Source organism: Paenibacillus lutimineralis (assembly GCF_003991425.1).
Taxonomy (GTDB): Bacteria; Bacillota; Bacilli; order Paenibacillales; family Paenibacillaceae; genus Fontibacillus; species Fontibacillus lutimineralis.
In genome coordinates, this window is sequence record NZ_CP034346.1 from 5,455,001 (window position 1) to 5,570,343 (window position 115,343).

The following is a 115,343-nucleotide window of genomic DNA, read 5'->3' on the forward strand; positions in this document are numbered from 1 at the left end:
CCTCACTCAACAACTTTCTTGTCTTTCAGGGGCGAGATTTAATTTATCATAGAACTGCTCAGGGAGTCAAGCAATTTAGCATATTAAATTTATTGGAAAAATATCACACTAGAATGAGGGTAATATTCTTCTCTGAAACTACGCCTTGTAGCGAATCTCTCTACCTTCCCCATAACCATTCGCCGCCGCTAACGTTACCTCTTTTATTAGAGAATGATGTACCAGCTTACTAAGGACAAGCGGAAGATCTTCCTTCGCATGCTTCAGTTCAGGAAATTGCGACAGCTCATGGACACTCCACGTATCTTTGCGGCACTCCATCACACGCAATAGAGGCGTACAGCAATCTTCCATCTTGGATACAATCGAGAACTCATTGGTCAGTAGCAAGAGATCAATCCTTTGGCTTAAGGTCTCCTTGCTATTGGTAAGCTCATGGAACAATTTATACACCACAGGGTTCAAAGAAAGCATTTGTTCCCAAGTAACGCTCTCCGGCAATACCCCCTGCTCAATCAATTCGATATTGGCATAGTGCTTCAATGCTTGCATCACGCAGTAATAAGCGTCCATGAAGTCTTTTGCTTGCTCATAATGCTTGGCTTCAGTGTACATCCGCAGCATACGTGAATACTCCTTGAAGCGCCGACGGCTTCTTAAGTCCCCTTTGAATTGAATCAACTCGCCGCGAAATGCTGTGAGCTCTCCTTCAACATCCCAGATCACACCCCCCTGCAAGAAGCAGCGCAGAATATCTGGATTATCCCCGGAGACAAGAGAACGCAGCAAGTAGCTCTTCCCTACCTGCAGCAATTGATAACGTACATCCCGGTTGATAAAATGTTCTATCCTGACGTCATCCTCCAGGTCATGACAGACAGCTATGATCAGTAAATCATAATCATTCGGCAATGGGGAATGACGTTCCCCTCCTTGACGATAGACTATTGCTCCAATTGCCCCAGGGCAACGATCTGTATCTGGAAAAGAGAAAATGGTCGGCTCCACAGTAACCTCCTACCTTGGCGTATCCTTGCCAATTCGATATAATATAGTTCTACACCACATTCAAGTTTCCTCCTTGCAAGGTTGTTCAAAAAGTTCGCTTTTGATAAGAAAACCGATCGAAGTCATTCAGGGATGAGCGACCGCGATCCTAAGGTAGGTTTTCTTGCGATATAGAATTTCATCAGCTACGCTGATAACTTATAAATTCTATATCTAACACGAAGTAACATTGAATGCTTATTCGACATCGAATCTTGAATTCAGCCGGTTCTAAGCATATGCTTACGAAGTCATGTTTCCTACGGAAACATCTCAGGTGCTCGCGTACACAAAACGTACGCTCCGCTCATCAAACCCTAGCTTCATCCAATCTTCTCGATGGTGAAAACGACACTTTTTGAACACGCACTTATGGGGATTGCGTCATTTAGTTCTTTCATTTATATAGTTCAAATTTAAAATAAGAATAGAGGTTGCTGCTAATGTTCTTCAAATCCAGCAAAATCAACGAATTCCGTTTATGGGGCCTACTTCTGACAATGTTCGGAATGGGACTTATGGTGCTAGGTACAGCCGGCATCGTCTTCTGGGGCCAATCCGGCAAGATTATCGCCGGTATAGGCCTTGCCATCGGACTGATCGCTATGCTAGCCAGTCTGGCGGTTTATTTCTGGGCCGGAATGCTCTCGACCTCCGCAGTACAGTTAGAATGCCCCGAATGCCATAAATTAACGAAAATGCTTGGCAAGACTGACCGCTGCATGTTCTGTAAGACCATTCTGACTCGCGATCCTGAGCAGGCGACAATTACTGCTGAAGAACTGGAACAGCAAGCTGCAGCATCCACCATGAATGAATAGACGCCAACGAGAACATACATAACATTCGCATAAAAAAAGGACCATCATTTTCGCGCTCAAGCGGAATAGATGGTCCTTTTGCATTCTTTTAGCTTATTTATAACAGGTTTGCAGACCTCGGATTTGCCTTGGTCCAGATTATTTCGCCTGCGTTACTTCTTTCAAGGTCTCCCAGGCCTTGTCCGAAGCAAAGCTGCGATTCCAGGAAGCGACTCCCCCCAGCTTGAGAGACTTGATGAGATCCACCCTCGCCTTCAATGATACTTCATCCTCAAGCCATATCCGATAGCGTACCTGATCTTCCGTATACTCTACATAGTTCTGTCCTGCTTCCTCCGAGAATACAGGCTTCAGCTTCTTCTCCTCAATGATCTTCTGAGCCTTGGTCATACCAATCGCCTTCGACTTCACTTCTACCTTGCCATCCTTCTCTGTCTCCGACCATACCCGAGTGTACAGCGGTACAGCAAGGATCATCTTCTCAGGCGGTACATTATCCTCATCGAGAATCCGACTGGCCGATGATGCTGCCCACGGTAGTGAAGCTACGGAGCCTGCTACAGGGCTCGCCGCCCAATGCTCGTCGTATGCCATCAGAATTAGATAGTCTACAATCTCACCAAGCGATTTGCGATCCAGGAACGCGGACCACATCTCACTGTTCGATTTTGGCGTTACATCGATCGAGACGACAAGACCATATTCTTGGGCAAGTGGGCGCAGCTCCCTCATAAATTGAGTCAGGTTGTCTCCATCCTTAGTATACACATTCTCATAATCGATATTTATTCCATCAAGATCATACAATTTTGCATAATGCAGCATTTGCAGAATCGTCGTCATCCGATTTTCAAAGCTGGCTAACGCTCCCGAGGTCAAATCTGGATCAAAGCTATTATTGAACAAGCCCCATACTTGCATGCCTCGCCCATGAGCCCATTTTACATAGTTGATATCCGCTTTGCTCTTCACGTTGCCTTCGTCATCGGTCAACGAGAACCAGGTTGGGCTGACAACGTTTACTCCAGGCAGTTCTCCGATATTCGCTGTCTTAGGTGCAACCTCATAGACTGCTTCCCAGGTCAGGTTCACCGCTTTGGACTTCCATTTCTGCTTGGCAGGCGACAATTCCTCCACTGCCTTCGGGATATCGATCGACTCACCAATCTCTACATGCTTGGCCTGCAAATAACCCGTGTATCCATTATCCAATTGCACATGGTACCAGTCGTCCACATCGCCCAATATACGAAACTTCGTACCTGGTTTCACGTCTGCCACGATTGGTTTATGAATGTTCGGCTCTACCCGCAGAGGGTATTTCAAGCTTTCCTTCTTCTTGCCAGGTTCTGACACCTCACCCTTCTGAACGTTCTCCCCAGCCGTATACAGCAGAACTGCTCCGGAGGCCATATCTTCGTGAATCTCTATGCCATATAGTTCCTTAAGCAAATGAACAGGTAAATACAGCACTCCATCCTTCTCTTCCGGTGAGAACAGCAGCTTCATCGGTTTATTGTTAATCTTCGCTGTCTTCTCATCTGTCTTCAGAAAGACCAGCTTCTTAGGCGTCGTCAAAATAACTAACTTGTTCTCTTCTTCATAGCGGATATGCGGGTCGATCACTTCTTGTATTACGGGTAAAGGAAGCTTGAGCGAATCCTCCGAGCCTAGAGCAGAATAATCCATAATAGCTCCATCATAGAAGATAGGTTTATCAAATTTCCCCTTCCAATCCGGGTCGACATGCTGACGATTCGGTAGAAATTGCGAAGAGACTAAATAACCGCCAATAATAATGAGAATGAGTCCAAATAGCCATTTAACGCCACGTCTCTTTCGTCTTCTGCTTCCGTAATATGCGCTTCTTGTGCTCTTCAAATAATTGTACCTCCGTTACGTTAATAGTCCGTGTTCAAAAGTACGGTTTGCAGCCCCGAACCTCTAATAAAATAAAAACGTGAAGGATTCCCGAAGGTACCCTGCACGTTCTCTCAAACATCAGGAAAATCAATGATTACGACGGCAATCCTTGCACACGCCGTATAGCTCCAATCGGTGCCCATGTACTTCAAAACCGGTTACCTCTTCGGCCTTACGTTCTACCTCGTCCAGCGAAGGGTAAGTGAAATCTTCGATTTTTCCGCATTTTTCACAAATAATATGATAATGATTCGAAACATCGGCATCGAAACGGCTTGAGCTATCGCCATACGTCAGCTCTCTGACCAAGCCAGCCTCAATGAACATTTTTAGGTTGTTATATACCGTAGCCACGCTCATATTCGGAAAACGCGGCTCCAGTGCTCGGTAAATCTCATCCGCGGTCGGATGTCCCATCGTATCCATAAGATAGCTAAGGATGGCATGACGTTGCGGCGTTATGCGGACACCATTCATTTTCAGTTGTTCTAACGCATGTTGAACGCGCGAAGCCATTATGTCCACCGCCTTTTTGATAGTGCAGAAGAACTAACCCCTGCAATGTTATTGTACGGTTAGGTTAAAACGTTTGTCAACGCAACTTTAAATGTAGTTCAAAAAGTCAGCTTTTGATCACGAAGTAACACTGAGAGCTTATTCGACATCGAATCTTGAATTCACCCGGGCCTTCCGGTGCTCACGTAAAAACTACGTACGCTCCGCTCCTCACTCCCTAGCTTCATCCAACCTTCTCGGTGCTGAAAACCGGCCTTTTTGAACACTCACTTTAAATGTAGCTCAAAAAGTAGACTTTTGATGATTCCGCGTTAACGTCTATTCACAATTAAGTCACTATTGCCCTCGACTTGAATTTCATGATCGCCATTCCCGGAAATGCCAGAAATTTCTTTACCATTTATGGTAAACGGAAGGTTGCTCGTAATATTCCCATATCCACTCGAGCCCATGATCATATAATCACCGATTTCCGGTAGCGCCAGGTTGATTTCTCCTACAGCGCTGTATACATTCCAATCTCCGCCGACAACTGACGAGGATACTTGAATCCTGCCATTAAGCGATTCCGCCTTAAGCTCCTCTGGAACAGCGTCAACCTGGATATTTCCGTTCTTGGTCGTAACGTTGATGTTCCCCTGCGAGTTCACCAGCGAAATATTGCCGACCAGTGTGGATAGCGCCGCATCTCCGGCAATCCCCTTAGCCTTGATATTACCGCCCTGCGTATCCACTTGCGCGTTGCCGAATATCCGATACAGCTCTGCGTTACCGTTCAAGGTTCTTGCCGAGACCTCACCGACGATATCCCAGAACTTGAAGTTACCACCTCCGGTCTGCAGCTTGAATTGATTCATCGCCTGCAGGCCAGTTAAGGTAATAGATCCGCTAGTCGTACTAACATCGAGATCAAGGAAGCGGTTCTGCGGAACAATCAGCGTTATATTCACACGAGGGTGGCGTCTGCCGCTCTCGCCATAGGTATGATCCTTCACCGAAAGATCTAATATCTTGCCTTCACCCACAACAACAGAAGTTTCCTCGGCAATGTCCCTCGCCTCTTCCTCGGGAACTTGGTCGATCCATACCGTGGATTTAATGATTACCTCATTAATCTCCGCGCTCTTGACATCGATATCACCATTTATCCCGTTCACTACAATCTTTCCGGTGTCCAGATCAATTGGAATCTCTACAGCTGACTTATCCGTCCTGTACCCTTCTTCCCCGCTGAACTCAGCGCCTGCTGAAGCAAGATCAAGGCTGACCCGGTTCCATAAATGCATATAATGATCCTGCTGTGTAATGGCGAATACCGAAACGCCGATGCATAACGACAAGAGCAGCCCTTTGAAGTCGATACGCAGTCTACGGATCGGTCTGCATACCTTCCTCCGGTTCCAGACCATCGCTAGCATAAGCTCCAATCCACCAAGTACCAGCAACAGAGGCCACCATTTAAGCAATAAGAGCATATAATCCTGTCCGCTTCTAACATCGATCCACATGAGTATAGCAACTGCAATCAGTAATACTGAAGCCGTAAGCCGACCTGCCCGTAATATATGTCGCCTGCCCTCCATGACAATCCAGATGAGTCCCGTGAGCATCATAGCTACTGATACACCGTAGCTGCCATAATTCTGAATTAGTCCTTCCAGCCAGGCTGGCTTCATGCGCAATATAAAAGCGATAATCCCACCACTGATTAGAATGATCCCGGTTAATGCACCTACCTCCGAACCCAATGGGTCCACTGCTTCAACCTGCTCCGCTGTTCCACTCTCTTCGCCCCGTTTCAAGCTGGCGTTGACAGCATCTGTTGTCTGAAGAACATCATAGATGCTATAGAAATATACAACAGTCACTAGCAAGCCAAGTACGAGTAACAACGGTACATTGATTCTCATATGAGCCGAAGAGAAGTACACAAGCAGCGCCAAATCGATAAGAAAAACATCTATAAAAAGACTGCCTTTTATGAATTTTTGCAAATATAAATGACCAAATCCCGGGAAAAGCGTAGAGAGCAGACAAGCAATGAATTTCCTTTTGCGGCGCCTTGGTTTGTAGCCAGCCTTATGCTTCTGCTTAAGCTCTTCCGGGCTTATCAACGAATTTGAGGGTTCCATTTACACCATCTCCTCCCCTCTTGACTTATTGTAACCGAAAATAGGCCTCTTTGTAATTTATAATAATTTCTCTTTTCAAGAAACGCTCTCCTAATTTAAAAAATAGCACTCCCTATCCGCCTGACGGCAGATAAGTGTGCTATTTGCGGACTCTTTGAACTACGTCTTTAAATGCATGTTCAAAAAGTACGGTTTTCAGCACCGAGAAGGTTGAATGAAGCTAGGGACTGAGGAGCGGAGCGTACGTAGTTTGTACGTGAGCACCGTAAGGCCCGGCTGAATTCAAGATTCGATGTCGAATATGCTCTCAGTGTTACTTCGTGATCAAAAGCGGACTTTTTGAACTACATCTATAAAATCATCTGTAACTAGCGATGGAGATGAAATAGCGTCAGATCTACACCCGCCGTCGACCTTACTGTCTCTCCCGGCATGAAGCCAAATTTCTGGTACAAGGATACGGCCGGAGCATTAAGCGTTCCCGCCGTAACGGAGAAATGCTGGATATTATCGTAATGATCGAGAAGATAACTAACCAAGGCAGTTCCGATGCCTTCACGCATATGTTCTGGATGTACCATTAACCGGGTAAGGGACAGATGGACAGATGATTCTGCCCGGATTGAGATCACTCCCAGCAGCTCCCCGCCTTCCTCATTATGTCCCGGCTCGTCCGATAAGTACCCATAGAAATCTTCCTCACTGCATCTGATTGAATCGAACGTATCACTCAGAGGCGGATATGAAGCAAGTCCTATCGCCAATGCCTCCAAACGGTAAGCCGTATGCTGTAGGCTCCATATCTGCTCCACTACGTCCGGGTCCTGAAGAGATAACAATCTGATCACACGGCTTCCCATCCTTTTCGTAGCCCAAATCTGATAATTTTGATAGAGTGTTAAGCCAAGTCTCTATTGCTTCAACACTTCGACTAACAGCTTGTTCACAAGTCCAGGATTGGCTTTTCCTTTGCTCTGTTTCATCACTTGACCAACGAGGAAGCCGATCGCCTTCTCCTTGCCTGCCTGATAATCCTGTACAGAGGCCGGGTTATTGGCCACAACTTCCTGCACGATGGCCAAAATTGCGCCTTCATCGCTAATTTGCACAAGACCTTGCTCCTCAACAATTTGCTGTGGGAGCTTGCCGCTCTGCAGCATCTCTTTGAAGACCGTCTTAGCGATCTTGGAACTGATCGTCCCTTTCTCAATCAGGTTGACCATTTCGCCAAGACCCTGACCTGTCAGCTTCACTGCAGCCAATTCCAATCCGTTGCTGTTCAAATAGCCAAGCAATTCGCCCATAATCCAGTTGGATATGGATTTTGAATCAGATGTATGCTCCAGGCTGCTCTCGAACAGATCGGCAAGTGGCTTCGAGGATGTAATAACCGCGGCATCATAATCCGGCAGACCATAGTCCTTCGTATAACGTGCCTTACGGGCATCTGGAAGCTCAGGAATCGACGCACGTATCCGTGCCTTCCAATCTTCATCAATATACAGTTTAACCAGATCCGGATCTGGGAAGTAGCGATAATCATGAGCTTCTTCCTTACCGCGCATCGAGAATGTCTTGCCTTGGGAATCATCCCAGCGACGAGTCTCCTGTACAACTTCCCCGCCTTCGTCCAAAATCTCAGCTTGACGGTACTGCTCATATTCCAAGCCGCGTTGTACACCGCGGAAGGAGTTCATATTCTTCAATTCGGCACGAGTCCCGAATTCCTTCTGCCCATGAGGACGAAGGCTGATGTTCGCATCACAGCGCATCGAACCTTCTTCCATTTTTACGTCGGATACATCGCAGTACTGCATAATTGCCCGCATCTTCTCCAGATAAGCCTTCGCCTCTTCCGGCGTAGAGATTTCCGGCTCAGACACGATTTCGACGAGTGGAGTTCCGACACGGTTGAAGTCGACCAACGAAGCATAGCCGCCGTCTACATGCGTCAACTTACCCGCATCTTCTTCCAGATGAAGGCGAGTAATGCCGATGCGCTTCGTATATCCGTCCATCTCAATGTCGATATAGCCGTTCAATCCGATCGGCTGATCAAATTGAGAGATTTGATAAGCTTTTGGTGAATCAGGATAGAAGTAGTTCTTGCGGTCGAACTTGCACACATCGCCAATTTCACAATTTAGCGCCATCGCCGCCTTCATAGCATAATCTACCGCCTGGCGGTTTAACACAGGCAGCACGCCGGGGTGTCCAAGACAGACAGGACAAGTATGGCTGTTGGGTGGTGCGCCGAATTCCGTGGAGCATCCGCAGAAAATCTTCGATTTCGTATGCAGCTCCACATGCACTTCCAGTCCGATCACCGTTTCATATTTAGATGTTGACATATCGATCCTCCTGCTAACTTTAATACTGCCTCATCGCAAGATGCGAAGGGCTGTCCCATCAACTTAAGAGCGTCTTAACAGACACCGCCCATTATAGTACTTGTTTAAAAAGTCGGACTTTCAGCACCGGCTTTTTAAACTACCTCTTATAGAGATGGGCGGTGTTTATGATGATCCGTATGCGCCTCATAGGCATGAGCCACACGCAGAATTGTACTCTCATCAAATGCCTTGCCGATAATTTGCAGACCAACAGGCAAGCCATCTGCAAAGCCGCAAGGCACGCTCATGGCAGGCACCCCAGCCAAGCTCATCGGTATCGTCAAAATATCGTTGAGATACATCGTAAGCGGATCATCTACCTGGGAACCAAGCTGGAAAGCCGTCGTCGGAGCAGTAGGTCCGATAATGACATCATATTTCTCAAAGGTCCGATCGAAGTCTTGTTTGATCAGCGTGCGTACCTTCTGTGCTTTTAAATAATAAGCATCATAATAACCGGAGCTAAGAGCATAAGTTCCAAGCATAATCCGCCGCTTCACTTCCGGTCCGAAGCCCTGGCTGCGCGAATCCAGATACAGATCCAGCAGATTGCCGCCTTGCTCCGCACGTACTCCATAACGTACACCATCAAAACGCGACAGGTTGGATGACGCTTCTGAGGAAGCTAGCAAGTAGTAAGCAGCTACAGCATACTCTGTATGCGGCAACGATACTTCCTCCCATTCTGCGCCGAGCCCTTCCAATACCCGCAGAGCTTCCAGCACTGCAGCCTTGACCTGAGGATCAATGCCATCCAGATATTCCTTAGGCACCGCAATTTTAAGCCCGGAGATCTCGCCTGACAATGCACTCACATAATCCGGAATATCCACATTCGCCGAAGTAGAATCCTTCGCATCATGCCCCGCAATAGCTTGCAGCACGTAAGCAGCGTCCTCGACATTCTTCGTAATAGGTCCGATCTGATCCAGAGAAGATGCGAATGCGACCAATCCGTACCGCGATACGAGTCCATAAGTCGGCTTCAACCCAACTACTCCGCAATAGGATGCCGGTTGGCGAATCGAGCCACCTGTATCGGAACCGAGAGTGAAATAAGCTTCGCCCGCTGCAACTGCCGCAGCCGAGCCGCCACTGGAACCGCCAGGTACTCGAGTCAAATCCCATGGATTACGCACCGGATGGAAGCTTGAATTCTCATTCGAGCCGCCCATGGCGAACTCGTCCATATTCAGCTTGCCGATCGTCACAGTTTCAGCCTGCTTCAGCTTGGTTACAACCGTAGCATCATAGATCGGATTATAATTGGACAAAAATTGGCTGGCACAAGTCGTTCTTAGACCCTCTGTCACCATATTATCCTTAATTCCTGCCGGCAAACCGAATAGCAAGCCTTTGGCCTCATCGCTGCCAAGCTTGTTATCGAGGCGGGCCGCCTCAGCATGAGCCCCCTCTTCATTTAAAGTCAAATAAGCACCTACACGCTCATCATGCTCCTTAATTCTGGCGAACGCTTCCCCTACCAGATCCGTTACGGACAGCTCCTTCTTGCTGAGCTGATTATGTAGTTCCTGCAAGCGCAAATCTAATAACGTCACTCCATCTTCCTCCTTCCAAAATTTTCAGGACTAATACTTTTATTACGAGTTGAACTACCTCTTCTATTCCAATACGGCCGGAACTTTAAATTGTCCGTCTTCCTCGTCCGGTGCATTGCGGAATACTTGCTCCTGCGACAGGCTCTCATGAACCTGATCCTCCCGCATGACGTTGCTAAGCGGCAGAACATGCGTCGTCGGCTCCACATTTTCCGTATCGAGTTCATTCAATTTCTCGGCATATTGTAAAATCGCATTCAATTGTCCAGTGAACATTTCCCGCTCTTCATCATTCAATTTCAGACGTGCCAGTTTTGCAACATGTTCCACGTCTTGTACCTGGATACCCATAGTCGTCCTCCCTTTATTCGGATGAATAAAATTATATTGTAGAATGAGGTGCAATTCAATCCGTTAACGCGAAACCAAACAAAAGCCATCTACCCGTACAGAAAAAAAGAGTCCGCCCTACACAGGCCGACTCTCTTATAGAGGTTGGACACACTTATATCCAAGCTCGCAAATTCACTTGCTTAATAAACTCTGCCTGCGATAGAGGTTCCTTGGCGGATTCCTCCTGCTCTTCTACTTCTTCATTCTCGCCATTCATAATATGCATGAACAGTTTCTCATTATAAGTAGCCAGAGCATAGTCGATCAGAGCTTCTCTCGTAGTCAACTCTACTTCTTGCTGGGTTAGCAGTTCTTCGGATTCGATATCGCTCGAAGGGACGAAGTAATTCCGTCCAGTCTTCGGAGACCGAACAAGATAATCAAAAGCATTGTCCGGATTACGGTCGTAAGCAATGACGTAACCATATTCCCCAACAGGAAGATTCTGCTCAAAAGCATCGCCGACGATTACAATTCTCTCTCCCAAAGGCAGCATCGTCTTACCTCCCTGATATATACTTAGAAATATTTTTGAACACGCAATATAAGCGGGCTCTCCTTACTTTTATATAATCCTACTAAAAAACAAAGAGAAGGGCAAGATATCTCTATGATGAACTATTATCTCACGACTACTCCCCGATCTTCATTTTCTTGACAACGCTCTCTTCTTCCATAAATGACAATAACTTCTCAATATCCGAACCTGCTTTGAATTGCACGGTGAGACGCAGAACCATCTCCTTATCCTTACGTTCTGCTTCAAAGCCGATAATCGTAATATGCCGCTTAGACAACCTATCCATGAATCCAGGAATAATCTCTTCATCATTATCAATCGTAACCAGCAGCTTCTCTGTCTTGGGAGATGCTAGCCAGTTGAAGCGGCCATGCAGTACGAGCTGCCCGATCACGATAATGATCATAACCCCGATTCCGATAAAATACATCCCTGCACCAACCGCCATGCCAATGCCTGCTGTTGCCCATATCCCTGCGGCCGTTGTAAGTCCGCGAACGGTATTCTTCTGCATGAAGATCATCCCAGCACCGAGAAAGCCAACACCGCTAACCACACCTGCGGCCACCCTCGATGGGTCCAAAGACAGATTACTCCAGCCAATCTGGTCCTGAAATCCATACTTGGACACAATAATCATCAATGCCGCACCAACCGAGACGACAAAATGGGTACGAACCCCGGCTTCCTTCATGCGGTTCTTGCGTTCAAGACCGATCGTTACACCGCAGAGCCCAGCGATCAGAACCCGCAACAGCAGTTCGAAATCCATATTCATATGCTCACCTTCCTGCTGACAAATCACAACTATCTGGAATTACAAGTATAACAAAGTCAGGGAGCGTTGTGGAGACTATATGGAAAACAAAGGAATATAGGGTATCTATCCAGCCATTTGAAAAGCTTGCCGGAATAGATACCCTATTAGATCAATGACGGATATTTAAGGCTGATCCTGAATAGCCTGATTGCGCATAATATAAGATGCTCCCATAACACATAACAGAACAGCAAGCACAGTTAACAGCAGCGGTCCAACAAGATTCACACTGCCGATTCCGCTAAGCAGACTCATCGCATCTACCGCCAACCTGGCCGGACTCCAGCTGAACCAAGAAGGGAGCAGACTATGGGTCATAGTTAACACCACCAGGAGCAGGATTGAAGCGAGCGCAGCCGCTCCCCCCTTCAACACTGTGCTAAATAGTAAAATAATCGAGGCCGCCAGCAAAATCCAGCATAAATAGATCGCCCCAGCTTGAAGGGTCGTCTGCCATGCTAAGCTGCCCAGCATAATACTGCTATAATACCATGCCGCCAAATAACTGAGCGAATACGAGACTGCGATAAGTGTTATATGTCCTAGCCACTTCGCAACAATGAACTGTGTAGGGCTTACTCTTCGAACCAATATCAAGGCTGCTGTTCCTGAGTACCGTTCCCCAGCAACCAAATTCATACCGGCAATCACGACTAGAAGAATACCGATTGTATTATATTGATTCAACACCTGAGCCATGACTTCAGGTGCGCTAGGTACAGCAAGGGTACTTGCTAGTTCAGCGGGTATATCACCAGAAGCGGCTAGCAATTCAGGCAGATAGTACATCATAACCGGCTGCATGACACCAAGCAATATAAAAACGACGGGAACCCACAGCAATTTATAGCTCCGGCTCATCTCCAGCATTTCCTTGCCATATAGCAACAGTGTATTCCTCATGACTGAACCACCTTCATAAACATTTTCTCCAGTGAGGATGAACCTGCCTCGAAGCGCTGCAAAGGGATATGGCGCTCCGCCGCTTCGGATAAGATGACCGCTCTGGCCTCCTTCATATTGCTGACCGTAATTGTCGCAGCGCCACCCTGCTGCTCATATTCCAACACAAATGAACGATCCTGCAGCGATCTCAACCAATCAGCAGCACGCTGACTGCTATGATGTTCAAGCTGCAAATTCAATACCGGCAAGCTGTACTTGGCGAGCAGGTCGGACAATTCACCATTCTCAACAATCTCGCCCTCTCTCATCATCATTACGCGATCACAGACTTCCTCAGCATCATGAAGCACATGCGTAGATAAGAGGATCGTCGTCTCCCCCTTCAATTCCTGCAGCAACTCCATGACCTCTCTTCGTCCAACCGGATCAAGTGCCGAGACTGGCTCGTCGAGCAGCAGCAGATCCGGGTGATGGACAAGCGCTTGTGCCAGACCAAGGCGCTGCTTCATTCCGCCAGAGTAACCGGAGATCCGACGACGAGCTGCTGATTTTAAGCCTACTCGCTCCAGGACAGCCTCCGCCTCGCTTCTTGCCTCCTGTTTGCTCATTCCGCTAAGTCTTGCTGCATAGACGACGAACTCCATACCGCTCATCCATTTATAGAAGGACGGATGCTGCGGCAAGTATCCGATCTGACTATGATTATTGGATAGACGTCCTTTACTCTGATCCCGGCCTGACCTCGTAATTGTTCCACTGCTTGGGGTGAGCAGTCCCGCCAGCATCCGCAAAGTTGTTGTCTTGCCTGCTCCATTGGGACCAAGCAGTGCTGTACAACTTCCCTTCTCTAGCGCAAAGGATATTCCCTTCACTGTAGTGCGTTCTCCGAACTTTCTCGTTAACTGATTAACTTGTATGATCATGCCCCATCATCCTTTCTGCCAGCGACGAAATAGACGATGCTGCCGATGATATTTCCAAATAGAATAATGACGACCCACAGCAACTTCGTGCCTCGGACCGTCTCCGCCTCCGCCTTGGCCAGCGATACGAGCGCAATGACGACCAGTATCAATTGCAGTAAAATAACAGGGGCGATTATTTGCCACTGAATATCCATCTAGATCCCCTCACTTCTTCATCCATATTTATTTTCTGGACTTCTTCTTTCTCCGGCTATACAACCATACGACGATCAAATAGACCACGGAGGGAAGCGGGAAACTTGTAAGGCCCCAAAGTCCCCATAGCCAGGCCCTTCCGCCCCTTCTGCGCGCATCCAGGAACATGTAAATTCCTTGGGTTAACAAAGTCAATCCGATCAGCAACCAGGCCCAAAGCGGCAAACTGTCAGTTTTCATTGCCGCCCCTCCCTCCAGAGCTTAGGCATGGTCCACACGATGACACCAAGCCCGATAACAGTGGTCATCACCTGAAGCATGATGAATAGCTGCGGCTCGCGATATAAGAACCAGCCTCCGCCAAGAGTCAGCATAAGGGCGACGATGACAAACAGGACTGTCTCCCACTGTTTCCAACGCCTGCGCTCTCTTCGCTTTTCGTGGACGATACCCATCCAGGCCTCAGGAGTAAAGTTTTGATTCGGCGATACAACTTGATCAATTTTCCTTAAATCTTCAAGCAGACCGGTAAGCAGTTGATCTTCATCCTTATCGGATATACGATTATGTCCCATTGTTTTTAAGCTCCTTTCGCAGCGCGCTAAGTCCATAGGAAACGCGGGATTTGACCGTTCCGGGAGAAACTTTCAATATATCTCCAATCTCGTCATAACTGTATCCGTAGTAATGCTTAAGCAAAATGGCAATTCGCTGCTCTGAAGGCAGCCTAGACAACAGCTCCAGTGCTTCCGACCATTCTTCATGAACATGTGAAAATTGCCATTGCAAGGAACGTGCCTCGCCTTCCTTCTTCAGCCATTGCCTTTCCGTCTTCCTGCGCCGGGTTCGGTCTATGAATAGACGCGTAGCAATCGTGATCAGCCAGGAGGAGAAGGATGAGCTGCCATCATAATACTCGAGCTTCTCTATACACCGCAGCATCGTATCCTGCGTTAAATCCTCAGCCAGCTTCGTGTCCATCGTGACTTTCACCAAATATTTAAATACGAAGGAATAGTGCTCATGAATGAGCGAAGCCAGGGCTGCATCATCCCCGTTTTGCGCCTCAATTATCCGTTCCTTCATCAGATCCATCCAAGCACCCCTTTTGTTTTACCGGTAAACATCTATATTACGATCTACTATTCGATTCCGTTCAATCCACAGAAAAATTATTTTATTCCTCTTAATCTCTTGATGGAGATACGCTACAACAATCAATATTGATTAAATAACTGCAAAATGTAGGAATTTCAAGTCAATTATATCCCACTCGATAATAACCAGACGAAAAAAAGACACGCTTCGGAATATCAGCCACCCTCGCTTCTATTCCAACATGTCCAGTTTGTCTTAACCATTATAATATTTCTACTGAGTCATCCCGTGCTCACTCTAAATTGAATCTAACGAATTGATCTCAATACCTGCTCCTCCGAAGCTCACAAAGCTTCTCATGCCAAGGTTGCCGAATTGTACCGGAACGGAGTACAAGCCGATCCCATAGGAGCAGCCGTTCTTTATCATGTATGTAATTGTTTGAATCTTCTGGACTTCGGCTCTCCCTCTTATGCTCCTGTGAATATGCCAAAGACTGACTCGCATCTATAATATGCGACAATCGGCTTTTCATTGATCTGCCTCCTTTTACCTCTCGAACGATCCGTTCAATGTATTTCAGAAGCTAAAAAAAACCGCTATAGATGTTGTTCAAAAAGTCCGCTTGTAATCATGAAGTAAAACCGACCTTTTTGAACACGCATAAAAAAACAAAAAAAAGAACGCAAACCGGGAATACTCCTCAGCTTGCGTGCTTCGCAAAAGTTACAAATATTTAATGACTATATTCTAGCAAGTGAATACACTTTTGTCCAGTATCTTTGTACTTTTTGTGTACAAATTTGTTGCAAATTTGCTGGTTGAGTCACTCATTACCCAGATTATGTCAAATATGGATTGTCTACGCGTTCATAACCGATCGTCGTCTTAGGTCCATGCCCCGGATAGACGATCACATCATCTGCAAATTGGAACAGCTTACCACGGATTGAATTATATAAATCGACTTCTCTACCACCAGGCAAATCAGTCCTTCCTACACCCATACGGAAGAGCACATCGCCTGAAAATAAGTCTTTACCGCACAAGAAACTTACGCTGCCCGGCGAATGTCCTGGCGTATGGTATACCGTGAATTCATGTCCGATCAGATGTAACTTCTGTCCTTCCGCAAGTTCATATTCGGCTGGCTCAAGTGCTATCGGACCGCCGATCTGCGGCCACATTAGTGAACCGTTTAGCTTAGGCGTCGTCAGCCAATCGCTCTCAAGTGCGTGCAAATAAACCGGGCACTTCTTCAGCTTGCGAATCTCATCTACTCCACCAATATGATCGAAATGGGCATGTGTCAGCAGTATTGCTTCAATCTCCAGTCCTTCGATCCTGCGCAAGAGTGGGCCAGAATTCATGCCTGGATCGATGATGATGGCCCTTTTCTCATCTTCTCCCCGCAATAAATAAGCATTTGTCTGCAATGGTCCCAGGGAGAATGTCTCTATTCTCAACATATGATTTAAAACCCGGAGATGAGTGCGCGCAGTTCGGATACGACCGTCGCATTCACTCCGCCCCCTTCCTTATATTTATCAGTCATCTGCTGTCTCACTACACTGATCTTGTCTTGATAATCAAGTGCTTCCCGGTCCGGGTTCTCCTGCTTGAACTGAATCATTAGTGCCTGCACATGCTGTGGACGTGGTCCCCAACTGCCAAGTACATGTCCGCCCGTGTCCGTAAAAATAATAATCGGAACGGAACGTCCCCCCAACGTCAGGAAATGATCCATCGTATCCTCATGCTGTTCAAGGATGAGTACTTCCGTCTCCAGACCGGATTCCTCCAATGCACGGAATACCACTGGCACACTACGGACAACATCGCCGCACCAATCAGCCGCAAGGACCAATATACGCAAGTCATCGCGATAATTCAAACTTTTGAAAAACGCGCGATCCTCTTCATTTATCCAGTTAAAGGCTTCATATCCTGCTGCGAATTCCTCTTTATTCTTCTGCATCCCCTCCATAAACTGCCGGGGGGTAATTCCTTGTCCGAACTTATGTGCCAGATTGATACTCACTTTGCATCTCCTTTCTTTTTGGAAGAACCGAACCACTTAATAAGTACATATACGATAAGTAGAGCGACCGCAACCAGCAGAATTGGCATAATGTATGGGCCCGCCTTCTCATCGACATGCTTCCATTGATCCCCAAGCAGCATCCCCAAATATACGAACAAAATCGACCACGGAATGACTGCCAGAGTGGTCAGGGTAATAAATTTGCCGATCGGCATCTTGGCCATCCCGGCTGGAATCGAAATAGCATGTCTTGCTACAGGAATGAAGCGGGCGCTAAAAATGACTCCGGAACCATATTTCAGGAACCAGTTCTCGGCAACGTCGATATGCTTTTTATGAATAAAAATATATTTGCCGTACTTCTCGAGAATAGGACGTCCGCCATACCGCCCGATCCAATAAATGAACAATTGTGCGATAACGCCGCCCACAACACCAAAAATAACAGCTCCGATAAAATTGATCCGGCCAGTGTGTACCAGGTAGCCACCATATGCCAATACGATCTCACTAGGAATGACCTCGATCATCAAGCCGAGCATTATGCCGAAATACCCCAGTTGTTGAACCCAATCCAACAGAGTCCCAATTACATTAGAAATCCATTCCACCGCGCGTCTCTCTCCTAACATGTCCTTTTTTCTAATCTATTCTATCATAGCCGAGGACATGCATTCTACTTAGCTCTTCCAGCTCCGGTGTCGCTTGTGGCCAATCACGCATATGTTGTGGAAAAGGAGGCGTACCCCTATGAAGAATTCCCCCGGCAAACATCAGACTCCCCTGCCAACGCCGCGCAAAATACGTAGAGGGTGCAATAAGGAATTATACCGAACCGTTAAAAGACTGGGCGTCTATATACCGCAGGATAAAATCGCTGAGGGAGAAACGTTATATTACAAAAAGGTGATTGAAAACCTGCTCTGGATCGCTGAACAAAACAGCAATCGCAAGGCACTTGCCGATTGGTGGGACGAAGCAGTCAGCGGAGAGCTGGCAGAGCTATGGCAGGTCGATCAAGGCCAGCTGGAACGTGCATTCCGCAGCGCGTTTGGAGGCTAATGCGCATACTTAAACGCGTATAATTGCCTGCCTCTCACTCTGGCTTCCAAGGTTAATCTAAACTTGCGGTCATTACGCCAGGATGGATGCTGGACAATCAGGTCAGACAAACGGGAATAATTACAGTACAATCGGACCCCCGCTTCAGCTGCGATTCTAGCCTCATCTTCTTTCCCAGTTGCCTTGAGCCATCTCGCCAGATGATAAGCTTGCTGCAGCATATTCGTCTGAGCCGCTCCATTGAAACGGTCCAAGGCTGCGGCCCGCTGGAAGGCCGTGAGAGCGCTCAGGTCTCCTTGCTGTGCCGCCACCGTACCCAGCGCCGCCAATAATTCGGGATTCTCCCGTTCATATCGAAGACCTTGCTGCAGGAGCGTGAAGGACTTCTGCGGGAGGGAATGGGCCGCCAGAGCCAGCCGAGCGGCCGTATTAGACGGCGATGCGGCAAGCGATCGTTGCAACAGCAGGGGCTGCTCCGTCCCTGCTGTTGCCTCGGCGCGAGCGAGCAGAAGCTGGCTGGCCACAAGGTGCAAGCCAGCTACGCTTGCCGCTAGCAGTACAGCGGCAAGCAGCCCGGTCGCCGCAAAGCGTACCGTTGATGCGGCCATTGTTATTGTTCGATCCGGAACAATAGCAACCATCTCCGGCATAACTGCGCTATTAACGGTTGAAGCCCCCCGGCTGCACGACTTCGATGGGATCGGTGATTCAGGCGAAGAAACCGTTGGGACAAGCGCCACCACGGCAAACATAAGTATCAGTACCCAATACAGACCATAGCTCATATCAAAATCAATCAAGCTGTGTAGACATAACACGATCAAAGAGGGAAATAAGCTGCTGCGCACCCTGTGCAATCGGAGCATCTGCCAAGCAATAGCTCCCAGCCAGAGCAGTACGACCATCAGCCCAACCAAACCCAGATCGAGCGCAATATCGATGAAGCCGCTATGCACCTCGGCGCCAACATAGGGGCGGCTCTGTATGCTGCGGAACGACAGCCGCCATGTATCCCCGCCTCGCCCGATCCAAGGCGAGCGCTGAAATAGCTTCCATGCGTCAGCATACATATCCCAGCGCGCGGAGAGCGTAGCGATCCTCAGTCCGCGCGTAAGCAGCGGGGCGAGCGCCAGGAGCAGCCCTAGGCCCGTCAGCGACAGGGCCAGCCCCTTGATGTAGGCGCTCTTCCCCGCGCCCCAAGCGGCCACAAGCGGGCCGCTTGAACCCCGCGCTGCGGCGGCGCCATGCGCCCGCCCGCCGCGATGGACACGCCCGGACAGGGCCAGCGCAGCCGCCATCACGGCGGCAAGTAGCAGCAGTCCGGGCAGCGGGGACGGCGCCAGTTGCGCTGCGCTCAACTGGCGGGCAAGCAGCGCAGCGGCGGCGAGGAATACGCCGCTGTGCCGCACAAATCTGCTGCGCTCGGCACCACGCAGCAGCAGCCAGCCTGCTGCCCAGCCGACCGCGCCGGCGATGTATGCGCCGCGCGACTCCGTCAGCAGCAGGCAGAGCAGGAGCAGCAGCACCTGCGCTCCCCCCTGCTGCCCCTTCCATCCGGCGGAACGTTTGAAATCAGAAGAGGGCCGGTGAACGAGGAGCAGTAGACGTTCCAATAGCAAGGCCGCTGCAACTGCTCCGAAAGTATTCGGATATTGCAGCAATCCGCCTAACCTTGCCCCTGTAAGGCTGACCTCGCTGTCCCCTGTACGCAATATCGCATAAGGCATGGAGACAATGCCCAGAATAGATCCAACAGCGGACAGGCTTAATAAACTAGAGGTCCAAGACAAGCCGTGTTGGATTAGCTTCCTCCCCCTCTCCCGGTCGCCCATACCCAGCCTGAACATCGCTAACCCTAGCAGAGCATAGAATAGCCATTCGAGAGCAGAGATCATCGTTGCATACGCCGATAACCGTACAGACGACATCACTAGATGCAAGCTATAAATCCCTGCGATAACGAACGGCGCACTACAAATCCATACATACAAATAAGGAGTCCGCTGGGTGGGGGATAGATTGGGAAGCGGAAACATGATCTTTTCATTATGAAGGCTCCCGATAATCCCCTTCACCAGGTATCCAACAACAAGAAGAAATGCACAAACAAACCACAACCCCATCAGGACCAAGGATGAAATGCTATCCGTGAAGAACATTCCACTATTCAGGCAAATAGCCATAATGGTAATCCATACGAGTCCACCTAGTCCCCCGACAGCCCCCAGCGGCTTGGTCAAGATAATAAAAGCGTCCCACCAAAGTCCGAACGACGTCTTATCCCTTACTTGCTCAGAGATCCTTCTCCACACCCTTATTTCCCCCCTCTCCATAGGTAAAATCAATCCATTAACAAATCTCGCTGGACAACAAACACAAAAAAAGGCCAACACATTTAGTGTTGACCTACGGACTGTCGAGAAAGTGATGGTTTTTTATCGACTAGCTCTAACGAAACTGGATATCGCTATTTGAGCCATAAAGGGCTTCCCCAACTTCTAACGAAACTAGGTATCGCTATTGAGGTGGATTAGGAGCTACAAGCACAGATTTCTCCCCAATAACGATATGGTGTTTCGTTAGATTTTATTTACCGTTGTTTTTGAGGAAATAACGATCCGTAGTTTCGTTAGACGTCCAAAGGACTGACGCAAGTATTCTCAATACTTAAAAAGGCCAACACATACAGTGTTGACCTGAAATCACGGCTGCAAACCGCTACTTCACATAAATCCATGCGGCTTCTCGCCAATTTTTATTCTTCTGTCGGCAGAAGATCCCGGCAGGCTCTTTCCAGATATGGAGAGGCACCAAGGAAATCGCGGAAGGCCGTATATTCGCGCCATAGGGCAGCGGTATTTCCGGCTGGTGACTTCACCGCCCGGATCAGAATATTTTTCGGCGTATGCTCCATATCGATAAATTCAAGCAGTTGCGTCTTGTATCCGAGAATATCCAGCAGCTTGGCCCGGATTCCGTCTGTTGCCAGAGCAGAGAAACGCTCCTTCAGAATGCCATGACTGAGCAGCGGCTCCATCACTTCATTATGGATCTGAGCGAACAATTCATGCTGACAGCAAGGCACGGATAGAATCACCGAAGCATCCCAGCGTACGGCCTTCTCCAGCGCAGCATCGGTTGCTGTGTCACAGGCATGTAGCGTAACGACCATATCCACCTTGCTCAGCTCGTCATAGTCAGCAATGTCGCCGACAAGGAAGCGTAGGTTGTTATATTTCAGCTTCTCTGCCAGTGCACTGCAATGTTCGATTACATCCGCCTTCAAGTCGAGACCAACGACCTTCAGCTCCCTGCGCTGCTCGACCGATAAATAATGATAGAGAGCGAATGTCAGATAAGACTTACCGCAGCCGAAATCTACAATCGTAAGCGGTCGGTCCGCGGGCAGATGAGGCATGACATCCTGAACCATTTCAAGGAAGCGGTTGATCTGACGGAATTTATCGTATTTCTTTGCCAATACCTTCCCGTCCCGATTCATAATACCGAGCTCTACCAGGAAAGGAACAGCTCTTCCATCCTCCAGAATATATTCCTTACGCCGGTTATGAAGCAAGGAGCCCGGCTGCTTGCTCGGCGACTTCGTCAGAATTGACACCTTGTATTTCTTGCTGATCAGCACCTGATAATCAGCTGCCTCTGTGCAAAGCAGGCCTTGCCGGAAGGTCTCCTCGAACTGCTTCATGAGATACTCAGCCAACTGCTCAGCCGGTATATTCTCATGCGTCACTTTGTTGCTATAATAATAAGTGAACTGATAATGCAGTCGCTGCTTCAATAGGGCAGGCTTCACTGTTACCTTGCTGTATTCCGTCTCTCCGGGCTTGCGCCGCTGGCTGAGCGTCGCGGTAATTAAGCTGCCCTCCTGAGCGATTTGTTGTATAAGATGTCTTAGTGCTTCCATGAATCTATAACAGCTCACTTTCATTCCAAGTATACAGTTTTTTAAAGAGGTTGTTCAAAAAGTCCGCTTTTGATAAGAAAACAAACCGAAGCCAATTCAAAGATGAGCGTTCGGCAATACAAAGGTAGGTTTATTTGCGATATAGATTTCATCAACTCCGTTGATAACGTATAAATTCTATATCTAACACGAAGTAAATCAGGAAGCTACCCGGCATCGAATCTTGAATTCACCTGGGCCTAAGCAGATGCTTACGTAGTTATGTTTCCTCCAGAAACATCTATTGTGCTCACGTACCCACTACAAGTATATGCTTCCGAAGTCGTTTTCTACGAAAACGCGTAGCTACGCTCCTTAGACCCTAGCTTCATCCAACTGAAGCATTTTGAAAAAACGCACATCGGTAGCATAAGCTTCGGTGCAGAAAACTGCACTTTTTGAACACGCACTTAAAATTTCTCTACTTCCATAAGGCCTTCGCGAACCTCGTCCAAGGGAAGTCCTCCATCACTAAGCCGCTCAGGCTCATATTGCAGCAGACGTTCATAGAAAGCTATCGCCTGCTGCTTGGGTATCACGCTAGCCTGAAGCAGATAATACAATATGTTCTCTGCCTGATCGAATCGACCGTGGGCTTCTTCGTAATCGAGCAGTAAAATCTCAGTATCCACAGGTAGACGATAATCCTTCAGACGCGACAGCAGTTTGGCTGTCTCCTTCTCCATATCCCATAATGAGCGATCGGCACCATGCAGGTCAGCAGCCAGGTAGAGATGGAGCGACTTCATAAGCCGGAACAGCCCCTCATCCTGACGTCCCTGAGCGATATAGATATCTCCCTCCTCCTGCAATAGCCTTGCCAAGCTTTGCAGCTTATCGGCCTCTACCTTTCCGCCGGTACGGAATATCTCCACAAGATCCCGGGCCGATAGAGAACCAATCATCTTTGAGTTCAGCCTGAACTGCGCTTTATACAGATCGTCAAGCTTCCACAACGCTTCTATTAACTTGTTCTGCTGCTTCAATCCGAATACTTGACCGATGACGTCCAGCATTTCCTCGATCATGCGGACCAGGTAATCCTTCCTCAGCATTATAATCCAGTCCCTTCACTGAACTTTACATCTGGAAATTTCGTACCTATGCGGCAGATTCCATCAGCTTCCTATGCAAGATTCCTCATAAAATCACTGATGACCGTAGCGAGTTGGTCTGGAGCTTCATACATGCCCATATGTCCAGCAGCTTTAATAACCGCCTTGATCACCCCATCGCCTTCCACCGTAAATGTACGCTCCAAAGGAATCACCCCATCGTTCTCACCAGCCACGAGCAAGATTGGCAATTCGGACTGGTCCAGCACTTCACGCCGATCCACGCGCTCACGCATTGCCAGCGCTGCCCCTTGTGCTCCTTGTGACGAAGTAAGATACCCGATCTCCTTAGTCCGGTTTACATCCTGCATCATCGTCTGGAGATGCTTCGGCGCAAACAATCCTGGTACCAGGCCATCGACGAAAGCATGTATTCCTTCAGCCTGTATTTTCTCCACTGCTTTTAGCCGCTTCTCCTTCGCCTCCTCGCTGTCTGGATAAGGGGTCGAATGAATCAGACCGAAGCCGTCCAAACGAGATGAATAGCGTTCGGCTAAGGATAAGGTGATGTAGCCCCCGAGGGAATGACCCAAAAGTGTATACTTCGGAACACCCATTTGCTCCATCAATACGGCGATATCATCCGCCATCTGTTCAATTGTATAAGGACCCTCAGGAGCACCAGACGCACCATGACCGCGTAAATCCGGCATTACAATGTGGTATTCCCTTGATAATAGAGGGGCTAGCTTCTCCCAATAAGCAGAACTGCCACAGAAGCCATGCAGCAAGACGATCGTCTGCCCCTGTCCTTGCTCCTGATAGGCTACGGATATTCCATTTGCTAATATGCTTGTCATAACAAATCCCCTCTCTATCGCTTATTATTCATAGATTCTCACTTAAATGCCGTGACAATCGCTCTCGTAATCTCTTCCGCCATCTGCATGACCTTATATAATGAGGTCATCTGCAGCGTCCAATAAGGCTTGGGTCCCTTCACATTAACAACTGCAGCCACACTGTAATGTCCCGCCGCTGGCAGCGCATATCCTACCGATTGCGCCGGGAACAAGGGCTGAGCAGACACAAGATAGCAGCCTACTGAAGCCGAGGCACCCAAGCTGGCATCAATGGCCACAATAATGTGCCCGACAGGAATAGCAGCTAGTCTCTGCTCCAGATTGTCCGCATCACATGGATGCGACAATGAACCAACTACATTAACGAAGCCATGCTCCTCAAGCCGGGAGCCGACGAGAGGACCCAGCGCGTCCCCAGTAGAGCGATCCGTCCCAATACATAAGAAGGTGATCGTATCCCCTTCATGCCGCTTGCGAATTTCCTGGAAGAAGCTTATCAGCTCGTTGCCAGAAATTCTCTTTCGTTCTGTTCCCAAGACAGACATCTCCCATAAATCATGTTGTCCCATGCTCCGCCTCCTCCCCTGCCAACTTACCCTGATTGTACATTACTAGCACCTGATCCGCAAAATGTGAAAGTCACTGACCTCATTTACATCACTAAAGTATAGTACTTTGCTTTCATCATGGCTACACAAGCTTGAGAAATCATGATTTGTCCATTTGGGGAATAATGAGGAGGTGCTTGGGACAGAAAGATAGATAGGGATCGAGTAACGATCAGTGAAGGAGCGGTGCCGCATGAGTAGTAAAACCCCGGAAGAACGGCAAGGGGAATATGTTATGGAACAGATCAACAATGCAATGGAGGGAGAATACCCCGCCCACAAGCCTATCGAAGAAGCCGAGAACGGCTCAATGGTTAATGATATGGAGGATTTGGTTCAGCTCGGAGAGGATATGGAGCAGATGAAGACTCAACAAGAGGATGAGGAACAAGGCCTAAGACAGGACCCTGAACAATAGCCTATAACTTATCTCTGCAAACCCCAATTTCAAATCTATTAAAAACAGCTCCGGGACCTATCCTTAGATAGGCAAGCCCAGAACTGCTTATATCATAGACATATTAGTAACTTGATCAGGAACGATATTTCTGCCATACGCTAGCAGCGACATCTACCCATTTGACCCAGCCCGTCGGCTTATCTGCCGGACCTGCTGGCAGAGCGGCCGGGGGTTCTGGAGCTGGCGGGGCGACAGGTGCCTGGGGCGTCTCCGTCTCAGCACGCCGTGCTCGTCTGGCAGCTCTGGGCGAATTTTTCATTCTGTCGATCAGAGCGGTCGATACCTGCTTGGCAGCCAGGGTGACCTCATTCAGCACCTCTCCGACATTTTTGACAGATTCCAGCACGGGATCGATCTGCTCCATCTTATGTTGCAAATCCCCAGTAATATCATTAGCTTGTCTGACAACTCCTTTAATCTCCGTGCTTAGATCATTAACTGTTTCTTTAATTTCCTGCAATGTTTCCGTCGTCTGATTCAATGATTTTTGCGCCGACTGCAGCGTTCTGACCAGGAAGACGACCAGAACTACAAAGGCTACCGCGATTAGCGCAACGCTAATTTGCCAAATCATCTCTCAACCTCGCTTTCTGACTATGTACTCTTGTTCCAAGAACACCATTTCACATTCTTCTCTTACCTAACACTATACAATATTTTACCATGTAAGAGTGAGCCTTCTCATGTTAAACTGCCATTTAAATTTTCAATTCTAGAAAATCTGCAGGCGGTCCAATACAAACAGGCCCGCTGGGTGAAACCCAAACGAGCCTGCTTATAATGTGATAATGCTTATGCGGACCGAAGATAATTAATAAGCTCCAGCCAATCTACTGAAAATTGGATGCGCACGATTTTACCGGGAAATTCTACTCCATCAATTGTAATCAGCTTGGGAATATAAGAAGCGACATTGATATTCAGCGGTTCCAACCCGAACTGTTCTGGAGGAATCGATATTTGGCGTACCTTAACCGATTCCGGCCGCAGAGAGAGGATTCCCTTGGAGTAATCGATCCGATACTGGACTTTGGCTCCCACATCGAGGAACTTCCAGGTCCCATTAAGGTTCGCGGTAACCTCATTCCCATTCAGCCTGAATTCGGCCCCCTTGACCTCGATAGGCAGGTCATGATTGGCCATATATTCAGTGATCCCCTGCTTCGCCAGATTGTTAACATCACTCTCTGAGAGGATAAGTTCCGTGTTCCGGTTCTCTGCCATCTGTATCAGCTTTTCCTTCCAATTGACGTCCGAATAATTCATATCCAGCGTGCGCGATGGTCTGATATACAACACAGCCGCGACGATAACTACAATAAGAAAAATCAGAATGCCACCTATGATTAATCTGCCTTTACGCATAATAATGCTCCTCTTTATGATGTATTTAATGATCTGGTGTCTCTATTTCATCTCTATAGAGTTTATTATATGAATAGCAGGATTTCAAAAAATGACGCTGACATAAAAAAGCCACCGAGAAAATTCCCGGCGGCTGATGATTGGTGCGCCCAATTATTTCAATACACTTCCTCCATACAGGAAGCGATATTCCCACGAACCATCAAGCTGATCGATCCGTACGCCACCCGACTCCTTGGAGTAGGTGTGGATCACTTTACCTTCACCCAAATACATAGCTACATGAGTAATCGTCTCCTTGCTCTTGTCGACATTCTTATATGCCGCTGCAGATGAGCCCTTGTAGCTCATGAAGAAGATCAGATCGCCTGCCTTCAGCTTGCTAATGCTCGATACCGCCGTGCCGTTGTCCTTCACCCATGCCCCTTGCTTACGCGAATCGGCGGGAAGCACGATCCCGAGTGCCTCTTTATAGGCCTGTCTTACAAAATCAGAGCAATCAAATGTCGTCGTTGTATTACGGTCCGATCCATATTCATAGGGAGTACCTAGATATTTCTTGCCTGTGCTGATGACTTTGGCAATTTTCGCCTGATTGGATTCCGATACTCCATCATTCGAACCCGGAGCGTCCCCCTCGAGCTGCAAATATTTGCTTGAACTACTCACATAACCGGACTGTCCGCCCGACGTTTTAACCTTGTAGAAGCTATCATTGCTCTTCTCCAGAATTGTAACTACCGTTCCCTTCTTGAGCATCGTGATTACCTTGCCGGAGGTGGTAGACGGAGCAGTTCGCAAATTCACTCCATAGATGACGGTTGCGATTGCCTGTTCAGGTGCCTCAGGCGCCGAATTCCCACCGCTAGTAGAGATATAATTGCTGGACGAGCTGACATAGCCGGTCTTCCCGTCCGAAGTCTTCACTTTATAGAAGTAATTATTGCTATTCTCCAAAATAGTTACCGTTGTCCCCTTCTTCACCAGCCCGATAATTTTACCGGAAGTGGAAGGTTGATCACGAAGATTGACACTGCTTACAATTTGTCCCTTCGTCGACGTCTGCGTCGCAGCTGCAGCTGCTGATGCCCTGTCCTGTACAGCTGTGTAAGAGGTAGTTAGTAGAATTGCGCTCAATATCAGGATTGTCGTGCTGCGTTTCATAGTTGCCTCCTTGTGGATGATATTGGTCTGATTAGACGAATATTATATAAGTCGCCTTTCTCTGGACTCGTCCCCATTATATCCCTTATCGAATTTTGTCTAAATGCGTCGATTTTCGTGTTATGTATTGCTTTTACGACAAAGTGCCTAAACTACACCCCAAAAAGAAGGACATATTACCCACAATCCCAATAATAACCAACACTATCATAAAAAAAAGCCGGCAGAGCTCTCTCCGCCGACTTCGCTTATGTGTGATCTACTATATTTGTGAGATATGGGCTTCTATTCTTCTTGTTCTGTCCCTTCTTCCCTGGGCTCTACATGGACATGGACATGCATCACATTCTTGATCCGACTCATCCGCTCTTCCACCGTATCACAAATTTTGTGGCCCTCAAGCACAGTTAAATGTGGATCAACCTCGATCACCACATCGACGAGAACGTGGTTGCCATGGACACGGGCCTTCAGATCCTTAATTCTCTCTACCCCGGGAATCCGCGAGATCGTTCCGCGCAGGTCCCCAAGCTGTTCCTCATCAAAGCCGTCCGTCAAGCGATATGTCGAGTCCCTGAAAATGTCCCAAGCGGTCTTGCATATTAACACCCCTACCGCTAGAGCGGCTACGATATCAAGCCATGGCATACCGAATTGCGCCCCAATAATCCCTACAGCCGCTCCTACACTGACCAGGGCGTCTGAGAAATTGTCCTTAGCCGCCGCCATTAGCGCCTGATTGTTAATCTGCTGGGCCAGTCCACGATTATATAAGTAGACACCACCCATCACAACAGCACAGAGGATGGCTATCCCCGCAGACCATAAATCAGGCTTCGTCTCATTTCCCGCAAATAGCGAGCGGATCGCCCCAATAATAACCTGAATTCCAACCATCGCCATAATGAAAGAAGCAATAAGTGCGGCAACGGTCTCCGCACGAAAATGCCCGTACGCATGATCGGAGTCTGGCGGTTTCTGCGAAATCCGCAACCCGATCAATACAGCGAGCGAAGCGACAATATCCGTTAAATTGTTGAATCCGTCCGCGAGCAGCGCGCTCGAAGCAAATAAATAACCGCTAATCAGCTTAAAAGCAGACAATATTACGTAGGCTGCGATGCTTACCCAAGCCCCGCGTTCGCCTTTGCGTATATCCTCGTATACATTCAAGCCCCACACCTCCACACTTGCCTTACAAACTGCAACACTATTAGTGCACGTTCAAAAACTACCTCTAATATCAAAAGGGTTACTACATCGTACCAGATGAAAATCGTGTGGGTCTATAGAAACAGTGTTGCACCAAGGAAAAGTCAGCTGAGACCGCCCGAAACTCCCCATTTTGCGTACTTTTCAATTTAAATCATCATTCCCGTTGTTCCTCTTTTTAAAAACGTATACAATAAGGTCAAGCTTGTTCTTGAATTAAAAGGGGATGATATCGATGACAGAAAATAATGAGCCTCGTAAGATTGACTTGGCCGAAGCAATGCGCCAGAAACTTCAGCAAAAAAAGGAGCAGCAGGCGGCCAACAAGCCAGGGGCCAAAAATGCCAATCAAATAAAAACACTCAAGAGCCAAAACAACAAAAAGCCGAACAACCAGCGCCGCCGTACTGGCGGATCATAGGCGCCCATTACAATAAGAACAAAGACAAAGAGCCGAGAAACCGTCTATTTAGACAGTTCCCGGCTCTTTGATTTATACGAGTCTCTCTTCCGATAGTCAAACGGCGAAACAAAAGGTCGAAGGGTTATTAAGCTTCTTCAGGATACATGCTCTTACGCAAAGCCTGAATCTCTTCGCTCTCCAAGTACTCATCATAGCTCATAATACGATCGATGATTCCGTTTGGCGTAATCTCGATAATGCGGTTGGCGATCGTCTGAATGAATTGATGGTCATGGGAAGTAAACAGAATTGTTCCATCAAAATCGATTAATCCGTTATTCAGCGCCGTGATCGATTCCAAATCAAGGTGGTTGGTCGGCTCATCGAACAACAACACGTTAGCGCCATTCAACATCATCTTCGCCAGCATGCAGCGCACCTTCTCGCCCCCGGACAATACAGAAGCCTTCTTGAGCGCCTCTTCACCAGAGAATAACATGCGTCCAAGGAAGCCGCGCAGGAATGTCTCATCCTGGTCATTAGAATATTCGCGCAGCCAATCGACTAGATTCATTTCTACGCCATCGAAATAACTGGAGTTGTCCTTAGGGAAGTATGCTTGAGACGTTGTTACCCCCCAAGTATATTCACCGGCTTCAGCTTCAATCTCACCCATAAGCACCTGGAACATAGTTGTCTTCGGCAAGCTGTTAGGACCGACAAAAGCAATCTTGTCGCCTTTATTCACGACAAAGTTAACATTGTCTAGTACCTTCTCACCTTCCACCGTCTTCATAATACTATCAACCGTAAGCAACTGTTTGCCTGCTTCACGCTCAGACTTGAAGTGCAGGAATGGATATTTCCGGTTCGAAGGACGAATATCATCGAGTGTAATTTTGTCGAGCTGCTTCTTACGCGAGGTCGCTTGCTTCGATTTCGAAGCATTCGCAGAGAACCTTTGAATAAAGGCTTGCAACTCTTTAATTTTCTCTTCCTTCTTCTTGTTCGCATCCCGCTGCAATTGTAGTGCAAGCTGACTGGATTCATACCAGAAGTCGTAGTTGCCGACATACATCTGGATTTTGCCAAAGTCAATATCCGCAATATGCGTACATACTTTGTTCAGGAAGTGACGGTCATGGGATACCACGATTACGGTACCTTCATAATCCATTAAGAAATTCTCAAGCCATTGAATAGATTCCAAGTCCAAATGGTTGGTAGGCTCGTCAAGCAGCAGATTGTTAGGACGTCCGAACAAAGCTTGCGCCAAGAGGACACGGACTTTCTCATTACCACTGAGTTCAGCCATCTTCTTATCGTGCAATTCACGTGGAATACCGAGACCTATAAGCAATGCGGCCGCATCCGGTTCAGCATCCCAGCCGTTCAATTCGGCAAATTCGCCTTCCAGCTCACCAGCGCGCATTCCGTCTTCCTCGGAGAAATCCGCCTTGGCATACAGGGCATCCTTCTCTTTCATAATCGAGTACAAGCGCTCATGCCCCATAATTACAGTCTCTAATGCAGGGAACTCATCATATTCATAATGATTCTGCTTGAGGACTGCCATCCGCTCATTCGGAGTCATGAACACTTCGCCCTGATTCGGTTCAATTTCGCCGGACAGGATCTTGAGGAACGTCGATTTCCCCGCCCCGTTAGCCCCGATCAGGCCATAGCAGTTGCCTGCCGTAAATTTTATATTTACATCCTCAAAAAGTGGTCGTTTTCCATAACGGAGTGTTACACCGCTAGTACTTATCATTTAAGCATTACCATCCTTTTTAAATAATGACACTACTGGTTCAACATTATAACATAGTTCCAGATATAAGTTGAGTGCTAACGGCGATCAGGAACGACTCTACAATAAAATAAGGCGACCGCTTCTCTTACGGCCACCTTAATGTCTCTCCATGGTGCAATACGCGAATCTGTTCCTCCGGAATGCCGCGGCGAGTCCGGTCCGCTTCAAGTCGATCCAGCGCCTCGCGCGCCGTATCATCCGCCAGCCTGAACGTGCCATAATGCATCGGCACCATCAGTTTGGCCCGAACGTCCTCGAACGCCTGCAGCGCCTCTTCCGGTGTCGTATGCTGGGAGGTCATGAACCATTCCGGCTCATAAGCACCGATCGGCAAGAGAGCGATGTCGATCTCAAAGCGCTGGCCGATCTCGGCGAACCCTCTGAAATATCCGCTATCGCCGGCAAAATACACGATAGGATGCTTCTGCAATCTCGCCTCTACCGTCTCACCAAACAACTCAAGCACGAATCCGCCCCAATGCGACGTATTCGTATCCCATGGGGTTCGGCGTGTCCAGTGCTGGGTAGGGACAAATGTGATCTTCACATTGTCAAGCTGCAGCTCCTCCCACCAGCCGAGCTCATAAGTGCGCTCGAAGCCTTTGCGAACCATTTTACGCTTTAACCCACTGGGGACGACAAGCTTTGTCTTGCTCCCATATAATTTGCGGATCGAAGCTAAATGCATATGATCATAATGAGAATGAGATATAAGAATTACGTCAATCTCCGGAATGTCCTGCAGCGGTATTCCCGGGGTGCCTAACCTCCGTTGGAATCCCATCCGCTTAGCCCAGACCGGATCGGTAACTAGATTCAAACCCGCATACTGAATTAGGAAGGTTGCATGCCCAATCCAGGTAACGGATAGTTCAGAGCGGTTCCCCTTCAAAAAGGCCAGATCCGGGGGGAAATTAGGAATGACGTACGAATAATCCTTACGCTTTCTACGGCGTTCATCCCGCCACTGCTTGAACTGCTTCAGTGTCCGGTCAGTCCCGATATTGTCCAAATTGTTGTAACGCTTCCTTGCCATCTTGTATTGGCTCCTCCTTCCAGTCCCCTTCATCCTATGAGAGCCATTGAAATTCCGCCTGTACGACTTAGCTCCATTGTAAAACAACTATCCCATCATTCCAAATTTCAATTTCAATCCGAGGGGTCTTTATAACGGAATGAATACAGGAACAGAAAAGCGACGGCGATGACGATCACTAGCTCAGGAGCTACAAAAATAATAAATTTCTCCATGCTCTCCTATCCTTTCTTTGGCGAACTGCCGCGCACGTATTTGGCATCAAACAAGAACAACCGAAGTAGGATGATCAGCGAAGGAATGAGCACGAACAGCCCGGCGATAAAAACAGTAATTAAGGCCACTGCCATCGTCTCATTGGTGAAGCTCTCATGAATGCTGACTTGCTTATACAGAATATACGGTAGATGAGAATGTCCATAGCCATACCAGGCAAACCCGAACTGCAACATGACAAGTATGAAGGTCCAGCCGAGGTTCCTCCGCTTCCATACCAGATAGACAGCAACCAGGTAGCAAATCAGTGAGAGAATGAACACCCAGGCGATGCCTAGCATATTGCTGAAATGCTCGGGATTCTGTCTGTTGATCTGGAAGAAGGCGAATACACAGGCAAGAATAGTCGGACCGCTCCACCAGAGCGCATAACCACGCAGCACTTCAAAGGCTGCACGGTCTCCCGCTTTGTCTGCATAGTAGGTCAGGAACATCGCAGAGATATAGAGCACGGATACAAGCGCCAGGATGATGACCGACCAGGTATACGGATTGCTGAAGAAGGAGCCCCAGTTCAGATGTACCTTGTTATTTACTTCCGTAATGATGCCGCCTTCGGAAATGGCCAGTATCGTAGAGAGAGCCGCAGGGATTAGAAGGCCGGTCGCTCCATAGATCGCCATGTATATTTTGTTGTCTTCTTTACTGCTGCCATAAGTGTTATAGGCATAGTAGGCACCCCGAAGTGCAAGCAGAACTGTCACCAGACTGCCGGGAATGAGCAGCGCCGTGCCGTAATAATAAGCAGAGTCGGGAAAGAAGCCGACAAGGCCAACCACGAAGAAGATCAGAAATACGTTAGTGACTTCCCATACCGGGGACAAATAGCGCTGAATAATGCTATGCACCTTGTTCTCATGCCCCGTAATCACGCTGTAATAGCTGAAAAACCCCGCTCCGAAATCGACAGAGGCAACGATTAAATATCCGAACAGAAACGTCCACAGTACCGTGATACCGACTAATTCATAGCTCATTTTACCGTTCCTCCTTCAATCCCAAGCTCACGCATTTCATCAACGACATCCTTGCTGCGGAACAATCTGGCTAACACGATGACGCATGAGCCGCACAGCACGATGTACAGCAACGCGAACAGTAGGAGCATAGAACCCACGTTATTCGAGGTCGTGGCCGCTTCTCCCACCTTCATATACCCGCGCACAATCCAAGGCTGACGACCAAATTCGGCAAACAACCAGCCTAACTCGATCGCTACGACCGCCAGTGGTCCCAGCAGCAAAATCCCCAGCAGCAGCCATTTCGGATATCCGCCATGCCGGTTCCCTGGCAGCAAACGCCTGACCATATATAGAAATGGGATCAGAACAAGGAGTATACCGATCGTCACCTTCAAATCGAACATATAGTGAATGAATAGAGGCGGACGTTCATCCTCTGGGAATTCATTCAACCCGATCACCTTCGTATCCGGCTTATTTCCAGCTAGAATACTGAGTGCATAGGGGATTTCAAGCCCGTACTTAACTTTATTGTTCTCATCCAACACGCCACCAAAAACTAAGGGCGCCTCTCGCCTCGTCTCGAAATGCCATTCGGCAGCGGCCAGCTTCTCCGGCTGATACTTGGCCAGGAACTTGCCCGAGAAATCTCCGATGATCGCTGTCGACAGAGCGAATATGAAGGCGGACATTACCGTTAGCTTTAACGCTTTTTTGAAATAGGCTTCCTTCCGTCCCATCAGCAAGCTGTACGCAGCGATCCCCGCCAATAGACAAGCGCTCACCGTATAGGAAGAAGCGAGTACATGAGATACCTTGGTCGGTGTAGCCGGGTTGAACATGGCGATGAGCGGATGCACATCGGTAAATACTCCGTTCTTGAGTGTGAAGCCCTGCGGCGTGTTCATAAATGCGTTCAAAGTCGTAATAAAAAAGGCTGAGGCGGACGATCCGATCGCTACGGGAATCAATAGAAGCAAGTGCAGCATCGGACGCTTGAAGCGATCCCAGGTATACAAATAAATCCCGAGGAAGATCGCTTCGATGAAAAAAGCGAATGTCTCCATGAAGAGCGGCAGTGCGATAGCATGTCCTGCTACACGCATAAAGGTCGGCCAGAGCAGGCTAAGCTGCAGCCCGATCGATGTCCCGGTAACGACACCAACTGCAACGGAGATCACGAAGCCGCGCGCCCATCTTCGAGCCAGCAAGGAATAATGAGGATCCTGGGTCTGAATCCCTCTCCACTCTGCCAGTGCGATCATTAATGGTACACCAACGCCAAGCGAAGCAAACACGATATGCACGAACAGGGTAAGTCCGGTAAGAATACGACTGAGCGTAACCGGATCATAAGACATGACGATCTTCCTCTCTAGTTGGACATAGTGGTCTGCAGGATGAGCCTACTTCTATATCAATAGTAATTCAGAAATCTCAGCAGGCTTTTGATGAAGGCATACAGCATAATAACTGCAATCACAAGGCTGACCAGTGCCAGCTTCTTCTCCTGTCTTCTCGAACTCATGATCCTGCCCCCTTAAATTTCCATAAGCTTATTGTGTCTTTCATGTTCCTTTTTATTCCTGAATACAATGCAAAGGGCTGCCCCTACGGGACAGCCCTTTGATTACAATATGCTAGAACATGGCCTTACTTCTCGTATGTCAACTTCTCCATCATCCGATTCAGCACAGCGGCACTCTCAGCTCTTGTCGCATTCAACTTCGGCGCGAATTGATTGCGACTGTCACCGTTCATAATACGAAGTTCGTTCAGCAGCTGAACCGCATCCTTGGCCCATGGGCTAACATTGGCCTCATCGGCGAACTCCGTTTGCGAAGCATCGCCGCGTTGGTATCCGGCATATTGGAGCGCCCTGGAAACCATCATAGCCATCTCTTCACGTGTAATCGACTGATCCGGTCGGAACGAACCGTCGGCATAACCGTTAATGATGCCCGCATTCACAGCGGCTCGTACCTGTGCGGCATGCCAATCGGTTGCCGCTACATCCTGGAAGCCGTCTGGATCAGAAGGAACGGACAGTCCTAATGCCCTTACGATCAGAGACGTGAATTCTGCCCGTGTAACCGGAGCGTCTGGTACATAAGTCGTATGCGTGCGCCCGGTAACAATCATTTTAGAAGCAAGAGACTCCACATCGATCTTGGACCAGTGATCGGCAATATCCACGAAGGTGACGGAGTTCTGGATAACCAGATAAGTCCCGTTCGCCTGACTGTAAATATCGATCTGACTTCCGTTCACTTTGAATGGTACAGGGATATAGTTGCCGCCAACCAGACGAACCACCGCAATCGATGCTGCTGGATTTGGATGCTGTTCCAAGGCAATCACTCTCTTGACATAGGAGGCATATTCGTTCAAATCAAGCGTCTTACCATTGCCCGTTTGCGCAGCTACATTGTAGTTCACCGCTTGCAGCACTCGGTACCCCTGGGCTGCTGCTGTTTTCACTGCATTGGCATCTACGGCGAGCCTAATCACCAGCCGAATGTCATCGGTAGTGTTCGAGCCCACCCGCTTCGCCAATGCTTGAAGATCAACTTCCTTCTGAGGTAGATCATAGCTTCCAAACGGCGTTACGAAATTCAGAATTCCGGCGTCTGCTTGAGCAAGCCATGCTTGGAGCGCCCCATTATCTACGGTAATAGCAACGGACTGGAACGGCTCTTTGCTTGCTGCCTCAATGGTGACCTTACCGCCTGTTGGCTGTTTCAAAGCTCCCTTCATTTCCTCAGCATTCACCGTGCCGATCGCCTCTCCTTGCTTCATTTGAAGCTGTACCTTTACTTTCCCCGTCTCTACCGATGGCGTCGCCCCTGAGCTTGGAGGATTTGTCGAACCCGTTGATCCTGATGAACCTGAAGTACCCGGTGTGCCCGGAGTCCCTCCTCCTTCTCCAGGCTGTCCTGGTCCTTCGGGAAGCGGTGTCCCCTTCAGATCAATGATCCGTCCTTCCACGGCCGAAGTTTTATCCGTAATGGTGCCCATTTTCTTCACGTAGTCTGAGAAGACCTCGTAGTCCGGCAGATAAAGAAGGTTGACGCGTCCTTCCAGATACGCCTTTTCAAGCGAGGTATAGAAATCGCCGCCCTTTGCGGTGAATACGTTCGTAGCTACCTCGTACGACTTGTTCAGGTTCAGCGGCTCATAGCCGTTCTTGCCCTTCACCTCAATACGGAGCACACGCTCGCCTTCCGACTTTGTGGAATCATAGTAGAACCTCATTCCGGCAATATGCGGGAATCGCCCGTCCTGAGCAGGAACTTTGGACACGCCATTCTCCATCGCTTCCTTGATTTCCTTGCCTGTCAGCGTAATGGTAACGAGATCATTATTGAACGGCAGAACCGTCATCACATCACCCATGGTAACTTTACCAGCTGCGATGGACTCCCGGATACCTCCCCCATTCTGCAAGGCAATCACTGCATTCGTCCCCGCTGCCTGAGCCGCATCGAGCATGCCGTCGGCAATCAAGTTCCCGAGGTTAGTCTCCTTCGTCCGCACATCAGCGCGCACACCATTTAGCATCACTTCCGTCAGACCGACTTCGATCTGCTTCAGTTCCTCAATACCCGGTTTGTATTTGGTATTCAGAATGTCCAGTGCTTCCTGATCCGGCTGGATAACATACTGCCCACTCGCATTCTTCTCATCAATGGAGATAAGGCGGCTGTCCCAATCTTGGAGTACTCCCTCGTCGTCAAAGACCACTTCGAGCTTGCCGAGGAATTGCCCCTTCTCACCCGTCTGCACAATCAGCTTCGGCTCATTGCCGCTGCGGTCCACGACCGCTTGATCGAGCTTGGTATGACTGTGACCGCCTACGACAATGTCAATCCCATCAACCGCTTTAGCAAGATTGACGTCAACATCATACCCGAGATGTGTTAGGGCTATAATTTTGTTAACCCCTTCACTCTGCAGCATGGCGACGGTATCTTTGGCCTTCTGCACCGCATTATCGAATGTAACCAGACCTGGCGATGCAATATTGGCCGTATCCTCCGTAGTCAGGCCGAACACACCAACCTGTTGGCCGTCCACCTCCATAATTACCGCCGGATAGACGGTGCCAGCTTCTTCATTCCGTGAGACCTCGTTCTTGAATTTCCCTTTTAGCACAGGATCGGCTGAGAAATTAACGTTCGAAGATATGAATGGGAAATCTGCATGTTCAATGAATGAGTTCAGCACCTCCGAGCCTTTATCGAACTCATGGTTGCCGAAGGTCATCCCATCATATTGAACCAAATTCATGAACTCCAGGTCCGCTAAGCCCAAGTATTTATTGAAGTACAGTGTACCGGAGAATACATCCCCTGCATCCAGAAGCAGCGGGTTGATCGAGCTCGCCTTCTGTTCCCGAATAGCAGCAACCCGACGCGCAATATTATCCGGTGAACTCACGGTATCCAGGTTGGCATGCGTATCATTCGTATGCAGTATCGTTAGCGGGAATCCGTCGATCGTCTGCTTTTGCAGATCGATCTGGGCCACAACCGGATCATGATCGGACACACGGCCTTTGGAAGCCGGGAAATCTGCATTGAGATGAACAACATCCACCTCTGCAGACCGAGTCAGGTTCTTGCTAACCAGGATTTGGTCCAGTACCTGCGAGTTGCCGTCATAGGTGTATGTGTATTGTTCTTCTAGCGGCAATGTCTCAATCAGACTGTCCAGTTCATTTCCTTTCAAAATCTTCGCAGTTTCCGTAAATTGGAAATCATTCAAGTCGCCCATTACGATGATGTTCGACTTCGGATTCCCCTTCAGAACATCCTGGACAAATCCGTTCACAACAGCGGCGATCTCATGGCGCTGAGCTTCGCTGGAGAGTACCGGCGGCTGCGTGCTGCCAAAAGGCCCCTGGTCGCCGGACTTCGAGTTGAAATGATTCGCGATTACGATTACTTTCTCACCGCGGAACTCGAACTGGGCTGCCAGCGGTTTACGTGAGGCATTGAACGCGCTATTGGTCGGATCAATCCGGCCCGGATTGAAGGTCAACTGATCCTTGTCTGTATCATAAGCTACCGCATCAGCAGACGATCCTTTTTTGCCATGGACACTGTCTGACAACTGAACGCGATCCGGATTGTAGAGGAAGCCTACCCGGATATTTGCCCCAGGCGCTCCGCCATCGCTGTTGTTGACCGGCGCGATATCCGTGAAGCTGTAAGCTGGCCCGCCAGCCACCCGAATCGCATCTACCAAGGCTTGATAGCTCTGATCTGCTGCTGTTGTTCCATCGTTCTTCTCCCCATTGTTGTCTTGGACTTCCACCAGACTGATGATATCCGGGGATTTCATATTCATGACGATCGACTCTGCCAGCTTGTTGATCTTAGCAGAACCTACTCCCGGATAGTAGTTCTCAATATTATAGGTTGCAACTCTCAATTGGTCGTCCTTGACATCAATAGTCGATACTTCTTGTTGGAAAGGACTGCTTTTGATAGCTGGCAGTTTGCCCAGCTCTGGAATCACTTTGAAATTGCCGTTATTATAGCCGATAACCCCAACGACATCGCCTGCGAATGTATCGCCGGTGCTTACTTCCTGACCAGGATTACCGTAAGCAATAATAAGGCGCTGCGGGTTGAAGTTTCCCTGCTCCTTCAGTACCAGCCCACCGGCCGGCGTAATTACATCCGGTATATCATTCTCAACGCGAGTGGCAATATTGTAAGTCCCACTGCTTGTCCAGTATGGACTGATGATCGTCGGTTCTGTGAGTCTGATTCGCATCCCTTCCAATGATTCATAGAAATCAATCGCATCCTCATCCGGGTCGAAGCTCTGCAATCCATCATTATCAATAATCGATGCAGGGATTGAACGCCCGCCCTTACCTAATGTGATCGCCTCCGGCAGTGGCTGATTCTCCTTGAGGGTCTGGTAAGATTGAAGCTCGATCTGGGTTGTCGTCAAATTGCTGGAGCTTCCTTCGTTATATTCAGCTACTTTGCCGTTGACGGATACTAGATCGCCCACTTTAGGCCGATTAATGCTCGTAGAGTATACAAAAATAGCATCCGACGTTTTCGGATTAGAATCTGGTGCGGCATCCTGGATGTAGAAACCTTTGATATTTCCATTAGAGAAGGTATAGCCGTATTGCGTAACGATTCCCTCGACGTTCTTGACCGTCTGTCCATTGTAAGGCGAGGAATGGTCCTCTCCCTGAATATTCGCGATGCGCGGCTGCTCCGTGGCCATATAAGCGAATTCGAACACTTTACTCACATTACCACCGGACTCAACGATCGCTTTAATGGTCATATCATGGTCGACCTGAATTGGCGTGCTGTAAGCTGTGCTCGCTGTCGTTGGCACGGTTCCGTCGACAGTATAATAGATGTTTGCATTTGGAGTTGGACTGGACAGTGTGACCATACTCCCAACAATAATCAGACCTGCTCCTGGACTTGCAATGACAGAGAACATGTCTTCTATCAGGGCCGCATCATTCAGCGGGATCAGCTCATATATATTGCCATACTGTTTCACCACGCCCGTTACACGGCTGAAGGTCTTGCCTGCCTTCAACTTGGACAGGCCGGAATAAATAATAAATTCATCTCCGCCCTGTACAGCCGTATACTCACTTGGTCGGTTCTCAGACTTAATAGAGACATCCTCCAGGTAGACGAGCCTGGCTTCGTATGCTTCCCCTTGATTGGCGGAGAGATCCGCTCCTTGAATTTGAATAGCCTGCGGCAATCCGATATCTTTGTCGGTTACTTGATACGGCAGCAGTGTATGCGATTTAAGCTCCTGAAGATTGTTGTAAATCTCCATAACTCCGGCCGCACTGACCCGGTCTCCGACACCCGCAGTTTGCGGGTAATCGTAGAGTACGATGCCGGCTGTATCGTCTTGAATATAGATCTCTTTGCCCTCGATATGTGTGATGATACCTTCCGTCCAGACATGCTCGCCTTTTGCCTTAACACGCGCTTCAGCGACAGATGTCTTCGCTAGAATATCGTAATCGAAAGAGGTTGTTGGGCCATCTGCGACCCCATCCATGGCCGCATAAGCATCCACTCGCATCGGCTCGTCTAGCACGATCGGTCCATTTACAGGCTGGAATCCTGTTCCGCTCCCGCCTGACCGATAAATATCCGCATAGACCGAAGCCGTGACTGAAGGTGGGCTTAGCGTGATCTCCGTCCCTTGCGGCCAAGCATTAGGCTCTGGATTCGCCGTTACACGTCCCAGCCCGCTGCCAGGATCCACTGGCGTGTGGGGAGATGCGCTGTTGCGTGGATCAGGTGTATCAACTCTAAAATCAGTTGCGTTATTATCTGTATCCAAGCCGCGATCATCTGCTTGACCATTGGTTAATTGTTTACGAATCGCAGCCGTTGAATTTGACAGCGCTTTCGTAGCGCTGTCCTCGAAATCATTTGCAGAGCCATACCCAATCAGATCGATGCGGTTGCCATTTACATCTACCAGATCAACTTTACCATTAGTGCCGCTTAAGTCTATTTGCCCTTGAACGTCAGGTGTAGGCAAAGATTTTCCGTTGCCTGAAACACCGTTCTTCTCTTGAATCAATAAATATGAATAAGGCTCGATCATACCGTTCAAAGAAGTAATATTAGTAGTATTAAAACTACCGGTTGCGCTGGCATAACGAACTTTCCAGCCTGTAAGATCAACTGCTTGACTTGTAGGATTGAACAATTCGATGAAATCGTGGGTGTACTCGGCTCCGCTGTTCCCGCCGCCCCCATAAACCTGGCTGATCACAATTTGATCATTTTGCGGTGAAGCTTGTACCCTTTGCCCAGAACCGAAAGGAACAATCGTGCTCAAGAGCATGACGACAGCCAACAATAAGCTTATCTGCTTACAGAACCTTTTAAATCGCAAGCCCATTCTGATGATTCACTCCTCTATTAAATTTTTATAGACTCACTCTCAATATATGCCAGCATTGTTATAGCAGAAGTAACTGATAGTATGTTTTGTGTAAAAAGAACTTGAGACTGACCGCGCAATCTTTTCATTGCATTGTTACTGTCGTTATACTTACTTGTCCCCCCTTCTAAAATTTGTAGTGGTCGTTCAAAAAGTTCTACCTCTGAGATCCGATCTAAGTCGTTTTGAAAAAACCACAGCAGAATCCGTAAACTTTGGTGCTATGAGCACTCCCTTTTTTAACTCGCACTTATGGTGCGTGTTTAAAAGTACGGTTTTCAGCACCGAGAAGGTTGGATGAAGCTAGGGTCTGAGGAGCGCAGCGTACGTAGTGGGTACGTGAGCACCGGAAGGCCCGGCTAAATTCAAGATTCGATGCCGAATAGGCTCTCAGTGTTACTTCGTGATCAAAAGCGGACTTTTTGAACAACCTCTTATAGCGTAAAAAGACCCTCTTACCGGGTTCTTGCCTTCTAGAGACTGAACTAGTGTAAGAGGGTCTTCATGCTATTGTATGGTAGACTTGGATGTCTGCAATGCTACTATATGCAATCCTATGCCGATTTTACCGTTTTCCAGAATCAAAAGGCTCTCCGACGGCTTTCGGTGCATTGGACGATTTCGAGAAGATAACCAGGGCGATCAGTGTCACCACATAAGGGAGAATCTTCAGAATGACTGGCGGGAATACGGCCAGCGACGGAATGACCTGCGATACGTTAGCTACGGTGCTGGCGAAGCCGAAGAATAGGGTTGCCAGCAAGATGCCCATCGGCTTCCATTGACCGAAAATTAACGAAGCCAAGGCAAGGAAACCAAGGCCCGCCACATTCCCGGTAAACTCTCCCGAGTAAGTCAATAGAATTGTCGCACCGCCCAACCCGGCAAATGCCCCGGAGATCATAACGCCGATGTAACGCATAGATCTCACATGGATACCAGCTGCTTCGGCAGCATGCGGATGCTCACCGCAAGAACGAAGGCGGAGGCCAAATGGCGTCTTGTACAGCAGAAATGTACTGAGCAAGAGAATGATTACGACTAACAATGTCGATGCATACATTTTGGTGAAGAATAAGGGACCAATAATCGGAATCTTGGATAGCACCGGTATATCGAAAGGCAAGAAGCCCTGTGTGATCCGAATATTCCCACTACCAGTCATGTTACGTGCCAGGAAGATGGTCAAGGCGCCGGCAATCATATTGATCGCCGTTCCACTAATGATCTGGTTGGCGCTCAGATTGATACTCGCGAAGGCATGCAACATGGAGAATAATGCGCTTACCACAGCAGCAGCTAGCAATCCTACCCACAGAACCCACCACGAGCCCTGATAATGTTCCTGTAGCTTCGATACGACAAAAGCACCGGTAAAGGAACCGACAATCATCAACCCGTCGAGACCGATATTCACGACCCCGCTTCGTTCACTGAACAATGCGCCCAAGGCGGTAATCAAAAGCGGGATAGTGAACACGATAGCATACGGAAAAATCTGTTCAAGCGTTGTCCACATGGTCTTGTTCCCCCTGCTTTTTATTTGCTGCACGACGCACCTTCAGCTTGCGAATCAGTCGTTCGATAAGAATGCTTGTCGCGGCAAAATAAATAATGATGGCAATGATAGTGTCTGCAATTTCCGGCGGGATATCGGTCATGGCATTCATGAATCCCCGGCCGGAATATAGTAAACCGAAGAACAGAGCCGACGCAAATACCCCTAATGGCGCGTTCGCACCAAGCAGTGCGACAGCGATGCCGTCAAAGCCCTGGGTCGGCAATATGCCAATTTGAATGCTGGACGCATTCCCTGTGTATTGTGCCACCCCTGCCAGGCCAGCGATGCCGCCAGAAATGAACATAGACAGCACAATGCTCCGTTTAACGGCGATGCCTGCATATTCAGCCGCGTGTCGGTTGAATCCGACCGCCTTCAGCTCATAACCAAGCGTCGTCTTGTTAATCAGGAATGCGACCAACAGCACGACGAGAACCGCGACAAAAAAGCCCAAATTGATATAGGATCCCTGGAATAAGTTGCTTAACCATTCCTGATGCAGCATCGCTCCTGACGGAAGCTGGCGCGATTCTGTCTCCAGGCTAGTCCCTTTGAAGTAAGCTGGAACAACATAATATACCGTCCAGTAAGCGATCCAGTTCATCATGATCGTGGATACGACTTCATGCACGTTATACTTGGCCTTCAAGAAGCCTGGGATAACAGCCCACAGAGCACCGCCGATAAACCCGATGATTACCATTAACGGCAAAAGAATTGCGCTAGGCAGATCCAGCGAAAGACCTATAGCTGTTGCTGCGAAACCGCCGATAAGCATCTGTCCAGCCGCTCCGATATTAAACAATCCAGTACGGAACGCAAACGCAACCGATAAACCTGTCAGGATAAGCGGAGTTGCTGTAGCCAACGTATTTCCGATTCTTTCTGGGTTCTTAAGTCCGCCCTGGATGAGATACATATACCCTTCTACCGGATTATGACCAGTCACCGCCATAAGCAATGCCCCTGCGATAAGTCCAAACACAACGGCAAGCAACGATTTTACGCTGTTATTCATGCGGTGCCCTCCTCCTTATGATACCCGGCCATCATGAGCCCGAGCTCTCTTTCGTTCGTTTCGGAGGCATTAACAATCCCTATCAGCTCGCCATTATTTATAACTGCGATGCGATCCGCCAAGTTCATTACTTCGTCCAGTTCCAACGAGACGAGTAGAACAGCTTTGCCCTTGTCTCGCTGCTCCACAAGGCGCTTGTGTATATATTCAATAGAACCCACATCAAGCCCCCGGGTCGGTTGAACCGCTATCAGAAGATCGGGATCACGTTCTACTTCGCGTCCGATAACCGCCTTCTGCTGGTTGCCTCCAGACATCGAGCGAACGATTGAACTTCCGCCAGTACCTGACCGGACATCGAAGCTCTGAATAATATGCTCTGCATGCTCGCTGATCGCTGCTGACTGAAGCAGACCCTTCTTGGAGTATGGCGGTCTGTTGTACACTTCAAGAATTAGATTCTCCTCGAGCGTGTAATCCAGCACAAGCCCCCGCTTATGGCGGTCTTCGGGAATATGTCCAATTCCACTGTCATTGCGCTGGCGAACGGACAAGTCATTTAGAGTCTTCCCGTTTAAGGTTACGGTTCCGCTCTCTATAGAACGAAGACCGGTAATGGCCTCAATTAGCTCAGACTGCCCGTTGCCATCTACCCCTGCAATCCCTAATATCTCGCCGGCTTTTAGACTAAGACTGAAGGATTTAAGTGCTTCGACCTTCTTACTGTTCTTAACCGTGAGCGATTGGACCTCAAGCACAGTTTTACCCGGCTTGCTCTCTTCTTTGTCTACCTTAAAGGATACGCTACGTCCTACCATCATTTCAGCCATTTCTTCGCGGCTGGTGTCGGCAACATTCACTGTTCCGATCGTCTTGCCACGGCGAATAACGGTACATCGGTCTGCTACTGCTTTGATCTCCTTCAGCTTGTGGGTTATCAAAATAATGGACTTACCTTCGTTAACCAGATTCTTCATGATATCCTGAAGGTCTTTGATCTCCTGCGGAGTCAACACGGCGGTTGGCTCGTCGAAGATGAGTACTTCCGCATCGCGGTATAGCATCTTAAGAATCTCAACCCTCTGCTGCATGCCCACCGAAATATCTTCGATTTTGGCATAAGGGTCTACATTGAGGCCGTATTTCTTGGACAGTTCCTCTACCCGCTTGGCAGCGGTTCTCACGTCCAGGCCGAAGAAAAATTTGCGAGTCTCACTGCCTAGAATAATATTCTCGGTCACGGTAAATGGCTCAACCAGCTTGAAATGCTGGTGCACCATCCCGATGCCAAGCTTGTTCGCCACATTCGGATTCGAAATCCGCACTTCCTGGCCTTTCACCTTAATGACTCCACGGTCAGGCTGATACATGCCGAACAGGATACTCATCAGTGTTGATTTGCCTGCCCCGTTCTCACCCAGTAGGGCATGAATCTCGCCCTTCTGCAGCCTAATCGTAATGTCATCATTGGCTACGATACCCGGAAATTCCTTGCGGATGCCCACCATCTCGACAACATAGTCCATGGTATAGGGATCTCTCCTTCTTCAATAGTAAGTTTTGTGTGGTTCGGAAGTTAACCAGAAAAACGCCAATCGACGCACCTCAACGAGAAAGACCTCGGCAAATGGTCAATTTGCTTGCGATATCAGGATGTATAGCTCCTGCTGCATATTATTCTCTTCGTTACCTTAAAAAAAGACGGAGGAAACTCCGTCTTTTTTATTAAACTCGATGTCGCTTGCTTCTAGGATTACGTCGATTCAGTTGATCCTTGATAGGGATTACTTAATCAGGTCGCCTTGCTCACCAGCTACAGTAATCTCTCCGGATTTAATCTTGCCATATACTTCGTCCACTTGCTTAAGAATGTCTTCGCTAAGGTTCGGATTCTTCTCTGGAAGACCTACGCCATCGCTCTTCGCATCAAGGGTAAGTGTCTGTCCGCCTGGGAACTTGCCTTCCATCTCAGCCTTAATCATGTCATAAGCAGCTTGGTCAATCTTCTTGACAGCGGAAGTAAGGATAACTGATTTGTCTCCTTCATAAATGCCGTCTTGATATTGGTCAACGTCAACGCCTACGACCCAAACGTCTGAACCGTTCTTAACACGAGTCTTCGTCTCGTTGATAGCGCCTACACCTACGCCGCCAGCAGCTGCGAAAATAACGTTTACGCCGCGGTCATACATTTGTGCAGCGAGTTGGCTGCCTGCTGCAACATTATCGAAGGAACCTTGGTATACTACGTTCTCTTTGTTGATCACTAGTTTCGTACCTAGATTTTCATTTGCATACTTCACACCCTGTTGGAAGCCCCAGTTGAACTTCTGTACAGGAGGAATTTCCATACCGCCGATAAAGCCGGCTTGCCCGTCCTTCACGTGCAGGGCCGCCGCTACGCCAGCCACGAACCCAGCCTCATGCTCCGCGAAGAAGATGGAGACAGTATTCTCTTTTACGACCGGCTTAGCGTCCCCAGAGTGTGGTGCTCCGTCGATAATAACGAATTTAGCATCAGTATATTTGTCTTGAGCACTAAAAATAGCGGTTTCAAATTTGAAGCCAGGTGTTACGATAAATTTGAAGCCAGCATCGTACAGATTACCGATCTCTTTCGAATAATCTGCTTCCGTTGTTCCGGCTGGTTTCAAGTATTTGTAATCCATCTTGAAATCCTTGTTAGCCATCACGATGCCCTCATAGGTACCCTGGTTAAAAGACTTATCATCGATTGTTCCAGCGTCCGTAACCATCCCTACTTTAAAGTTCGCTTTAGGCGTATTTTCTCCACCATTACCGCTGGATTCCGATGTCGATTTGTCTCCGCATCCCGCCAACATGGTGACCGATAACACCAAAGTTAATAAAGCTATGACCCCTTTTTTCATTTAGGACAACCCTCCTATGAATGTGTGCACAAATAAATGATAGATTCGTGCTACCTACAATATATTAATAAATTTTGCTCTTTTCAACATGAATTCGTAGGATTGTATCAAACTGCATCAATACCGCGGTAAATCATTCAAGTCCCTATTGGAGAAATTATGTAAAAAACACCTTGAACGAATGCTCACATTTTCCCAAGGTTTAATTTACCAATTCCTTTAGCTGGCTTGGGATTCACGGCTTATTAAGGTAGAATAACTATAAATAGAGCGAATTCAAAAATCCAAATTTTTAATTTCTTTGTGAAGGGAGAATTGTGAACAAATTATGAAAATTATTTTTATAGAACCTACCCCTAGCCCCAACTCTATGAAGCTACATCTGGACGAGAGCCTGGAGCCAGGGATTCGCAGAACATACACATTGGACAATGAACGCTCCGCTCCGGCCTGGATCAGACAAATGCTGAACATCCCAGGGGTGAAAAGCGTCTTCCACACCGCAGATTTCGTAGCATTGGATCGTAAGGGTGGTGCAGACTGGGCCGCAATTCTGGCCGCCGTCCAAGAACAATTCGGCCAGGATCATGTGGAATCCGCCTGGAATCCGGAGGATGGAGAAGCCCATGGCTTTGGCGAGGCACAAGTATTCGTGCAGTTCTTCCGTGGTATTCCAATGCAGATTCGTGTTAAATCTGGCAATCAGGAGGAGCGTATTGGACTATCCTCCCGTTTTGTTGATGCCGTCACTGAGGTCGCCAGCGCCACATTGATTAAAGAGCGTAAGCTGGTCGACTACGGTGTGCGTTATGGCGAATTGCCAGATATCGCCCGCGAAGTAGAGCAGGAGCTTGAAGCTGCTTATCCGGCTGAACGGCTGCAGGAGATCGTGAGTCAAGCGATTGCCCATGGCCATAGCGATGCCGAATTTGTCGAGCATCGCCGCGTGCTCAGTCTAGTTGAAGTTGTTGAGCAAATGCAAGATAGCGACTGGCATGTACGGTATGCCGGGCTTGAGGCACTTCAGCAACCAGGACCAGAGGCGATGCCTCTGCTTACAGAGGCACTGCGTGACAAACAGATGCAGGTCCGCCGTCTGGTGGTCGTCTACCTTGGCGACATCCGTACGCCAGAAGCAATGGAACTGCTCTATGAGGCGCTGCGCGATGCTTCCGCAGCCGTTCGCCGTACCGCTGGCGATACGTTGTCCGATATCGGCGATCCGGCTGCGACAGGGCCAATGATCGAGGCGCTGCAGGACAAGAGCAAGCTTGTCCGCTGGCGGGCGGCGCGCTTCCTGTACGAGGCGGGCACCGACGATGCGCTTGAGGCATTGCGTGCCGCAGCGGGCGATCCAGAATTCGAGGTCGGCCTACAGGCCAGAATGGCCGTGGAGCGGATCGAATCCGGAGAACAGGCCGCCGGCACCGTCTGGCAGCAAATGGCGAAGCGCGAAAGATAACGACAGTTAATTTTTAGTGGTTGCCCTACCAGATGGCATAAGATATACTTGCTAATGTTGTAAGGCAACTTGTTCAAATTCCCCTATAATTGAATATTTTAGCCTCATCATTGCGGGTGAGGTAGAGGTCGCAACTGTGAAGAGTATACCGGAGGAGGCGTATGAAGCCGCCTATGAATCCGGAGGAAAGGCACCGTTGCCGAAGCGTTCAATCAGCTTCAATCCGATTGAGCCGCTGGGGCTGTCGTCGAAAGAGACAGAACTGTCACAATTTCTTATGCCATATGGGAAATTGTGTTGAGCTATCTTCATGAAGGAATGGTGCGGAGATTTCGTGTATATATTACATGTCCATAACAGGACCGCGGATATTCTTCCGTGGTCCTTTTCTATTTTCCAACAGCTGCGGCCTCTGAGAGTGGGTTCCTGAAGAAGGTTTGACAAAATTTCCTTTGAACCCGAATGTAATTCAATGTTTTATGGAACATTCATCTTAAGGAGTGCTGTTCAATGAGTAAACAACCTAGCAAGATAAATTCGTCGTCTCTTAAGCCGGGACTCAAGGCGAGACATATGACGATGATCGCCCTCGGCGGTTCGATCGGAACGGGCCTGTTCCTCGCCAGCGGTGGCGCCATTGCCTCTGCAGGTCCGGGCGGAGCCCTGCTGGCTTATGCAGCGGTCGGCATCATGGTCTACTTCCTCATGACCAGTCTAGGAGAACTGGCCACTTATATACCAGACTCCGGGTCCTTCGAGACCTATGCCTCTCGCTTCGTTGACCCGTCCCTTGGCTTCGCCATGGGCTGGAATTTCTGGTACAACTGGGCAATCACGATTGCAGCCGAGCTGTCGGCTGCCACGCTTATTATGAAATACTGGTTTCCGAACAGCTCCTCTTTTATCTGGAGCTTCCTGTTCCTGGCCTTGATCTTCGGACTGAACGTATTGTCTGTCAAAGGCTACGGGGAATCAGAGTATTGGTTCGCCATCATTAAGATTGTTGTCGTCATCGTGTTTCTGATCGTCGGCGTTGCTATGATCTTTGGCATCTTAGGAGGCGAAGCTGTCGGCTTCAAAAACTTCACGATCGGGGATGCGCCATTTCACGGCGGGTTCTTCACCTTCCTTGGGGTATTTATGGCCGCAGGCTTCTCCTTCCAGGGCACTGAGATGATCGGGGTTGCTGCCGGAGAAAGTAATAACCCGCGGGAGCATGTCCCACGGGCGATCCGTCAAGTATTCTGGCGTATCCTGCTGTTCTATATTTTCGCGATCCTAGTGATCGGACTTCTGATTCCATACACGAATCCAAACCTGCTTAAGAGTGGGATCGACAGTATCGGCGTCAGTCCGTTCACCCTTGTATTCGAGCGAGCTGGTCTGGCCTTCGCTGCTTCAGCAATGAATGCAGTCATCTTAACTTCGGTGCTATCCGCTGGCAACTCGGGAATGTACGCTTCCTCGCGCGTTCTCTATTCCCTGGCCAAGCGCGGTAAAGCTCCTCAATTCCTAGGCAGGCTGAACCGTCACGGTATCCCGATGAATGCTCTCCTGCTGACGACAGCGGTCGGCATGATCGCTTTCTTGGCCTCGCTGTTTGGCGATGGTGTTGTCTACACCTGGCTGCTGAACGCATCCGGAATGTGCGGCTTCATCACTTGGCTTGGCATCGCCATTAGCCATTACCGGTTCCGCCGTGCCTTCATGGCTCAAGGCCATGATCTGAATGAACTGCCATATAGAGCAAAATGGTTCCCATTCGGCCCTATCTTTGCGTTCATACTGTGCCTGATCGTTATTATTGGACAGAGCATGTCCCTGATCACGGAACATGGCTTCGATTGGCAAGGCTTAATCGCGGCATATGTTACGATCCCGGTCTTCCTAATCGTCTGGCTCGGGTATAAATGGAAACATCATATTAAGCTTGTCCCACTCAAGGAATGTGATCTCTCCTCCCCTACTCGCGGCAATCAATAAGCGAGCTATTCCCAATGAATCTCCACCTGGAGATCATCGGTTCCATAGAGCGGAGACGCTAAATAGCTAATATTATCGATCGACAGATCATATAAACTAACCAGATCCTGAAGCAACTGTCTCTCAGAGCCGTCATAACGTACCGTAATGGTCGTTTTCCCGGCTTTGAGACCTTGCTTCACTTTTTTTTGCATGTCAACTGAATCGGTTATTGCGGCATTCGGGTAATACAGGTTATAACCGAGCTGCTCCTCAAGTGCATGATACACATCCCTCTTATCTTCGTCCTGTATTGATAAAGAACGCAGGCTGTCACGGTACAGTGTCGATGCTGCAGGATAAAGCTTGGCCCACTGGTGATCCTGCCTCATTTGTTCATCGGTAAGCAAATAATAGTTGTACCTGACTCTTTCCGGGTTATCCGGCGAAGGATCATCCCAGGTTGTATCCAGGTGATACCACAAGTTATCTAGACTAACGAGGTTCCACGCATGAAGCTGCCCCCCCGCAGTACCTTCTACGATCATATTGTTGAATCCAGCCTCTTTTAATAATTGATAGGTCAGCAGTGAATACCCCTGACAGACCGCCTTTCCGGTGAGAAGACCTTCGTAGGCCGTATATTTCTGCAAATCGCGGTCATATATAAGATGCAGCACAACATAATCATGAATCGCCTTAACCTTCTGGTGAACATTCATCTCGGGCGTTAGAATCTCCCGTAGAATCTCCTGTACGCGCCGCTTAACATAAGCGGACTGCTCCGCTGTCTCTCGATAGCTTACTTGCAAGTTTATTTTCGCGTATCCGGACGTTCCTTTCCAGGAATATGTGTATCGGTCCACAATATATTTAGTGTATGGGTCGCTGTCCAGCGCCTCATTGATCGCCTGTTTGAGCAACTGCTCCAGTTCCTTGGTCGGCCCTTTATACTTTAAGGTGATAGAGGCTTCTCTTGCTCCTAATCCTTCAGCAAGCTTCAACTGCAAGTCCGTAGACGATGTAACATAGACCGAATCTGACGCAGCGTGCACATGGGGAACTCCAATATGGGGCGGAATTACACCCAACATCACTGCACCTAACAATCCTGCCGCCAGCCAGCGTCTAACCATGCTTCGTCTCATGCCTCTTCATGCCCCCTTCACAAAAAGTTAATGACACAAGTGTTGGCCAACCCCTATGTAAGCTCATTGTAACATAGCCTGTACTGCAAAGGTTTTCTAGTTTTGTCGAGCAATAACGAATGGATCAAAAGATTAACATGGCAATAATTTCAATAATATGACATGAATTTCACGGAATTTTCTACCTAATCTACCTGAAGTTTTGATATAATAAAAAAGTTAATAATTGTGATATATGTCACTGCAAATCATGCACGTAGTAGAATGGGGAGACACTCTAACTATGACCATCGTGGACCTTTCGGATATATCCGTCGAAATGTTCGTCACCGTCATGCTCTTTTTGCTTTTCATTGCCCCACTTGTCAGTCTCGGAATATTGCGTCTATTTCAGGGCAAGAAAAAGGTCGGACTCAGTCTGATTGGTGGCGGAGTTGTTGTCTATTTGGTATTTCAGCTCATCATGTTATTACTTAATTGATGCCCATATGGAGGATGTCAGTTCACAATTATGCTGAACGGCATCTTCTTTTATTTCAAGATATACGTAATAAAAGAGGGTTCCTGCTCAGAAAATAGCAAAATTTGTGTGAAAGAAAAACCCTATAAATGGACTCGAATTTTGTGTAAAAAAGAGGACGGATCAATGACGATCCGTCCTCTCTATTTTCACCAGTCCATGACCGGCTCAGAACCATTACTTCGTGGCAAGTTCCTTCTGTTCATGCTCCAGAGCTTCGATATACTTCTCGCAATCGAGCGCTGCCATACAACCACTACCAGCTGCGGTAATCGCTTGACGATAGCGTGTATCCTGAACATCGCCGCAGGCGAACACGCCGGGTACATTTGTCTCAGAGGTGCCTGGTTTGACGATGATATATCCGTTCTCATCCGTATCGATCTGACCACCTAAGAAGCCGGTATTCGGCGTGTGTCCAATTGCTACGAATACACCGGTTGCGCTGATGACTTCTTCCTCTCCAGTTGCATTGTTGCGAACCTTCAGCCCGGTTACCCCCATATCATTTGTAACAACTTCAAGCGGTGTACGATCCAGTGCCCATTCTACCTTCTCATTAGATCGAACACGGTCTTGCATAATCTTCGAGGCACGCAGTTCATCACGGCGATGAACGACCGTTACTTTGGAGGCAAAGCGAGTGAGGAAGCCAGCCTCTTCAAGCGCAGAGTCCCCGCCACCGATGACGATAATCTCTCTGTTGCGGAAGAAGAATCCGTCGCAGGTAGCGCAGGTGCTGACACCGCGGCCAACGTTATCCTGTTCACCTGGAATACCGAGATATTTTGCCGAAGCGCCTGTGGACAACACCAACGTCTCGGCCTCCAATTCACCTAATCCATCTACATCCAGCTTAAATGGACGACGGCTCATATCGACGCTGTTCACCCAGCCAGTGCGGAATTCTGCGCCGAAGCGCTCCGCTTGCTTACGCATATTCTCCATCAACACGGGTCCCATAATTCCATCCGGAAATCCTGGGAAGTTCTCAACATCCGTTGTAGTCGTCAATTGACCACCAGGTTGTGGTCCTTCTATAACCAATGGCTTCATATTGGCTCTAGCCAAATAAATGGCTGCCGTCAGTCCGGCAGGACCTGTACCGATTATAATCGTCTTATACATAAATAATTCCTCCTTGAACACGAGATACACACAGCTCATCTAAACTACTATATATTCATCATTATCTTATTAAAGGTTAGGGAAAGTCAATGTTCGTAACAGGAAGGTTCAGTGAAGTTCAAATGAAGAAATGATGAATAGCACTTATTCCCTCTTCCTGCTTAATTTTATCGCAGCAGACGCAATCCATTCAGAATAACCAAGATCGTACTTCCCTCATGACCAACGACGCCCAGCGGAAGAGCGATGCCCTGCACAAAATTGCTAACCACTAATGTAAGAATCACACATGCTGCAAACACAAGGTTTTGTCTAACAATCCGTTTGGTGCGACGTGCCAGGGAGAATGTATCGGCAATCCGCTCAAGATTATCATTCATCAGCACAACGTCTGCGATTTCCAGCGCTGCACCGCTGCCTCCGCCGCCCATCGCGATCCCAACCGTAGCTGCAGCCAGAGCAGGAGCATCATTGACGCCATCGCCAACCATAACCACATGGCCATATTTCTTTCTAAGCTCAGAGACATGGGAAACCTTATCTTGGGGCAAAAGATCACCAAAGACATAATCAACTCCGGCCTCATTGGCAATTGCCTGAGCGGTGGCACTCCGGTCTCCGGTTAACATCGCGGTGGCAATACCCAGTTCCCGCAGCTTACGAATTGTCTCCTTCGCTTGTGGACGGATATTATCACGCAGGGCAATCAGTGCTACGTATTCGCCATCGCATTGAACCATTGATACTGTATTACCCGTTTCTGTTAAAGCTTGCATCCGATTACGCAGCTCAGTTGGCAAACCATCCGCATCTGCCTCGGCCTTGCCAATCCGCCATTTACGGCCTTCAACCAGAGCCTCGATCCCCCAGCCAGGCAAGTCCTGAAGCTCGTCTGCAGCTCTAAGCGTAATCCCTTCATCCATAGCCTTGCGTACGATAGCACGGGCAAGCGGATGCTGTGACAAACTCTCTGCCGCCGCACATGCTGCCAACACGGTCAATCGGTCATATCCCTCCATAACGACGAGGTCCGTGACCTCTGGCGATCCTGAGGTCAATGTCCCTGTCTTATCAAAAGCAACGACCTTCGCTTCACTAAGCAAATCCATATGCGCGGCCCCCTTGAACAGGACGCCCTTCCTGGCGCTCTTAGACATCGCCGATAATGTGGCGGGCATCACAGAAGCGACGACCGCACATGGGGAAGCGACGACCAGGAATACCATCGCCTTATAGAAGGCTTGAGACCAGGTCAAACCCAGTACCAGCGGGGTAAATAAGATCAACAATATCGTTATAGCAACAACCGATTTGGCGTATATTCCTTCCAACTTCTTAATGAAGCGCTGGGAAGCAGGAGTTTCATTCTGGGCCTGTTCCACCATCGCAATAATCTTCGAGAATAAAGTGCCTTCTGCCGGGCTAGTCACTTCAACGTACAACGCGCCCTGACCGTTTAGAGTACCCGCATACACTTCATCGCCAGTACTTTTATCAACAGGAATCGACTCTCCTGTAATTGTTGACTGGTTCACGGAGGATCCGCCGCTCTGTACAACACCATCTGCCGGAATAACCTCTCCTGGCTTCACTAGCAACAGATCACCAACGATCAGTTCTCCAACGGCTACCATGGAAATGCCATCTCCATCAACCTTCAGCGCTGTCTCCGGTCTCAAGGCGATCAATGCCGAGATATCCTTCATGCTGCGCTCGCTCGCGAATGACTCTAACGCACCGCTAAGTGCAAAGATGAAGATGAGCATCGCCCCTTCGTTCCAATAGCCGATGGAAGCTGCTCCAAGTGCAGCCGCGATCATCAGCAGATTCACGTCAAGGTCGCGCTCCTTAACAAGCGTCTCAATTCCTTCCCGTGCTTTAATATAGCCTCCAACAGCATATGCAGCAATGTATACGATGATCGACAGCACATGTGACCAGGTTCCAATTCCCCAGGCCAATAACATAAGCGCCCCACTGCTGATGGCAAATACCATCTCCTTGTGTTTAAGCAAATGAATCAAATTCATACGCGGCTTTTGGTGTGGAGTCGGCTGATTAACAGAACTAACGGCTGAGTTGGATTTTTGGATGGCTTGCATATTTATCTCCTCCTTAAATAATGAGCTAATTGAGAATGAATACTATTGTTAATACCCTAAAAATGGCACATGCTGCTCCGGGAAGATCCCGGAGCAGCATGTAATTGAGAACGATAATCATTTTTGCAATTGTACAATTATTTTTCCTTAGCGAAACTTTGATTTAATTTTAAACCATTCTCGATAATTTGTAAATACAGTTTTGGTATATACTCCATTGGGTTTAAAGGATCACCACCATTGATGACCGTTGGAAAATAAAATGGAGCTACCCCTAGTAGTAAATACTACTTATGGGATAGCTCCATCCGGGAAACCCGTCTTAGCATACAAACCGATATATCTAGACCGATACATTATACTTCTTGAGCGTATCTTTCATCCGGAATCGAACTAAGTAAGACATAGAGACTTGTAGGCTCAGTTCCCGTGCAACTGAAAGAAAAGACTTCATCCCCCTCGCAGCGGACCACATCGCCTTCTGAGACAGCTGTATCCTGTCCGTCTGTCGTGATAACCCCCTCTCCTTGTAGAACCGTCAAATACACAATCGCTCCTGGATGACGATGGGCAGGGAGCTGCTGTCCGGGCATAAAGTTCAGCACAAATATAAGGCTCTGCTGATCCTTGAATAAGATCCTCTTCGTAAATTTCTCATTGCTATATTCGATACGTTCTTTCAACGCGATTTTCTCCATATTGCTTCCACTCCTATCCAGCTATTTGTAGGATGTCTCCTCCTCTCTATCGTAGGCCGCAAACAAAGCAAAGATTGTGATTCCATGCACATCTTTTATGACATCTATGAAAACGGGCATGTTTGCAATGCATTCGGGGCATAAGCAAAGCCGCTACCGGAAAATCCGATAGCGGCTTTATTTTATTAAATAGGATATTTAAGATCAGTTCTGGCTTGCGGCAATCGCCTGCTCCAAATCATAAAGAATATCATCAATAGACTCGGTACCGATGGAAAGACGGATAAGTCCAGGAGTAACGCCTGCCGCTGCCTGTTCTTTCTCTGTCAGCTGCAGATGCGTCGTGCTCGCCGGATGGATGATCAGGGACTTGGAATCGCCGACATTGGCCAAATGAGAGAACAGCTTCACACTATCGATCAGCTTCTTGCCAGCTTCCACACCGCCCTTGATTCCGAAGGTCATAATCGCACCTTGCCCCTTAGGCAAATATTTCTTCGCCAATTCATAGGATTCATGGCTTGGCAGGCCAGGATAGCTGACCCACTCTACTTGGTCATGATCTTCCAGGAATTGAGCTACCTTCAGTGCATTCTGACTGTGGCGTTCTACACGCAGATGCAGCGTCTCCAATCCTTGTAGCAGCAGCCACGCATTGAACGGCGACAAAGATGCGCCAAGATCGCGCAGCAATTGGACGCGAGCTTTGGTAATATATGCAGCCGGACCAAGAGCATCAGCATAGACAATGCCGTTGTAGCTTGGGTCTGCCTCGGTCAAGCCTGGGAACTTGCCGCTTGCTTTCCAGTCGAATTTACCGCTATCTACGATAATTCCGCCGATGGATGTACCATGGCCACCGATAAACTTCGTAGCCGAATGAACTACAATATCCGCACCGAATTCGATAGGACGGAGCAAATATGGGCTTGGGAAAGTGTTATCCACGATCAATGGAATTCCATTCTCATGAGCGATTGCAGCAACAGCTTCGATATCCAACACATCGCATTTCGGATTGCCCAGCGTCTCGGCATACAGCGCCTTGGTCTTATCCGTAATTGCCGCGCGGAAGTTCTCAGGATTTGAAGCATCGACGAACTTCACCTTGATGCCCAGCTTGGCTAGAGTGGTCGAGAACAGATTGTAGGTACCGCCATATAGTGTTGCAGATGATACAATCTCATCCCCGGCACCGGCGATATTCAAAATCGAGAATGTAATCGCCGCTTGGCCTGACGCTGTAGACAGCGCGCCAATCCCGCCCTCTAGCTCAGCTACACGCTTCTCGAACACATCATTCGTCGGGTTCATAATACGGGTATAGATATTGCCGAATTCCTTCAAACCGAAAAGATTCGCGGCATGCTCCGTATCACGGAACCCGTAGGAAGTAGTTTGGTACAAAGGTACTGCCCGGGAATAAGTCGTTGGATCAAGTTCTTGCCCGGCATGAATTGCTAAGGTTTCAGGTGCAAATTTACGCTCATCAGACATGGAAATTCCTCCTTTTTAAATACGAGATTTAAAAACAATCGCATAAAATGTTTTTCATATTCTCTCACATAATTTCTCATTTGAAAACTATAAATCCGATAATTTTTATATGAATTATTAAAAAAGGTCGCCGAAGCTCCGGCAACCCTTGGTTATAATCAGAAATTATCAATATTCGCTTCTTACTTGCTCCGCGTGAATTTGCGAATGAAATAAGCATCCTCCATCGTAGGGGAGACTTCATTCCAGCCGTGGAACGGCGCTTCTGCAGCTACAACCCGCAAGACCATCATTCCATTATCCACCTCGCGAAACTCTATGATGCTGCGATCTGACGTAAAATATAACTGGAACTGATCCTTTGTCAATCGGCCCTGCCATACTTTATACGGCAAATCGGATAACCAGCTCTCTTGATTCCCGTAAAATCCAGCCTGACCGTGATCCAGCCAGAGCAGTCGATCGCTGGCTGCCTCCCATTCACCAAGCTCATGAACCGCAGCTATAATTGTTCGTCCCTCCGCGTATTTATTCAAATAAGCGATCACCAGCTTGCGCTCCGCAGAATCCATTCCGTTCAGCGGTTCATCCAGGAAGAGGAATTGCGGTGAGGCTAGTAAAGACTGGGCGATGGCAATTCGCCGCTGTATCCCTGCGGACAAACGCTTAATGCGTGTATTCCGGTAAACCGACAGACGAAAATCTTCAATCAGGGCTTCGATCCGTTCCAGGTGGTACATCCCTTTGAGCTCTCCTAAATACTTCAGCAGCTTATACACCGTCATATCTTCATACAATTCAATATCGGAAGGGACATATCCAATTTGACTGCGCAGCAGAGGCAGAGCCTCCTGGGCGGAGCGTCCATCGTATTGGATGCTTCCACCGCGAGGCAGCTGTACCGTTGCGAGCAGTTCCAGCAGCGTTGATTTACCTGCTCCATTCGCGCCAACGAGTAAAGTAATGCCCCGGGCGATCCGTAGTTCATGGATGCGAAGGGAAAATTCCCCTACCTTCTGCTCCAACCTCTCAATCGAAATCATACGCACCGTTGCTCCCGCCCGCTCCCGAGCGGATAATTCTACTACGATAATAGGAACGAACCAGCAATACCAATCCGATCAGCAGCATGATTCCGTCCAGCGCAGATCCGTGCTCTACCTTGAACTGATGGAAACGGAAATACTCATTGAATATGAACCACATCACGTACACGGTGCTGGCACAAATGATCCCCAGCCTCATTCCTCTGCGAAATAACACATACATGGCAATTCCTCCGATCAGCAGTGAAATTCCAAGCCACTGCAGTAGAAATGGAATGAACGGGATATGATATTCCCCGGCTACAGTAACCCGGATCCCAACAATCGCCGAACTGATCAGGGCCCAGCTTAGGATGAGTCCCATGATCATTAGCATCCTGCTATACAGTACCAATGCCGGTGGATATGGAGTTATGCTCTCAACAGCCCGCATCCCAGGGTTCCATGAACGGTAACTGAACAGCATGCAGGCAATAAGCAGAAGCGGTGTGATAACAGGAAACAGACTGGTTGGTACAATATCAGCAAGAACGAAGCTGCTCAGAGGGCGTTTGGGATCCACTAGTAAAATCAGCATCAAAAATACAGCTGATCCTGTTAATACGAGTGTCTTCCAGTTCATAAGGAACTGGCTGCGCAGCAGTCTCCACAAGGAGGGTTCTTCCACCTGCGTATTAAACTGTAGCGACTTGGCCTGACTAGCTCTTAATACGTCAAACTCCGGTTGAAGCGCAGCAATAAGGGCCCCTGTCTCTGCTGGGGATGGCGGCGGCATAACCGCTTGACGAAGCGGTTCGGACAGTTCCTGCTCCAATTGCTTCAATTCCTGGTCAATGGAAGGTCTCATGCTGGAGCACCTCTCTTTCTTGTTTTTTCTCTGGTTCTCTATATTCCGTTAAATGAATCTCTTCTCGCTTGACAAGTACTCGTTTTAATTTGCGCAGTGCGCCGTACAGGTGTGATTTGACAATGCTGAGCGGAATGTCCATCAACTCGGATATCTCCTGTAACTTAAGGTCATGAAAGAAACGCATGCGAACAACCTCTTGTTGGATCTCAGGCAGCCATTCCAGCGATTCGGCAACCGCCTGGGCCCGTTCCTGCTTCTCCAACAGCTCATCAGCACTGGGAGACGGATCGGCCTCCTCCGGCATCTCTAGAGCAGCTGTCTGCTCAGAGCGGTAAGAAGCAGTACGCCAGTAGTCCCGGCATAAATTAAGGGCTACCTTGTACAGCCAAGGACGTAGCTGTTCCAGCTCGCCATATCTCTGTAAATGCCGGATCAAGCGGATAAATGTCTCTTGTACAATGTCTTCCGCCTTGCTTCGATCTTTAAGCTGCTGCGCAACATAGCTAAGCAATGGTCCATGATAGCGCGTTACCAGTAGCTCGAATGCTTCCTGATCTCCTTCGGCCATTTGCTGTGCCAATTGTTGATCGGATATCATTTCTTTCCCCCTCTTCTTACTAATTCGTATGTGTTCAAAAAGGTCGGTTTTCAGCACCGAGAAGGTTGGATGAAGCGAGGGTCTGAGGAGCGGAACGTACGTAGTGGGTACGTGAGCACCGGAAGACCCGGCTAAATTCAAGATTCGATGTCGAATATGCTCTCCGTGTTACTTCGTGTTAGATATAGGATTTATAAGTTATCAACGGAGTTGATGAAATTCTATATCGCAAGAAAACCTACCTCTGAATCGCGGTCGCTCAGCCTTGAATTTGCCTCGATTGGTTTTCTTATCAAAAGCGGACTTTTTGAACAACCTCTATTCTTCTTCCTTTCCGATCCATCTCTCCCGATAACCAATTAGCCATAATGCTATAGTCAGCAGTAGTGCTGAGGCAAGCAGTAGAACCAACCGATTGATCGGAAAGGAAGCCTCTTGCGGCAAGTAGGCTGTGTACAGTGTGAAAGATGACAACAGACTACCGCCGCTTATTGTATCTAATATCCAAAGTGCGAAGCCAGCAATTATACCTCCATAAATGCTGCGAAAGATGATAATTGCTGCCATCGTTAACGAGGCCAGCAGCAAGTAGGCCGGTAGGACTTGTATCAGCAGTTCCGGCATGCTTGCCGCACGGAATGCACCTTTTGCCCCATTCCAGGGATACATATCCGTACTTATCTCCCCGTACTTGAATAGATACACCATCATCCACAGCAGACTGGCCAGCACAGATAGCAGCACTACATTCAACCATTTACGCAGGGCGATAAGCCGAAGCGATATGGGATAGGTGGAGATAATCTCCATCCCCCCGCCACCAATTTCATGCTGGAACATCAGGATCGTAAACATGATTACGAGCGGGAACATCCCCATCTCTGCAATGTAATTCACCGCTCGTGGCTTATCGGGCTGACCGGTAATAATCCCTAACAAATAGGAAATCAACAGAATAATCGTTAACAAGGCGACAGGCTGTTTATACAATCTCCAGTCGAAGCGGGAACCACGGCAAAAGTGTTTAAGCACCATTCTCATTCGCCCATCACCTTCTTCCACTGCTCCTCCCATGCTGAATAAGGGATCGGGCGGTTCTGTTCCAACCCAGAGGCTTCTTGGTCCAATCCAATCGGAATCTCCAATCCTTGGACATAGAAGTGTTTCAGTAATTTTTTAATCTGATCGTACTTACCGAGCTTCACTGCTTCATCAACCTGTTTACGCATTTGTATCCCGAGTTCCTTCTCGTCTTTGTCCCAATCCCTCGCATATAACTCCGATATCATATACCCGTTAATATTTTTCTCCTCATTGAGTAATCCATTCTCGCAATAATACACATACCATAGGAGCGCCCGAAGTTGCATACGTATATCGCCCTGAACGTCGTCTATTAAATAGTCGCCGAGCCTCGTACCAACCAGCATCCTGTTTACTATTATCTGTGACATGTATTCCTGATCGACACTAATGTAGTTCAGAACATATGCATTGTTCTCAGTATCAGGATGGTTGTAATTCTGGTACGGAACAAAAAGCAATTGCTTAACCTTCCGTGCATCGGTGGGCAGCCATGCGTTGAAGTATTGATCCAATTCATTGATTCTCTGCACGATCTGCTCCGTCCATACCTTGCTGTATGGAGTATACACGACATGCAGTGGTGTTGTACCTTGCTCCAGTTCCTCCAATTCTCCCCCGAATAGGGTCACGCCATCATGAACCTCGCCGGAGTAAACCTGCTCACCGGATTCACGGGTGATTTCAGTAAGACTTGTGTATAACGGCTTCTCAAAACCGCTGAGCGTCAGTTTGAAATCCGATCTAGGAAAGCCTAAATTCGTAAATATCGAACCCAGCTCAATACCATCTTGATCCCTCAGGTAAATAGGCTGATCTCCTGGTATTGGATACCAGGCAAGATAACCGGGCAAGAATACGTCCTCTCCCTTAACAAAAGCATAATATCTTCCTGTACCACGGGAGGTCTTTGAATAATCCAAGACCTTTCCGGAATAGCTCATCTCAACCTTCAGCGGATCCGTCACAACTTGGGATAATTCAAGACTTAACTTCTCCCCTTGCCGCTTCACTGTTACTTCCTGACCGTTAACTTTGACATGCCGAATCTGGAACATACGGTTCAGTGTCAAAGGTAGTTCCGTCTTCCCGACCAAATCATCGGCCGGTATGTTCATCGTCACTTCAGCCTGCAAAGTATCATCCTTCAGCTTCTGCAAACGAATGTCGTAGTCCTTGACACCATATATCTCAGGTTGTCTGTCAAATTGAATATTTTCTAATTTATACAATGATGGGTCTGCTAATCTATTCTTATCCATCTTATTTAGTCCTTGCCAGATCATAGCATAAGGTACAAATACTGCTGCCGCGAGCATAACCGAGCAAATGCCCAGTCCCCATGTTCGTCTGCGATGCTTGCTTGGGCGCAACTGCTGCAGTACTGTTACTCCGATAACGAGCAGCATCAACGTGAAGGCGAGGACAAACAGATGGGAACTGTGCAGCTCGTCCTTTGCCAGAACGAGTCCCCATGTATCCGTGTAATTACCGCTACCAACAAACAATTGGCTGAGGTGAAAAGTGCGCAGTATATCCAGACTAAACCGTTCCAAAATGAATATTTCCATGAAAAAGGTGCCGAACATCCATGCACAGAAGCCAATTAAATAGACGATCCGGTTAGGAATGCAAATCGCCAGTAACATAGCAAGTGCTAAAGTGACCGCATAAGACACTTCAAAGTTTGCGGTGAAGAACATCGTATATTGCATCGTAATCTGAGATGTAACCTGCTGCGATGAGAACCAGAAATAGATTCCACCGGCAAGAACTGTATAGCTCGTAAAATAGAGCAATCCGGCCATATATTTCGCCGAAATAATCGTTCCATAGGACACCGGTAATCCGGCGCTCCATTCATAGGATGGTCGTCTGACATCTCTACGGATCGTCAGGATACCAAGCAGCATGACAAGACCCAAGGACATGGTATGAAGCATCGAATAATAACTGTAGGCTTCAGAAAACAAATGATCCGTAGGCTTGATTCTACTTAGACTCCACCAAAGTAGGGCGCCAAATAGGAAAGGCAGGGCAATTATAGACGGTCGGCGCAAAATCATGTCCAGCTCGAAGCGGAATTGACGCAGCCATTTATGCATCGGAAGATACCCCTCTCCGTCCCAATGCCCCATCACTAAGCAAAGCTAAGTAACCATCCTCCAATGTCGGGTTAACCCGCTTCATTTGAGAATTCACGTTAGGGATATCAGCAATGATCTTACACAGCATTCCTTCCTCCGTCCGACGCGTTGAGACTACGGACAAGGGGTCCAGCATCTCGTACTCTTGTTCAGTCAATACACCTTCCCATACTCTGCCTTGTCCTAAGGCTTGCAAATCAGCCAATTCACCTGACATTCGCACCCGCCCCTGATCGAGTACGGCAATCTGACGGCAATTGCTCTCAATATCCGCAACAATATGCGTTGACAGCAATACGACACGTCCCAAGCTAAACCTGGTAAGCAAATTGCGGAAGCGAACCCGCTCTTCTGGGTCGAGACCGGCCGTCGGCTCGTCAACGATAAGCACCTGCGGTGAACCGATCAGGGCTTGAGCGATGCCGAGCCTACGCTTCATTCCACCCGAATAAGTACGGATCTTCTTGCGTGCCTTATCCTGGAGATTCAACTGCTCCAACAGCTTATCGATTTCCACCTTACGATGCCTTTTATCGCTAATCCCCTTCATCGCAGCAACATAATCCAAAAATTCCGCCCCAGTCAGCTGGGGATAAACTTGAAATTGCTGCGGCAAATAACCGATCATTCTGCGAATATCCTCTGATTTGTGCAGCGGCACACCATTGATAAATGCCTCTCCGGACGTTGGCGTAGACAGTGTCGATAGAATTCTCATCAGGGTCGACTTACCCGCCCCATTCGGCCCAAGCAATCCGACCATTCCTTCTGTAATCGTTAAATTCACATCATGCAGCGCCCAGTTTCCACGGTTGTAAACTTGGGCCTCAGCATTTTTATTCATATCGCGCGGTGCCTTCCAGCTTCCGCCGTATTTTTTGGATAAGTGATTGATTTGTATCATGTATTAATCCTCATTCCTTACGTTATTGGTATCGGTTCAAAAAGGTCGGTTAAATACGGACTTTTTGAACTACCACTATTGGACAGACCCGCGCGGTGTATCCATCGTTTCTGTACCTGTAACGTAACTATGATTCAAAAGGTTAGAGTCAACTTATAAATAGTTCGGTTGGTTCGATATAACCAATTTGGCATGCCAAATCAAAAAACCTGCAATTATGCAGGTTTCAGCGTATAAACTATATGTTCAAAAAGGCCGGTTTTCTTATCAAAGGCGGACTTTTTGAACTACCTCTTGAAAATCATATTTTAGTATAGGCTCTCGATCGGCACGCCTTCCGGCAGCTTGAACGGGTTCTCTTTGTTGATATGATCATAGAACATAATACCGTTAAGATGATCTATTTCATGCTGCATTACGATTGCATCGTAGCCTTTGAAGCGCAGCTTCACCTCTTTGCCTTCCGCGTTATAAGCTCTTACCGTGACCTTCTCGTGTCTCGGTACGAAGCCCTGAACAGCCCGATCTACCGATAAGCAGCCCTCGCTCTCCGGCAAATAAACCATCGATACAGAAGTGCTCACGATCTTGGGGTTGAAAAGAGCGATCTCGCGATCATTTCCCTCGTCATCCGTAAGCAGAGCCGCAAACATCCGTTTGTTCAAACCGATCTGATTCGCGGAGAGTCCTACACCAGCCCGCAGCTTGTATTTCTTCGATAGCTCCGGATCCTGACTGTTCTTCAGGAACAGCATCATCGACGCCATCTCCTCGCGGTCCTCCTCGGTCGGCGGTATACTAACGGGTTCGGTTACGGTTCTGAGAATCGGATCGCCCTCCCGAATAATGTCATCCATCGTAATAATATAATCGCTAGTAAATTTACTCATCTTCTTCTCTTATCCTCCTCAACTTCTGGTAACAGCCTGAAAAGGCACCTCACGGTGCCTTTCATGATGAAAGACCATTTACTTCTATAACTATTCCATATTATGGACCTTGTGCGTTTTTTATTTGTATTTATGCCAATCCATTTCGCTCTTATTCAGTAAATATTCAAAATCATTCTCCAATTTCTTGCGTTCAGCCCGCTTGACTTCCTCGGCCTGAATTCGCTCTTCTTCCTTGCGCTGCTCTTCTTCCCGCTTCAATTCCGAAGCCTGCGCCTTCAATTTGGAGAGTGTCTCGTCATTCAGCAGGTCTTTCAGCGTAGCCGGTTTATCCTGAGTTCTAGCTGCCAGCTGCTGCTGCGCCTTCTTCTTCGCCATCATTGATCACCTCTGTTTCAAGCCTACGGTAGCATATAGTCAAAAACAAAGTCAACTAACCTTTATTCACCTGTGCATCTAATCCAGCGAACAATAAATGAAGATTATATTCGAAGCTGTCCTTGACCTCCAGCGGTATACCAAAGCCTGAAGCCCGCTCTAGGGAGATAAATCCGTGAATTAAACTGCGGAGTCCCCGCACGACATGAATGCCCTGTTCCTCCGGCAAGCCGTACGGCTCCAGCATCTCAAGACTGAGATGAACGATCTGCTCACTGGCCTGCTGAAGCTCCGTATCTCGTGGATTAGGTAGAATCTGCGCCGTCTCATACAGCCCCGGATGCTCTCTGGCATAGCTCATGAAGCCATGCGAGAAGGCCAGAACAGCATCCTTGCCCGATAATCCACGAATCTTCTCGGCCAACTTCGTATACAAATCCTGCAGCGTGTGTACAGCTACCATGGTCCGCAGCTCATCTAGACTGTCGATATGATTGTACAGCGATGGCGGCTTGATGCCCAGCGCTTTGGATACAGCGGCGATGGTCACCGCCTCTCTGCCCTCAGCATCGGCGATCTGAACCGCGGCCAGCAGAACCGCTTCACGGGTAATTCTCGCTTTGCGCGCCATGCTACATCCGCTCCTTCACGGATGAGCTGGCCGAGCGCGAGATCGAGCGCTCGGCCTCGGCAATGGCCCGCGCGATGGCAGCCGCGGGCTCAACCATCATCCGGCCATGTCCGACCGCCAGCAGTGCTGGCTTCAAGCTGGCCACCTTGCGCGCGCTGGCGAGCGCGCTCTCTTTATGCCAGGTCGCCATGGCCGGGAAAGGGAACAGCGGTACCATTGTACCGCTGACCGCAAAGCCGCCGCGTGCTTGAAAAGCGTCGCCGGCGATCAGAGCTCCGCTGCGCGTATCCAGCAGCGAGATCGAGCCCGGTGTGTGCCCGGGAGTCAAGACGACCTGCAGCGAACCGATGCGGTCGCCTTCTCCAAGCAGCACATCCGGGACTGTCTTGATCCCTTTCGGCACGCTGCCACGGATCTCAAACTGCGGCTCCTCCGGCTCAAGAGTGGCATCCCCGCGCAGCAGCTTAGCGTCGCGAGCGGAAATGCATACTTTTGCATCCGGGTAGAGTTCTTTTAACCCGTCCAGCGCACCTATATGGTCTCCATGCGCATGGGTTAAGACGATGTTGGTCAACGGCCGACCAAGCTCGCGAACCACCCGGCTAATCTCCTTCACACTGTACGGTAATGCGGCATCGATCAGCGTGAGACCATCCTGTTCCTCTACCAAATAACAATTCACCGGAAATATCCTCGGCATGAACGATAGCTGTATCAAATGATCTATACGAGTCATTTTCATTATATTACCTCCTCAATAAACTAATACCATTAGTCATAATATAAACTAATAGCATTAGTTTATGCAAGGGCTATTTTCAATAAAGTACATGTACCAGCAACTGGATATTCTGTTCCCATTTCCGTTCGTATGGTATAATAATTCGGCAGTATGCTCTCTTGATATACAATCATTCATTCTTCATATATAGACGACATGAAAGTTAGGTGATATCGCATGGCTTTTGGAGTACACCGAGAAGAACTGGAGGCTTGGAAGAAGACCGTCTCTCAAGGAGAAATTGCCTATCTCACCCATTATTGGCTGGATGCCAGATTTCCGGGCATTACAACGGTAACGAAAGTGGGATGCAGCGACCATGACAAGATTGTGACCTGGTGCCTTGAGCATGGACTCGACCCTCAGTATATCCATAATCGATCCCCTTTTCCGCATTTTGACCTAATTGGCCCTAAGCAACGGGAAGTGCTGATCGAAGAGAAGCTATGGGATCAGCTGCAGCGTTTCCGCCTCATTTAGAAGAGACTTGTGTCCTGATTCCAAAGCTCTACTATTTATGTAAAAAATACTTTTAAATTTTATTTAATTTTTCCCTTCCCATATGATTATAAATGCCTTATTCTTGTAGCTGTATATTTATCTATTTAAAATGTATGTTCAGAAAGGCCGCAAAGGTGGACTTTTCTAACAACATCTATAGAAGTAGAGAAAGAAGAGAAAACCATATTGGAGGAAAACCACATGTCAAATGAGGCCCACGCTTCGCCTGCCGCTTCCGAGAGCTTATTCAGGAACCGCTTCTACCAGACTGTACTCATCTCGAACATCTTCTTGCAAATCGGGATCTGGGTCAGAAACTTCGCCATCCTGATGTTCGTAACGGAGAAGACCAATAGTGATCCTTTGGCTATCTCCCTCATCTCGGTTGTCGAGTTCGCCCCTATCTTTGTCTTCGGATTTATCGGTGGTGCCTTTGCCGACCGTTGGAAGCCAAAGCGAACGATGATCTGGTGCGACTTCTTGTCCGCTGTGTCCGTCTTCGCCGTCTTAATTACGTTGATGTTCGAATCCTGGGAGACGGTATACTTAGCGACCTTCGTGTCTGCTATTCTGTCGCAGTTCTCGCAACCTTCGGTTATGAAAATGTTCAAGCAGAATATTCATCCTGATAAGTTACAACAGGGAATGGCCCTGTTCCAGTCCTTAATGGCCATATTTATGGTTCTTGGGCCGTCGCTTGGGATTTTTGCCTATCAGCATTTTGGCATCTACATCTCCATCGGAGTGATGGGCGTGGCCTTCCTGATCTCGGCCGTTGTTCTGTTCCGCTTGCCACCAGATGTGGAAGAGGAAAAGAAGGAGAAACGCGAGACGAAAATTATGCAGGAACTGGCGGACGGATTCCGCTATGTATGGAAGAGCACCACTCTGCGCGTGCTCGGAATTACTTTTGCCATCGCTGGTTTCTCCGTAGGTATCATTCAGACGCTTGGCTTGTTCGTCGTTACTGAACGCTTGGGCAAGCCGAAGGAGTTCCTGCAGTTCCTGCTCATGGTAAACGGTGTTGCCATGCTTATAGGCGGCGTGATCGTTATGATCATTGCGAAGAAAATAGCGCCGCAAATCTTGCTCGCCTTCGGAATGCTCGTTAGCGCATTATGTATTCTTGGGATCGGCTGGTCAACCAGCGTTCCATTGACTTTGACTTTACAGTTCATTAACGGCCTGACCATGCCTTGTATTCAGATTGGTATCAATACGATGATCCTAAAATGGACAGAGCAATCCTACGTAGGACGGGTAAATGGAGTTCTTAGCCCGTTGTTCACTGGGATGATGGTCGTTATGATGTCCGCAGCTGGGGTGCTTAAGAAGCTGTTCCCGCTCACGGGAATTTACACGGTCTCCGCAATGGTCTTGATACTCGGCGCTATCATTCTCGTGCCTATCTTCAAGCACAAACCGAAGGAAGAGACTCTGGCCACGGCTCCAGTTTCACCGGAGACCTCATAATACTTGACTTCGTATAGAACTATAAAGAGCCCTGATGCGGCCGGCGATCCGGTCTGCCATCAGGGCTCTTTTCATATTGAAGGTAGTCAGCTTGCTTCTTACTTTATTAACGTTTGTTGAAAATATCCGTGAGAACAGGAACGATTTGCGATTTGCGGGATACGACACCTTTGAGCAAGGCCGTATTGTTCTCGAGCTTCACATTGTAAGCTTGTTCAACCGCATCAGCCGCTTTACCAATAGCAAGACCCACGGAATCATTATTCAGAATGTCCGTTACGACGAACAGGAACAAATCAAGACCTTTGCGTTCAACAATCGCGCCAAGCTCAGCTTCCACTTCAGCTTGACGAGACAGCACATCATTAACATCCACTGCATTAACCTGGGCGATTTCCACTTTAGATCCGCCCATATCGAATTCCTTGGCATCAAGCGTAATCAATTGCTGGATGCTCTTGTCGCTCAGGTCTGCGCCAGCTTTAAGCATTTCCAGGCCATATTCCTCGGCATTAACGCCAGCGATTTCCGCCAGTTCACGTGCTGCGGCTACATCCTGCTCTGTACAGGTAGGCGATTTGAACAGAAGCGAGTCGGAGATAATCGCCGACAGCATAAGTCCGGCAATGTTCGCAGGAACAGCAATTCCGTTCTCCTTATACATTTTGTTCAGGATCGTCGCTGTGCAGCCTACAGGCTCAGCACGATAGTACAGAGGTCCGCTTGTCTCAAAATTAGCAATGCGGTGATGATCAATAACCTCAGCCACACGAACCTCTGCGATATCGGAAGCACTCTGCTGACGTTCATTGTGATCAACCAGGATGACGTCCTTCACTTCGCTCGCTACCGTCTCGACAATACGAGGTGCCTTGAAGCCAAAACGATCCAATGCATATTGCGTCTCCCCATTAGGAGTGCCGAGAGCAACCGCTTCGACATCCCAGCCAAGCTTCGATTTCAGGTCTGCATAAGCAATCGCCGAGCAGATCGTATCCGTGTCCGGATTCTTATGTCCGAAAATCAATACTTTTTCCATTTGTTAACTCCCCTTTTCGTCATTCGCTTAGAAAAGTATATCCCAGAAACTGATCATCAATCAAGGGCGAGGTCATGCAAACTATTAAGAATTATTTAAGTCGAATTTCAGCGAATATTCAGCCTAATCATAGATAATAGATAATATATTATTAGTCTTGCTTGTTACAGGGGGAGCGACATGAGAAATCTTAAAGGCGTAAAAGTATTACTGGTCGATGACGAACCGCATATTATTCAATTTCTCGAGCTGGGGCTCAGCAATGAGGGCTTCGAGATTCGTACCGCCCATGATGGAATGACAGCCGTAAATCTGGCCAGTACCTTCCGCCCCCATATCGTCGTGCTTGACGTTATGATGCCGGGTATAGATGGGTGGGAAGTGTGCCGTTTACTGAAGAAAGAGCTCAGCAATGTGTCCATAATCATGTTGACCGCAAAGGATGAGGTCGAAGACCGCGTCAAAGGCTTGACGATCGGTGCCGACGATTATGTCGTGAAGCCGTTCAGTTTCGAGGAGCTGCTGGCCCGGATCGGTGCGCGGCTGCGCAATCAGTTCCCGGCACTGTTCGGAGAAGTGTCCTACGGCCCGTTCTGTATCGATGACCGTCGAAAGGAGATTAGCTATCAGGGTCAGGTGTTGGATCTGTCGCCCACTGAACATGAGCTGCTGAAGTATTTGCTCATCAATCACGGAATTGTACTGAGCAAGACGACGATTCTCGATCAGGTATGGGGGTACGATTTCGGTGGGGAAGAAAATATCGTAGAGGTCTATATCCGTTCTCTACGAGAGAAGCTGAATGACAAAGAGCATCGTCTAATCCGCACACTCCGCGGCGCCGGCTATCGCGTCGATCTACCATGAGGACAAGTGTACTTCGCCGATTAAGGACCGTGGTATCCCCCCGTTCCTTGCGTTCACAGCTCTTATCGCGTTCGCTATTTATTCTCGCCATACTACTGATTCTCATCGGCGGACTGCAGTATATTCTGATGATTAATTTTCTATATAAGAATCAGGTTGAATCCATGGGAGCGCAAATTCTTCAGTTTCCCAGAGAGATGCTCGAGCAAATGGAACTCTATCCCTATCATCCCGCAGGTCCTGCAAATCCGAACGACCAAGCGAATTCAACGAGCCCGATCAATCCGGTGAATCCGGGCGGCTCGGATTCTAACGCATCCTCCGGCAAAGGCAAGCGCGGACCGTTCCTGTTCCTTCCCGATACCTCGCTGGCAATCATTAAGGAGGACGGCGGATTCCTTAATCGCTCTAAACAATCAGGTTTACCGGCGCCGCAGTTATCCTCCGAGCAATATGAGTCAATTCGCGATAATCTCAAGGAGGAGCGGCCGGACCAATACAGGATCGTCAAGGACGATAACGGAAATGAACAACTGATCGTATTCCGTCCGCTCTCAGGACCCGGTGGTTGGAATGACATCGTCCAGTTGGGAGTATTAGCTGCACCGCTCAAGTCCGTAGCGCTACGGCAGTTATTTATTTTTATTTGCTTGGCGATACTGGCCCTGCTTGGCGGACTCATGCTCTATCTTCCTGTACTTAAGCGCACCTTGAAGCCGCTCGATCAGATGGTAAGAACCGTAGAGGAGATCAACGCAGGGAACCTCGACCACCGTTTCCCTGCCTCGCTCGGGCAGACGGAGATGGACCGCTTGGCCGCTTCCTTCAACGGCATGCTGGAGCGTCTCGAAAGCTCCTTCAAATCGGAGAGAGAAGCCAAGGAACAGATGAGGCGCTTTATCGCCGACGCCTCCCATGAGCTTAGAACTCCGCTGACTTCGATTCACGGCTTCCTAGAGGTGCTGCTCCGCGGCGCTGCTGAGCGACCCGATCAGCTATATCCAGCCCTGAACAGTATGCTGGGCGAATCGAAGCGAATGAAGAAGCTGGTTGAGGATCTGCTAATGCTGGCCAAGCTGGATCGAACCCCGGTTGTCCAACGGAGCGATGTGCTATTAGATGCGCTAATCTCTGAGATGGAGCCTCATCTGCGCATTCTTGCCGGAGAACGGACCGTTAGCTTCCATCTTGAACCGCAGCTTCACGCCATGTGTGACAGCGATAAGATCAAGCAGGTGGTTCTCAATCTGTTCCATAATGCCGTCCAGCATACAGACCCGGCTAGTGGCATGGTCCGTGTCATCCTATCCAGTCAGAACAAACACGCAGTCATCGCTGTCGAGGACAACGGAGCGGGTATCGCTGGTGAACATCTGCCCCATATCTTCGAGCGTTTCTATCGCAGTGACACTTCCCGCGCACGCAAGCATGGCGGATTCGGACTGGGGCTATCGATTACGCAATCGATCCTATCCGCTCATGGCGGAGAGATCCGCGTAAAAAGTCGGTACGGCCAAGGCTCAACCTTTGAGGTCTCCCTCCCCTCCCTGTAAGAGATAAAGGCCGGGAACGTTAAGCATCATAATTGTATGCTTAACGTTCCCGGCCTTATAATTAGCGGCTGTTACTCCGCTCCTCCAATGACGAACTGCTTATACTTGCCGTAATCGCTCAACCGGCATTCCATGTTCAGCTTCGTTCCTTCTTCTTCATAGGAGGTCTCTATAATATTGGCATGCTCGTTCAAGTACGATACGACCGTGCCTTGATCATATGGGATCAGCATATAGCAGCGGATATAATCCTTGAAGATCTGCCGCCGAATTTGCTCTACCAGCTCGGAGATCCCGATTCTGCTCTTGGCCGCCATATATACCTTATCCCCTTGTATCTCAGGGATGCTATGCTCCGTCAAGTCCGATTTGTTATAAGCATAGATCGTTGGAATATCTGTTACTCCGATCTCCTTCAACGTATCGTTCGTAATCTGGATCAGTCGTTCAAATTCCGGATTAGCATAATCCACAACATGAATGAGCAGATCCGCTTCAGCTACTTCTTCCAACGTAGAACGGAACGCCTTCACCAAATGATGGGGCAGCTTGCTGACGAAGCCGACTGTATCCGTGAGTAAGAACGACTTGTTATCCTGCAATGGAATGCTGCGCACCGAAGTCTCCAGCGTAGCAAACAGCATATCCTTCTCAAATACCTGCTTCTCTTGCGACGACGGATTGTAGGTATCCAGCATGGCATTCATAATTGTTGATTTGCCTGCATTCGTATATCCAACGAGCGAGACGACCGGAATATCATTCTTCTTGCGCTGCTTGCGCTGAATCTGACGATGGGCAACCAATGCTTCCAGTTCCTTGCTCAACATCGTAATTTTCTCTTCAATTCGTCTGCGGTCCAGCTCCAGCTTCGTCTCCCCAACACCGCGGTTCTTTGTACCAACCCCGCCGCCCTGACGTCCCAGCGATTCGCGCAGGCCAACCAGGCGCGGCAGCATATATTTCAATTGCGCCACCTCAACCTGAAGCTGAGCCTCTCTCGTCTTGGCCCTCCTTGCAAAGATATCAAGGATGAGTATGGTCCGATCAATGACTTTACATTTCAATTCGGATTCAAGATTGCGAATTTGCGACGGAGACAGTTCATCATTAAAAATAACGAGATTGCCTTCATTCCCCTCAAGCAGGGCGGTAACTTCCTGAATCTTCCCCGTCCCGATATAATGGGATGGATTCACCTTAGGCAGATTTTGCGATAGTGTCCCTACAACCTCTACCTCACAGGCGTCCGCCAAATTCGCCAACTCCTCCATCGAATAGGCGAAGTCTTCCTGATCATTCAGATTGACACCCACCAAAATTGCCTTCTGTTCCAATTGCACCAATTGTTCCATATATCGTATTCCTCCTTTTTTCAGATAAAAAGTGTTAGTTCAAAAAGGCCAGTTTTCAGCACCGAGAAGGCTGAATTCAAGATTCGATGCCAAATTACTTCTTAATTCACTTCGTGTTAGATATATAGAATTTATAAGTTATCAGCTAGGCTGATGAAATTCTATATCGCAAGAAAACCTACCTTTGGATCGCGGTCGCCCATCCTTGAATGACTTCGATCGCTTTTCTTATCAAAAGCGGACTTTTTAAACAACCTCTAAAAATAAAAAAACACAGTCCTCTGGCTGTGCTATGGTACAAACGGTGCAGCAAACAAGAAGACACCTGCAGACATACTCCTGCAAGTGAATCTCAAAGCGGCATATTCTATTATAAAGGTTCCCTTTATGATAGCACACCTATCCCGTTCGCCCTGCACAGAACAGAGCCTTTGAGCAGTATTCAATTAGCCGCGCAAAGTAGTAAGACGGAATTTAATGTACAACACTAGGAACCCTCCGTTCATGTAAATTATATACATATTACCATACTTTAAACCTCTATACAACGACACCCGCCGGTAAAGACGATTATAACCAAGTGCATGGAATGTAAATAATTTACTGTAATTGGGTTTTTATTTTAAGTATCCTATATACAGTTCAAAGCATTGAAAGGCATTACAAGAGATTGGAGGAACCCGATATGGTATCTGGTTTCGATGGCTTTGGCCCCTCGCCATTTGGCGGAATGGGCGGTTTCATGTTTAGCGCTGTTCCGGTCTTTATCGGGATCATCTTTGTCGCCGTCATCATTATGCTTATTGTCAACGGAGCAAAGTATGTGAAGAACGCCACCTCAACCCGAGAGTCCACCTTTGTCAGAATCGTATCCAAACGAATGGACGTACGACACCACTCAAATATGAACGATCATAATAACTTCTCCTCTTCTCACACTTACTATTACATTACTCTGGAGTTTGAGAATGGGGAGCGTAAAGAGTATCTGGACGTAAAAAATCTATACGGCCTCGTCGCCGAAGGAGATGAAGGCTACGCCGCTATTCAAGGCGATTGGATCGTAGCCTTCGAGCGGAGTATTCCGCATCAGGATGAGCGTTCCACTCGTTACTGATCATAGCTATACAATAGCTGCTTGTGCTTAGTATAAGCACTTTTGTCTCTTGGTTACTTGGAAAAGCGATTGGAATACTTTTTTAGATTAAATAAAAAAGCCGAGAGAATGACAATCCATCTATGACTCATTCTCTCGGCTTAGCTTACTTTATTCGATTTCTTCCATTAGGGCTTTACCTTAATACGCCGTCCAGCCGCCATCGGCTGTTATCACTTCACCATTGACGAAGCTGGAATCGTCCGAAGCTAGGAAGAGCGCCACCTTGGCGATTTCTTCCGGCTCTCCGGTTCTTGGATTCGAACTGGCCCCGGCTGTCGCTCTTGCCATTCCGAATTCATCAGGCTGATTCATCGTAGTGCCGATATTCGTATTTACGCCGCCTGGAGCAATGGCATTACAACGAATCCCTTTGAGGGCATATTGGAACCCAACGTTCTTCGTCAACCCCACCACTGCGTGCTTCGCAGCCGTATAAGCGGCCCCCGCACGCGAGCCCATCAGTCCGCCGATCGAGGCAACATTAATGATAACCCCATTCCCCTTCTCAAGGAAAATCGGCAAAGCCTTTCTGATCGCACGCATCGGGCCCGTTGCATTTACAGCAAACACTTTATTCCACAGCTCATCCGTCAGATCGGCAGCGGGGACGAAGTTATCCATAATGCCGGCATTGTTGACCAGAATGTCTAAAGTACCGTAGGTACTCACTGCCGTATCAATCAAATTCTGAATATCCACTTCCTGGGCCACATTGGCCACGACCGCAATCGCTTCGCCGCCGCTTGCTTGGATGTCATCAACTGTTACATTCGCCGCCTCCAGATTCAAATCCGACACAATAACCTTCGCGCCTTCCGCTGCATACAGCTTGGCAATCGCCTTGCCCATCCCTGATGCTGCGCCTGTAACTACCGCTACTTTGCCTTGAAGTTTCATTGATGATGCCTCCTTCTAAAATTTATTTATTACATTTTTTAATTATACTATTTATCACTTTTTATATTATATAAATATCGCAATTTTATACTTGGCTGATTGCTAGAAAAGTGACAGAACGAAGAATTATCCCCTTTTAAAGAATAAATCCGCCAAATTCCGTTGACATTCACGAGTCCCCCTTCTATGATGTAAGGGCAAGACCTCGTTAGGTGAGGCTCCTATACAAAAACATGCCACTGCCCAGAAATATCGAAAGATGCCTATGGGTTGAACAGGAATTGCCGGACTAAGGCTTTTCATAACGTGGCTAAGACGAATCGTCGTCTTTACGTTGTATAGTGCCAAAACTCGGTTAGGGGCTAAGCTAGTTTAAGCTTTATATTGGAATGATGTATGATTTCCATGGCCTCCTAATTGGGAGGCCTTTTATTTTGCAGATTTGAAGGGAGTGACAATCCACATGGAAGACAGTAGTCAGTTATGTAGCCAACCACCAGACCCCGCAATGCTCTTTAAGAGCGAATTCAACCATCAAATGATTACAGCGGAGAGAAACTGCGCTCAGCTCCAAGGATTGTCCCAGAGGACCTATGCCTATCATGCACAATTGATCAGGTGTATTTGAATCTGCCTATAATCTTCGGAATACGAGTTAGCTGTTATGAACTCTCCAAATTGGAGAGTTTTTTTGATGTCCTCCGCTGCAAAAATGGAGGCGAAGACCATGTTTAAGAAGAAGACCACGGAGCCTATCCGTACAGAACAAATGAACGAACGTCTGATTCAGGCTTCAATCTGGCATATGGATGACGTTATGGAAATGCTCGGAGCCTTGCCTGGAGGTATCAGTGAGGAAGAAGCCCGACTGAGATTAGAACAGCACGGTAGCAACGAAATCGCCCAGGACCGAAGAACTGCTTGGTATGTCCAGCTCCTAGGCTGCTTCAAAAATCCATTCATCCTTATTTTATTGGGACTATGCCTGTTCTCAGTAATAACGAAGGATTTCGATGCGGCTATCATTATCAGCACCATGGTAACGATCAGCGTGGCTATCTCCTTCACCCAGGAATACCGCTCGCAGAAAACCGCCGAGAGTCTCAAAAGTCTCGTAAAGACGAAGACTTCTGTGATCCGGCAATCGCCAGCCCGCGAGATTGCGGTGGAGCAAATCGTTCCCGGTGACCTTGTTCATCTCTCTGCCGGAGATCTGGTTCCCGCAGACATCCGCCTGATCGCTTCCAAGGATCTGTTCATAAGTGAATCGGCTCTAACTGGGGAAGCCCTGCCTGTCGAGAAGGAAGATGTACAGTTAACCACAGGTCCTAAGCCGAAGCAGCAGGAAAGACAGTCTAAGAAGCTTAACCCGCTTGAACTAAGCAATCTCTGCTATATGGGAACCAATGTCATCAGCGGCTCGGCAACCGGAGTCGTTATCGCTACCGGGGGCAACACCTGCTTCGGGGCGATGGCCAAGACACTGAGCGGAGCAAGGCCGATGACCAACTTCGATAAAGGCGTGAACAAGGTCAGCTTCCTACTCATCCGCTTCATGCTGATCATGGTCCCCATCATCTTCTTTATCACTGGATTTACCAAGGGAGACTGGATGGACGCACTTCTGTTCGGGATGTCCGTTGCAGTCGGATTAACCCCAGAAATGCTGCCAGTCATCGTTACCTCCAATCTCGTCAAGGGAGCCAGCACGATGGCCCGCAACAAAGTGGTCGTGAAGCAGTTAAATTCCATTCAAAATTTCGGGGCAATGGACATTCTCTGTACTGACAAGACGGGCACGTTAACACAGGACAAAATCGTCCTCAAGAAACATCTTGACATCCATGGCCATGACAATGATGAAGTACTGAAGCATGCCTATCTGAACAGCTATTATCAGACAGGACTTAAAAATCTACTCGACATCGCCGTACTGGAGCATGCAGAGTTGCAAAAGGGACTAAATGCCGAGCAAGCTTATCAAAAGATCGATGAGATCCCCTTCGACTTCCATCGCCGCCGCATGTCCGTTGTGCTGAAGCAGCGGGGCGGCCAGCATTTGTTAATCTGTAAAGGAGCGATGGAAGAAATCATCAGCATCTCCACCCATGCTCTTGATGACGGAAGAACAGTGCCGCTTACGGAGGAAATGCGTACCCGCATTCAAGGAATCGTCCGTGATCTGAATACCGACGGTTACCGGGTCGTAGCTGTCGCCATTAAAGAACGGCAGCAGTATTCTGAACAGTATACCGTACAGGATGAGCAAAATCTGGTCCTGATCGGCTACATCTGCTTCCTCGATCCGGCCAAGGACAGCGCTGCACCGGCGATTGAAGCACTACGGAGCAGCGGAGTTACCGTCAAAGTGCTGACCGGAGACAACGAGGCCGTTACCCGCAAGGTGTGCAGTGATATCGGACTGAGCACGGACAGTATCCTACTCGGACAGGACATTGACGATCTGTCCGATGAGAAGCTGGCCGAGCTCGCTGAACAGACGACGATATTCGCCAAGCTCAATCCACTGCAGAAATCAAGGATCGTCCGCGCGCTGCAGAGCAAAGGACATACCGTAGGCTTCATGGGCGATGGCATCAATGATGCTGCATCGCTCCGCCAGGCCGATGTAGGCATTTCAGTAGACACCGCCGTTGATATCGCCAAGGAATCGGCGGATATTATTTTGCTGAAGAAGGATCTGATGGTGCTTGAGGACGGCGTAATTGAAGGACGCAAGACCTTCGGAAACATCATCAAATATATTAAAATGACAGCCAGCTCCAATTTCGGCAACGTATTCAGCGTACTCGGCGCGAGCGCCTTCCTGCCTTTCTTGCCGATGCTGCCCCTACAGCTCTTGATCCAGAATCTGTTCTACAGCATCTCGCAATTGTCGATCCCATGGGACAACGTAGACGATGAATTCCTGGCCAAACCGCGTAAATGGGACGCCAGCTCCATAGGTCGGTTCATGATCTTCATAGGTCCGATCAGCTCAATCTTCGACTATATTACTTTCTTCGTCATGTTCTATGTGTTCAAGGCCAATACACCGGCCAGCCAATCCTTGTTCCAATCCGGCTGGTTCGTCGTCGGCTTACTGTCGCAGACGCTGATCGTCCATATGATTCGTACGCACAAAATACCGTTCATTCAGAGTCGTGCCAGCAGACCCGTGCTGTTGTTAACCGGAGCGACCATGCTCGCCGGTATTTATCTGCCATTCAGCCCATTTGGAGGCAGCCTTGGACTACAGGCCCTGCCGCTTGCCTATTTTGGCTGGCTTGCCGCCATCCTGCTCGGATATTGCCTGCTCACCCAGATCATCAAGGGCTGGTATATCCGCCGCTTCGGCGAATGGCTCTAGAGGATGGAAAAAAAAGAACCTTCAATCTACCTCCCAGAAGTAGGGGAAGTATTTGAAGGTTCTTTGTTTTTTTCCTCTATATGTCCTCAACTGCCCGCTCAAGCAATCCCATTTCGAGACATGCCTTAACGGATAGCACCTTATCCCCCGCTTCAAACTGGATCTCAAGCCTATCCTCATAGACTTTCGTGATAACGCCCTCGTCAAAGCGGGAATGCTTGACTCTCTTGCCAACAACGAAGTCATTCACACTTCGGATCGCGTTCGGACGGTAGACGATCTCCGGCTTCTTCAGCTTCACTGTAGATTTCTCCCCCCGCACGATCTGAGGAGCTGCCGGATTCACAATCCTCCGGATGTCATTCACAAAGCGGGATTCCACAGCCTTCTTGCCCTCCCGTTCCTGATAGGTTACCAAATTCAGCGTGCGCTTCGCCCGCGTCATACCTACATAGAACAGACGGGTCGCTTCCTCCATCTGGGCAAGATTCTCAGACTGATCCTTCAAATCCTCGTAAGAAGGCAAAATTCCATCGACCAGATCGATCATGTAGACACGATCGAACTCCAAGCCTTTGGCACTGTGCAGCGTAGACAAGGTCACGACATTCTGCCCTCTCCGCCGCTTCGCTGTCTTCTGAAGCGACTCTAAATATTTGAGCCGGGCTGCGAACTCTTCCATAGTCGTCTGAGGAGCCGCTATTTGCTCTAGTGTATTTAAAATACCGATCAGCGTATCTTGGCGGAAGCCGAGGCGTTCGCACATCTTTTCCAGTGCCTTCTCATATCCGAGACGGCCGCGAATCACTTGGATCACAGCCTTCGGCGGCATTCCGCGCATCTGCTGGAACGTCTCCTTGCTCTCCTGCAGCAGCTTCACTTGATATTCCTGAAGTGGCACATGGTCCAGCAGATTGTCGAAGACCGATTCCTGATTGTGGATCAGCTTGACCTCCTGCATCTGCTTTTTGCTAATATAGCCATTGAATTTCATATGGATCTTCTCAAAGACATCGACCCGCTTATCGGTGAACGTAAGCCTCATGAAGTTCAGTACATCCTCCACGACCCAATGGGAGAAGAAGCGCAGATCGGAATCCTTTAGATAGAAAGGAATTCCGGCCAGATCGAGTGCATTCATCAATCCGACGGAGGACGAATTGTTGCGGTACAGAATCGCAATCTCCGCCAGATTGTCCTGCCCTGCGATCTCCCGTACTAGATAGTCGCCTTGGGAAGTATCATCAGCCAGACAGGTGAAGCGGATCGGCTCATGCGGAGGATTGTGGGTGAACATCTTCTTGTTATACCGATGCTTGTTGCGTTTAATGAAGCGGTTAGCAGCATGTACAACATCCCTGGAAGAGCGATAATTCTGCTCCATATACAAGATCTGCGCCTTGGGAAATACTTGTTTGAAATCCAGCAAATAAGACGGCTCAGCCCCTCGCCAGCTATAAATCGACTGATCATCGTCAGCAACGACACACAGATTGTGATGGCGCTGCACCAGCTTCTCGATAATAGCGTGCTGTACAAGCGAGGTATCCTGGCTCTCATCGGTCAGCACATAATCATATCTCATCTGATACTTTCGCAGCAGTGAGGCATCTTCATTCAAGGCCCTATTTGCGAGCGTCAGCATATCATCAAAGTCAAGCAGCAGCCTTGTTCTATCCCTTTGCTTGAACTCTTCATATGCACGAAAAATCTGCTCTGCCTTAGGAACATCCACTTTAATCTCCGACCAATGCTCGGCAGGCAGCATCTTATTTTTAATATAGCTAATATAGGTCGTTAACTCGTCCATCTGATCGTCGGTGATGTTATCCGAGTGAATAGACTGATAGATTTGCCGCAAAATAATTCTCTTGTGCAGTGGCAGATGCTCTGCCTCGGCCCCCTCTTCCTCCTCCGGATCGATATGCCCTTCAATGATCTGAAAGTCGATTCGGCACTTCCGCAAATATTCTCTGACCACTTCAAAGGCAAAGCTGTGAATCGTAGAAAATTGTACGGGAGCAAGTTCCGGGAAAAAGGCGCTGAACCGTGACTTCATATCCTGTGCAGCAGCCCTGCTGAACGTTACCGCCTTAATTCGTGCGGGGTGTACCCCTTTCTCCGCAATCAAATAGCCGATGCGCATAATCATCGTCGTTGTCTTGCCTGATCCAGGCGAGGCCAGCAGCAGCAGCGGTCCTTCCGTAAGAAGAACCGCCTCCCGCTGGACCTCATTCAATTGAATACTAAGCTCAGCCTGTTTACGAACTATAAATTGGGTAGGTCTTTCTTGATTTATTGAGCGATTATACATAAAGCACCTTTACTATTTTATCTTTTGCTGCCGATCATAACGGTAAGATCGACTGTAATCTCTGTTGGAGGATGAGCTGCGAAATGGTTCAGCTTGCTGTCCTCAGCCCGCCATGCCAAAGGGGTCATAGCAAGCAAAGGCTGCACCTGCCCCGGCTCCAGGGGATAAGTATATCTCACCCGCTGGACCTCGATATGTTCAAAATGCTTCTTGAACAGCTGCATTGTCCTGTCATTGCTGAAGCTTCGCTGGCGCCCTTCCCAGAGTGCATCGCGCAGCTCACACAAATAATAGCGATTAGGAATTACCTTAATTACGATACCGCCTTCGCACAGCAATCTATGAAAGGCATCATAATTCGCAGGAGACAGGATGTTGAGAATGACGTTGAACTGTTGGCTTGCCAGTGGTGGATTAGCCAAATCACCAACGCACCATAGAAGCTCCTTATAGCTCTTTGCCGCGGAGGCAACGCCCTCTTTAGCCAGGTCGATCCCGATCCCCAGCGTCGGCAGCGCCGCATTTTGACGGACCAACGAATGGATCCGCTCTAAATGCGAACCTTCGCCGCAGCCTGCATCCAGAATTTTAATCGTGTCATGCTCCACCCCAGGTTCTAGCCTCTTCACAATCCTGGTTGCAATCGCTTCAGCCAGAGGTTCGAATAAACCGACCTGGCTGAGCATCCGTCTGGCTGCAAACATGGATTTATCGTACTTAGTCCCCGCAGCCTGCAAGCACAAATGAATGTATCCGTGCTTTGATAGATCGAAACGATGTCCATGGGGACATACTAGACTTCTTTCATTGACGGACAGTTCAAAGTGACAAACCGGACAATTAAAAATATGAGTATGCTGTGAAAGTAAATCCACGGCATGATTATTTTTGGACACAAAAAAACACCCCATTCATTCGTTTTTGCTGAATGAAAAAGGTACAGTCAAATAAACCTAGTCAACTTCCCATTTTTGAGAATATAACCAAGTTTAAAGTCTGTACCTCTCATTAGCGATAACGAATGAATTGGATGATCATCCTGCAGCTCTCCTTATCATTAACAATGAACATTCATTATTATAGCATATCTCCTATGAATCAGATAAGCACGATGCCAAAGATGCACTTCGTGGTTCACGAGCCGTTAACGGCTCTTAACCAGCAATTCCACGGCCTGGTGAACCACCTTACTGCTATCCCTGCCAGCTTCTTTCTCAGCAAGGATGCAATGCTCCAAATTGGAGGCTACCACATAGGCCATCGCTTTATCGATCGCACTGCGGATCGCGGATAACTGACAGACGACATTCTGGCAGTCCTGCCCTTCCTCCATCATTTTAAGTACGCCACGTACCTGGCCTTCCGCCCGCTTCAGTCTTTTCTTAATATCTTCATCGTACTGCATAACATTATCTCCTCTGCGAAACATGTTATTTCTATTATTTCCGATCTTCTGCATAAAAACAATGTACCGATGAGTGCCAACGGATCAAATCATACGCATGGACTATTGCATTTACACTTGCGGGAGATCAGCTCCTGGAAGCAAGGGATCGACATGCAGTCATCGCTGACTAGCGTCAGATGACTATATCCGCATTGTCTCATAATTCTCGCGGCCTTTTTGCCCTGAGCCTTCGTAGCCGAAATAATAATAATATCATCATCAAAATATAATTCATTCTTTCGCACATACCGTAACCTGCCTACCGAAATGTTAAGCGCTCCCGGAACATGTGCCTCATAATAATCCACCTGATCCCGGACATCGAGCAGCTTGAAGCTTTGCGGCTCTACCTTTAACAACTTGCAGAACTGGTCTTCGTTAATATATCTAAGTCCCCGGACCGGTCTGCTTCGCCAAGCGATAACTGCAATAATCATGCATACGATAAAATAGTAGATCGCCAAGATAACGGCCTCCCATTTGGTTTAGTCAATATTCCCTGACCAGGCGGACATGCCGCCGACCATACTAATAACTTGATAAGCGAGTAATACAATTGTATACCCGCAGGGGTATACTAATAAGTTATAATGTTTTGCTCTCTGCGTCAACCAGGAATATCGCTGTAAACCTAAGTTAGATGAATCTAGATGAATGAAAAACAAAGCTTCTGCATATTTTAGTACCAGATACTAATACTTGGTGTTATAATAAATAAAAAAGAGGTGATTTCATGAAAGCTCAGTTCTCTCAATCACGTATAACGGCTATTGGTACTCATGTTCCCGAACAGCGGCTGACGAATGATGACTTATCTAAGCTAGTCGACACAAATGATGAATGGATCGTACAAAGAACCGGCATGAAGGAACGTCGGATCGCCGCGGACCACGAATTCACCTCGGATCTGTGCATTAAGGCGGTGCAGAATCTGGCAGAGCGTTATAACAAAAGTCTGGACGATGTCGACATGGTTATTGTGGCAACGACAACCCCAGATTACCCATTTCCGAGTGTAGCCTGTAAGATTCAGGATTATTTCGGGATAAGTCGCACCGGTGCATTCGACTTGAATGCGACCTGCGCTGGATTCGTATATGGTCTGCATCTGGCCAACGGATTAATTACGTCCGGCCTACACAAAAAAATTCTTGTCGTCGCCGGTGAGACGCTATCCAAGGTAACCGACTATACCGATCGCTCCACCTGCATTCTGTTTGGGGACGGGGCCGGTGCGGTACTCGTTGAATACGATGACTCCCATCCTGGATTCATCACCTCTGTTCAAGGCACGAACGGCGAAGGCGGTATCCATGTATATCGCTCAGGTTTGTCTCATACATTCAAAGGAACAGAGCTCGCCGGGGATGGAAAGATGGTACAGAACGGGCGGGAAGTATATAAATGGGCAGTACAAACCGTATCTGCAGGCGTTAAGCAGCTTCTAGAGCAAGCCAATATGAATGTGGATGACATTGACTGGTTCGTTCCGCATAGCGCGAATCTGCGTATGATCGATTCTATCTGCGAGAAATCCGGCATTCCGCTGGAGCGGACATTGTACAGCATGGAGTACTACGGCAACACCTCCGCCGCTTCCATTCCGTTGGCGCTCGACCTCGGGGTACAAGAAGGACGTCTAAATTACGGGGATACGATGTTACTTTATGGCTTCGGGGGCGGACTTACTCATAGTGGCCAGATTATCAAATGGGGCGTTCCCCAAGTATAATAATAACGACAAAAAACCGGTGAGTTGGGCTACACAATTTCACCGGTTTAATTATTCATCTCGTTATTTATCTGCACATGGTTCACCTTTCTGTGTTAGCGTGGATGATCGTGAACTACGAAATAGCTGCATTCTTCAAAGCATGTTCCCAGCTTGGAAAATAGTACAATGCGCTTCTCATCAACTCAGGGTTCTGCTGATTCACCTGCTTCTTGCTGATAGGCTCTCCATTACTCTGCAGCTGCTTGATGCGGTTAATGACCTCATCGGCGCCCATTGAAATATCCATCCTAATCCTCCTTTCCAAGAAGCCGTTTCCTCTATTTTCCACAATAATAAGAGGAAATATTCAACTTGGTAAGGATTTGTCTATGATCTGCGTCTGTTTATCCATAGATAATACCCGGAAATTCCCAGAATAACTACAGCAAAGAAAGAGCCCCACAAGACATAAGATCTATTCGTATGAAACAGCGAACCTGCCACCGAACCCCTATCTTCATGGTCTACAAGCTTCAATTCTCTGGCATCGAGAAAAGTGGATTCCTCACTGGTAATATTGACCGCCATCTTGGATGGTGAACATAGCGGATTCTCCCAGCCCGTTCCCTCTTTGTAACTAAGAAAGAATAGATATTCTCCATGAAGAATGCTTGGTCCTGATATAGCTCCCCAAGTTTTATCCTCGAAGATTATCAACTTCTCTTCTGTAATCCCCTTGAAACTTCTTGTGATCGTCAGCCCGATCTGATTGTTCTCTCGTCTCTCCCGGATACTCTCCACTCGTCCGATGATTACGCCGTCGTACTTCCGATACGCTTCGGGAATGCTGGATAATTCGGCGCATGATAAGGCCGATGTCTGCCGCGTATATAAAGGATTCAGAAGCAGCAGTATGAACAGAATTAACCCTATCCTCTTCATCGTGGCCCTCCTTTTATGTTAATGACGTGGTGAATCTGCGGAAAGGTTGCAGAGCCCGTGAGTCTAACAATATGTGAACAGAGCATAGAACCCTCTTCATAGTCTCATAATATGAACATTCCAATTGAAGAAGGTGCATCTTAATGAGCAAGAAGATGAGTCTGCTCATGTTCAGCGGAGAGTATGATAAAGCGATGGCCGGGCTGATTCTAGCCAACTCGGCGCATGATATGGATATCGAAGTGACAATGTTCTTCAGCTTTTGGGGGCTGTTCCTTATCAGAGATCCCGATAAGATGACCCTAGAGGATAAATCGCTCTACGAAAAAATTATGAGTCTGGCGACGCCTAAAGGTCCTGAACAGCTGCCATTATCGAAAATGAATTTCAGCGGACTGGGTAAATGGATGCTTGAAGAAATGATAGAGGATCAAGAGGCCCCGAAGCTAATTCATTTCTTAAAGGGAGCGCGCAAGAAAGACATTAAATTCTCTGCCTGCAAGCTATCCGTTGAAATTATGGGCCTGAAACCCGAAGAGTTCCTTCCCGGCGTAGACATCGTCGACGCCCAGAGCTACTTAAGGGATGCCCTGGAATCTGACATTCAGCTATTCATCTAGAGTCCGCTTTTGATCACGAAGTAAATCAAGAAGTAACTCGGCATCGAATCTTGAATTCAGCCGGGTCTTCCGGTGCTCACGTACAAACTACGTACGCTCTGCTCCTCAGACCCTAGCTTCATCCAACCTTCTCGGTGCTGAAAACCGGACTTTCCAAACAAAACGATATTCCCACGACCGGGGAGTATCGCTTTTTTCTTGGAAATACAAAAAATCTAGTCTGGGCATTCGCCTTCACCGCTGTTCCCGGCATATACTGAGTCATCAATGAAAATGAGCGAGGAACGAATGCTATGTTGAAAAATGCAACGCGTGCAGTTGATGCGACGAACGTCAAAAATCCGGAGGTCCTTGAAGCGCATTTTCTCCCTTTCCGGCGCAAGACAGTCGGAATCCAGCAGACCTATTCCACTCCCTATGGTAAGCAAAAGATGATCTATGCCGATTGGACAGCAAGCGGACGGCTGTACGAACCGATTGAAGCGGCAATTGCCAAACAGTTCGGTCCTTATATGGCTAATACACATAGCGAGTCTAGTCTGACCGGCCAGACGATATCCCAAGCCTATAGAATGGCTCGTCAAATGATCAAACAGCATGTGAACGCCCGCCCTGACGACATCTTGATGCTGACTGGATCAGGAATGACCTCGGGCATTAACAAACTGCAACGCCTGCTTGGTCTGAAGGTGCCTGAGTGGCAGGCTGCTTCGTTTGGACTGACTGCGGTAGATCGTCCGATCATCTTCGTCAGCCATATGGAGCATCATTCCAACCATATCTCTTGGGCGGAGACGATTGGAGACGTCGTCGTGCTTGAGCCTGGGGAAGACGGAGAAGTAAGTCCCACCCAACTGGAGCGATCGCTCAGCCTTTACCGACATCGCCATTTTAAGATTGGCGCATTCACTGCCTGCTCCAATGTAACCGGAAGAATGACGCCGTATCATCAGTTAGCTAAAGTGATGCATCTACATGGTGGAATATGTATTGTCGATTTTGCCGCATCCGCTCCTTATGTATCGATTGATATGCATCCCGAGCATCCGCTAGAGCAACTGGACGGCATCCTCTTCTCCCCCCATAAATTCCTCGGCGGTCCTGGCACCTGTGGTGTATTGATTGTGCACAATTCTCTATGTACCCAGCGAATTCCTGATCATGTCGGTGGTGGTACCGTCGATTGGGTGAATCCTTGGGGTACGAAGCATTATGTCCATGATGTAGAGAGACGGGAGGATGGCGGCACCCCTCCAATCATCCAGGCCATCAAGACCGCACTATGTATGAAGCTAAAAGATCAAATGAGACCGGAGCTGATTCTAGTGCGCGAACATCAAATGACGGCCCGCCTGCTCCAAGGGATGAGGCGGATTCCCGGGGTCTCCGTATTGGATTCGGAGTCCGAAGATCGACTAGGTATCGTCTCGTGGATACTCCCAGGATACCATTACAATCTTGTCGTGAAGCTACTGAGCGATCGCTTCGGTATTCAGGCACGCGGCGGCTGTTCCTGTGCTGGTCCATATGGACATTACTTACTTGGAATTACCGCTGAGCTCTCTCATCTAATTGAGCAGAGTGTTATTAGCGGGGCTTACTCCTTCAAGCCCGGCTGGATACGTACATCACTGCATCCGATCATGACAATACAGGAGGTAGACGATATTATTCACGCCGTAACAGAAATAGCCCGTCATATCGAGACCTGGCGGCATGATTATATTTATAATCCACTCACCAATGATTGGTCTCATATACTCGGGCAATTTGTACCGGACGTCGCAGCAATGTTCGAACTTATTTGATCCACTTTTGATCACGAAGTGAATCAGGAAGTAACTCGGCATCGAATCTTGAATTCACCCGGGCCTTCCGGTGCTCACGTACAAACTACGTACGCTCCGCTCCTCTGGCCCTAGCTTCATCCAACCTTCTCGGTGCTGAAAACTGGCTTATTTGTACCTGAACCTATTTTATACCGAGACGCATCCGATAACTGAACATAATTTCCTTCGTATGACCGTTAAAATACTTATCCGTCAGTTCACGGAAATAAGCTATATCGCCATCAAGCTCTGTGCTGCCGAGCTTCATAACGCTCTGCAAGCCGCCTTGGCTTAGCGCCAGTCCAACATAACGCTCGGCATTGCACAGCTCCTGATGGTGAAATACGATCTCCCTCGTAAATCTGAAGGCTCCACTGGCCTGTAAATTATGCAAATGCTCGTTCTTGTTCCGCTTAACGGCCTTTGATTCCTCGGCCGTCTCCCGCTCCAGAATCTCATCGCATTTATCATACAATTCCATGTACTGCTTCTCCAGCTCCCAACTGATCATCGGCGGCCAATCACAGTCATAAGCAGCGAATACGCCTCCCGTCCGTAGAACGCGGTGTACCTCGCTTAATGTACTTACGGGTTCCATCCAATGAAATGACTGCGAGCAGGTAATAATATCGACTGATTCCGCGTCCACCTCAAGTTGATTGGAATACCCGGGAACGAAGCTGATCACAGACGATCCCTCCGGGAAGTGCTGGAGCTTGGCTGTGGCTACACTTCGCATATCATCATTAGGCTCAACCCCTATGATCCGCGTCGCACATCCATTCCAGACCAGCGTCGACAGTCCTGTACCGCAGCCTAAATCCATTACCAGCTCTGGTTCTCTCTGCAAGTATTGGGTCAAAATCTCGGTAACCATCTTAGGGGCTTCAGGACGGTAATTGTCGTATACATCTGCAAACCCTGAGAACCTCGCGACATTACTCTGTAAATTTCCCTTTGGAATCTCCGGTACCATGTGATCTCCTCCATTTATCTATATTTTCGCTAGAGCCTACTACTCTTGCTGCATAATCTCATAGATCTGTAGGTTACGATAAATCACCTCAAGCAGCGGGGCTTCCATCTTATGCTCCTTAGCCAAATCAAGTAAATAACCGTGTAGATGACGACCCTCAATCGCTAGACCCTTCTCCATGTCACGCAGCATAGAGGCTTTCATTGTGTAGCCCGTCTTCTCCATCGTGACCATATGCTGAGCAACGATCTCCGAATCCAGCGGTGCACCGTGCGCCATCATGATCGCCGCGCCCTCTTGGAACACACCGCGTATGTACTCATATCCATTCTCGCTATCCCGAATCGGACCTAACGGGGCTCGCATCAGAGTAGTTACGCCTGCAATGGTCGTAATATACAAATATTTATGCCAAATATCTTGCTCGATATGAGGGCTCCGCACGAATGAAGCTTTCGTTCCGCTCAGCGCTTCTTCAATCGCCTGAATTCTCTCCGTATCTCTATTCCCGAACTCTCCGAATCGGACATAGTGCCCTTTGCTCGTCTGAATAATATGTCCCTGCTCATTTAAGGTAGTCTCAATGAAGCATAGTCCGCCGATGACCTTGTCCTTACCGAACTCCCGCTGCAATTCCGGGATATGAGCCACACCGTTCAGCAACGGCAGAATCACCGTATTCTCCCTAACGAACGGCTTGACATCCTGCATAGCTTCCTTTAAATGGTAAGCCTTCGTCGAGAACAGGATCAAATCAAAGGGTTCCGCTTCATCTTGCGAAGTGGTAACACGCGGCTCCAAGGTCAGATCGCCGTGCACACTGTGAATCACTAATCCCTCTTGTTCAAGTTGCTGCTTGCGATGCTCCCTTACGAGAAAGGTAACATCTGCTCCTTGTTCAACTAGTCGGCCGCCAAAATAACCACCGACTCCTCCGGCGCCAAGCACTAATATCCGCATCGATCACTTCATCTCCTGCCTATATCATATTAAGCCAATTATACTAGATAAAAGAAAAAAGCGAATCCATCCTCTTCTTTGACGAATTCGCTTCAATGCATGACTGCAACAATTTTGAGTATATTACTTAGCGAGAATTGTAGTTGTCATACACCTTCTGCAGTAGTGCTCTGAGTTGTTCCTTCTCTTCCTCGGACAAGCACCCAGCTAGACTCCTATTGGACTCATCCAGAATTGAGATCAACACAGGTTCGAATTCCTTGGCTTTGGTAGTCGGATATAACCGGTAGGATCTTCGATCGTTATCGTCGACGATCCTCTCGACATAGCCCTCCTCCTCCAATTGCTTAATACAACGGGTCGTAGTAGCCTTATCGAACTTTACTTCACATGTAAGCTGATCCTGATTCAAGCCGGGATTCATTAGGATCGTCTTCAGATAGCTATGGTGTCCGCCACCGCCTATATTATAATCTCTCAGTTTGTTGGCCAATTCCTTCTGATTGATACGGTTGATAAAAGATATCAACTTGCCGATCGAGTTCATGTCCATCCTTGCCCTTCTATAACGGGATTTATATACATGTCTAAAATTTTATCGTATTTTTGTTGCAGACGCAACTAAATTAGAGTACACTTTGAATATGTGATTTAGTTGTACGTGCAACAAATTTATATTGCAATTATGAAGTGAGGTTATCAGCATGAGTTCAAATCCAGAAATAGTAAGAAAAACGTATCAGGATGATCCCGCGGTACAGAAGAAGCGCTGGTTGATACTGATCGTCATTAATCTATTCACCTTCATGTCCACTCTGGACGGAAGCATCGTCAACATCGCCCTCCCCGTCATATCGAAGCAGCTCGATTTACCGGTAGCCCAGACACAATGGGTTGTCACCAGCTACCTCATGATGATCTGTGCGGTAATTCTATTCTTCGGCAAACTTGGGGATATCGTCGGCAAAATAAAAATATTCAAGCTAGGCATGATCATTTTCACGATCGGTTCTCTGTTCTGCGGATTAAGCCACAGCTTGACCACCTTGATTGCTTCACGGCTTCTTCAGGCCCTTGGCGCATCGATGACGATGGCCAACAATCAAGGGATAGTTACTGACATCTTCCCGCCAAATGAACGCGGTAAGGCGCTCGGGTTCATCGGAACCTTCGTATCGCTGGGCAGTATTGCCGGTCCAAGTCTCGGCGGCATTATCATTTCCAGTCTCGGTTGGGAATATATATTCTGGGTGAATGTCCCAATCGGAATCATCGCCTTTATTATTGGCGTCAAGACGCTGCCACAAGATCTTACGAAGCTGCGAGTGAAGATCGACAAGGCGGGCAACCTGTTATTCACACTATTTATCCTTGCCCTATTCTCCGGGCTACTACTTGGACAACAGGTTGGTTACGGGGATTACCGTATCATAGCCTCATTAATCGTTTCAGTAGTTGTGTTTATCGCTTTTATATGGGTACAGATGCATAAGCAGGAGCCGCTGCTTCAGCTATCGCTCTTTAAGAATCCGCTGTTCTCGCTGAGCATTTTATGCGGATTTCTCGTCTTCGTTGCGAACTTCTGCTACAACATTATCGCACCTTTCTATGCACAGAGCATTCTTAACCTGTCTCCGTCTCAAGCCGGGTTCCTGCTGATGATCTTCCCGATTGTCATGGTCATCATCGCACCGATCAGCGGTACTCTATCGGATAAGATTGGCTCAGAGCTGCTAACCTTCATCGGTCTGATCGTGATGGTTATCGCCCAGTTCGGCCTTGCTTCATTGCACAACGGCAGCCATATTGCGTTCGTATCGCTATGGATTGCTATGCTTGGGCTTGGCAGCGGGATATTCCAATCTCCGAACAACTCGCTCGTGATGTCTAAGGTACCACGGACACAGCTTGGGATCGCCGGCAGCATTAACGGCTTGGTCCGTAATATTGGGATGGTTGTAGGGATCACGGTAGCAACTTCTACCCTGTTCAGCGTGATGAGCCATAAAGCTGGCTATCGTGTAACCGGGTTAATTCCAGATCGCCCGGATATCTTCTTGACCGGAATGCATGTCGTCTTCCAGACGTCAGCGACGATCTGCCTTGTAGCCGCTCTGCTGACCGGCTGGCGTCTCTGGTCGTCCAGACGCTCGCCGCGAAATGAAGCTGTCCACTCGAATTAAGAGTGAGGTTAGCGGGTATGGTGTGTAACTAGTTGAACTAACTTGGGCGGCATGATGTGCGGACTGCAAAAATGTAGTTTTTCTTCTGGAATTAGACCCGATTTCGAATAAATCGAGAAACAGCCTGCATATTTGCAAGCTGTTTCTTTTATTCCGGTTTTCAGTCCGAAAAAATGCATTTTTGCAGTTTCTTCCTCTTCCCCCTCCCCCACTATTGTCATTAATCATGTGGCCCATTCCACACTCCGCCTCAACCAAAAATATCAGAAATGCGAATTACTGCGCACGCTCATTTATTTTCCCTTTCATCATGGAAATAAAGGCATAAGGCTCATATTGCTCCTGCTCCTTCTGACCGTATGCGCGAACCTGCACATTTCCCGCGGCGATCTCCGCATCGCCAACGATCAGCATGTAAGGAATTTTCTGCATCTGTGCCTCCCGGATTCTATAACCCAGCTTCTCATCACGTGAGTCCACATCAGCCCGAATTCCAGCATCTATCAGGCGTTCACGCATCTCATTGGCATAAGCAGCATGGGCCTCCGCTACAGGAATTACTATTGCATGTACAGGTGCTAGCCATATCGGGAATGCCCCCGCATAATGCTCAATCAATATACCGAGGAAACGGTCGATGGAACCGTATATAGCGCGGTGTATGACGACAGGAGTCTGCTTAATGTTCTGCTCATCCACATAGGAGAGCCCAAACTTCTCCGGCATTTGAAAATCCAGTTGGATAGTTCCGCACTGGTGACTGCGATTTAGAGCATCCTTGATATGAAAATCAATCTTTGGTCCATAGAAGGCGCCATCCTCGGGATTAAGATTGTACTTCAGCCCAGATGCTTCGAGCACTTTCAGAAGTGCAGCTTCCGCCGCTTCCCACTGTTCGTCACTGCCCATTGAATCCAACGGCCTAGTCGACAGCTCGAGCGAATACTCGAAGCCGAAAATTTCGTAGATCTCTTTGATCAGATCGATGGTATGCATGATCTCCGCTTCAATCTGTTCCGGCGCCACAAAAATATGAGCATCGTCCTGGCAGAAAGTTCTGACCCGGAACAGGCCATTTAGCGCCCCACTGAATTCATGGCGATGAACCTGACCGAATTCGGCATAACGGATCGGCAGATCTTTATAAGAATGCAGGCTGTTCTTGTACATCAACATATGCCCCGGGCAGTTCATCGGCTTAACGGCAAAATGATGATGATCAAGCTCAGAGAAATACATATTGTCGCGATAATGATCCCAATGTCCAGATTGCTCCCACATATGGCGATCCATCATGAACGGTGTACGAACCTCCTCATATCCGTACTTCAACAAATATTCCCGTGACAAGCTCTCCAACTCATTACGCAGCACTGTGCCCTTAGGCAGATAGAACGGCATGCCAGGAGCCTCATCCGCAAACATAAACAGTTGAAGCTGCTTGCCGAGCTTGCGGTGATCCCGCTTCTGAGCCTCTTCCTGCCACTTCAGATATTCATCAAGTTCCCGCTTACTTGCAAATGCTACCCCATAAATGCGCTGTAACATTGGCTTCTGGCTATCCCCTTGCCAATAAGCACCAGACACATTCAATAGCTTGAAGAACGGCTTGGAACGAAGCAAATCCCGTACAGCACTCTGGTCTAATTCCTCATTATGCTCACCCGAATCGGCTGCACAACCCCATGGAAGAATGTCCATATAACCACCCTGTTCAAAAATAACAACGGGCTCCTCCATGGCCCCTTCCTTGAGCCATTCTACCTTCCAGTGTTCTCCCTTCGCTTCGAAGAGCTTAATCGCCTCACCACGGGAGCAATGGCGGCAATTTGCAGGTTCATCTTGGGCAGCAAGCTGCTTCATGTCCTGTTCAATCTCTGCAACATCCTCCTCAGAAATCGGGCTCGCAGCGTCGAAATCATAGTAGAAGCCTTGTGAAGTATCCGCGAACATCCCCAGTCTGACGCCTTGAATCTTGTGCTGGATGGCTCTTGCCATCAGCATTGCAGCATATCTTCTTCCCAATACTTGCTTCGAAATTGGACTACACATTTCAATATCACTCCTAAAATTTATTGTTATATGAACAAAAGAGCGCACTGTCCGCATAGGGACGAGCGCGCTCGTGGTTCCACCCATATTCAATCCGCTATTAGAGGTAGTTCAAACCGTCCAATTTTGATCACGAAGTAGATCAGGACGTGTTCTCGACATCGAATCTTGAATTCAACCTTCTCGGTGCTGAAAACTGGCCGTTTTGAACTCTTCCTAGCGAATCCTTATGTCTTCTGTAACGGGAATTCCCGGCAATCTTTACACTCATGCTGCTACTCTCGTACCACGACCAGATCCCAATCTGGGATAACATTACGGCGCTCGATCGATCGCAAACATGATTTCAAAATTGCAACTACAAGGCGGTAAATCCTTACTTCCTCCATAGGGGCTTCCAGCCAAGACCCCGTTCTCTGGCATGGTATCTATAAGCATTCTTGTCCTTGATCATCGCTTTTAGAGGTTTTATGAAAATAAAAAAGCGCGCTGTCCGCATAGGGACGAGCACGCTCGTGGTTCCACCCATATTCAATCCGCTATTAGAGGTAGTTCGAACAGTCCAATTTTGATCACGAAGTAGATCAGAATGTGTTCTCGACATCGAATCTTGAATTCAACCGGGCCTTCCGGTGCTCACGTACACACTACGTACGCTCCGCTCCTTTCGTCCCTAGTTTCATTCAACCTTCTCGGTGCTGAAAACTGGCCGTTTTGAACTCTTCCTAGCGAATCCTTATGTCTTCTGTAACGGGAATTCCCGGCAATCCTTACACTCATGCTGCTACTCTCGCACCACGACCAGATCCCAATCTGGGATAACATTACGGCGCTCGGTAGATCACAAGCATGATTTCAAAATTGCAGCTACAAGGCGGTAAATCCTTACTTCCTCCATAGGGGCTTCCAGCCTAAGGCCCCGTTCTCTGGCATGGTATCCATAAGCATTCTTGTCCTTGATCATCGCTTTTAGAGTTCTGTGAAAAATCAAAAAAGCCCACTGTCCGCATAGGGACGAGCGCGCTCGTGGTTCCACCCAAGTTCAATCCACTAACATCTTACCTTTAGCGAATCCTTATAACTTCTGTAACGGGAACTCCCGGCAATCCTTACACTCACGCTGCTACCCTCAGTGGGTCCCATACATGATTTCAAAATTGCAGCTACAAGGCGGTAAACCCTTACTTTCTCCATAGGGGCTTCCAGCCTAAGGCCCCGTTCTCTGTTATGGCATCTATAAGCATTCTTGTCCTTGATTCAAGCTTTTGCGATACAACAATACTAAGCAACACGGTTAGAAATGTCAACAGCCATTTATCCCACCCTTTCATAACGGATTGTGTACTCCGTATCATGGGCCGGGTTGAACTGAAGGTACACATAGACTCCGAACTCGCTACCGTCCTTCGTTCTGATCCACAGCTTAAATTTCTCCTCAGCCTTATTGGCGGACAGATACGTCCGGCCTACATGTAAATAATCTATAATGTCCGCTTGGTAGCGTTGCTGGGTCTCTTTGACCGCAATTAGGCCCCATTTGGCATATTCCGGAACAACGGCCGCGCCTACCGTTCCGATGTATAATGTCCACATCATAACTAAGCTGATTACAGTCCGTAACATTCCTGTCGGTAATCTCAATTTAGCGCATCTCCTTAGTGTAATCTATGGATACTACTAATATCTCTTCGACTAGATGCAAATATTCTATAGCCATTCCATTCGAAAGCATCATCATGCAAAATTTATAGAAGAATGAACTTTTTGCACTCCTTAAAACTCTTATAAATAAGAGAGGTGAAAGCATGAAGACAGTACGTTTGGTGAAGAAAGCCAAAAAGGGAAATAAAGAAGCATTACTACAGCTCATTATGGCTGAGGAGGATACATATTATCAGCTCGCCCTAACCTATATGGGGAATACCCATGACGCGATGGATGCCATGGAGGACATGATCCTCATCCTATACGAGAAGATCGAGCAGCTTAAGAGTGAAGAAGCCTTCTATAGTTGGAGTAAGACGATCCTAGTCAATAGCTGCAAGGGGTTGCTCCGCAAACGAAGTAAACTGGTACTGGTCGATGAGTGGGAGTCTGAGTATATCAATCATCATGAGCTGGGGTCACCCCCCCACGGGGTAAATTCCACTGAAACAGAAGATCCATACTTAAATAGTGAACGGCAAATGGACATTCAAACTTTATTGCTCCAGATCAATGAGCAGCAAAAAGAAGCGATCCAGTTGAAATATTTGCATGATCTCGATTACCAGACAATTTCAGACATAACTCAGGTACCGGTTGGAACCGTCAAATCGAGAATCTCCCAAGGATTGAAAAGACTCAGAGAATATCGCGGAGGTGAGCAGAATGAATAACATCGAAGAGCAATTGGCTGTGGAGAAACAGCGACTTGAAAATCAGAAAGCACCCAAGGAGCTTAAAAACCGATTAAGAGCAACCTTGGATGCAGCTCCCTCCAGAAAGTCGAAGCGCATTGCGCCGATCTGGAAGGCTGCTGCTATCCTTATTCTCATCGCTGCCATTTTCGGATCGAACTATAATGCACTCGCGTATTACGGCAAGCAGCTATTTGGTTTCGAGGAGTTGATGGGAGATACTTTGAAGCAGCTTAATGATAAAGGTATGGGACAGAGCATGGAGGAGAAGATCACGCTGAAGGACGGAACGGATTTCACCATCAACGGTATTATAGCGGATGCAAATCAGCTAGTAATGTACTACACCTTGTTTAATCCACACGGACTGGATCAGAGCCACGAGCCAATCAGACTAGATTCTATCAGCGGTTTCTGGACGAAATCCCATCCAGCAAGCGGTACATCGGTCTTGAACGAGGAGCAGACCGAGATTAAAGGCATAATGACCTTTGACAGTGTGAACCCCTTCGCCAAGAAATTAACGCTGCATTATATGCAAATGCCTTATACAGCCGAGCAAATGTCAGAAGGAACCCTTACTTTTTCATACAATCCAAATCAAGCGCTGCAGACGCTGCTAAGGCAATCGATCAATAAGACGCTCAAGGTGGACCAAGGCTCACTGACATTCCAATCCATCACGGCTACGCCAACACAAACGGTTGTCAGAGGAACCATCCGGGTGGACAATTATGACCGTGTTCCTAACGCACTGGACGGGATTAAGTTAAGAGCGAACGGAATTGAAATTCCGATCAAAGGCAGCGGAAGTCAATCTGCATATGGCAGCAAAATCAGCTTCGAAATTCGTTACGATGCCCTTCCGCAACAGATTCAAGACTTGGAGCTCATCATGGGCCATTTTGTTGGGTATCAATCCTTGGATAAGAAGCTGTCACTGGCAAATGTAAGTGGCGATTCATTTAAACTGAGTGAGGAGAATTTATGGATTAAGGATGTATCCGTCACCGCCGACCAAGTGGAGGTTACCATCGCCACAGAAGACGATGTCATGCTGGATGGCGTATCTATTGAGACTCAGGACGAGAACACCCCGCTACAGACAACGGTTAGACAGGATCTCGTTAAGCAGGCCGATGGAACATTGTTGAAGCAGCGCACCCTGCTTTTTAATACGAAGAATAAGCCGGAATATCTGCTGATCAAGGGAATGCACTATATGAAAGCCTACAATAAGACGATCGAGATTCCCGTAAAATAAATATACGTAGGAAGACAGCCCGGCCAAGAGTTCCTGATTGTAAATTCAAAAAGAAAGAGCGAGCCGAAACACTCGGCCCGCTCCTTTTTATACTCTAATCTATAACATCTCTGACCCAGTTACAGAAGCATTAGTCATCGAAGTTAGATTCGCTGGCTTCTTCCCGTAATCTCTCCTTCTCCGCCCTCTTCTCCCGATCCCAAAGTTCCTGGAAGTAGGGGCTGTTGTGAAGAAGCTCTTCAAAGGTACCCAAACCCACAATTGCTCCATCTCTCACTAACAAAATCCGATCCATATTCTTTACAAAATCTAGTCTGTGAGCAATAACGAGAAGTGTATTCTTACTGAACCTGTTCAGAAGGGATTCCATCACCCTCTGTTCGGTAATATTGTCGAGGGCCGAGACGGGCTCATCAAGGATGACCAGTTCCCTCTGCTGAGCCATAATTCTAGCAAAAGCCAGACGCTGCCGTTCCCCGCCGGATAGCTTAATCCCCCGTTCGCCGACCATTGTATCCAGCCCCTCTGGAAGACTCATAACTTTGCCTTTCAGCAACACCGTATCTAGCAGTTCGTAAATTTGCTCGTCGGGCATCTCTTGATCAAATACGATATTGCTTCGAATCGTCGCATCGAAGATTGGCGCATCCTGCGGGATATAGGATACATGATCATATAGGCTGTTCAGCTTGATCTGATCGATATCCACCCCGTCGATGAGGATGCTGCCCGATTCTTTTTTCAACAGCCCGAGCAATAACTTCACGATCGTCGATTTACCGCTGCCGCTAAGACCGACAATTGCAAGCGATGTCCCCTGCGGAATTGTAAAAGAAACCCTATCCAGGAGCCGCGCATTCCCGTAAGCAAAGGATAAATCTCTAAACTCAATCTGCTTGGACAACGGACCTACTTCCAGACCTTGCAACAAATTGGCATCCTCAGGCGCATTAACGAACTCCTCAAGACGTTCATAAGCGACCCGGTCAAGCTTGTAATCGACATAGATTACGTTGAAGATGGCTACAGGCGTATATACCTGATCAATGAACATAATCAAGGCGACAACGATCCCGATAGAAGTGCCGCCGACCAAAATTTGCTTGACCCCGTACACAAGTACAGCGATCTTCAACAGACTCACAATCACAGCAAATATCATAAAAAAAGCTTCATGGATCATCCTGATCCGGCAGTTCTTGGCGACGATGTCACCGGCCGTTGCAGTAAGGCGTTTGATTTCCTTGTCGTAGCGTTTATTCAGCCGGAATACGACCAGCTCCATAAATCCGCGCACCGAGTATTTTGCCAGCTTCTCCTGACTGTCCAGCAGCGAGGATTTGATTCTATAGAGCATGCGTAGCAGTAGATTTGTCAGCAGGAAAATAACGATATACCCTACCGCGATAACTAACATAATTTGTACATTATACATACCGATGAATAATAAGCTGAATATCATTGTCGGCAGTAGGTTGCTAAATATCTCCAAGTAAAAGGAGTAAATGATGCCTTTTCCTGCAGAAGCCCCATTCTCGATCACCTTGATCATCCGGCCGGTTCCGATATTCTGGTAGGCGCCATAATCCATTCTGGACACTTTCTCAAGCGCCATAATCTTCAGCTTTTCAAATATCCCATTCGATAAATAGGTCTGCGGATATTCTGTGAGGTAATTCAAAAGGGTCACAGCCAGCAAAATGCAGCCATACAAAATAATTAATCCCAGTATGTCGTTGAGTTGATGAATCTGAACCACTTGGTCAATCAGTTCCTGAAAGATTCTGATGCCATACGCGTTAAGGAATTGGATCATGAAGCCCATAATTATATACAGCAATATCATCCACTTAAAAAGAACAATGCACTTCTTCAACATATTTGAATCTACCTCCGATAAGATCAATAAAGCCAAGGATCACTGCTCATGTATGCATACGGAAGCGAATGCCTAATGTCAACGCATTAAGACAATCTTCCGCCAAGCATATATAGCATGGTGCCCTTGGCTTAATTTTAGAGCGATAGCATTTGCCGACACCGTTCAAAGCTCTAGTCTCTATATGGTCAAAAGGGCATAGAACCCCCTTGGTAGCTGGTACGCGTGTTACCCAGCCCGAGAACTAGTTACTTCGAACGTTACGGATTGCCATCCTCTTCACCTCATCTTTGTAGATTAATCTTATTATATCTATTCCTTTTATCCACTACAACTATGCGATTCATGCCCTTCTGCCCTTTCGATCAAATAAAAAGAACGGCCGAAGCCGTTCCTCCAATCTGACTAATCCTTATTGATTAGCTTAATCTCAATACCTGAGCCTCGTATGGGCGAAGCTCCATTTGCTCAAGCCGTGTTCCCTCGAGTAATTCATAGTTGCCAATCAGCCGCTCGTAGGAACGGTAACCTACGGATGCAGGCAGTTCGAAAGTCATGGGGTCAGCGAAGAAGTTAAGAATCACCAGCAGCCGTTCATCGCCCAAAGTGCGAGTATATGCATAAATATGCTCATGATCCTCCAGCAGGAGCTCGTATTTGCCGTAGACAATCACTTCATGCTGTTTGCGCAGCTCAATCAGGCGACGATAGTAATGGAAAATAGAATCCGGATCAGCCACGGCCTCTTCGGCATTGATCTGTTTATAATTTGGATTAACGACAAGCCAAGGTGTCCCGGCTGTAAAGCCGCCATGCGCTGTTGCATCCCATTGCATCGGCGTACGGGCATTATCGCGACCTTTGCTATAGATGGAAGCCATAATATCTTCGACCGAGCGGCCTGTTTCGCGATGTTCATTGAACATATTATGCGTCTCGATATCCTGATACTCTTCAATCGTTGCGAACTTCACATTAGTCATGCCGAGCTCTTCGCCCTGATAAATAAACGGTGTGCCCTGCATCGTATGAAGCAGCGTACCAAGCATTTTAGCTGATTCCTTGCGGTATTTGCCGTCATCGCCGAAGCGGGATACCATTCGCGGCTGGTCATGATTGTTCAGAAACAGGCTGTTCCAGCCCTTCCCTTCAAGGTCCGTCTGCCACTTGCTCATAATGCGCTTGAAGTCGAGCAGCTTCCACGGCGTTACGAACCATTTGCCGCCTGGGCCTGAGTCAATGTCCATCGATTCGAACTGGAACACCATGCTGAGCTCGCCGCGATCCTCACCTACATAGAGCGCCGCTTCCTCTGGAGATACTCCCGGCGTCTCGCCAACGGTCATCACATCATATTTCGACAGTACTTCTTGATTCATCTCCTGCAGGAATTCATGGATACGCGGACCATTCATGAAATATTTGCCGCCGTCCTTGTACTTGCTTTCCCCTTCTCCGTCCGGTAAGCCTTCAACTTTGCTGATCATATTGATGACGTCCATCCGGAATCCGTCGATGCCTTTATCTAGCCACCAGGTCATCAAATCATACACCTCACGGCGTACCTTCTCATTCTCCCAGTTCAAATCCGGCTGTTTCTTGGAGAAGAGGTGCAGAAAGTACTGGTCTGTCGTCTCATCGTATTTCCAGGCCGAACCGCTGAAGATAGAAGCCCAGTTGTTCGGCTCCTTGCCATCCTTGCCATCACGCCAAACATAATAATCACGGTAAGGATTATCCTTGGACTTGCGAGATTCAACGAACCAGGCATGCTCGTCCGAGGTATGGTTCACTACCAAATCCATAATCAGCTTCATTCCGCGGCTATGCAGGCCGTCAAGCAGACGCTCCCAATCTTCTACCGTACCGAACTCATCCATAATTCCCCGATAGTTGCTAATGTCGTAGCCGTTATCGTCGTTCGGCGACTCGTAGACCGGACATAGCCAGATCACATCTACTCCCAGCTTCTGCAAATAATCCAGTCTTGAAATAATCCCCGGAATATCGCCGATCCCATCCCCGTTGCTGTCCTGGAAACTGCGCGGATATATCTGATATACAACGCTTTCCTTCCACCATGTCTTCTTCATGAATGAAAACTCCTATCCATTTATTTATCTATATTCATGATGCTTATGACTTTACAGCGCCTTGAGTGATTCCGTTAATAATCCACTTCTGCGCGAAGATATATACGATCACCATCGGTGCCAGCGCTAGCAGGTAAGAGGCAAAGGCCAGGTTGAAATCCGTGCTGAATTGGCCCTGGAATACATACTGCACCAGAGGAAGTGTATACGATTCCGGTTTGCTCAGAATAATGAGCGGCAGCATGAAATCGTTCCATGTGGACAGACAGCTCAGAATGGCGACTGTCGCATTAATCGGCGCAAGCAGCGGGAAAATAATCCGCCAGAAGGTTCCGTACGTCGTTGCGCCGTCAACCGTTGCTGCTTCCTCCAGCTCTAATGGGATGGAGCGGATATAACCAACATAGACGAAAATATTAAAGGCGAGTCCATAAACGATATACAGAATGATCAAGCCAGGAATGTTGTTCATTCTCAGATCAGTCGTCAGCTTCACAACCGGCAGCATAATGATCTGGAACGGAATGAACATCGCGCTGATGAAGTAGAAATACAAGCCTTTGAAGAACTTATGGTTCATATTACGCGCTACGGCATACGACACTAACGAGTTGGTCAAGAGTACAAAGCTCACCGAGAAGAGCGTAATAACGAAGCTGTTCTTAAACGCCGAGAAGAAATTCGTCGCTTCGATCGCACGGGTGAAGTTGTCGAAGTGCAGTCCCGTCGGCAGAGCGAAGATCGATTGAGCCATCTCTTCTGGATTTTTCAATGCAATAGATACGGTCATATACAGCGGAAATAGAATAACGAGCGAACCGAGGGTAATCAGGGCTGTTATGAGCCAATTGGTGGAGTTTCTGGTTTTCATTAGGCATCCAACTCCCTCTTCTGTAAAAAGTTAAGCTGCACGACAGAGATAATTACGATCACGATGAAGTAAATGACCGCGTTCGCCGATTGATAAGCGAATTCTCCGCCCTGGAAGCCGCCTTGATAGATTAGCATGGCGATCGATTGCGTCGAACGTCCAGGACCGCCGCCGGTAAGGGCTACGATCTGGTCAAATACCATGAGCGAGTTCTTCATCGCCAGTACCATATTAATCGTAAAGAACGAAGCCAGCATCGGGAATGTCATCGACCAGAATGTGTTCCAAGGACCTGCACCATCAATATCCGCTGCTTCGTAAATATCACGTGGAATGGTCTGTAGACCAGCCAGGTACAGAATCGTATTGAAGGCGATCCCTTGCCATACTGCGACGATAACGATACCAATCCAGGCCCACTTCTCACTGCCGAGGATGTTCGTCGTTAGTATCTCACTGCCTAGCTTCTCACCAATCATCGGAACTGCATTGGCAAAGATATAGTTAAAGATATAGCCAACAATCAATACGCCGAGAACGTTAGGCAGGAAGTAAATACCGCGGAAGAAATTGCGGAATTTGATGCGTGAGTTTAATCCTAAAGCTATAAGCAAACTGATGACATTAATAAAAATAGTTACGACGATCGCATATTTGAAAGTAAACAGATAAGCGTTCAGAACATTACTATCTGTGAATAAGGATGCAAAGTTCTTAAAGCCTACAAAATCATAGCTGTCGCTATATCCGTCATAGTTCGTGAACGAATAAAATATCCCTTGCAGCGTTGGAAAGGTATGAAATAGGAAAAATAGGAGCAAGGCCGGTATGGTCATTGTATAGAACGCGGCTTTCCTTTTGGCCATCGTAATCCTCCTTCTTTAAATGGAGAAGAGCGCACGATCAGCGCACGCTTCTCCTCTCACTAAGGGCTTTCGGTTCAAGCTCATTATTTACGGTTTGCAACCTTGTCCCACTCTGTATCAAACTGCTTCACATAAGCGTCTACATCTTTCTTTTGCAGGAAGCCTTGAATAATCGTATCAGCTTTCACTGCACTTGGAATGAAGTGGTCGGAGAAGTCCTCGATAGCACCGCTCTCGAATGCCGCATTGAAGCCTTCTACGCTTGGATCAGATTGCGTTACGCCTTTAACCGCAGAGAATGCTTTTTGTTGATCGATGAAGAATTGAATATTGTCGGGTTGCAGCATGAAATCGATGAATTTCTTAGCTTCCTCAGAATGCTTCGTATTCTTGGAGATCGCTAGCAGAGTGTCGACCCCGGAAATCACTTTGTTCTTCGCTTCATCATTTGTTGCAGGGAATGGGAATACACCCAGCTCTACATTTGGATTTGCCTTCAGAATTTCAGGGATAGCCCATACGCCTTGAATGTACATAGCAGCTTCTCCTCTGGCAAATGCAGCATTACCATCGTTGTAGCCCTTGCCGAACAGATCCTTCTGACCGAAGTCGAGCAATTTCAATTGCTTCTCGGCAACTTCACGGAACTCAGGGCTATCGAATTTGATAGCTCCCTCGGCACGTTTGCCATAGAAGTCGATGCCAACAATATCACTGGACAGAGAGTTGAACGGAACTAGTGTTGTCCAGGAGTCCTTTAACGTCTGATAAATCGCTGTCTTGCCAGCATCCTTCGCTTTTTGAGCTACATTTATAAATTCATCCCAAGTCTTAGGAACTTCGACTCCAAGCTCGGAGAAGATCGCTTTGTTATAAATCACTCCGCTTGCATTCGCCGTAAACGGAATGGCATAAGCGCTTTCAGAACCGATAAGCTTGTTCAACATATTCAGATAAGCTGGTTGAATATTATTAAGTAGAGCATCTCCGGTAAGATCAGCGAAGATTCCGCTCTTTGCCAATTGGGAATAAGTATCTGTGGCACCGAGACCGATAATATCAGGAACGTCTTTTTTCGCTACGCGGGTTTTAAGGACAGTCTCGGCATCCGGCGGGTTCACTTGCTGAACATGAATATTCGGATTAGCCTCATTGAATTTCTTAATAAGAGCGTCGAATGAATCCTTGGCTTCCGTCTTGTTCTGGAAGAACTCCAACTCTACCTTCTTAGCCGATGACGTATTGCCACTGGACTCATTCGAATTTTTTGGACTGCCGCAGCCGGCTAATGCCATCAAAAATAATGCACTCACAAGAACTAAGGATATTGTCTTTTTCATACTTACTGACCCTCCATACTTTTTATTTTTGCTGTGTAGAATAACCAATAGCGAGTAAACGTATACTTCTATTTTGAAGAAACGTCCTGTCTTCTCTTTCCCGGAAACCACCTCCCTCAAGTCAATTGTCTATTAACTCTCTTTGTAACCCATCTATGAATAATTGATAGAAATAGACTAGAAATAGAGTAAACGTTTACTTCATCGTGAAAAAAACTTGCCTTGTTGATCAAGGCATTTGGCGAACCGTCTGTCTCTCTATTAATTGATGGCTAACGATGCTGCTGGATACCTGATCGGTGCCTTCGATTAATTGAATCAGCATCTCAGATGCCATACGCCCCATCATCGGCAAAGGCTGGTGAATCGTCGTTAATGGAGGAAAGACCATTCTCGAAAAGACCAGATCATCATAACCGATAATCGACATATCCTCCGGGATCTTAAGTCCTCGTTCCAGGGCTTCCCCCATCGCGCCGATCGCCATCTCATCACTGGCAGCAAACAGAGCCGTGAACGGTGGCGCCTCATCCAGCAGCTTCTTCATCGCTTCACGCCCCATATCCAGACGGAAGTTTCCGTAGCCCACTCTCGAATCCATATATTCCAGACCATGGTCTTCAAGCGCCTGACGATACCCCTCCAGACGAGGAACGCCAGCAATGGCATCTGTAATCGTACCGCAGATCATTGCGATATTACGATGTCCTTTGCGGATAAGATACTCTGTAGCATGATAGGAAGCCTGTCGATCATCTACCTTCACATAAGGAATAGCATGCTTATGGGATAACGTGTTAACCAGTACGACCGGAACCCTCATTTGCTTGAGCAGCTTGTAATACTCATCCTCCAAAGATCCGCTTGTGAATATCACGCCGTCCACCTGCTTCTCTCCAAGTACCTGGAGGTACTTCAGCGTACGCTTTCCGTCTTCATCCGTATTGCACATAATGACGCTAAATCCCTTATCATTGGCTACCTGTTCTATCCCGTGCAGAATCTCTGACGAGAAGCTGCTTGATACATCGGGAACGAGGACACCAATCGTCTGCGTCCGCTTATTGATTAGACCTCTGGCAATAGCGTTAGGCTGGTAGCCGAGCTCTTCAACCGCTTTCAAAACCTCCTGCTTCGTCTTGTCAGAATAGCCTGAAAGATTGTGAAGCACTCTAGAAACTGTAGCAACCGATACCCCTGATGCCTTGGCGACATCCTTAATTGTTGGAGGGTTCATATTCCCATCACAATCGCAACCTTCTTCACATATTCATAACCGTTAGTATTTACTTAAAAATTTTGAGTAAACGTTTAACTTGGTTACAGTATACTTTTCTGTTTTACCTTTGTCAACGCTTTTATGAATCGCTTTCACGATTTTAAGCCAAATATTCGCGAAGTAAAGTAAGCCCTTTCTTGCTTGCCTAGCCACCCGCCCCCCATCGATTGAAGAGCGGGCCGCCGGCTGCTGTGAACCATTATGGTAATGTCAATAAGAGAGGTTTAACCGTATTGGCAAAAGAATAATTCGTGGTCTTGTCCCAGTTGATCGACCATGTCATCGCACCGCGGAAATCCGGATACTTCGCTACCGGCTTGTACGTCCCGCAATCGGTGCCATTCGTCAGGCACTTCAACGCATTGTTGACGACCGTCGGAGAGACATAGCCTCCTCCAGCCGCACCCGAAGTGGCAGGTACTCCGATTCCTAATTGAGAAGGCTCTACCCATTGCAGCGTCAGATCGGACAGCGCCGTAAGGAAATCAATCGTCCCCTGTGAGTAGCATTTCCCATCACGGCCCAACATACACCCGGAATTGTAATATTGGACATTGATGACGGTGGTGATGTCTTTAAGATTGTTGTACAGCTGCATATACGTTGTATTCGGGCTTTGCATATCAATCGTCTGTGGAGCCATCGTCAGAATGAATCCTGATCCGACTTTGGCTTGCAATTGACGTACTGCATTCGTCAGGTTTGTTACATTCATGCCATTCTCAAGGTCAATATCGATTCCATCAAGTCCGTACTGTGTAATCAGCCCGTACATACTGTCCACGAAATTGGCAACGTTCGGTGAAGCATTATTCAAGTTAACATTCCCCATCTCTCCACCGATAGAGAGAATGACCTTCTTGCCTTGAGCATGCTTCGCCTGGATGTCATTGATCAGATCGGCATTTGTGTAGCCACCCAGTGCATTAGATAGAGGTCCATTTACGTTAAAGGTCACTCCGCCTGGCTTCGCTGGATCCATTTCCGCGAAGGAGAGTGCAATAATATCATATTGGCTTGGAACGTCACTGAGCTTAATATTGGAGGAGCCGTTAATGAAATTATGCCAATAGCCTGTCAGCGTGTGCTTCGGCAGTTGCCCTCCGCCTCCGCCGCCTCCAGTCGTCGTTGCGCTAACCGCTGTGCTTTGTGGGGATACATTCCCGGCAGCATCCTTAGCGGCTACCTTGAAAGTATACGCCGTACCTGCAGAGAGGCCCGAGACCGTAGCGCTTGTTCCCGTGACAGACAGTGCCAGATTTGCGCCTTGGTATACATCGTAGCCGGTGACCCCGACATTATCTGTGGAAGCCGTCCAGGATAGCGATACTGACGATGAGGTTACACCCGTGACTGTAACGTTGGCAGGTGTTGAGGGGGCCTGAGTATCCGGGCCGCTGACGGCATTCGTCTTCACGCTGATCGTATTGCTAGAAGGAGATACATTGCCGGCAGCATCCTTGGCCTTGACCGAATAAGAATAAGTCGTATCCGGGGTAAGTCCGGTATGGGTGAATGTCAACGTAGATCCGGAGACACTACCGACCGTTGCCGTACCTTGATAGATCACGTACTCCGTGACGCCAACATCATCCGTGGAGGCGGTCCATTGCAGCGTGATACTGGAACTTGTTATACCGGAAGCATTTAGATTACCCGGTGCAGTCGGTGCTTGGGTATCACTGGTTCCCCCCTGTGTCTGCTGCCACAATGCTGGCACGTTAGTCGGTTCCCAACCGACAAGCGAAGTATGCGCTTGCAGTGCTTTATAGGTATTGCCTCCATAGGTCACAGTATCGTTCGCTTGGTAAGCCACATTCGGCGCCCATGCGCCCCGATCCGCAGCAAATGCCAGTGATGGCAGCAGCGCCACTAATAGTGCGATGATCAGTAAGACAGGTATTCCGCGTCTGATCCCCTTGCTCGTCCGTTGCGGCATTCTTCTCATCGAAACTCCTCCTTATCATTTCAGCTAGCTACCTCCATCTCCCTTAAAACCATAAAACCTTGAAATTCCTCCTTTCTTCTTTCTCTATGAAAATAAACCATGCGTCATACTTCGATAGAGCAGCCAGTGACAGCATAGAATATTTAAGCAGATCATCGACCAGAAAGCAGGTCAAAAAATAGGCCCATGAAATAGATGGACATTAACCTACAAAACAAAAACACATTACATACAAACAACTACAACTGAGAAACTGAAAAATTGGATTCGTTGGATAGGAACATCGATGCTTCAAAGAGGACACACAACAACAACTGGATGTGTAGAACTAGACTTGCTTGATAAGAGGAATATATTGCAGAAAAGCTGAGGTTTACTTACTAATCTGTATCCATTGTAAATAATTGTAATTCCATTGTCTATATCTGATTCGCCAAAATATATCAAAATTTAAATTTAGTCAAAATTGTTCACACCTGCTTGCAATTAGAAAAAGAGCCTGATCATCTGCACGATGATGAGACTCTTCTCTATCCTATATTCAGCAATTCAGCATAAGCATAGCTTCTCTACTCTACCACCAGAATTTGAGGTGATGTTCTTGCTACGATTCTCGAAGATGCCCAAGAACCCAGTCCGGCTGCTAACGCGGTAACGAGTGCAAAGGCAATAATACCCCACCAGTTCAAGATAAGAGGCAGCTTGGCGATACCATAATCGGACAGGACACTTCCCAGAACCAGTGGTAGAATATAGGCGCCTGCAAGGGCCCCGAGGATCGCACCAATTATTGAGAGTGCTAAGACGCCGAGCATGATCGAGAACCTTATTTTCCCCGAGGTCAGACCTAATGTTTTGTAAATTCCGTAGGTCTTGCTCTCTTTGCGAATGTTAATGCGGCTCAAGCTATAGACGATGATCACTGTTACCCCGGTAAATAGAAGCCCCATGATAGACATCGGCAAAATTAATGAAGCAACCGCTTGTTTATAGACCGCATAGAGCAAGGTCTGCTGCGTGGTTACTGACGCCGAACTACCGTACCCTGCGCTCAAGTCCTGAACTACCTGCTCTATATCTGCATCATTCCGTAAATTGATGAACCCGGAGTCAAGATCCTCATAATCGGGATGATTCACTCTGACGGTATCCGCCAGAATTCTTGCTGAGTAGGACATATTAGCAATAGACTGATAGATTCCCGAGATCGTCAATAGATGCTTATGTCCTTCGATATATACCTCTACTACATCCCCGATCTCTTTGTTCAGCTGCTTCGCTACATTCATCCCTATCGATATCTCATCCTTGTTCTGCGGGTTCCTCCCGCTCAAGTTACTATACCCGATCTCATCATAGCTGCCATCGATCACGGTCATCGAGAAGTTCATTGGCTCGGTATAATTCGCTTCAGCCCCAGCAGGCCGGCCTGCTGTAGCAACGCCGTTCACACCCCCTATCCAATTCGTATTCTGGATCCGTGGATCGGATGCAGCTTGGAGGTCGAATGCGGACCGGGAGAAGACTGATTTATTTGTTACTTGTACTACAACATCAGTCGAATCGTAACCCCATAATGGTGAGGTCTCCTTAATGTGGCTGATACTATACAGAAGCACGAAGCCAAGTACCAGTACGGCCGACATCATCATAGACAGAAGCAGCATCAGCACCGTGGCCTTCCTATTCTTCAGCAGATTTCTAAATCCGATGACAGCTAGCAACGGCGCTCTTCCAAGCATCCCTGTCGAACTCGAACCCTTTGCCCTAGTAAGTCGTCTTGTCTGCATACTGTGCTGCGTCTCTGACATCCCGTAACGGATCGCCTGCATCGGCTGTACATGTCGCGCTTTGTTAGCATAGTAGAATACACATAATAGAATCAGAGCAAGTACCAGCAGCGCTGTTGCGACAGCCGGCCATCCCCCTCCTGGAGTGATACCAGCAGTCTTCGTCTTCAAAGACGAGAGCGCACTATCTACGATCATCCCGGATAAGAAGCGACTGGCTATAAATCCGGGAACTACCGCTACCGCCGCGATAATGATGTACTGCATCATATACACGCCAATCAGCTTCCTGGAGGTCAGGCCTAACGCTTTTATAACACCGACCGTCTTATAGTTGGACAAAATGTCATCCGATATCGTAAATCCAATCGTAAATAGGGCCACGAACATCATCATTACACCGAGAGACACCATAATGAACCCTATCATTTTATTCATGATTAGGTAGAAGGAGGACATCTCCTGGAAGCTTGTCTTCGACCCTAAATAAGGCGTGCCCATCTCCTGCTGCCATCGCTCCCAATAGGTTGAACTACGGCTGTAGTCCTCAAATCGAAGCCCCATCATATACTGATCATTACCCGGAATATCCTGAAATTGTGCTAAATAGTCCTGATGGTTCATCCAGATTCGTGCAGAGGTTGGAAAAGGAGCGCCGAACGGCATATCTACGACAACTGCCGCTACTTCCATAGTGAGCCTGCTGTCGCCCGTAGAGAATTCCAGCGTAGCACCTGGAGAAATATCATATAGATAAGCAATTGAGGAAGGAAGCCAGACGGTTCCCGGTTCAGGTACCAAGCTCTCTTTCCCCTGTGCGAACAGAAGCTCATCCACTTCATAAGGCCTGGCCGTAGTATCCATCATATACAAGTACAGGTTCAAGAGGCCGGCTGTGGGCTCATGCCCTGGTCTTGATATACCTGAAAGAGTTCTAAAAGGGATCAATGACGAGGTGGCCACCCCTTCTTGCTCTTTCCACCACTGATATACAAGCTTAGGGTCATGCACTTCTCCATCCAGGATTAGCATCTCATGAGAGCCATGTGTCTTGGCATGCATACTCGAAAATAAATTGGTCGTATTAAAGATCACTGTTACTGAGGTTACAAGAAGAATCGTCGATAACAGAATGAGCAGACCGATTAAGGCGTTATGAACCTTCTTCTTCCTTAGATTCGCCCTGCAAAGAGAGTAAGCCGCATACATTGTACTTACCCCCTTCCAGATATACAAGCAAATATGATCTTCTCCCGCTCCTCGAGCTGGTCAGCCTCAAACTTCCCAAGCTGCAAGACATCGGCGATCTTGCCGTCGTGGATCAGAATCAGTCGGTCGGCACGGCAAGCCGCTTTGATATCATGAGTAACCATGACCACGGATTGCCCCTTGCAATTCATCTCTGTCAGAATATCCAGCACGGCAACCCCATGCTCGTAATTCAAGCTGCCCGTAGGCTCATCGGCAAAAATAACGTCCGGATCATTCATCAAAGCACGAGCAATAGCAGCCCGCTGCTGCTGCCCGCCTGAGGTCTGGGCCGGAAGTCTATGCTGCTGCCCATCGATCTCCATCGCCTTCATCAGGTTTTGCACCTTTTCATCCACCTGCTGTTTGGATTGACCCTCGATATACCCGGGCAATGCAATATTCTCATATAAGGTCAGATCAGGGACAAGGTTAATGCTCTGATAGATATATCCGATCCGCTTCGTCCGGAACTTCGCCAGTTCCTTCTCCGAATAATTGTCGATCCTCTCTCCCCAATAATAAACCTCCCCCACCGTGACCGAATCAAGTCCGCTGAGAAGATACAATAGAGTTGATTTCCCTGAGCCCGAATTGCCCATGATCACCGTAAAATCTCCCTCATAAATGTCGAGGTTTAAATTTCGTATGGCATGGAATTGTTCACTGCCCGTGGAATAAGTCTTGCACAGGTTCTTCGCTTCAATGATCACCTTTTTCACAGAACATGCCCCCTCAAGTACAAACATACCCTCATTGTAAGAGGCGCATATTGATAGACCCTTATCAAAATATTAATGAAATATTACATGCAGCCTATAGTGGAATCAGGCAATAGAAAGTCGTTCCTTGTCCCTGCAAACTTCGGAAGGAAATCGTACCATGATGCGCTTCAATAATATATTTGCAGATCGACAGGCCAAGCCCACTCCCCTCTATGCCGGAGACTCTATCCGCCTTGCCTTGGAAGTAACGCTCGAACACAAACGGCATGTCCTGGGGAAGAATCCCCCGTCCTGTATCTGCAATCGTTATCTTGAACTGCCCCTGTTCCAGCTCAGTATTGACGCTGATCATGTCTCCTGGTTCTGTATGCTTCATGGCATTCGTAATCAGATTGGACACCACCTGCTCCAGCCTATGTCCATCCACATGAATCAGTACATCCGGGATGTCCGTTGGCTCAATAAAATGAACTCCCGTTGTACGCACATAGTGAGCAATTGGCTGCAGAATGGATTGCAGCAGTTCCTTGCTGTACCTCTCCTTTAACGTCACCGATATTTGTCCCAGTTCCTTCAAGGCGTGTAGGAGAAGATCCTCGGTCAGCCTGGCCATCTTCTCCGTATTGTTGTACATGACTCCGGCATATTCCATCACCGTATCCATATCCGGGCATACCCCTTCTCGCATCGCTTCGATATAGGCCTTCAAGGTTGCCAGAGGTGTCTTCAGATCATGGGAAATATTCGTGATCAGTTCTTTCTGTGCTTGTTCCTGCTCCACCCTGCGCCGACTCAGATGCTGGATCTCCATCCTCATCTGCTCAAACATCGTATGAACCTCGCCTAATTCATCTATCTGATCATAGGTCGCTTTCAGCTCGTAATTGCCCTTGAGAATTGCTTCCGAATAGTCTTTCAATTGACGAACCGGAATAAGAACATCCTGTCTAATCTTCCTTCTCAGCAAAAGCAGCGATATACACAGGATAACGACAATGACAGCAATAATAGCTGATAATAGATATAGTGCTCCGTTCGTCTTGGGAACAAACACATCCTCCGCCGGGAGCGCGAATATAGCATTACCGACTTGAGCCTGTGCCGCTTCATCAACTACCGGAAAAGCGATGCGATATTGATCCTGATCCGTTCTGGCTTGATACAAATCATAATGAAGCCCTGTTCTTACATCAATTTGCTGGAGGGCAGTATCTGAAGAAGCATTAAATAGCACCTGCCCGTCAAGACCTGTATATATGAAGCTCACTTGCGATTCCTTAGACATATTCAACAATGCATCCCGAACTTCTGCTGAGCTGGCGATCTCCTGTTCATGCTGCTCCAGGTAATGCATAATTTCGCTCACCTGTAGGCGTGCCCGATTGATAACATATCTGGAATCCTCACTCTGTCCTTGAAGATGGTCATACCAGAGAAATCCTACGCTACAGATAACTATCATAAGCAGTCCAATCCATACGGCGATCATCCATCTTCTAATCCAAACTTGCAAATACATAGAACTCTCCTATCTCAGCCAGGTCTTATTCGTCAAAGCTGAATTTATAACCCACTCCCCAAACGGTCTTAATGTATACCGGATTAGAGGGATCGGCCTCCAGCTTCTCGCGCAATCTACGAATGTACACGGTAATGGTATTCTCGTCCCCGTAAGTACTGTAGCCCCAGACGGCATCTAGCAGTTGTATCTTGGAGAACACCTGATTACGGTGCTTGCACAGGTGGAACAGCAGTTCCAATTCCTTGGCGGAGAGTGAGACCTCCCGTCCCTCTCTCGTAACCCGGTATGCCTTTCTATCGATCAGGATTGCTCCGAATTGGAGAATATCCTCGTCTTTAGGTGGAGTATGAGCTGAACTTATCATGCTCTCGACTCTTCGTAAATTGGACTTGATTCTGGCCAACAATTCAATAAGCGAGAACGGCTTCGTCATGTAATCATCTGCCCCAAAGCCAAGCCCTAGCACCTTATCCGTGTCACTGCCCCTGGCACTCAGGATAAGGATAGGGACATTATTTCGTTCACGAATCTGCCGACACAGCTCGATTCCGTCCATGTCAGGCAGCATAATGTCCAGAATGATGAAGTCCGGCTGCCAGGATTCAATTCGCTGCAGCGCATCCTTGCCATGATCAACAACCGCCGTCTCGTAGCCCTGCTTGCTGATGTAATCCTTAACAATTCGAGCGAGATCCTGCTCATCTTCGATTATTAGAATCTTTTTATATGCTGTCATATTAATCTCCTAAATCATTCACAAAGTAAAATAAACAACCTCTTCTTAACCTAATTCGTTGAAAGGAATTTATATCCTGCCTTCCTATAATCTACGAATCCGATTTGAATCCAAAATAGAGACGGATGTGCCGAACGAGTCTATTACCTGATCCAAAACCAAAAAGAACCTACTGAGTATGTGAACTCAGCAGGTTCTTTGATTGCTTACCCTAAATCCGGCTTATCGACAAAACGAATCCTCGGTGCTGCAGCGCCATGCAATTCAAAAATAATAATCTCATTGCTTCCCTCTCGAAGCAGCGGCCCAGGCACATACAGCGTTCTCTGCGGCCCGACATTCCAATAGCGCCCCAGATTAAAGCCGTTCACGAACACGACGCCCTTGATCCAACCATCCAGACTGAGGAATGTATCGGCAACACTGTTCACCGTAAACTCTCCGCGGTAGAAGGAAGGTTCCATATGACTTGATATCGGTTCGAACAAGAGATCGGATAGATCACTTAGCGGCAGCGAATGGATCGTCCAATCCGACAGGAACTGCATACCGTGCCGCACCCCCTCCGTAACTCCCTTGAGGTCCTTGATATATGGCCCATAATTTACCCGCCCCATATTCTCCACGAGTATGCTGAGGTGAGCGCCGCCTTCCGGTACTTCAAACTCAATGATGGCTCCGGACTGACTGCGATCCAGCGTACCCAGAATCCGTCCATCCAGGAACACCAGCGCCCGATCATGCAAATCCTGAATGTTAAGCGGCTGCTTTGGTCTAGGACCCGAGAGGAATGTACTATATTGAATGAAGCCGTAATCCTGTCCTAGCTTCTCCATCGGTACAGGATAGGCGGATTGGATAGGCTGGGAAATCCGTGATATATTCAGCGATAATGCAGCCTGGCCCGTCATCGCTACTTCACCGTAGGCCCGCTTTGCCACAGGCTGCGGCAGCTCTATATCGGCAAGCTTCTGATGCTTGGCAATCACTTCGCGAACAGCATAATACTTATCCGTCGGCTCGCCGCTCTCATTTAATAGAACATCATAGTCATAACTTGTAATCGTAGGCTCGTAGCTGTCCTCTGTATGTCCATTCGCCCCGTTATAGAAGCCGAAGTTGGTACCTCCATGGAACATATAGAAATTGACCGATGCCCCCATGCTCAGCATCTCATCCAGAACCTCAGCCACATCCTGGGCTGGACGAGTATGATGTCCTTCCCGCCAATGGTCAAACCAGCCATTCCAGAACTCCATGCACATGATCGGTGCATCCGACTGGTACTTGCGCAGCTTGGCGAAGGCCTCAGCAGGTCGAGATCCGAAATTCA

General features: G+C 48.0%; 98 protein-coding genes, 1 pseudogene and 2 riboswitches (1 of these 101 cut by a window edge). Of the genes and pseudogenes, 19 read left to right on the forward strand and 80 right to left on the reverse strand.

The features are described 5' to 3' along the window. Positions 1-138: 138 nt before the first annotated feature. The gene (locus EI981_RS24240) at positions 139-1,008 is read right to left on the reverse strand and encodes a nucleotidyltransferase-like protein (protein ID WP_127002584.1); all 870 of its coding nucleotides are present in this window, start codon (positions 1,006-1,008) and stop codon (positions 139-141) included. Between the two features lie 482 nt (positions 1,009-1,490). On the opposite strand from EI981_RS24240, the gene EI981_RS24245 reads away from it, so the two are divergent. After that, entirely contained in the window at positions 1,491-1,868 is a 378-nt protein-coding gene (locus EI981_RS24245) for a YgzB family protein (RefSeq protein ID WP_127002586.1), read from the forward strand. A 138-nt stretch (positions 1,869-2,006) separates the two neighbouring features. Here the strand turns inward: EI981_RS24245 and EI981_RS24250 are convergent, their stop codons facing one another. The 19 genes from EI981_RS24250 to uptA form a co-directional block, all read right to left on the reverse strand. After that, the gene (locus EI981_RS24250) at positions 2,007-3,749 is read right to left on the reverse strand and encodes a glycosyl hydrolase family 18 protein (RefSeq protein WP_127002588.1); all 1,743 of its coding nucleotides are present in this window, start codon (positions 3,747-3,749) and stop codon (positions 2,007-2,009) included. Between the two features lie 129 nt (positions 3,750-3,878). Then, positions 3,879-4,307, reverse strand: a complete 429-nt coding sequence (gene perR / locus EI981_RS24255) for a peroxide-responsive transcriptional repressor PerR (RefSeq protein WP_127002590.1) — start codon at positions 4,305-4,307, stop codon at positions 3,879-3,881. A 311-nt stretch (positions 4,308-4,618) separates the two neighbouring features. Beyond that, positions 4,619-6,439: a DUF4097 family beta strand repeat-containing protein gene (locus EI981_RS24260; protein WP_127002592.1), complete on the reverse strand. Its 1,821-nt coding sequence runs from the start codon at positions 6,437-6,439 to the stop codon at positions 4,619-4,621. Positions 6,440-6,807: 368 nt separating this feature from the next. Beyond that, positions 6,808-7,287, reverse strand: coding sequence for a GNAT family N-acetyltransferase (locus EI981_RS24265; RefSeq protein ID WP_127002594.1), 480 nt, complete (start codon positions 7,285-7,287; stop codon positions 6,808-6,810). Between the two features lie 63 nt (positions 7,288-7,350). Continuing rightward, positions 7,351-8,790 (reverse strand): Asp-tRNA(Asn)/Glu-tRNA(Gln) amidotransferase subunit GatB, encoded by a 1,440-nt coding sequence (gene gatB, locus EI981_RS24270; protein WP_127002596.1) that lies wholly within the window; start codon positions 8,788-8,790, stop codon positions 7,351-7,353. 146 nt (positions 8,791-8,936) lie between these two features. Further along, positions 8,937-10,391, reverse strand: coding sequence for an Asp-tRNA(Asn)/Glu-tRNA(Gln) amidotransferase subunit GatA (gene gatA / locus EI981_RS24275; RefSeq protein ID WP_127002598.1), 1,455 nt, complete (start codon positions 10,389-10,391; stop codon positions 8,937-8,939). A 63-nt stretch (positions 10,392-10,454) separates the two neighbouring features. After that, a complete protein-coding gene (gene gatC / locus EI981_RS24280; protein ID WP_127002600.1) occupies positions 10,455-10,742 on the reverse strand; it encodes an Asp-tRNA(Asn)/Glu-tRNA(Gln) amidotransferase subunit GatC in 288 nt (95 codons plus the stop codon). 154 nt (positions 10,743-10,896) lie between these two features. Then, complete coding sequence (locus tag EI981_RS24285; RefSeq protein WP_127002602.1) at positions 10,897-11,280, reverse strand: ATPase; 384 nt, start codon at positions 11,278-11,280, stop codon at positions 10,897-10,899. 136 nt (positions 11,281-11,416) lie between these two features. After that, entirely contained in the window at positions 11,417-12,082 is a 666-nt protein-coding gene (locus EI981_RS24290) for an MgtC/SapB family protein (protein WP_227011577.1), read from the reverse strand. Between the two features lie 165 nt (positions 12,083-12,247). Further along, a complete protein-coding gene (locus EI981_RS24295) occupies positions 12,248-13,027 on the reverse strand; it encodes an ABC transporter permease (protein ID WP_127002604.1) in 780 nt (259 codons plus the stop codon). Next, entirely contained in the window at positions 13,024-13,953 is a 930-nt protein-coding gene (locus EI981_RS24300) for an ABC transporter ATP-binding protein (RefSeq protein ID WP_127002606.1), read from the reverse strand. The genes EI981_RS24295 and EI981_RS24300 overlap by 4 nt, the downstream gene beginning before the upstream one ends. Next, the gene (locus EI981_RS24305; RefSeq protein WP_127002608.1) at positions 13,950-14,150 is read right to left on the reverse strand and encodes a PLDc N-terminal domain-containing protein; all 201 of its coding nucleotides are present in this window, start codon (positions 14,148-14,150) and stop codon (positions 13,950-13,952) included. Before EI981_RS24305 ends, EI981_RS24300 begins: the two co-directional genes overlap by 4 nt. Positions 14,151-14,178: 28 nt before the next feature. Next, entirely contained in the window at positions 14,179-14,391 is a 213-nt protein-coding gene (locus EI981_RS24310; RefSeq protein WP_127002610.1) for a sigmaY antisigma factor component, read from the reverse strand. Continuing rightward, a complete protein-coding gene (locus tag EI981_RS24315; RefSeq protein WP_127002612.1) occupies positions 14,388-14,726 on the reverse strand; it encodes a DUF5345 family protein in 339 nt (112 codons plus the stop codon). The genes EI981_RS24310 and EI981_RS24315 overlap by 4 nt, the downstream gene beginning before the upstream one ends. After that, positions 14,716-15,246, reverse strand: coding sequence for an RNA polymerase sigma factor SigY (gene sigY, locus EI981_RS24320; RefSeq protein WP_127002614.1), 531 nt, complete (start codon positions 15,244-15,246; stop codon positions 14,716-14,718). The genes EI981_RS24315 and sigY overlap by 11 nt, the downstream gene beginning before the upstream one ends. 325 nt (positions 15,247-15,571) lie before the next feature. Continuing rightward, positions 15,572-15,784, reverse strand: coding sequence for a hypothetical protein (locus EI981_RS24325; protein ID WP_127002616.1), 213 nt, complete (start codon positions 15,782-15,784; stop codon positions 15,572-15,574). A gap of 307 nt (positions 15,785-16,091) precedes the next feature. After that, entirely contained in the window at positions 16,092-16,718 is a 627-nt protein-coding gene (locus EI981_RS24330) for an MBL fold metallo-hydrolase (RefSeq protein ID WP_127002618.1), read from the reverse strand. 5 nt (positions 16,719-16,723) lie between these two features. Then, a complete protein-coding gene (locus EI981_RS24335; protein ID WP_237172681.1) occupies positions 16,724-17,236 on the reverse strand; it encodes a thioredoxin family protein in 513 nt (170 codons plus the stop codon). A gap of 50 nt (positions 17,237-17,286) precedes the next feature. After that, entirely contained in the window at positions 17,287-17,835 is a 549-nt protein-coding gene (gene uptA / locus EI981_RS24340) for an undecaprenyl phosphate transporter UptA (RefSeq protein ID WP_418789083.1), read from the reverse strand. Positions 17,836-18,043: 208 nt separating this feature from the next. On the opposite strand from uptA, the gene EI981_RS24345 reads away from it, so the two are divergent. Beyond that, on the forward strand, positions 18,044-18,355 hold the full coding sequence (locus tag EI981_RS24345; RefSeq protein ID WP_127002624.1) for a dehydrogenase: 312 nt from the start codon (positions 18,044-18,046) through the stop codon (positions 18,353-18,355). Here EI981_RS24345 and EI981_RS24350 read toward each other — a convergent pair. The 5 genes from EI981_RS24350 to yyaC all read right to left on the reverse strand — a co-directional run bounded on the left by EI981_RS24350 (position 18,352) and on the right by yyaC (position 24,806). Further along, entirely contained in the window at positions 18,352-20,667 is a 2,316-nt protein-coding gene (locus tag EI981_RS24350) for an O-antigen ligase family protein (protein ID WP_162616259.1), read from the reverse strand. The genes EI981_RS24345 and EI981_RS24350 overlap by 4 nt on opposite strands. A gap of 443 nt (positions 20,668-21,110) precedes the next feature. Then, positions 21,111-22,304 (reverse strand): class I SAM-dependent methyltransferase, encoded by a 1,194-nt coding sequence (locus EI981_RS24355; protein ID WP_127002628.1) that lies wholly within the window; start codon positions 22,302-22,304, stop codon positions 21,111-21,113. Between the two features lie 425 nt (positions 22,305-22,729). Continuing rightward, positions 22,730-23,374 carry a DUF6483 family protein gene (locus tag EI981_RS24360; RefSeq protein ID WP_127002630.1) on the reverse strand — a complete coding sequence of 215 codons (645 nt, stop codon included), beginning with the start codon at positions 23,372-23,374 and terminating at the stop codon, positions 22,730-22,732. Between the two features lie 71 nt (positions 23,375-23,445). Then, on the reverse strand, positions 23,446-24,234 hold the full coding sequence (locus EI981_RS24365) for an alpha/beta fold hydrolase (RefSeq protein ID WP_127002632.1): 789 nt from the start codon (positions 24,232-24,234) through the stop codon (positions 23,446-23,448). Between the two features lie 38 nt (positions 24,235-24,272). Next, a complete protein-coding gene (gene yyaC, locus EI981_RS24370) occupies positions 24,273-24,806 on the reverse strand; it encodes a spore protease YyaC (protein ID WP_127002634.1) in 534 nt (177 codons plus the stop codon). Positions 24,807-25,038: 232 nt separating this feature from the next. Here yyaC and EI981_RS24375 point away from each other — a divergent pair, with 232 nt between their 5' ends. Continuing rightward, a complete protein-coding gene (locus tag EI981_RS24375) occupies positions 25,039-25,263 on the forward strand; it encodes a hypothetical protein (protein WP_127002636.1) in 225 nt (74 codons plus the stop codon). 115 nt (positions 25,264-25,378) lie between these two features. On the opposite strand, the gene EI981_RS24380 is transcribed toward EI981_RS24375, so the two are convergent. The 4 genes from EI981_RS24380 to EI981_RS24395 all read right to left on the reverse strand — a co-directional run bounded on the left by EI981_RS24380 (position 25,379) and on the right by EI981_RS24395 (position 29,007). Further along, the gene (locus EI981_RS24380) at positions 25,379-25,879 is read right to left on the reverse strand and encodes a DUF948 domain-containing protein (protein ID WP_127002638.1); all 501 of its coding nucleotides are present in this window, start codon (positions 25,877-25,879) and stop codon (positions 25,379-25,381) included. Between the two features lie 218 nt (positions 25,880-26,097). Beyond that, positions 26,098-26,670 (reverse strand): hypothetical protein, encoded by a 573-nt coding sequence (locus EI981_RS24385; protein ID WP_127002640.1) that lies wholly within the window; start codon positions 26,668-26,670, stop codon positions 26,098-26,100. A 153-nt stretch (positions 26,671-26,823) separates the two neighbouring features. After that, a complete protein-coding gene (locus EI981_RS24390) occupies positions 26,824-27,834 on the reverse strand; it encodes a C40 family peptidase (protein WP_127002642.1) in 1,011 nt (336 codons plus the stop codon). Between the two features lie 285 nt (positions 27,835-28,119). Continuing rightward, positions 28,120-29,007 carry a cation diffusion facilitator family transporter gene (locus EI981_RS24395; protein ID WP_127002644.1) on the reverse strand — a complete coding sequence of 296 codons (888 nt, stop codon included), beginning with the start codon at positions 29,005-29,007 and terminating at the stop codon, positions 28,120-28,122. A 274-nt stretch (positions 29,008-29,281) separates the two neighbouring features. Between EI981_RS24395 and EI981_RS24400 the strand changes: the two genes are divergently transcribed. Next, complete coding sequence (locus EI981_RS24400; protein WP_127002646.1) at positions 29,282-29,467, forward strand: hypothetical protein; 186 nt, start codon at positions 29,282-29,284, stop codon at positions 29,465-29,467. 127 nt (positions 29,468-29,594) lie between these two features. On the opposite strand, the gene EI981_RS24405 is transcribed toward EI981_RS24400, so the two are convergent. From EI981_RS24405 to EI981_RS24445, 10 genes are all read right to left on the reverse strand, one after another. Beyond that, positions 29,595-31,220: an ABC-F family ATP-binding cassette domain-containing protein gene (locus EI981_RS24405; RefSeq protein WP_127002648.1), complete on the reverse strand. Its 1,626-nt coding sequence runs from the start codon at positions 31,218-31,220 to the stop codon at positions 29,595-29,597. Positions 31,221-31,347: 127 nt separating this feature from the next. Continuing rightward, positions 31,348-32,298: an MBL fold metallo-hydrolase gene (locus EI981_RS24410; protein WP_127002650.1), complete on the reverse strand. Its 951-nt coding sequence runs from the start codon at positions 32,296-32,298 to the stop codon at positions 31,348-31,350. A gap of 113 nt (positions 32,299-32,411) precedes the next feature. Next, complete coding sequence (gene cydS / locus EI981_RS30300) at positions 32,412-32,513, reverse strand: cytochrome bd oxidase small subunit CydS family protein (protein ID WP_379337225.1); 102 nt, start codon at positions 32,511-32,513, stop codon at positions 32,412-32,414. 6 nt (positions 32,514-32,519) lie between these two features. After that, positions 32,520-33,551 carry a cytochrome d ubiquinol oxidase subunit II gene (locus EI981_RS24415; protein WP_127002652.1) on the reverse strand — a complete coding sequence of 344 codons (1,032 nt, stop codon included), beginning with the start codon at positions 33,549-33,551 and terminating at the stop codon, positions 32,520-32,522. Further along, a complete protein-coding gene (locus EI981_RS24420; protein ID WP_127002654.1) occupies positions 33,548-34,897 on the reverse strand; it encodes a cytochrome ubiquinol oxidase subunit I in 1,350 nt (449 codons plus the stop codon). Before EI981_RS24420 ends, EI981_RS24415 begins: the two co-directional genes overlap by 4 nt. A 292-nt stretch (positions 34,898-35,189) precedes the next feature. Continuing rightward, positions 35,190-41,462, reverse strand: a complete 6,273-nt coding sequence (locus EI981_RS24425; protein WP_127002656.1) for a 5'-nucleotidase C-terminal domain-containing protein — start codon at positions 41,460-41,462, stop codon at positions 35,190-35,192. A 607-nt stretch (positions 41,463-42,069) separates the two neighbouring features. Beyond that, positions 42,070-43,023, reverse strand: a complete 954-nt coding sequence (locus tag EI981_RS24430; protein ID WP_127002658.1) for an ABC transporter permease — start codon at positions 43,021-43,023, stop codon at positions 42,070-42,072. Continuing rightward, a complete protein-coding gene (locus EI981_RS24435; RefSeq protein ID WP_127002660.1) occupies positions 43,007-44,083 on the reverse strand; it encodes an ABC transporter permease in 1,077 nt (358 codons plus the stop codon). The genes EI981_RS24430 and EI981_RS24435 overlap by 17 nt, the downstream gene beginning before the upstream one ends. Next, positions 44,080-45,609, reverse strand: coding sequence for an ABC transporter ATP-binding protein (locus tag EI981_RS24440; protein ID WP_127002662.1), 1,530 nt, complete (start codon positions 45,607-45,609; stop codon positions 44,080-44,082). Before EI981_RS24440 ends, EI981_RS24435 begins: the two co-directional genes overlap by 4 nt. Positions 45,610-45,867: 258 nt before the next feature. Next, positions 45,868-46,974, reverse strand: a complete 1,107-nt coding sequence (locus EI981_RS24445; protein WP_127002664.1) for a BMP family lipoprotein — start codon at positions 46,972-46,974, stop codon at positions 45,868-45,870. Positions 46,975-47,302: 328 nt separating this feature from the next. On the opposite strand from EI981_RS24445, the gene EI981_RS24450 reads away from it, so the two are divergent. Together EI981_RS24450 and EI981_RS24455 are read left to right on the forward strand one after the other, a co-directional pair. Further along, a complete protein-coding gene (locus EI981_RS24450) occupies positions 47,303-48,436 on the forward strand; it encodes a virulence factor (RefSeq protein ID WP_127002666.1) in 1,134 nt (377 codons plus the stop codon). Between the two features lie 114 nt (positions 48,437-48,550). Further along, a riboswitch (Lysine riboswitch) is annotated at positions 48,551-48,749 on the forward strand. A gap of 197 nt (positions 48,750-48,946) precedes the next feature. Further along, positions 48,947-50,419 carry an amino acid permease gene (locus EI981_RS24455; RefSeq protein ID WP_127002668.1) on the forward strand — a complete coding sequence of 491 codons (1,473 nt, stop codon included), beginning with the start codon at positions 48,947-48,949 and terminating at the stop codon, positions 50,417-50,419. 5 nt (positions 50,420-50,424) lie between these two features. Here the strand turns inward: EI981_RS24455 and EI981_RS24460 are convergent, their stop codons facing one another. Beyond that, positions 50,425-51,546: a transglutaminase domain-containing protein gene (locus EI981_RS24460; RefSeq protein ID WP_127002670.1), complete on the reverse strand. Its 1,122-nt coding sequence runs from the start codon at positions 51,544-51,546 to the stop codon at positions 50,425-50,427. A 283-nt stretch (positions 51,547-51,829) separates the two neighbouring features. Between EI981_RS24460 and EI981_RS24465 the strand changes: the two genes are divergently transcribed. Beyond that, the gene (locus EI981_RS24465) at positions 51,830-52,027 is read left to right on the forward strand and encodes a hypothetical protein (protein WP_127002672.1); all 198 of its coding nucleotides are present in this window, start codon (positions 51,830-51,832) and stop codon (positions 52,025-52,027) included. 216 nt (positions 52,028-52,243) lie between these two features. Here EI981_RS24465 and trxB read toward each other — a convergent pair whose 3' ends face one another. The 14 genes from trxB to EI981_RS24535 all read right to left on the reverse strand — a co-directional run bounded on the left by trxB (position 52,244) and on the right by EI981_RS24535 (position 66,760). Beyond that, the gene (gene trxB / locus EI981_RS24470; RefSeq protein ID WP_127002674.1) at positions 52,244-53,194 is read right to left on the reverse strand and encodes a thioredoxin-disulfide reductase; all 951 of its coding nucleotides are present in this window, start codon (positions 53,192-53,194) and stop codon (positions 52,244-52,246) included. Positions 53,195-53,361: 167 nt separating this feature from the next. Next, entirely contained in the window at positions 53,362-55,296 is a 1,935-nt protein-coding gene (locus tag EI981_RS24475) for a heavy metal translocating P-type ATPase (RefSeq protein ID WP_127002676.1), read from the reverse strand. Positions 55,297-55,652: 356 nt separating this feature from the next. Beyond that, positions 55,653-55,994 (reverse strand): cupin domain-containing protein, encoded by a 342-nt coding sequence (locus EI981_RS24480; protein ID WP_127002678.1) that lies wholly within the window; start codon positions 55,992-55,994, stop codon positions 55,653-55,655. Between the two features lie 204 nt (positions 55,995-56,198). Further along, positions 56,199-57,491, reverse strand: coding sequence for a homocysteine synthase (locus tag EI981_RS24485; protein ID WP_127002680.1), 1,293 nt, complete (start codon positions 57,489-57,491; stop codon positions 56,199-56,201). A 182-nt stretch (positions 57,492-57,673) separates the two neighbouring features. Continuing rightward, positions 57,674-58,534: an ATP-binding cassette domain-containing protein gene (locus EI981_RS24490; RefSeq protein ID WP_127002682.1), complete on the reverse strand. Its 861-nt coding sequence runs from the start codon at positions 58,532-58,534 to the stop codon at positions 57,674-57,676. Next, on the reverse strand, positions 58,521-59,384 hold the full coding sequence (locus EI981_RS24495) for a hypothetical protein (protein WP_127002684.1): 864 nt from the start codon (positions 59,382-59,384) through the stop codon (positions 58,521-58,523). The genes EI981_RS24490 and EI981_RS24495 overlap by 14 nt, the downstream gene beginning before the upstream one ends. Beyond that, positions 59,368-59,985, reverse strand: coding sequence for an RNA polymerase sigma factor (locus EI981_RS24500; protein ID WP_127002686.1), 618 nt, complete (start codon positions 59,983-59,985; stop codon positions 59,368-59,370). Before EI981_RS24500 ends, EI981_RS24495 begins: the two co-directional genes overlap by 17 nt. A gap of 318 nt (positions 59,986-60,303) precedes the next feature. Continuing rightward, positions 60,304-61,026, reverse strand: a complete 723-nt coding sequence (locus EI981_RS24505) for a hypothetical protein (RefSeq protein WP_127002688.1) — start codon at positions 61,024-61,026, stop codon at positions 60,304-60,306. After that, positions 61,023-63,209: an ABC transporter permease/M1 family aminopeptidase gene (locus EI981_RS24510; protein ID WP_227011578.1), complete on the reverse strand. Its 2,187-nt coding sequence runs from the start codon at positions 63,207-63,209 to the stop codon at positions 61,023-61,025. The genes EI981_RS24505 and EI981_RS24510 overlap by 4 nt, the downstream gene beginning before the upstream one ends. After that, positions 63,166-64,119: an ABC transporter ATP-binding protein gene (locus EI981_RS24515; protein WP_127002692.1), complete on the reverse strand. Its 954-nt coding sequence runs from the start codon at positions 64,117-64,119 to the stop codon at positions 63,166-63,168. The genes EI981_RS24510 and EI981_RS24515 overlap by 44 nt, the downstream gene beginning before the upstream one ends. A gap of 308 nt (positions 64,120-64,427) precedes the next feature. Then, complete coding sequence (gene def / locus EI981_RS24520) at positions 64,428-65,009, reverse strand: peptide deformylase (RefSeq protein ID WP_127002694.1); 582 nt, start codon at positions 65,007-65,009, stop codon at positions 64,428-64,430. 120 nt (positions 65,010-65,129) lie between these two features. After that, entirely contained in the window at positions 65,130-65,387 is a 258-nt protein-coding gene (locus EI981_RS24525) for a YqkE family protein (protein ID WP_127004989.1), read from the reverse strand. A gap of 55 nt (positions 65,388-65,442) precedes the next feature. Then, entirely contained in the window at positions 65,443-66,018 is a 576-nt protein-coding gene (locus tag EI981_RS24530) for a TetR/AcrR family transcriptional regulator (RefSeq protein WP_127002697.1), read from the reverse strand. Position 66,019: 1 nt separating this feature from the next. After that, positions 66,020-66,760: an MBL fold metallo-hydrolase gene (locus EI981_RS24535; RefSeq protein WP_127002699.1), complete on the reverse strand. Its 741-nt coding sequence runs from the start codon at positions 66,758-66,760 to the stop codon at positions 66,020-66,022. A 216-nt stretch (positions 66,761-66,976) separates the two neighbouring features. On the opposite strand from EI981_RS24535, the gene EI981_RS24540 reads away from it, so the two are divergent. Both EI981_RS24540 and EI981_RS24545 read left to right on the forward strand, forming a co-directional pair. Next, positions 66,977-67,279: a hypothetical protein gene (locus EI981_RS24540; protein WP_127002701.1), complete on the forward strand. Its 303-nt coding sequence runs from the start codon at positions 66,977-66,979 to the stop codon at positions 67,277-67,279. A 222-nt stretch (positions 67,280-67,501) separates the two neighbouring features. Then, positions 67,502-68,773, forward strand: coding sequence for an MFS transporter (locus tag EI981_RS24545; protein ID WP_227011579.1), 1,272 nt, complete (start codon positions 67,502-67,504; stop codon positions 68,771-68,773). 106 nt (positions 68,774-68,879) lie between these two features. Here the strand turns inward: EI981_RS24545 and EI981_RS24550 are convergent, their stop codons facing one another. Beyond that, a complete protein-coding gene (locus EI981_RS24550) occupies positions 68,880-69,812 on the reverse strand; it encodes a manganese-dependent inorganic pyrophosphatase (protein WP_127002705.1) in 933 nt (310 codons plus the stop codon). 180 nt (positions 69,813-69,992) lie between these two features. Here EI981_RS24550 and EI981_RS24555 point away from each other — a divergent pair, with 180 nt between their 5' ends. After that, on the forward strand, positions 69,993-70,679 hold the full coding sequence (locus EI981_RS24555; protein WP_127002707.1) for a response regulator transcription factor: 687 nt from the start codon (positions 69,993-69,995) through the stop codon (positions 70,677-70,679). Beyond that, complete coding sequence (locus tag EI981_RS24560; protein WP_127002709.1) at positions 70,676-72,232, forward strand: sensor histidine kinase; 1,557 nt, start codon at positions 70,676-70,678, stop codon at positions 72,230-72,232. Before EI981_RS24555 ends, EI981_RS24560 begins: the two co-directional genes overlap by 4 nt. 71 nt (positions 72,233-72,303) lie before the next feature. On the opposite strand, the gene hflX is transcribed toward EI981_RS24560, so the two are convergent. Next, the gene (hflX, locus tag EI981_RS24565) at positions 72,304-73,587 is read right to left on the reverse strand and encodes a GTPase HflX (protein ID WP_127002710.1); all 1,284 of its coding nucleotides are present in this window, start codon (positions 73,585-73,587) and stop codon (positions 72,304-72,306) included. A 685-nt stretch (positions 73,588-74,272) separates the two neighbouring features. On the opposite strand from hflX, the gene EI981_RS24570 reads away from it, so the two are divergent. Continuing rightward, positions 74,273-74,704, forward strand: coding sequence for a DUF2500 domain-containing protein (locus EI981_RS24570; RefSeq protein ID WP_127002712.1), 432 nt, complete (start codon positions 74,273-74,275; stop codon positions 74,702-74,704). 180 nt (positions 74,705-74,884) lie between these two features. Here EI981_RS24570 and EI981_RS24575 read toward each other — a convergent pair whose 3' ends face one another. Beyond that, complete coding sequence (locus tag EI981_RS24575; RefSeq protein ID WP_127002714.1) at positions 74,885-75,643, reverse strand: SDR family oxidoreductase; 759 nt, start codon at positions 75,641-75,643, stop codon at positions 74,885-74,887. Positions 75,644-75,840: 197 nt separating this feature from the next. Then, positions 75,841-76,011: riboswitch (M-box (ykoK) riboswitch) on the forward strand. 359 nt (positions 76,012-76,370) lie between these two features. On the opposite strand from EI981_RS24575, the gene mgtA reads away from it, so the two are divergent. After that, positions 76,371-79,013 (forward strand): magnesium-translocating P-type ATPase, encoded by a 2,643-nt coding sequence (gene mgtA, locus EI981_RS24580; protein ID WP_127002716.1) that lies wholly within the window; start codon positions 76,371-76,373, stop codon positions 79,011-79,013. Between the two features lie 76 nt (positions 79,014-79,089). On the opposite strand, the gene EI981_RS24585 is transcribed toward mgtA, so the two are convergent. The 4 genes from EI981_RS24585 to EI981_RS24600 form a co-directional block, all read right to left on the reverse strand. After that, a complete protein-coding gene (locus tag EI981_RS24585) occupies positions 79,090-81,327 on the reverse strand; it encodes an ATP-dependent helicase (RefSeq protein ID WP_127002718.1) in 2,238 nt (745 codons plus the stop codon). A gap of 17 nt (positions 81,328-81,344) precedes the next feature. Continuing rightward, positions 81,345-82,223 (reverse strand): putative RNA methyltransferase, encoded by an 879-nt coding sequence (locus EI981_RS24590; protein WP_162616262.1) that lies wholly within the window; start codon positions 82,221-82,223, stop codon positions 81,345-81,347. A 248-nt stretch (positions 82,224-82,471) separates the two neighbouring features. Further along, on the reverse strand, positions 82,472-82,732 hold the full coding sequence (locus EI981_RS24595) for a metal-sensitive transcriptional regulator (protein ID WP_068778418.1): 261 nt from the start codon (positions 82,730-82,732) through the stop codon (positions 82,472-82,474). 89 nt (positions 82,733-82,821) lie between these two features. Then, the gene (locus tag EI981_RS24600; protein WP_127002722.1) at positions 82,822-83,238 is read right to left on the reverse strand and encodes a rhodanese-like domain-containing protein; all 417 of its coding nucleotides are present in this window, start codon (positions 83,236-83,238) and stop codon (positions 82,822-82,824) included. A gap of 269 nt (positions 83,239-83,507) precedes the next feature. On the opposite strand from EI981_RS24600, the gene EI981_RS24605 reads away from it, so the two are divergent. Further along, the gene (locus tag EI981_RS24605; RefSeq protein ID WP_127002724.1) at positions 83,508-84,506 is read left to right on the forward strand and encodes a ketoacyl-ACP synthase III; all 999 of its coding nucleotides are present in this window, start codon (positions 83,508-83,510) and stop codon (positions 84,504-84,506) included. A gap of 115 nt (positions 84,507-84,621) precedes the next feature. Here the strand turns inward: EI981_RS24605 and EI981_RS29310 are convergent, their stop codons facing one another. Continuing rightward, entirely contained in the window at positions 84,622-84,795 is a 174-nt protein-coding gene (locus EI981_RS29310) for a hypothetical protein (RefSeq protein WP_193556402.1), read from the reverse strand. 80 nt (positions 84,796-84,875) lie between these two features. Next, positions 84,876-85,430, reverse strand: a complete 555-nt coding sequence (locus EI981_RS24610; protein WP_127002726.1) for a hypothetical protein — start codon at positions 85,428-85,430, stop codon at positions 84,876-84,878. 143 nt (positions 85,431-85,573) lie between these two features. On the opposite strand from EI981_RS24610, the gene EI981_RS24615 reads away from it, so the two are divergent. After that, a complete protein-coding gene (locus EI981_RS24615) occupies positions 85,574-86,050 on the forward strand; it encodes a DsrE/DsrF/DrsH-like family protein (RefSeq protein ID WP_127002728.1) in 477 nt (158 codons plus the stop codon). 293 nt (positions 86,051-86,343) lie between these two features. Further along, entirely contained in the window at positions 86,344-87,858 is a 1,515-nt protein-coding gene (locus tag EI981_RS24620; protein WP_127002730.1) for an aminotransferase class V-fold PLP-dependent enzyme, read from the forward strand. Positions 87,859-88,021: 163 nt separating this feature from the next. Here the strand turns inward: EI981_RS24620 and EI981_RS24625 are convergent, their stop codons facing one another. From EI981_RS24625 to EI981_RS24635, 3 genes are all read right to left on the reverse strand, one after another. After that, positions 88,022-88,855, reverse strand: coding sequence for a class I SAM-dependent methyltransferase (locus tag EI981_RS24625; RefSeq protein ID WP_127002732.1), 834 nt, complete (start codon positions 88,853-88,855; stop codon positions 88,022-88,024). Between the two features lie 39 nt (positions 88,856-88,894). Next, a complete protein-coding gene (gene panE / locus EI981_RS24630) occupies positions 88,895-89,815 on the reverse strand; it encodes a 2-dehydropantoate 2-reductase (protein ID WP_127002734.1) in 921 nt (306 codons plus the stop codon). Positions 89,816-89,942: 127 nt separating this feature from the next. Continuing rightward, positions 89,943-90,368 (reverse strand): MarR family winged helix-turn-helix transcriptional regulator, encoded by a 426-nt coding sequence (locus EI981_RS24635; protein WP_127002736.1) that lies wholly within the window; start codon positions 90,366-90,368, stop codon positions 89,943-89,945. Positions 90,369-90,519: 151 nt separating this feature from the next. Here EI981_RS24635 and EI981_RS24640 point away from each other — a divergent pair, with 151 nt between their 5' ends. Continuing rightward, entirely contained in the window at positions 90,520-91,998 is a 1,479-nt protein-coding gene (locus tag EI981_RS24640) for an MFS transporter (RefSeq protein ID WP_127002738.1), read from the forward strand. Between the two features lie 276 nt (positions 91,999-92,274). Here EI981_RS24640 and thrS read toward each other — a convergent pair. Next, a pseudogene (gene thrS, locus EI981_RS24645) lies at positions 92,275-93,948 on the reverse strand (threonine--tRNA ligase); the annotation flags it as partial. 1,416 nt (positions 93,949-95,364) lie between these two features. Next, complete coding sequence (locus EI981_RS24650; protein WP_227011580.1) at positions 95,365-95,646, reverse strand: DUF3889 domain-containing protein; 282 nt, start codon at positions 95,644-95,646, stop codon at positions 95,365-95,367. Between the two features lie 209 nt (positions 95,647-95,855). On the opposite strand from EI981_RS24650, the gene EI981_RS24655 reads away from it, so the two are divergent. Next, a complete protein-coding gene (locus EI981_RS24655; RefSeq protein ID WP_127002742.1) occupies positions 95,856-96,428 on the forward strand; it encodes an RNA polymerase sigma factor in 573 nt (190 codons plus the stop codon). After that, complete coding sequence (locus EI981_RS24660) at positions 96,421-97,713, forward strand: DUF4179 domain-containing protein (protein ID WP_127002744.1); 1,293 nt, start codon at positions 96,421-96,423, stop codon at positions 97,711-97,713. The genes EI981_RS24655 and EI981_RS24660 overlap by 8 nt, the downstream gene beginning before the upstream one ends. 130 nt (positions 97,714-97,843) lie before the next feature. Here EI981_RS24660 and EI981_RS24665 read toward each other — a convergent pair whose 3' ends face one another. The 12 genes from EI981_RS24665 to EI981_RS24720 form a co-directional block, all read right to left on the reverse strand. Beyond that, positions 97,844-99,592, reverse strand: coding sequence for an ABC transporter ATP-binding protein (locus tag EI981_RS24665; RefSeq protein WP_127002746.1), 1,749 nt, complete (start codon positions 99,590-99,592; stop codon positions 97,844-97,846). A gap of 419 nt (positions 99,593-100,011) precedes the next feature. Beyond that, on the reverse strand, positions 100,012-101,685 hold the full coding sequence (locus EI981_RS24670) for a glycoside hydrolase family 13 protein (protein WP_127002748.1): 1,674 nt from the start codon (positions 101,683-101,685) through the stop codon (positions 100,012-100,014). A gap of 43 nt (positions 101,686-101,728) precedes the next feature. Further along, the gene (locus EI981_RS24675) at positions 101,729-102,556 is read right to left on the reverse strand and encodes a carbohydrate ABC transporter permease (RefSeq protein WP_127002750.1); all 828 of its coding nucleotides are present in this window, start codon (positions 102,554-102,556) and stop codon (positions 101,729-101,731) included. Continuing rightward, positions 102,556-103,422: a carbohydrate ABC transporter permease gene (locus EI981_RS24680; protein ID WP_127002752.1), complete on the reverse strand. Its 867-nt coding sequence runs from the start codon at positions 103,420-103,422 to the stop codon at positions 102,556-102,558. The genes EI981_RS24675 and EI981_RS24680 overlap by 1 nt, the downstream gene beginning before the upstream one ends. An 83-nt stretch (positions 103,423-103,505) precedes the next feature. Then, positions 103,506-104,762 (reverse strand): ABC transporter substrate-binding protein, encoded by a 1,257-nt coding sequence (locus EI981_RS24685; RefSeq protein WP_127002754.1) that lies wholly within the window; start codon positions 104,760-104,762, stop codon positions 103,506-103,508. Between the two features lie 229 nt (positions 104,763-104,991). Beyond that, on the reverse strand, positions 104,992-105,999 hold the full coding sequence (locus tag EI981_RS24690; RefSeq protein WP_127002756.1) for a LacI family DNA-binding transcriptional regulator: 1,008 nt from the start codon (positions 105,997-105,999) through the stop codon (positions 104,992-104,994). A gap of 241 nt (positions 106,000-106,240) precedes the next feature. Beyond that, positions 106,241-107,989, reverse strand: a complete 1,749-nt coding sequence (locus EI981_RS24695; RefSeq protein ID WP_127002758.1) for a fibronectin type III domain-containing protein — start codon at positions 107,987-107,989, stop codon at positions 106,241-106,243. Positions 107,990-108,558: 569 nt separating this feature from the next. After that, complete coding sequence (locus EI981_RS24700; protein ID WP_127002760.1) at positions 108,559-110,988, reverse strand: ABC transporter permease; 2,430 nt, start codon at positions 110,986-110,988, stop codon at positions 108,559-108,561. Between the two features lie 5 nt (positions 110,989-110,993). Continuing rightward, on the reverse strand, positions 110,994-111,776 hold the full coding sequence (locus tag EI981_RS24705) for an ABC transporter ATP-binding protein (RefSeq protein WP_127002762.1): 783 nt from the start codon (positions 111,774-111,776) through the stop codon (positions 110,994-110,996). 67 nt (positions 111,777-111,843) lie between these two features. Beyond that, on the reverse strand, positions 111,844-113,271 hold the full coding sequence (locus EI981_RS24710) for a sensor histidine kinase (RefSeq protein ID WP_127002764.1): 1,428 nt from the start codon (positions 113,269-113,271) through the stop codon (positions 111,844-111,846). A gap of 25 nt (positions 113,272-113,296) precedes the next feature. Further along, positions 113,297-114,010: a response regulator transcription factor gene (locus tag EI981_RS24715; protein ID WP_127002766.1), complete on the reverse strand. Its 714-nt coding sequence runs from the start codon at positions 114,008-114,010 to the stop codon at positions 113,297-113,299. A gap of 206 nt (positions 114,011-114,216) precedes the next feature. Further along, on the reverse strand, positions 114,217-115,343 hold the 3' portion of the coding sequence (locus EI981_RS24720) for a glycoside hydrolase family 35 protein (protein ID WP_127002768.1). 622 nt of this gene lie beyond the right edge of the window; only the last 1,127 of its 1,749 coding nucleotides appear in the window; its start codon lies beyond the right edge, outside the window; the stop codon is at positions 114,217-114,219.

What these genes read in the sequence shown, in the direction of transcription:
- EI981_RS24625 (WP_127002732.1), bottom strand. Translation starts at nt 88,855, where the DNA reads ATGGTACCGGAGATTCCAAAGGGAAATTTACAGAGTAATGTCGCGAGG.
- EI981_RS24635 (WP_127002736.1), bottom strand. Translation starts at nt 90,368, where the DNA reads ATGGACATGAACTCGATCGGCAAGTTGATATCTTTTATCAACCGTATC.
- EI981_RS24330 (WP_127002618.1), bottom strand. Translation starts at nt 16,718, where the DNA reads ATGTTGAGAATAGAGACATTCTCCCTGGGACCATTGCAGACAAATGCT.
- hflX (WP_127002710.1), bottom strand. Translation starts at nt 73,587, where the DNA reads ATGGAACAATTGGTGCAATTGGAACAGAAGGCAATTTTGGTGGGTGTC.
- EI981_RS24475 (WP_127002676.1), bottom strand. Translation starts at nt 55,296, where the DNA reads ATGCAAGCCATCCAAAAATCCAACTCAGCCGTTAGTTCTGTTAATCAG.
- panE (WP_127002734.1), bottom strand. Translation starts at nt 89,815, where the DNA reads ATGCGGATATTAGTGCTTGGCGCCGGAGGAGTCGGTGGTTATTTTGGC.
- EI981_RS24345 (WP_127002624.1), top strand. Translation starts at nt 18,044, where the DNA reads ATGAAGAATTCCCCCGGCAAACATCAGACTCCCCTGCCAACGCCGCGC.
- EI981_RS24640 (WP_127002738.1), top strand. Translation starts at nt 90,520, where the DNA reads ATGAGTTCAAATCCAGAAATAGTAAGAAAAACGTATCAGGATGATCCC.
- EI981_RS24405 (WP_127002648.1), bottom strand. Translation starts at nt 31,220, where the DNA reads ATGATAAGTACTAGCGGTGTAACACTCCGTTATGGAAAACGACCACTT.
- EI981_RS24540 (WP_127002701.1), top strand. Translation starts at nt 66,977, where the DNA reads ATGGCTTTTGGAGTACACCGAGAAGAACTGGAGGCTTGGAAGAAGACC.
- perR (WP_127002590.1), bottom strand. Translation starts at nt 4,307, where the DNA reads ATGGCTTCGCGCGTTCAACATGCGTTAGAACAACTGAAAATGAATGGT.
- EI981_RS24460 (WP_127002670.1), bottom strand. Translation starts at nt 51,546, where the DNA reads ATGAGACGAAGCATGGTTAGACGCTGGCTGGCGGCAGGATTGTTAGGT.
- EI981_RS24660 (WP_127002744.1), top strand. Translation starts at nt 96,421, where the DNA reads ATGAATAACATCGAAGAGCAATTGGCTGTGGAGAAACAGCGACTTGAA.
- EI981_RS24285 (WP_127002602.1), bottom strand. Translation starts at nt 11,280, where the DNA reads ATGCTGCCTTTGGGAGAGAGAATTGTAATCGTCGGCGATGCTTTTGAG.
- EI981_RS24530 (WP_127002697.1), bottom strand. Translation starts at nt 66,018, where the DNA reads ATGGCGCGCAAAGCGAGAATTACCCGTGAAGCGGTTCTGCTGGCCGCG.
- EI981_RS24290 (WP_227011577.1), bottom strand. Translation starts at nt 12,082, where the DNA reads ATGAATATGGATTTCGAACTGCTGTTGCGGGTTCTGATCGCTGGGCTC.
- mgtA (WP_127002716.1), top strand. Translation starts at nt 76,371, where the DNA reads ATGTTTAAGAAGAAGACCACGGAGCCTATCCGTACAGAACAAATGAAC.
- EI981_RS24415 (WP_127002652.1), bottom strand. Translation starts at nt 33,551, where the DNA reads ATGAGCTATGAATTAGTCGGTATCACGGTACTGTGGACGTTTCTGTTC.
- EI981_RS24410 (WP_127002650.1), bottom strand. Translation starts at nt 32,298, where the DNA reads ATGGCAAGGAAGCGTTACAACAATTTGGACAATATCGGGACTGACCGG.
- EI981_RS24465 (WP_127002672.1), top strand. Translation starts at nt 51,830, where the DNA reads ATGACCATCGTGGACCTTTCGGATATATCCGTCGAAATGTTCGTCACC.
- EI981_RS24480 (WP_127002678.1), bottom strand. Translation starts at nt 55,994, where the DNA reads ATGGAGAAAATCGCGTTGAAAGAACGTATCGAATATAGCAATGAGAAA.
- EI981_RS24455 (WP_127002668.1), top strand. Translation starts at nt 48,947, where the DNA reads ATGAGTAAACAACCTAGCAAGATAAATTCGTCGTCTCTTAAGCCGGGA.
- EI981_RS24710 (WP_127002764.1), bottom strand. Translation starts at nt 113,271, where the DNA reads ATGTATTTGCAAGTTTGGATTAGAAGATGGATGATCGCCGTATGGATT.
- EI981_RS24715 (WP_127002766.1), bottom strand. Translation starts at nt 114,010, where the DNA reads ATGACAGCATATAAAAAGATTCTAATAATCGAAGATGAGCAGGATCTC.
- EI981_RS24535 (WP_127002699.1), bottom strand. Translation starts at nt 66,760, where the DNA reads ATGAAAATGACTCGTATAGATCATTTGATACAGCTATCGTTCATGCCG.
- EI981_RS24425 (WP_127002656.1), bottom strand. Translation starts at nt 41,462, where the DNA reads ATGGGCTTGCGATTTAAAAGGTTCTGTAAGCAGATAAGCTTATTGTTG.
- EI981_RS24260 (WP_127002592.1), bottom strand. Translation starts at nt 6,439, where the DNA reads ATGGAACCCTCAAATTCGTTGATAAGCCCGGAAGAGCTTAAGCAGAAG.
- EI981_RS24655 (WP_127002742.1), top strand. Translation starts at nt 95,856, where the DNA reads ATGAAGACAGTACGTTTGGTGAAGAAAGCCAAAAAGGGAAATAAAGAA.
- EI981_RS24605 (WP_127002724.1), top strand. Translation starts at nt 83,508, where the DNA reads ATGAAAGCTCAGTTCTCTCAATCACGTATAACGGCTATTGGTACTCAT.
- EI981_RS24335 (WP_237172681.1), bottom strand. Translation starts at nt 17,236, where the DNA reads ATGGAGGGGATGCAGAAGAATAAAGAGGAATTCGCAGCAGGATATGAA.
- EI981_RS24390 (WP_127002642.1), bottom strand. Translation starts at nt 27,834, where the DNA reads ATGAAACGCAGCACGACAATCCTGATATTGAGCGCAATTCTACTAACT.
- EI981_RS24545 (WP_227011579.1), top strand. Translation starts at nt 67,502, where the DNA reads ATGTCAAATGAGGCCCACGCTTCGCCTGCCGCTTCCGAGAGCTTATTC.
- EI981_RS24665 (WP_127002746.1), bottom strand. Translation starts at nt 99,592, where the DNA reads ATGTTGAAGAAGTGCATTGTTCTTTTTAAGTGGATGATATTGCTGTAT.
- EI981_RS24485 (WP_127002680.1), bottom strand. Translation starts at nt 57,491, where the DNA reads ATGTCTGATGAGCGTAAATTTGCACCTGAAACCTTAGCAATTCATGCC.
- EI981_RS24310 (WP_127002610.1), bottom strand. Translation starts at nt 14,391, where the DNA reads ATGAAAACTGACAGTTTGCCGCTTTGGGCCTGGTTGCTGATCGGATTG.
- EI981_RS24685 (WP_127002754.1), bottom strand. Translation starts at nt 104,762, where the DNA reads ATGAAAAAGACAATATCCTTAGTTCTTGTGAGTGCATTATTTTTGATG.
- EI981_RS24430 (WP_127002658.1), bottom strand. Translation starts at nt 43,023, where the DNA reads ATGTGGACAACGCTTGAACAGATTTTTCCGTATGCTATCGTGTTCACT.
- sigY (WP_127002614.1), bottom strand. Translation starts at nt 15,246, where the DNA reads ATGGATCTGATGAAGGAACGGATAATTGAGGCGCAAAACGGGGATGAT.
- EI981_RS24670 (WP_127002748.1), bottom strand. Translation starts at nt 101,685, where the DNA reads ATGAAGAAGACATGGTGGAAGGAAAGCGTTGTATATCAGATATATCCG.
- EI981_RS24570 (WP_127002712.1), top strand. Translation starts at nt 74,273, where the DNA reads ATGGTATCTGGTTTCGATGGCTTTGGCCCCTCGCCATTTGGCGGAATG.
- EI981_RS24695 (WP_127002758.1), bottom strand. Translation starts at nt 107,989, where the DNA reads ATGAGAAGAATGCCGCAACGGACGAGCAAGGGGATCAGACGCGGAATA.
- EI981_RS24495 (WP_127002684.1), bottom strand. Translation starts at nt 59,384, where the DNA reads ATGAGACCTTCCATTGACCAGGAATTGAAGCAATTGGAGCAGGAACTG.
- EI981_RS24650 (WP_227011580.1), bottom strand. Translation starts at nt 95,646, where the DNA reads ATGATGTGGACATTATACATCGGAACGGTAGGCGCGGCCGTTGTTCCG.
- EI981_RS24445 (WP_127002664.1), bottom strand. Translation starts at nt 46,974, where the DNA reads ATGAAAAAAGGGGTCATAGCTTTATTAACTTTGGTGTTATCGGTCACC.
- EI981_RS24610 (WP_127002726.1), bottom strand. Translation starts at nt 85,430, where the DNA reads ATGAAGAGGATAGGGTTAATTCTGTTCATACTGCTGCTTCTGAATCCT.
- EI981_RS24595 (WP_068778418.1), bottom strand. Translation starts at nt 82,732, where the DNA reads ATGCAGTACGATGAAGATATTAAGAAAAGACTGAAGCGGGCGGAAGGC.
- EI981_RS24305 (WP_127002608.1), bottom strand. Translation starts at nt 14,150, where the DNA reads ATGGATATTCAGTGGCAAATAATCGCCCCTGTTATTTTACTGCAATTG.
- EI981_RS24380 (WP_127002638.1), bottom strand. Translation starts at nt 25,879, where the DNA reads ATGATTTGGCAAATTAGCGTTGCGCTAATCGCGGTAGCCTTTGTAGTT.
- EI981_RS24420 (WP_127002654.1), bottom strand. Translation starts at nt 34,897, where the DNA reads ATGTCTTATGATCCGGTTACGCTCAGTCGTATTCTTACCGGACTTACC.
- gatC (WP_127002600.1), bottom strand. Translation starts at nt 10,742, where the DNA reads ATGGGTATCCAGGTACAAGACGTGGAACATGTTGCAAAACTGGCACGT.
- EI981_RS24555 (WP_127002707.1), top strand. Translation starts at nt 69,993, where the DNA reads ATGAGAAATCTTAAAGGCGTAAAAGTATTACTGGTCGATGACGAACCG.
- EI981_RS24375 (WP_127002636.1), top strand. Translation starts at nt 25,039, where the DNA reads ATGAGTAGTAAAACCCCGGAAGAACGGCAAGGGGAATATGTTATGGAA.
- EI981_RS24675 (WP_127002750.1), bottom strand. Translation starts at nt 102,556, where the DNA reads ATGAAAACCAGAAACTCCACCAATTGGCTCATAACAGCCCTGATTACC.
- EI981_RS24245 (WP_127002586.1), top strand. Translation starts at nt 1,491, where the DNA reads ATGTTCTTCAAATCCAGCAAAATCAACGAATTCCGTTTATGGGGCCTA.
- gatB (WP_127002596.1), bottom strand. Translation starts at nt 8,790, where the DNA reads ATGTCAACATCTAAATATGAAACGGTGATCGGACTGGAAGTGCATGTG.
- EI981_RS24620 (WP_127002730.1), top strand. Translation starts at nt 86,344, where the DNA reads ATGTTGAAAAATGCAACGCGTGCAGTTGATGCGACGAACGTCAAAAAT.
- EI981_RS24490 (WP_127002682.1), bottom strand. Translation starts at nt 58,534, where the DNA reads ATGATTTCGATTGAGAGGTTGGAGCAGAAGGTAGGGGAATTTTCCCTT.
- cydS (WP_379337225.1), bottom strand. Translation starts at nt 32,513, where the DNA reads ATGGAGAAATTTATTATTTTTGTAGCTCCTGAGCTAGTGATCGTCATC.
- yyaC (WP_127002634.1), bottom strand. Translation starts at nt 24,806, where the DNA reads ATGGGACAACATGATTTATGGGAGATGTCTGTCTTGGGAACAGAACGA.
- EI981_RS24615 (WP_127002728.1), top strand. Translation starts at nt 85,574, where the DNA reads ATGAGCAAGAAGATGAGTCTGCTCATGTTCAGCGGAGAGTATGATAAA.
- EI981_RS24585 (WP_127002718.1), bottom strand. Translation starts at nt 81,327, where the DNA reads ATGTATAATCGCTCAATAAATCAAGAAAGACCTACCCAATTTATAGTT.
- EI981_RS24705 (WP_127002762.1), bottom strand. Translation starts at nt 111,776, where the DNA reads ATGTTTGTACTTGAGGGGGCATGTTCTGTGAAAAAGGTGATCATTGAA.
- EI981_RS24295 (WP_127002604.1), bottom strand. Translation starts at nt 13,027, where the DNA reads ATGAGGAATACACTGTTGCTATATGGCAAGGAAATGCTGGAGATGAGC.
- EI981_RS24450 (WP_127002666.1), top strand. Translation starts at nt 47,303, where the DNA reads ATGAAAATTATTTTTATAGAACCTACCCCTAGCCCCAACTCTATGAAG.
- EI981_RS24435 (WP_127002660.1), bottom strand. Translation starts at nt 44,083, where the DNA reads ATGAATAACAGCGTAAAATCGTTGCTTGCCGTTGTGTTTGGACTTATC.
- EI981_RS24385 (WP_127002640.1), bottom strand. Translation starts at nt 26,670, where the DNA reads ATGCGTAAAGGCAGATTAATCATAGGTGGCATTCTGATTTTTCTTATT.
- EI981_RS24360 (WP_127002630.1), bottom strand. Translation starts at nt 23,374, where the DNA reads ATGCTGAGGAAGGATTACCTGGTCCGCATGATCGAGGAAATGCTGGAC.
- EI981_RS24300 (WP_127002606.1), bottom strand. Translation starts at nt 13,953, where the DNA reads ATGATCATACAAGTTAATCAGTTAACGAGAAAGTTCGGAGAACGCACT.
- EI981_RS24575 (WP_127002714.1), bottom strand. Translation starts at nt 75,643, where the DNA reads ATGAAACTTCAAGGCAAAGTAGCGGTAGTTACAGGCGCAGCATCAGGG.
- EI981_RS24325 (WP_127002616.1), bottom strand. Translation starts at nt 15,784, where the DNA reads ATGAAAAGCCGATTGTCGCATATTATAGATGCGAGTCAGTCTTTGGCA.
- EI981_RS24550 (WP_127002705.1), bottom strand. Translation starts at nt 69,812, where the DNA reads ATGGAAAAAGTATTGATTTTCGGACATAAGAATCCGGACACGGATACG.
- EI981_RS24515 (WP_127002692.1), bottom strand. Translation starts at nt 64,119, where the DNA reads ATGATACAAATCAATCACTTATCCAAAAAATACGGCGGAAGCTGGAAG.
- EI981_RS24525 (WP_127004989.1), bottom strand. Translation starts at nt 65,387, where the DNA reads ATGGCGAAGAAGAAGGCGCAGCAGCAGCTGGCAGCTAGAACTCAGGAT.
- EI981_RS24560 (WP_127002709.1), top strand. Translation starts at nt 70,676, where the DNA reads ATGAGGACAAGTGTACTTCGCCGATTAAGGACCGTGGTATCCCCCCGT.
- EI981_RS24690 (WP_127002756.1), bottom strand. Translation starts at nt 105,999, where the DNA reads ATGAACCCTCCAACAATTAAGGATGTCGCCAAGGCATCAGGGGTATCG.
- EI981_RS24365 (WP_127002632.1), bottom strand. Translation starts at nt 24,234, where the DNA reads ATGACAAGCATATTAGCAAATGGAATATCCGTAGCCTATCAGGAGCAA.
- def (WP_127002694.1), bottom strand. Translation starts at nt 65,009, where the DNA reads ATGAGTAAATTTACTAGCGATTATATTATTACGATGGATGACATTATT.
- trxB (WP_127002674.1), bottom strand. Translation starts at nt 53,194, where the DNA reads ATGTATAAGACGATTATAATCGGTACAGGTCCTGCCGGACTGACGGCA.
- EI981_RS24500 (WP_127002686.1), bottom strand. Translation starts at nt 59,985, where the DNA reads ATGATATCCGATCAACAATTGGCACAGCAAATGGCCGAAGGAGATCAG.
- uptA (WP_418789083.1), bottom strand. Translation starts at nt 17,835, where the DNA reads ATGCTCGGCTTGATGATCGAGGTCATTCCTAGTGAGATCGTATTGGCA.
- EI981_RS24315 (WP_127002612.1), bottom strand. Translation starts at nt 14,726, where the DNA reads ATGGGACATAATCGTATATCCGATAAGGATGAAGATCAACTGCTTACC.
- EI981_RS24440 (WP_127002662.1), bottom strand. Translation starts at nt 45,609, where the DNA reads ATGGACTATGTTGTCGAGATGGTGGGCATCCGCAAGGAATTTCCGGGT.
- EI981_RS24680 (WP_127002752.1), bottom strand. Translation starts at nt 103,422, where the DNA reads ATGGCCAAAAGGAAAGCCGCGTTCTATACAATGACCATACCGGCCTTG.
- EI981_RS24505 (WP_127002688.1), bottom strand. Translation starts at nt 61,026, where the DNA reads ATGAGAATGGTGCTTAAACACTTTTGCCGTGGTTCCCGCTTCGACTGG.
- EI981_RS29310 (WP_193556402.1), bottom strand. Translation starts at nt 84,795, where the DNA reads ATGGATATTTCAATGGGCGCCGATGAGGTCATTAACCGCATCAAGCAG.
- EI981_RS24700 (WP_127002760.1), bottom strand. Translation starts at nt 110,988, where the DNA reads ATGTATGCGGCTTACTCTCTTTGCAGGGCGAATCTAAGGAAGAAGAAG.
- EI981_RS24355 (WP_127002628.1), bottom strand. Translation starts at nt 22,304, where the DNA reads ATGAAAGTGAGCTGTTATAGATTCATGGAAGCACTAAGACATCTTATA.
- EI981_RS24400 (WP_127002646.1), top strand. Translation starts at nt 29,282, where the DNA reads ATGACAGAAAATAATGAGCCTCGTAAGATTGACTTGGCCGAAGCAATG.